Origin of the sequence: Streptosporangium carneum (assembly GCF_027922005.1) — a bacterium.
Classification (GTDB): domain Bacteria; phylum Actinomycetota; class Actinomycetes; order Streptosporangiales; family Streptosporangiaceae; genus Streptosporangium; species Streptosporangium carneum.
Map to the genome: position 1 here is coordinate 336462 of NZ_BSEV01000004.1, position 94789 is coordinate 431250.

Here is a 94789-nt window from a genome sequence, read left to right on the forward strand (position 1 = left end):
CTCGGCCAGGCGGGCTCCGGACAGATCCGCCCCGGAGGCGTCCAGGAAGTCCGCCTGGAGGCGGGCCAGCCCGGCTCCGGAGAGGTCGAGATCCCGCGCGGTGACGTCTTCGAGCCGGATCCGCCCCCGGGCGGCCTTCTCGAGCTCCTCGCGCGTGACCGGGCGCCGCTTGGGGGTCATCGTCCTCCATCCGTTACGGAAGGGTATGGCTTCGGCCGAAACCGGCGGTAGGCAGGCTACGGCGCAGGGCACGGCCTTGATGTCGGGGCGCCCGAAGCGGGGGTCGGCGATCCAGTGGGCGGTCAGGCACAGGCCTTTGGCGTGCCCGGAGTCGACCACCCACCCGCGGGGGACACAAGCCCCCACGGATACGCTTCGCTGTGATCGGGTCGGGACCGGCCGTTTCAGTGGTTGACGTCGAACGAGACTGTCCTGTGTGGAGCCCGTCGGAGCACTTCTTGGAGAAGTCTCTGGTGCCGCCGGGCCGGACCAGACTGGGATGCGGAGGTAGCCGCTACGGCATACCCGAGCCATAATCTAGGCGGCACAGTCAGCGGCTGTTCACGGTCGGCGGGGCCGAACGCACATCTCCCGTGCTTGTACATCGAGGCGCCAATCGGTGACGAGGAGGCCGATGTGGCAAGACGAACGCGGAACCGGTACACCCGAGCAGCGGCCTTGGCGGCCGGTCTCGTTGTCCTGACGGCGCCTGCGGTCACAGCCGGCACGGCAACGGGTAACGGTGCCGCGCTCGGCGACGCAGGCAACCGGGCAACACCGGCCGGCATCGCTGAGTGGGTGGTGGACATGGACGCCACCAAGTTGCGCGAACTACTGGCGAGCGGCCAGGTCACCTCGGTCCGATTGGTCAAGGCATACCAGGCACGCATCGACGCTTACGAGCAGGCGTATGCCGACCAGCCTGGCGTCAATGCGGTCATTCGCACGGACCCGACGGCAATCGCCGATGCCGCCCGGCTCGACGCCGAACGCCGGCAGGGGCGCGTCCGCGGCCCGCTGCACGGCATCCCGCTCCTGATCAAGGACAACTACGACACCGAAGACCTGCCCACATCCAACGGCTCGCTGGCGCTGAAGCACTGGCGCCCTGCCGATGACGCCGAGCAGGTCGCGCGGCTGCGCGCGGCCGGCGCGATCATCGTCGCCAAGACCAACCTGCACGAGTTCGCCTCCGGCGTCGAGACCATCAGCTCGCTTGGCGGGCAAACCCGCAACCCCTACGACCAGACCCGCAACCCGGGCGGCTCCAGTGGCGGCACGGGCGCCGGCGTCGCAGCCGGCTTCGGCGCGGCCGGCCTGGGCTCAGACACCTGCGGCTCCATCCGCAGCCCGGCGGCGCACAACAGCCTGGTCGGCTTGCGGCCGAGCCAGGGCCTGTCCAGCCGCGACGGCATCGCGCCTCTCTCCGACACCCAGGACGTCGGCGGCCCCATCGCCAAGTCAGTCAGCGACATCGCACTGATCCTGGACGCCACCGCCGGATACGACCCGGACGACCCGTCCACCAAGGCGTCCATCGGACGGATCCCCCGCACCTACACCGCCGCGCTGGGCGACGCCGCTCTGGTCAACGCCCGCATCGGCGTGTTCACCGACTACCTGAGCACGTCAGGGCCCGCGCAGGTGACGACGGCGCTGGTCCGGGCGGCCGTCGAGGACATGGCCTCGCAGGGCGCGACCGTCGTCGATATACCGGCCCAACCCGCGCTGACGTCGGCGGTGGACGCCTCCAGCGTGTTCACCGATGAGACCGAACGCGACCTCAATCGCTACCTGGCGGCGCCAGGCTCACGATTCCCACGCTCGCTGGCCCGGCTGGAGCCACCGGCCGACATCGTGACCCTGGCCGACATCGTCACCTCCGGCCAGGTCACGCCCACGGTCCTGACGCGACTCAAGGCCCGGCTGGGCAGTTCGACCGGCCCGCAAGACGCTTACCACCAACGGCTGGCCCGGCGCGCGCAGGCGCAACAGCTGCTCCACAAACTGTTTGAGGACAACGACCTGGACGCACTGGTCTACCCGGCGGTCTCACAGCAGGCCGCGCCGATCGGGCAGCCTCAGGAGGGGCTCAGGGTCTGCGCCCTCGCCGCCAACACCGGGTTCCCCGCCCTGACAGTCCCAGCCGGCTTCACACCCGACGGCATGCCGGTGGGAGTCGAACTACTAGGACGGCCGTTCAGCGAACCGACACTGCTCGGGCTCGGGTTCGACTACGAGCAAGCCACACATCACCGCCGACCACCGGCAAGCACTCCGCCCCTGAACTGACCCCGCCAGCATGGAGGATCTGCCGTCTAGGCGCGCGCCTAGGTTTCCAGCCAGAGAAAACCCAGGTGCCTCGCCCGGCCTGGGCTCCAGCACGTTCCTCCAGGGCAAACCCGCCGGGCGCTCCGTGGCCAGCGGGAAAGGCGCAGCTGGTACGGCGGATGCCCGACTTCCTCAGACACCCCTGCGCGTGAACGGCGCCAGCCGGGGATTTCGTCAGTTTTTTCATGCCCTTACGTGCGGGCGCGCGAGCGAGAAGCGCCAGTGAGGTGCAATTGGCGGTCCAGCAGGACCCTCCAGAAACCTGCCCAAAGTCTGACCAGGCGGCCCGGCTCCTTCACCGTCCGGCTTCGCCCCAGCGGGTGGTGAATGCCCGCAAGGCGCGCTGCGGCTCAGCGGGCTCCAGCGCCTCAACCTCCCACTGCGGCGGCCGCTCGAGGTCGAGATCGTGGCGGGCGGCAAAGGCAGGCCAGCGGAGGCCGTCGCGCCTGCTTTCGGCCGCCGGTAACCCGTAGGGGCGGACCTGCTCGTGGGTGAGCAGGATGCGTTCGGCGTGCGCCCAGCAGCCGGTGCGGGCGATTCAGTCTCGTTCGATGTCTTCACCCGAGGCGTCGAAGTCCCCGACGTTGACCTGCGGGTTCTTCACGGTAGGCCAGACGGTCCAAGCTGAATCATCTTCCTGTACACGCAGGTCAGGCCCTACTTCGTTGGATACACGGCCGAAAATACGAGGCCCCCTCCCGGGGGCCGGAACACGTTTTCCGGCCCCGGCCCGTGCGTCCGTCGAGAGCGCTATACACGCCATACGCCCGAAATATAGGGATTTGTAGGGTTCTCTGCCCCTCATATCGATGTCACCGTTGGGGCAGCCCTGGCCGGCCACGGCTCCTTGCGCTTGCAGACAAGGAGTCATCGCGCATGAACCCCAAAACCACGCTGGGAGCGTTCGCTCTCCTGACGGTCGTCGCCATGGGCGCGACGGCGCCGGCGAGCGGCGCGGAGGCCACGAGCACGGTGTCCCGGCACGCCACCGCACGCAGTGCGGGCACGGACGGGAGCCTCTCCTCCGGCCAGGCGCTCCTGGGCTCAGGCAACAGTCACTTCAACGGCAACCCGGTGACCATCCAGACCACGTACTCCGCGGGCCTGTACTCCCTGAAAGACCCCACCCGCCCCGGTCTGAGCTGCGGCCGTCTCAACGGCCCCGTCTTCACCAAGACGACCGACACCTGGGGCGACGGAACCGGCACCAGTCTGGAGACCGCCTGCGTCGACGTCATGTTCGCCGCGCAGAAACACTGGGACATGCTGCGCAACTGGCTGGGACGCAACGGTGTCGACGGAGCCGGCAACTCCTACCCGGCGGTCGTCGGCATGAACGACGTCAACGCCTACTGGGACGGCACCCGCGCCGTCTTCGGCCACAACAGCGCCCACACCAAGCAGCTCACCTCACTCGACGTGGTCGGCTGGCAGTACGGCCGCGCCGTCTATGAAATGTCCGGTTCCAATGACGGGAACGGCACGGAGGCACAGGATCTCAGCAAGTCGGCCGCCGACATCTTCGGCACCCTGACCGAGCACTACGTCAACCACCCCCTCGCCCTGGACGAGCCCGACTATCTGATCGGCGAGGAGGTGAACACGGTGGGCGCGGGACCGCTCATCCACATGTACAACCCCTCGCTGACGGGGTACTCGAACTGCTACAACTCTCTCGTGCCGCCCCTCCCCGGGGGAGCGCAGGACCACTGGTTCTACCTGCTCGCCGAGGGCACCAACCCGCCGGGCAAACCCACCAGCCCGGTCTGCGCCGGCCCGTCCACGCTGACCGGCATCGGCATCCGGAAAGCCGCCCGGATCTTCTATCTGGGGCTCCAGCGCAAGACCCTTGGCTGGTCATACGGCAGGGCACGCGTGGCCACCGTGCAGGCCGCCAAAAACCTCTACGGCTGCCCCGAGATGAACGCGACCAAGGCCGCGTGGACCGCCATCCGCGTCCCCGCCCAGGTCGGCGAGCCGACCTGCTCGATGCCCACTCCTCCTCCTTCCGCTACTCCCAGTCCTACCAGCCCTTCCGGCCCCTCCTCCTCTCTCAGCGGGATCACGGTCGACCCGCCCTCGGCCAGGGTCAGCCCCGGTGGCTCCACCACCGTCCAGATCAAGCTGTCGCCCGGCACGGCCCAGCAGGTGACCCTGTCCGCCGGCGGCAGCCCCGCGGGGACGACCGTCAGCATCGACCAATCCACCACGGCGACCATCAACGTCTCGGCCAGCACCCCCCAGGGCACCTACACCATCACCTTCGTCGCGACCTCTGGCGGCTCCACCGAGACGACCCATTTCACCCTCATAGTCGCGGGGGAGGACAGGCGATGTCTGATCAATGATCACCCCGGGTGCGGTTAGATGATCCTTCGTGGTGCGACGAGGTGAGCTGACCGACAAGGCCTGGCAACGGATCGAGCCCCTGCTGACCGCGACGGACGGCAGGGGACGCCCCTGGCGCGACCACCGCGAGGTCATCAGCGGCATCCCGTGGCGGCTGCGCACCGGAGCGCCCTGGCGGGACATCCCCCGCTACGGCTCCTGGCAGACCTGCTACGAGCGGCCTCCGGGGAGGATCGGACCGGATTTTGGCGCTAGCACCGACCGGCTCACCGTTCGCTCTGGATGCTGAGAGCGGGGGAGGGAACGAGGGCGGACCGCCGTTGGCGGTCGATGATTGGCTGGTCAGCCCGTGGACGTAGGCGTCGATGGTGCCCGCGACGTTCGCCTCGTCGTGTTCGCGGAGCATACGTAGGACGGTGGCCGGGGACGGATGCCGGCCCTTCTTCTTGCCCTTGGTGATGACGAGGCGGGCGGCGATGTCGCGCAGGCTGAGATTCTGCTCGCGCAGGTGCAGGGCCATGGACAGCATCGCGTCGTCGGTGACGACGGCGCCGATGTGTTTGCCGCAGCTGCGTGCCGATTCGTGGCCTTCCAAGGTGCGATCGCGGATGTACTCTCGTTCCATCTCCGACAGGGCCGCCAGCACGGTGAACACGGCCCCGGACGGATCGTGGGAGCCCTGCAGCTCGCCAGTGAGGGATTCCAGGCGGCGCGCAGTTACTCGGCCAGGCCCTGCCGTTCTATGGCTGTTTTTCTCGGTAGAGCATGGCACAGTCCGATTTGGCGTATGCGGCACAGCCGCATCCCCAGGATGCTCACTCGGCTGCGGAGGAACCTCGAACGCGCCCCCAAGTACCTGCGTGAGCAGCTCGACCAATCGCGTTGGGACAAGTAGCTTCGCAGCTCACCCCGCAGCAGGGCCGCCGCTTCCGACTGGAAGGGCAACAAGCCGCAGCCGCACGCGGCAACCACGGCGGCCGCCCCAAGGTGATCGACCAGGACATGCCGACCTTCGCCCAGACACTGCGAGCCAAGGGCGTCCCGGTTCCCGAGATCGCCGCCAAGCTGACCATCGCCAAGGGAAAGAACACCGGCAAACGCCCTCCGGTCGCCTCGCTGTATCGCGCCCGACGCACACGCCGATCAGTAGTCCCGGCGTGAGCCGTGCCAGGAGCTCCACAACGCCTCATAAACCCCGCCGGCCGCAATCAGCTCATCATGCGCGCCGATCTCCGCCACGCGCCCGCCCTCCATCACCACCACCCGGTCCGCATCCCGCGCCGTATGCAGCCGGTGTGCGATCGCGATCACCGTACGTCCCTCCAGCACCGCCGCCAGCGACCGTTCGGCACGCCGGGCCGTACGCGGGTCGAGCATGGCGGTGGCCTCGTCGAGGATGACCGTGTGCGGGTCGGCCAGGATGACCCGGGCCAGGGCGAGCTGCTGCACACGGTCGGGGCCGAGTTCGGTCCCGGAGGAGTGTGAACCGAGCTCGTCGTCCAGCGAGGCGACCCAGTCGGCGCCGACCGCCGCCAGAGCCTTCTCCAAGCGGTTGTCGTCGGCCGTGGGGTCGGCCAGGTGGAGGTTGTCGCGGACGGTGCCGAGGAACAGATGCTGTTCCTGGGTGACCAGCACGACGTGCTTGCGGAGCTGGGCGGGGGACAGGTCGGCGACGGGGACCGAGCCGACGGTGACCATGCCGAGGCGGGGGCGGTCGATGCCGGCCAGTAGTTTGCCGAGCGTGGACTTGCCGGCTCCCGAAGAGCCGACGATGGCCAGGCGCTCGCCGGGCCGTATGGTCAGGTCCACTCCGGTGACGACGTCGTCGGATTCGTAGGCGAAGTGCACGCCGGTTGCCACGATGTGCTCGTCCCGGGGTTCCGGGGCGGCCACAGCGGTCTGCGTCGCCGGGGTCTGGAGGCCTTCGATCCGAGCGAAGGAGGCACCGCTGCTTTGCAGCTGTTCCATCCAGATGAGGATGGTTTCGATGGGCTGCTGGAGCTGGCGAAGGTAGAGCGTGCTCGAGACCACGGCGCCGAGGGTGACCTGGCCGCTGTCCAGCAGTGCCCCGCCGAGCAGCAGGACCAGGACCGGAGGCAGGAGTGCGGAGACTTCCACCGACGGCCAGAGGACGCCGCGCAGGAAGAGGGTTCTGAGCTGGGCGACCCGGCTGCGCTCGATCCCCCTTTCGGCGGCGCGGGTGCGCCGGTCCTGGAGGCCGAGGGCTTCGATGGTGCGGGCGCCGGCGGCGTTGGCGGCCAGGTGTTCGGCCAGTTCTGAGCGGGCGGCGCCCTCCTCCAGGTAGGCGGCGCGGGCGCGGCGCAGGTACCAGCGGGAGGCGGCGGCGATGCCGGCGAGCGCGAGCAGACCGCAGGCTCCCAGCAGCGGGTCGACCAGGAAGACGGCCGCGACGAGGAAGAGCGCCTGCAGGGAGGAGATCAGTACGGCGGGGGCGGCGTCGCGCAGGGTGCGCCCGACCACGCCGACGTCTGTGGTGCCGCGGGCGGTCAGATCTCCGGTGCGGATGTGCTCGACCGTGGCGGTGGGCAGGGCGAGCACGCGGTCGAGGAGCTCCTGGCGGATGTGTTCCTGGGTGCGCTCGCTGAAGCGGGTGCCGATCTTCTCGGCATATCGGGACAGGATGAGCTGCAGCAGCGCCCCGCCCACGGCGATCGCGGCAAGGAGGTCGATCGTGCCGCCGGCGGAGATGGTGTCGATGATGCGGCCCAGCAGCCACGGGCTGACCAGGGCCGCGGCCGCCGCCAGGCCGTTGAGGAGGAGGGTGGCGGTGAAACCGGGGACGTCGCGGCGGATCAGGCGCAGGGCCGCCTGCCGTACGTGCTTGCGGTCGGCGACGGGGAGGTCGCGGATCATGACATCACCATCCGGTACGCGTTGCTGGATTCCAGCAGGTCGCGGTGGGTGCCCGTCGCGGCCACCTGGCCGTCCTCGATCAGGACGACCTGGTCCGCCTGGGCGAGCAGCAGCGGCGACGTGGTGGCGACGACCGTCGTACGACCGGCGCGCGCCGTACGAAGACGCTGCGCGAGCAGGGATTCGGTGTGCGCGTCCAGCGCCGAGGTGGGCTCCACCGCCAGCAGCACCTCGGGATCGGCCACCAGCGCCCTGGCCAGGCGTACCCGCTGACGCTGGCCGCCCGACAGGTTGCGGCCACCGGGCTCGATCATGGAGTCCAGCCCGTGGCGCAGCCCGGCGACCACGTCCTGGGCGGCGGCGACGGTGACGGCGCGGCGGATGGTCTCGTCGTCGGCCGCGCCGCGGCCCTGCAGGACCTCTCGCAGCGTGCCGGCGAACAGTGCGGCGTCGTGGTCGGCGATCAACGAGGTGCCGTCGAACCCGCCGAAGCTCTCGAGCAGCGCCACGCTCTCCTCAGGGCGCGCGCTGACCAGCCCCACAAGGCTTCCCTGCGTGACCTCCAGCCCGGGGGAGCGGGGCCGGTCGCCGGGCCGCAGCGCGAGGAGGCGGGTGACCTGCCGGGCGGAGACCAGGCCGTGGCTGATCTGGGAGCTGCCCTCGATGAAGGAGGAAACCGGAACCACGAGCATGGCGATATATCCGTACACGCCGACCAGCTCGCCCACCGTGATCGCGCCTTCTGCGGCCAGCCTGGCACCCAGCCAGGTCACTGCGGCCAGGAACAGCGCGGGCAGCCCGGCACCCAGCGCGCCGATCCAGCTCGTCAGCGACGCCACCCGGTAGCCCTGCTCGCGCAGGCACGCCGAGTCGGCGAGGTAACGCTCGGCGTAGGCGCCCTTGCCGCCGAACGCGTTGAGCACCCGCAGTCCCTCGATCAGGTCCACCAGCCGGGTGGTCAGCCTGCCCTGGCTCTCGCGGTAGCCGTTCTGCACCTTCATCAGCCGCCCGAGCAGCGGCCCGAGCACGATCGCCAGCACCGGCACGCCGAGCAGTACCACCACGGCCAGCACCACGGAGACCTGCAGCAGCAGCGCCGCCACCACCCCGTAGCTGATCACCGCGCCCACCCCGGGACCTGTCACCGTCAGCGACGCGGCGACCGCGATGACGTCGCCGATGCCGATCGTCATGACCTCGCCTGCCGAAGTGCGTTTGTTCAGGTCCGCGCCGAGAGTGTTGATCTGCTCCACCAGGGCGCGCACCGTGCGGAAGTTGGCGTCCATCCGGATCTTGGTCATCGTGCGGTGCCGCATCATCGCCAGCCAGGCGTTGGCAAGGCCGGCACCGAACAGCGCCAGCACCCATCCGGGTGCCAGGTTGTCGTCGATCGCCCTGGACAGCAGGTACGGCGGGAGCGTGAGGCCCACCATCCACAGGGCGCCCAGCGTCGCGCCCAGCGTGACCCGGCCCTTCTGTGCCCAGGCCAGCCAGCACAGATACCGAGCCGCCGCCTTCATAGCGATCACGCTAGACCATGGCTTTACCTTCCTGGCGCTCCGTCCACGGCGATGTCGCCGCGCGGCCATGGTTACTCGATACGTCTCGTGGTTCCGCTTGCGCTCCACCGCGCCGTACTGGGGGGTGGACCTGTAATGGAACCGGAACGCACGCCAGGCCGGTTCGACCCGCTCAGCAGGGGCGGCCAGGACGGAGGGCCTGAGAACGTTAACGTGCGTTTCCGTTCCATCACGGCCCGGAAGCGATCAAGGGCTCGGGATCGAGGAACCCGCGGACAGTCGTTGGCGCCGAGAACGATCTCGGTAAGCAGTCGTCTCGGTGTTTCCCAGGCGATCGCCCATGAAACAGGCCGCCCGGCAGGGAGCACCCTGGGCGAACTGCGTTTCACGGGTTGTTGCAAACGACTCGTCCTGTGAAACACACGCATGAAACGATGTCGGGGTGAGCGACGACAACTTCCTGCGCGTGGAAGCCAATGGCCGCCCCAAGGGAATCATCACCGCCTTCTACCCCCAAAGTGATTCGTGAACCAGTTCGAGCGCTATACCGAAGAATTCTGCTCAGTCTCACGAAGACAACTCGGCGAAGAACTACAGGAATACGATGCGTCTCTATTGGACCTCTTCGTTTCAGAGGAAGAGGACGGCATATGGGCAACCGCGACCGTGTCCTTGCCGGGAACGGAGAGGCCGTGGAGATTCCGTAGCCATGTCGCCGAGCGAACAGGCGCGGAAGGTTCCGACATCCTGGATTGCGGAAGCGACGATGCCTCGGTTTTCACGACTCATCTGACTGAACTCCTGGCCGCCCGGCCTTGGCCTCCACCCGAGTCTTGGCCCGCGGCGGGGGCGCCGGGAGTTGCGGAGGAGGAGTCGCCCGGTTCCGTGGAGGCCTGGCCAGGGGGGCCGCATGTCAAAGATGTCGACCTGCATAGCCTTCGCGTAAGGAATTCCGGCTACATCAAAGACATATATCTCGCCGCCTGGCGGCCACTGTTCGAATCCATCTGCAAGGATCCATGGCGCACTCTGAAGCCGGAGTTCACCGAAGACGCCGCAGGTATACGGCTCGAAGTTTCCATGTACTGCAAAGTCGGCGAAGACCGGCGACGATGGAGCCATAAAGGGCTGGTCCTCGACGCCGCCGACCGATGTGAACCTCCAGAAGTCGTCGGCAGGCGTTTCGTCACGCAGGCCGTCCAGGGCTTCGAACGTGAATCCCGGCGCAGGCCCTCGGCTGGTTGATCAGTGCACTTCTCTGTGCCGACCGCCAAGAAGCGTGTGATCATTTAACCGCACAGTGCAGCGAGTGGCAGGGGCTTTCACGCCGTAGTCGTGCGAGGGTCCCTGTTCGCTTCCGAACGCCTGGAGAACAGGATGACAAGAGCCCGGTGGCGGGAGACTGTCACGCCGGGATTCTGTGGGAGCCTGAGGCGGCGATGCCTCAGGCCACCCGACTGCAGGTCAGCAGGCCCCATGCCAGAGTGGTGCCGCAACACTTCGAGAGCGCCCCGAACCGCGTATCCGTTGTTTTCGCGGCGATCGCTACCGGGGCCCCGGCGACGGCAGCTCGGTGAACGCCCCGTAGGCAGTTTTCTGACCATCAGACGGAAATTCGGGAGGCATGGCCCCGAAAATATGACCAACCCGCCAATAGTTAACCCGAAGTGATCGTCATGTTACAAAGGCGGCGTCGCCTTCGGTATCGGCGCCTCGACTGTGGAATCCCGGGCGCGAGATGCGGTGGAGCTGTGGGATCGTGGAGGCTTTGACGCCACGTCCTGCCCGCCGTACCCGGGGATTTGTCATGGAATTTCGGATTATGGGGGCATTGTCGATACGTGACGGCGCCGAGGATCGCACCCCCACCGCTCCGAAGCACCGTGACCTGCTGGCGATGTTCGTGCTCAACGCCCGCCACCCGCTCACCGTCGAGCGGCTGCGACAGCTGCTGTGGCCGCTGGAGGAGGGCGACCGGTCAGACTCGCTGATCCGCGGCTACATCGGCCGGCTCCGGCAGCTGATCGGCAAGGACGTCATCACCACCGTGTCCGGCACGTACACGCTGGCCATCGACGACGATCAGCTCGACGTCGGCCGCTTCCGCCGGCTCGTACAGGAGGGGCTGTCCGGGCGTGACGGCGGGAAGCTGCGGGAGGCGCTGGACCTGTGGCGCGGGCCGGTTCTGGCGGACGTGGACCCTGACGCGACGCGCTGGGCCGAGACCGGGCGGCTGCGCGAGGAGCTCGAAGAGCTTCGCCTGCTCGCCCTGGAGCGCCGGATCGAGCTCGACCTGGACGCGGGCCGACACCGCGAGCTGCTGTCCGAGGTGGGGAGACTGGTCGCGCAGCACCCGCTCTGGCAACGTTTCCGCGGCCAGTTCATGCTGGCGCTCTATCGCAGCGGGCGGCGCGTGGAGGCGTTGGCCGCGTACACGGCGCTGCGCGACGAGCTCGACGGCGGGCACGCCATCGAGCTCGACCCCGAGCTGCAGCTGCTCCATCACCGCATGCTGCACGAAGATGTCATGCTGCACGTCTCCGCGGGCCCGCCGGTGCTGTTGCCGCGGGACGTCGCCCACTTCACCGGCCGCGCCGACCTGCTCGATCAGGTGTTCTCCGGCCTGGTCGTCGTGCATGGCCCAGCCGGGGTGGGCAAGTCGGCGCTCGCCGTACGCGCCGCCTGGCGGCACAGGGAACGCTTCCCCGACGGGATCCTGTACGCGGACCTGCGCGAGTCCACCCGGCCCGGCGCGATCCTGGAGGACTTCCTGCGCTGGCTCGGCTGCCCGGCCCAGGCGGTACCGGCATCGGAGGGCGAGCGGCAGCGGCTGCTGCGCACTTACACCGCCAACCGCCGCATGCTCGTCGTGCTGGACGACGCCACCGACGAGTCCCAGGTACGGCCGCTGCTCACCTCGTGCCCCACCGTGATCACCAGCCGGTCAGCGCTCGGCGGGCTGACCGGCGCCGTACGGCTGTCGCTGGGCGTCCTGGACGACGACGAGGCCCGTGACCTGCTCGTCAAGCTCATCGGCGAGGAACGGGCGGACGACGGCGGGGTGCGGGAGCTGATGCGGTTCTGCGGCGGGCTGCCCATCGCGTTGCGCATCGCCGGGTCCCGCCTGGCCACCAGACCAGGCTGGACCCCTGGTTACCTCGCGGGCCTGCTGGAGGACGAGCGCGGGCGGCTGGACCGCCTTCACTCGGGCGACCAGACGGTCCGCAGCGTGTACGCGGTCGGCTACGAGGGCCTGCCCACGCCAGCGCGCCGCATGGTGCGGCTGCTGGGCGCGCTGTCGGCCCCCGACGTCGCCGACTGGGCCGCCCAGGTCTTCGGCGACCAGGCCGACGCGCTCGTGGACGCCGGACTGCTGGAGGCGCACACCGTGGACGTGGCGGGCCAGGTCCGCTACCGCATGCACGACCTGACCCGGCTCTACGCCCGCGAGCGGCTGGTGGAGGAGGAGGGCGTGCATGCGGTACGGGAGGCGCTCGCACGGCTCCAGGTCGTCGTGATCGCCCGGGTGCAGGCGTCCCGGTTCCCGTTGGTCTCCGGTGAGCCGACCATGCGCAGCTTCGTGACCAGGGACATCAAGGAGTCGGTCGAGTGGCTCGTCGCCGAGCGCGCGTTCCTCGCCGCCCTCGTCGGCGACCTATACGGGGCCGGCCTCGACGAGGGCGCGTGGCGGCTCGCGCATCTGCTGGGCCCGTTCCTGGAACGGCGGCGCTTCCTGGACGACTGGCGGCCGGTCGCCGAGACCGGCCTCGCGGCGGCGCGGCGCACGGGTGACGCTCGCGCCGAGGCCCTGCTCCTGCGCGACCAGGGCGACCTGTGCCGGGCCGAGGGCCGGTGGGCGGAGGCGCTGGATCTGCTCACCCGGGCGCTCGGGGCGTTCACGAGCCTCGGGACGTCCAGCGGCAAGGAAGCCGCGCAGGTCCGGCGCAGGATCGGCCAGGTTTACCTGGAACAGGGCCGTCTGGACGAGGCAGAACGCCAACTGACCTCCTCTCTGCACGCCTTCAGCGGCGGGAGGGCCGGCGCCGAGGCGCAGCAGGCGCTTGGCGCGGTGCTGCGGCGGGCCGACCGCCCCGACGAGGCAGCCGACCGGCTCGCCGCCGCCGCGGGCTTCTTCGATGCTCTGGGCGACCGGCACCGGCACGCCGACACCCTGCTGGAGCTGGCCGCGGCACGGCTGGCGCAGCGGCGGGTGCCCGACGCCAGGGACTGCGCGCAGCGGGCCAGGTCCGTCGCCGTACGGCTCGGCGACCGGCTGCTGGACGCGCACGCGCTGCTGGCGCTGGCCCGGGTCAACCGGGCTGAGGGCGACCGCGACACGGCGCGCAGGCTGGCCGAGGACGCGTTCAAGATCTTCGACGGCATCGCCGACGAACCCGGCAGGGCGACCGCGCTGAACCTACTCGCCGCCCTGGTGTGACGATCTGGCGTGACGGCCTGCTCTGACGGCTCAACACCGCCTCAACACGGCCTCAACATCACCCGCGTTAGCTTCCTCTCGTCAGTCCAATGGACACATGAGAGGAAGATCACGATGACGTTCATCACCTTCCGCACCTCGATCGCCGCCCTGGCTGTCGCCGGGGCCGCAACAACCGGTCTCGTCGCCCTCCCTGCCGTCGCGGCTGCTTCGGGGGCGACCTCGGCGTCCGCGGCGGGGACCGCCTCCGGCTCCTGCAGCAAGGGCGGCGCGTACATCAACTTCACCGCGCACTACCACAACAGCAGCCGGTACCACGTCTTCACCAAGTTTTCCTGGACGATCGCCGGGAGCGGCGTGGGCAACAAGAACAACGTCGAGTTCCGGGTGAAGTACGACAACAGCCTCGGCCGCGACCCGATCTACTGGACCTGGAGGTCCCCGGACAACATCCGCAAGGGGTACTCCGAGGTCAACTCCGGCACGCGCAACGGCGGGAACCCGGTCCCGAGGAGCGGCGTCAGGGTGCCGAAGAACAAGGCGGCGTACGCGGAGTTCAAGGCCGTCTTCGACAAGAGGGGCGTCGACCCGCGCTGCGCCGGTCACACGCGCAACGTCTGATTCCGTTCGCTGAGGCAGGGCCGTGTCCTCCAGGGCGCGGCCCCGTCCGGTCGAGGGAGGTTCTCATGCGTCGTCGTCGCGTGGCGCTCGCCGGTCTCATGGTCGCGGCGGTTCTCGCCGGTGGCTGTGCCGCCGTGGAGCCGGCCCGTCCGTCCGCTCAGCCGTCGCCCGCCCCGTACGGGACCGGTCCGATGATCGTCGCGGTCTCGTCCGATGGTGTGGTGGTGGCGGATCCCGGCAGCGGATCGTACCGGGGCTACTCCTCGCGCGGGGAACTACGCTGGACGGACCGGGAAGCGTACCGCCAGGACGCGGACGCCGTCTGCGCGGCGCGCTGCCCTGACGCCGTGCTGTCCGCGCCCGCGGGCGACGTGCCGACCTGGCGGCGGCCGATGGGGCACGCCGCGCTGGGAGGCGCCGCAGGGAAGCGGGTGCTCAGCGTACGGGGGCCGTCGGACGCCGTGCTGGCCGAAAGCACGCCGGGGAAGGGCGGCTGGCTTACCCTGCTCAGGAACGGCGTGAAACGAACACGGATCCCGATCTCCAGCGCGGTGGGGCTCCTCTGGGTGGAGGACCCGGCGCGGTCGGCCGCCCTCATCGCGTACGACGACCCGGACGTCGCGGGGGCCGACATCCGCTGGTTCCGGCGCGACCGGCACGGCTGGCGGCCGACTGGACGCACGGCGCCCGCGGCGGGAGTGTGGGGGGCCTGCCTGGCGGACGGCGGTGACCTGACCGTGCTCACCGGCCCCAGCGCGCGGATGCTGGTGAACGGCCGCACAGTGCCACTCCGGACCGACCTGAGGGTCGCCGCGGAGTGCGCGGCGGGCCGGGACGGCGCGGTCGTGCTGGACCGCTGGGTGGACGAGCGGGGCGTGCGGCACACGGCCGTCCGGGGTGTCGGTGTGGACGGGCGTCAGATTTGGGCCAGGGAACTCGCCGCTGAGGCGACGGTCTCCGCCGATCCGGACGGTCGCCGGTTCGCGCTGGTCCACGATGGGACGGCGGAGATCGTCGATGCGCGGGGACGTACGACATCACGGTTCGGCGGGGTGGTGGCCGCCGCGTTCGCGGGGAAGGGCGAGCTCGTCACATTGGACGCAGGAGCACGGCCTAAACGCCTGAAACTTGGTTGAGCGGATCAGTACCGTATGGAGCATGGTCGCCCCTCTTGCCCCTGAGGATCCTCCGCGTCTGGATGAGTTCGAGCTGCTGGGCCGACTCGGGGAGGGCGGCCAGGGAATCGTCTACCTGGCCCGCGATCCAGTTGGGCAGCGGGTGGCGGTGAAGGTGCTGATCAGGGCCGACGCCGAGGCCCGCGCCCGTCTGGCCCGCGAGCTGGCAGCGGTGGAGAGCGTGGCGCCCTTCTGCATCGCCCGCGTGCTCACGGCCGTGTCGGACGGGTCGCGGCCGTACGTGGTGAGCGAGTTCGTGGACGGGCCGACGCTGGCGGAACGGGTGCACGAGCACGGCCCCCTGCACGGCGGCGAGCTGGAACGGCTGGCCGTCGGCACCACGACGGCCCTGGCCGCCATCCACGCGGCCGGCGTCGTGCACCGCGACTTCAAACCGAGCAACGTGCTGCTCGGCCCGGACGGTCCCCGGGTGGTCGACTTCGGCATCGCCCGCGCGGACGGTGTCACTACCATGACCAGCGGGCTCATCGGCACCCCTGCCTACCTCGCGCCCGAACAGCTGAGCGGCGCCCCCGCCTCACCTGCCTCGGACGTCTTCGCCTGGGCGGGCACCATGGTCTTCGCCGCCACCGGCACCTCCCCGTTCGTCGCCGCGGGCATCGCGGAGGTGCTGAACCGCATCGTCACCCACGAACCGGATCTGTCAGCGGTCCCGCCGCCGTTGCGCGACTCGATCGCCGCAGCCTTGGAGAAGGACCCTTCGCACCGGCCGGCGGCGGGCGAGCTGCTGTCCCGCCTGATCGACCCGGTCTCCGGTGGCCGCGGCCGGTCGATCGTGGAGCTCACCAGCCTGGGCAGCCGCCTCGCCGCCGAGCCGGCCGACGATCGGGGAACGTCGGACCCGGCCGGCGGTCGGGATCTTGCCAGGGCGGCCGGTCGTGGGGACACCGCGGGACCCACCGGTCGTGGGGACACCACAGGACCGGCCGGGGAGCCCACGGCCCCGCCCTCCTCACGGGCCCCGGTGCTCATCGGGTGGACCGCTGGGCGGGGCCGCCGTGCCGCGCTCGCCGTGGCGGCGGCGCTGGTCGCGGTCGTGGTGGGGGCGTTCGCCTGGTTGCGACCGTTCGGCGGGACGGGGTCCCAGGCGTCTTCAGGCACCGGTGAGCCGGGCTCCTCGGCCGCCTCACGTCCCGACGCTTCCGCCCCCACCTCCGAGCCCCCATCGGCCTCACCGTCGGGCTCACGGGAGGTCTCGCCCAGCGGGTCGGCGAGCCCGGGTGCGTCGGCGGTCCCGGGCGGGGGGCTGCGGGTGTCCGACACGTTCGGGCGCACGGTCAGCACCGGATTCGGTACGACGGATGACGGGAAGCGTCACTGGTCGGTCGGCGTTCCGGCGAGCGACTACTCGGTGGACGGCAAGAAGGGGCGGATCACGACGCGCTCCGGAGCCCTCTCCAGCGCGTACCTGGACGGGGTGAAGGAGATCAGAACCGACCTCAGCTTCACCTTCGCCGACGACAAGCCCCCCACCGGCGGCGGGATCTACGTGACCGCCGTGGGACGCAGGGTCCCGACAGTGGGGAGTTACCGGGCGCACGTGAGCCTGCGGCCCAACGGCGAGGTCCTGTTCCAGCTGATCCGCTCCGAAGCGGGCCGCAGTGAGATCGACCTCGCACAGCCACTGCGGGTCCTCGGGCTGACAGCGGGCGTGGGCATCGCGATGCGAGTACGCATCCAGGTCACCGGCACGTCGCCGACCACGGTCCGCGGCAAGGTCTGGGCCATCGGCGCGTCCGAGCCGGACTGGCTGCTCTCCGTCACGGACGCGACCTCCGGACTCCAGGTCCCGGGTGGGGCCGGCATTCTGACCTTCTTGTCTCGTAGGGCCACCGACACCCCCGTCACGGTGACCGTGGACGACCTCGCCCTGACCGCAACACCGGGGTGACGTGCCTGGTGACCTCCTGGAACGTGACCAGCCGAGCAGGATGTTGCGGGCGGCGGTCGTCTTGTTCGGCGCCCACGCGGTGGTGACGATGGCGTCGATGGGCTCAATCACGGGGTTGAGGAACGGTGGAACAGCCGTTGGTGGTACCCGCCGGTAACAGTGACTTGAGCTGGTGCTCGGTGTTGTGCCCGGGGCCGGGGTTTCGGCGCCGACCGACCGTGTGGTGACCAGGACCGGATCGGGTGCCGATCTCGCCCCGACATGCTGACCTGCGATCTCGTCCGCCAGAAGACCGGACAGAACTAACGCACCACTGTCTGGTGTCGGCCCGGCGGCGGAACATCGCGGAGCTGGCGGCCCGCCGAGTGGTCCGGAGGTCGACCGACCGCGGCCGCAGCCGCGGGGACGGCCGCCGAGGGAATCACCCGGGGCCCAAGGACATCGACGGTGCCGCCTCACCCCCCAGGTCGATGACTGCGTCGAAGTGTGCGTGAATGTTTCCGTCGCCGACTTGGAGGTGGCCGGGGGGAGGCTCCGTGGGTGCGGCGTGAGCGGAGCCGGCTGAGGCGAGCGCGACGGCGGGCCCGGCGAAGACGGTCACGGGCAGGGCCAGAGCGCCGAGGGCGAGCAGTACGACCACAACGCGCCAAAACTGACAGTAATTGATCATAGTCAAAGAGTAGTCAAAGAGGGGCGACGGCACCAGGCGGCGCGGCCCGCCCAGGTCGGCGCCCTGTGCTTCTTCGATACACACCGCAGACGGCCTGCCCCGCCCGGCGGGCACCCTCCAGAAACCTGCCGAAAGTCTGACCAGGCGACTTCGCGCTTTCACCGCCCGGCGTCGCCCCAGCGGGCGGTGAAGGCTCGCAGCGCGCGGCGCGATCGCCCGCCTTTGCGGCCGAGCAGGGGCCGGCGGGACCGCTCGTTGGAACAGCTCCCCGCCTACTCGTCAGGAACCCGTCGCTGCGGGAACACCTTCACGGCATTTCCAGGGGTTCCGGTAGCAATCGCGGAAAATCCAACGAAGTACCGTCTGACCTGCGCAGGTCACGCCGGGTCGCAGACCAGACAGAATCAAGAACGACTCCCCACGGCAGGTCCTGCGGTCCCCTGGTCAGTCCCGCCCCGCCCCTATGCCAGGGGCCTGGTCATCCCTGCCGACTTTGCACGTTCACTTGTACCTGGTGCTGCACGTTCATCAGTACGCCTGCAGCCGGATCAGCTGGCTTGCTCGCTTCTGGCTCGGGTCTGGGGCGAGGCGGTAGGAGTCGATGCCGGTCTCGATGTTGGGGACCGACACGCCCCTGTCGCGCAACGCCAGGGCGAAGGTGAGCATGTCCTCGTCGAAGACCTTCGGTCGGCCGCTGTGGTTGCCCTGGCCGCGGCTGCCCGGTGGCCCCAGGGTTTTCTCGCGGATGTGGTTGCGCGCCAGCCGCTTCATCTCCTGCACGACCAGGATCACCGCCTGCGCCGGGACGGCGGCCTTGGTGTCGGTGCACAACTTCAGGGCGGTCTCGAACTCCGGCCGGACCTTGATCCGAGTGGAGATCTTCTCGGAGAAGATCCGGCTGCAGCCCGCCTTCTCCAGAGCCTCGATCTGGCTGGCCAGCTCCTGCTGCGCGGTCGAGCAGCGCGCGTACCCGATCCGAACCGCCTGGCCGCCGGCCTCGGGGACGGCGGTTTGGACTGGAGGGGCTTGGGTCCACGGCCTTCCGGGAAGCCGGTTGGCCGGGACGGCGACCTCCAGCACCTCACGTAACGCCGGGACCAGAACGAACCGAGCGGTGTAATACTTCGGCGCGACCTTGCCGCCCTGGATCCGGCACACGCTCCCGGCCGGGAGCGCGCATCGGGGCAGGCGTGCCGCTCGACCGTGTTCGCCGCCGACTCCGAAGTCATCTCCATACCCGGGGCCTCTCAGAAGCCGGGCCTTTTGAGATGTTCTGCGAAAAGCGACCTGGGACGGAGTGCGCGCGCTCGGCACCCTGGAGCCCCTCGCAGAAATGGTCATTTCTGCGAACCACACGGGCTACATCCGGGTATGCGCGTACGCGTGCAGCGCGTCGCGGACGAACGTCGCCCCCGCCTCATCGTCGTACATGGCGGCGAAGCGGGGGTCGTCGACGAACATGTCCCCAATGCCGTTCACCATCTCGATCGAGCGCTCCCGGTCGCCCTCGGCGGCGGGGGTGCCCGGGATCTGACTCAGCCACTGGACGTGCCGGGCAGCCAGCGACTGAGCGTGTTCCGATGTCGGCGAATCCCCGGCCTTCACTGCAGCAACCCATGCGGCGACGAGGTCGTCGGTGTCCTGCTTCCAGGCCCGCTGCTGGTCGAGGCTCTTGCCATGCCACCAGTCGTTGCTCACTTGGAACGCGTGCTCGCCCCAACGTGAGATCACCTCGTCCTTGTAGAGGTCGTTGAACCCCGCCAACATGACATCCATCCGCGGCTCCACCCCCGCCTGCAGAGCCTCGAGCGTGTGACGCACAGACCGGACCTGCCGTTCGATGCGGTCCCGTTCCTCTTCCAACGCGGCGATGTGGGCGCGGAGCCCGTCGAGCGCGTCCACCTCCTCGGCCAGGACCTCGGCGATGGCCGGCAAGCCCATGCCGAGCCGGCGCATGAGCAGGATCCGCTGTAGCCGGGCGACCGCGGTGGGGTTGTAGTAGCGGTACCCGTTCGCGCCGACCCGGGACGGGACCAGGAGCCCGACGCGGTCGTAGTGCCGCAGGGTCCGGCTGGTGATGCCGGCCCTCGCCGCGAGTTCCTGGATCGTCCACTCCACCGTTCCAGTGTTACCCGTGGCGCAGCGTGGTTGCGATGATCTCCGAGGCGTCGGCGTGCAGGGCCTGCGCCGCCGTCTGCCCGGTCGCCGCCAGGTAGGTGTCGACCAGCCGGTTGCCCGCGGCGTACCCCGCGCCCATCGGCAGTCCCACCGGGGCGACACCGAGGTGCTCGGCGCCGGGGTCGCCATGCACCCAGGCAGTGAAGTTGTGCATGCCTGTCACGTCGAGGCCGGTGAGGACCTTGGCGAAGAGTTCGTCGTCGTGCAGGTGCGGCACGCCGATGCGGGCGGGGCCGAGCTCGTCTCCGTAGAGCTGGCGGGCGAAGGCGTCGGCCAGGCCCTCGCCGACGATGTGCTCGCCAACTGTGACGGTCATCGGGTCCCACACCACCCCGCCCGGGCTCCATCGCAGGTTGTGGTTGAGTTCGTGCACGGCGGTGGCCTCCAGCCGCTCCATGTTCTCGGGGAAGGGCCAGAACGTGATGGCAATGTTGCCCGAGATGCCGCCGAACCCGGTCAACCCTAGGCAGGGACCCATGAAGTGCTTGTCAGCCGGATCGCCGAGGACGAACAGCACGGTGATGTCCGGGGCTTCCAGCCCCGGCGTCGCCTCCAGCAGTACGGCCAGAGCGTCGTCGAGCGCGCGTTGCATCCGCTCCCAGGCCCCGGCCGCCGCCAGGGTTTCGAGCGCGTCGAGGCAACGCTCCTCGTCGCGGTCGATGGGGAACCCGGACGATTGGAGGTGCACGGCGACCAGGTCGAGCTCGCCGGGGTGGTGGCGATACATGCTCCTGTTGGCCTCCAGCATCGAACGCAGCAGGTCAGCGCGCTTCGTGACCGGGGCCAGGAGGATCTGCTTCATGGCGGAGTAGGTGTCAAGAACAGTGATCGACATGGCCTCGATGCTAGAAGTTGACGCAGCGTCAAGGTCAAACCAGCGGCGCTCTTCGTCGAGATACAGCCGGGCATGCCGTCACCCAGGCCCGTCACGACCGGCGGTTCGCCGCTGCGATGGACTCACGCAACTTGGTCAGCCGCTGTTCCAGCGTGCGCAGCTCCTCGGTCTTGCGGTCCGCGGTGAACAGCGTCCACCGCTGCACCCCGCTGTCGCCGATTACGCCAGAGAACCTCCTCGGAGGCCTGTCGGCGCGACCGCTCGTTCCCTGTCTCGAGAACGGGCCCGGTGTACGGACGTTGTGGGTTGGCGAGAAGCCGACCTTGTGGGGCGGCGCCCGGCCATGTCGATTGGATACCCCGGTCACAGCTGGAATCCGGTCACCCGTACGTCAGGAAATACCTGCTCTGCCGCCATCTGGTTGTCCGCTGGGGCGGTCTGTACGGTCCGTGCATGGCCAAGCGATTAGTGCAGGTCGGGGAACATTGGCGGACACTGCGTAACGGCAGGCGGGTTAAGGTGCGCGCCCATTCCCGCACAATCTCCACGACGGCCGCGGTCGGCATCAGCGGAGCCGTGGTGCTCGTCGTTGTCATCGCCGTCGTCGCCTTGGCCCTCACGACCGCGAGCAAGCCCGCTCACCCGGCGAAGCCGACCAACCCGGTCCAGGTGAAGGAGGTTTCACCTTCTCCACCTCCCGATCCGACGACCGAGCCTCCACCTCCGAACCCGACCTAGATACCGGCGTCGGTCAGGCCGCGATGGGTTCGAGCAGGCCAAAGAGGCCGCGGAATTGGCCGATCAGGACAACCCCACAAGATTCTTCTCAGCGCCAACGGCTGCCCGCCGGTTGCTCGTCCCCGGATCCACAAGCAGGTGGACCGTGTCACTGGAGAACGACCGTGACGCCGAAGCTTTCGAGGAGCCGCACGATGTCCTCGAAGTAGGAGAGCCGCCTGTCCGGGTCGGCTACGACGTCCGCCAGCGCTCGGCGGGCGGTGTCGGCGTCGTGCCAGATCAGGATGGATGGCGCCGCCGCACCGAATCCGCCGTGCAGGCAGTCCTTCGGCGAGGGAGGGGCGGTTCACGGAGTTGACGTTCCACCAGGCGTTGCAGACCCGGGCATCCGGGCTCAGCCGCGGAGCACTCCGGGAAGGGAGAGCTGGTCGAGCCCCTACACGACGATCGCCGCGCCGCATCGGTCCACGACCGCGCACGGCCCCGAAAGGGGGAGAGGGAGATCGACGATGTGGGGATGCGCCCTGCGAGGGCCCCTTTCGTTCATCAGTGAGCGGATCGAGGAAAATCTTCGCAGGGCGGGGAAAGATGGGCGGCCTGCCTGGGGCTGCGGCTGGCGAGCCGGGCTGTGGCCCTGCTGGCGGACCCAGGCCTGCACGGGGTGCCGTCAACAACCGTGTCACCAGCCCCGAACGAGCCTTGTCCGTTCCGGTCGGTGGTCGGTGATGAGCGCGTTCAGAGCAGCGGCGCGGTCGGCGGTGGTGGGCAGGGTGTACTGGCGGGTGGTGTCGAGGCGTTCGTGGTCCATGAGCTCGGCGACCAGGACGAGGTCTTTGCCCGCGCGGACGAGCTGGGTGCCGAAGGTGTGGCGCAGCACGTAGGGGCCGGACGGTTCGGCAGGGTCGTCGTTCAAGCCAGTGGCTTCGTCGAGGGCGACGATGATGTCGCGGGCGGCCCGGTCGGTCAAGCGGTCGCCGCGGGTGTTCAGCAGAAGCGCTGGGTGTCAGTGCCAGGCCAGGTAGGGCAGCAGCGCGATCACCCGGTCACGCGAGGCGGTACCGGGCCTGGTGCGATGTCCTGGCGTGCCGGTGCGGGCGGCGGCGGTGAGGTAGGCGGTCTCGACCTGGCGCATGTACCGGCGGGCGCGCCGCTCGTCTGAGCTGTCGGCGGCTATGAGTCGGCGTTCCTCATCGGCGTGTTGAGCGTTCTGTATGACGGTGCCCACGTAGCAGCCAGCCGCCGAGGAGGGCTGCGCAGGACCCGACGGTCAGCAGCCCGCCGGCGAGGAAGGTGCCCCGTACCTCGGCGAGCGGCAGGACCAGTGCCCCTATCGCGGCTCCCGCCGCGATGCCGGCGTTGTAGGCGCCGGAGTTCGCCGCCAGGGCGATGTCCGTGCGGCCTGGCGCGCAGTGCAGCATCGCGTTCTGCGTGGTCATGAACACCGGCCCGAGCGCACCGCCCATCAGCATCAGAAACACCACCGCCGCCACCTGATGAGCTCCGAACGCGTACAGGCCGAGCATGCCTCCCGCCTGCGTGGTCACGGCGGTAGCCAGCGCGGACTGCGGAAAGCGGTCCAGCAACGCCCCAGTGATGCTCACCCCGGCCAGACACGCGACACCGAAACCCACGAACAGGACACTGACCGTGCTCGGGGAGAACCCGCTCACGTCGCCCAGGAAGGTCACGATGTAGGTGTATCCCGTGAAGGCCCCGGCGGCGGACAAGGCTCCGGCCCCCAGCACCGTCACGAACCGCCGCACGTCGGGACTGGTCGCATAGGCAGCGGGCTCCTCTTCCGGGCGCGAAGTCGGCAGCAGAACGGCGATCGTCACCAGAGAGACAAGCCCCAGAGCCGCCAGCAGGGCGATGGGCACCTGCCAGTTGCTCTGCTGGCACTTCAGTCCCGCCGACCGGTGCTGCGGGTACTGCGTGCAGGCATGGACGGCCTTCAGGCGCAGTCATGGTCTTGGCGGGCCTTCCCCTTCCCGCAAGCCCGCGTGCGTGCATTTCCACCTGTGGAAATGCACGCACGCACACATGACTACGCGCATCCCTTCGGTTCTCAGGCATCGCTCTCGCAGCTTCACGCCGACTCATGATCGGCACCAGAGAGCCCCAGGTTCTGTTCGGGGTTCGGATCGTCATGCCGGCTGACTGGGGAAGTTGCGGGTGACGTCCCCGTAGGCCCGTAGGGAGGTGTCTCAGTTCCTACGCCGCTCTCCACTGTTGCTGGGCGCCGCCATGGCAGGTGAACTGCAGGACCCCGGCGCCGTTCCCGAGGCCGGAGGTCCCGTCCGCCTGGTTGACCTCCATGCACAGGCCGCTCTTCCTGTTCTGGAACAGGAAGAAGCCGTCGCCCATGGCGATCTGCCGCCAGTGTTGCTGGACGCCGTGGTGGCAGGTGAACTGCACGATCCCGGTGCCGTTCCCGAGGCCGGAGGTCCCGTCCGCCTGGTTGGGTTCCAGGCATTTTCCACTGCGGCCGTTGATGAATGAGACGTACAGGATATTGCCTGCCCCGTCCAACACTTCGGCGTACAAGGTCCACTGTTGCTGAGCACCGGTGTGGCAGGTGAACTGCAGGACCCCGGTGCCGTTTCCCAGGCCGGAGGTCCCATCCGCCTGGTTGACCTCAAGGCACTTGCCGCTGCGCCTGTTCTGGATCCTGATGGGCGCAGCCGCCGCATTAGGCGCCGCTAATCGGGCGAGGCTAACGGATGCGCTGGTCGCAGCGTTCGCGGCCGTGGTCCCACTCCCGAGCAGGAACGGCGCCACCGCGAGAACACCTACGAGGCAGCTTCTTGTGATTGACCTCATTGACTCCCCTCCTATTTCACCGAGCGAACCATCACACGGTGACATAGACCAGTTACAACAGGCTGACCTAACGCAGAGCCGAGGCCACGATCCTTGAGACCCGGCCTGGCGTGGGCGGCTCGATCCTCTCCTCCCGCGGGTGCTTGAGGGGTTCCTCCCGAACCCGCTCGGGCCGGCCCGGCCTCGCAGGCGCTGTTTCTGTCGGCGGCCTCGATCGCGGCGTGCCGCCCGGACGGGCGGCTGTCGCCCCGCTCCATCAACACCATCGTCGGCGTCGACGGCCGCGCCCAGCGACTGCTGCAGCAGGATGTGGGCGTGGCCGAGCAGGTAGGCGTTCAGCCCTACCCTTCGCGTCGTCTCGCTCTGGCACCGGCGGCTTGGCCCGGCGGCTCACCAAGGCCGCTGGCTTTTGGGCTCAGTTGTTCCATTGTTTGCGCGCGAACGCGGCCGGTCCGGTCACCAGGGTGTTGGGGGGAACATCCTTCGTGACAATGGCTCCGGCGCCGACCACGGCACCGCGTCCGATCGTGACACCGGGGAGAACCGTTACTGCCGCGCCGAGCCATGCGTTGGCTTCGATCGTGATGGGTGCCCGGGTGATGAATTCGCTTCGCTCGGGCGCCGTGAGGGGGTGGTCGGAGGAGATGAGGTTGGTCTTCGGGCCGATCAAGACGCCGTTGCCCAGGTGGATGCCGCCCTGATCCAGGAAGGTGCAGCCCTGGTTGACGAAGACGTGCTCGCCGAAGTCGATGCCGAGCCCGTGGTCGGTGTAGAAGGGCGGATAGACGGTGACGGAGGCGGGGACCTGCTTGCCGACGATCTCGGATAGCAGGGCCGCGCGGGCGGCCTTGTCGTCGAAGGGCAGGACGTTGAGCCGTGACGTGAGCGTGGTCACGTGCTCGATCCGCTCGGCCACCCGCGCGAACTCGGGAGTGCGGACGTAGAGACGGTCTTGATCGGGCATGAGGATTCCTTACGAGGGGAGCTCGGGCCGTAGCCGTTGGACGGCACCCGTCGGATACGACAGTTGATCAACCAGAGGTTGACCGAAGTCATCAAAGCGATCGGAGTACGCCGGAATCAAACAACGATCATGACAGTCAGGATCAACCTTTGGTTGTCTGCCTAGGATGAGCTGTATGGACGTCATGGCCGTGCGCACCTTCGTCGCCGTCGTGGATGCGGGACAGTTCCAGGAGGCCGCCGCCGATCTGTCGATCACGCCGCAGGCCGTGTCCAAGCGCGTCGCCGCGCTGGAGAAGGAGCTCGGTGTCCGGCTCTTCACCCGTGACGCCCGCGGAGCGCGGCTCACGATCGACGGCCAGGCGTTCCTGCCCCACGCCCGAACCTTCCTCCATTCCGCTGAGCGCGCCGTCGCGGCCGTGCGGCCAGGCCGTCGGGCACTGCGCGTCGACGTGATCGGCCGCCAGCTCTCCCTGGCAGGACTGCTGCGCGGCTTTCATCGCGCCCACCCCGAGATCGAGCTGGACGTCGTGACGCTGTTCGACTCCGACACGGCCATCGCCGCCGTCCAGGACGGGACGATCGACGCGACGTTCCGTGCTGTGACCATGCCGGGCCGGCAGCTGCCCCGCGGCGTAGAAGCCACTCCCGTCTTCGACGAACCACTGCACCTGTTCACCGGACCACGACACGAGTTCGCGAACGCCCCCGCGCTCACTCCCGCCCAACTCGCCGGACGACGGATCTGGATGCCCGGCAACCTGCCCGGCACCGAGTGGGCCGCCTACTACGACGAACTCGCCGCCACCTTCGGCGTCATCATCGACTCAGTCGGCCCGGACTTCGGCATCGAGCCCCTGCTCGACACCATCGCCGGCTCCACGACGCTGGCCACCTTCGTCAGCGAACAGACCCCCCTGGTGTGGCCCGCCGGCCACAACCTGCGCCGCATCCCCCTCAAAGACCCAACCCCGCTCTACCCCCATTCGCTGATCTGGCGCACCCACAACCCCCACCCCTCCCTGACCGCCCTACGTCGCCATCTCATCGCCGCCTATCCCGGCCGCCCCAGCAGCGGCATCTGGGCACCGAAATGGAGCCGGCCCATGCAGCCGGAACGCACCTGAACCGACGAAGCAAGAGAGGGCGCCCGAGAGGCATCCCGCCGCCGGCACAGCCGGTCGATCCGCGAGCACGAAACCGCCGTCGATGGCGTTGTCGCCGAACAGCGTGTCGATGTGCTGCTCCACGCGGACGCGTACGACGCCCACTACCACTACGTCGGGGGACGAGGAAGCCTGCGCGGTATTACGCCAGCCTCAAACTGCCAAAAATCCCCGTATTAAAATCCCCTGGAGATTCATCGGGATTCAAGGGGCCGCGCTTTCGGGAGCCGTCTGACCGGGGTCGTTCCGGCTCCGGCGGGCCTTGGCGGGCGGCTTCCCGGCACCCGCCCGCAACTGGCCAAAAATATGTAAATCCTTGGATTCGACGAAACCTTCGAGGCGCCTCTCGACATAGCTCCAGCTTGTTGGCTATCTGTCCGTTTCTTCAGCTCTCGTCTGGCCGACCTATGGCCTACGCCGGAACGTCGTTCGTGTAATGACAAATTTAATGATTTAGCTATACGATCGCGGTTCGTGGTTGGAGTTGATCTTTCAAGAACTCGGTTGGCCAACGACCTGTTCTTTGTCATGCATGACAACGCGACCGGCCGGATGAGGCTTCATGCCCGCCTGACCGGTCTGGGGCTGGCCGCCGCCATCCTGGGAGAACTGATGCTCGCCGGGCGGACAACCGTGGGATTGGCGGCGGGGCAGATACGGCTCGTCGTTCTCGACACGGCGCCGCCCGGAGACGCGCTCACCAGGACCGCCCTGGACCACATCATCGCCGAACCCTCGCATCGCTTCCACACCTGGTTGCGGTTCCTCGCCCGTACGGCACTCGCCGACGTGGCGGCCCGGATGACCGCCGACGGGCTGCTGCGCCCGCCCGGCAGACGCCCGTCGCGGAGGCAGGCACCGGTCGACGTGAACATCGCGGCGTGGCCCGCCGGACGCGTCAACCTGGCGATCCAACGCCGTGAGCCACTCAGTGTCCAGGACAGCGTCCTGCTGGGGTTGCTCGTCGCGACCGGCGGCAGCCAGCTCGTCCTGTGGGAGCAGAACCCGAGATACCTCTCCGATTCGATCGCCGCCCTCCCGGCGCCGCTCCAGGAACTGATCGCCCAGACCGAGGCTGCCGTAGGTGACTCCATCATCAGCCGCCGGTGAACCCGCCCCCTCATTCCAACCTCATTCAAGGATCCTCATGTCCGTGACAGAACGAAGGGGCAGCGCCGTTTCCGCCGCGCTCGCCCAGGACCGCCTCGGTGTGCCGTCGGTGGTGTTCTTCGTCATCTCGGCGGCGGCACCGCTGACCGTCATCGGTGGCTCGGTGACCGCCGCCTACGCCGCGACCGGCGTGACCGGCGTGCCGCTCGCCTTCATTCTGCTCGGAGCGATCCTGGGCCTGTTCGCCGTCGGCTACGTGACGATGGCCCGTTACGTCGTCAACGCCGGGGCGTTCTACGCGTACACCGCGAAAGGACTCGGCAGGCCGGTGGGGGTGGCGACCGCGTGGGTCGCGTTGCCGGCCTACAACGCGCTACAGGTGGGTCTCTACGGCATGATCGGCGCGGCCGCCCAGCCGCTGATCGCCGACTGGTTCGGAAGCTCTCCGCCCTGGTGGGTCATCGGGCTGGGCGCCTGGGTGCTGACCGGGGTGCTCGGCCTCATGCGGGTCGACGTAAACGGGAAGGTCCTGTCGGTCCTGCTGCTGACGGAGATAGCCGTCGTCGTCGCGTTCGACATCGCGGATCTGATCAACCCGGCGGCCTCGGGTTACAGCCTTGACGTCTTCGACCCGTCGAACCTCTTCGTCCCCGGGATCGGTGCGGTGGTCGCGATCTGCATCGCGTCCTTCGCGGGCTTCGAGTCGTCGGTGGTGTTCTCCGAGGAGACCAAGGACCCGAGGCGTACGGTGCCGATCGCGACCTACGTCGCACTCGCCGTCATCTCCGGGCTCTACGCCGTGTCGTCCTGGGCGATGACCGTGCCGATCGGCTCGGACAAGATCGTCGAGACCTCGCGCGAGCAGAGTTCGGCCCTCCTGTTCAACCTGGCCGGGCAGCACCTGGGGGCGAGCATCGCCACCGTCGGCTCCCTCCTCTTCGTGACGAGCCTCTTCGCCGCGCTGATCGCCTTCCACAACACGATCTCCCGCTACATCTTCGCCCTCGGCAGGGAGAGGGTGCTGCCCGAAACCTTCGGTCGCACTTCCCCCCGGACCGGTGCCCCGATCAACGGCTCGCTGGCGCAGAGTGTCATCGGGCTGGTCACGATCGTCATATACGCGGTCTTCGGCCTGGATCCAGTCGTCCAACTGTTCTTCACCGTCGGATCGTTCGGCGGCCTGGGACTGCTCATGATGCTGGCGGCCACCTCGATCTCCGTGCTGGTCTTCTTCGCCAAGACCCCCAACAAGGAGAACGCCTGGCGGACCAGGATCGCCCCGGGTGTCTCCTCGGTCCTGCTGATCGTGGTCATCGTGCTCGTCGTGGCCAACTTCGACACCGTGCTCGGCGTGGCCCCCGACTCCCCACTGCGCTGGATCATGCCCGCCGTCTACTTCGTCGCCGTGGGACTCGGCGTCATGTGGGGACTCGCCCTGCGGGCCAACCGGCCGAAGGTATACGCGAACATCGGGCGGGGCGCCCAGGCGGCCGTGGGAGGGACCGAATGACAGAGATCATTCGCGTTCGGAACGCTCCCGGAGCCGCCGAGACCATCGGCGCGATCATCGCCACCTCCTTCCACGAGCAGGAGATCTCGGCCTGGATGATCCCGCCGGACGACGACCGCCGCCGGGTGATGCCCTCCTTCTTCTCCATGGTCACCGAGAGCGCCCTCGTCCACGGCGAGGTCCACGCGACGGCCGACATGTCCGCCGTGGCCGTGTGGTTCCGCAAGGGCGCCGAGCCGCTTCCCGAGATCCCCGACCAGGACGCCCGGGTGGAGGCGTTCGCCGGTCCCCACGCGGAGCGCATCAGGCAGATGGGGGAGGAGATGGACAGGCGCCACCCCCACGACCCGCACCACTACCTGGCGTTCCTCGCCGTGCTCCCCGGGCACCAGGGACGGAGGACGGGGACCCGGCTGCTCGAGGAGCACCACCGCAGGCTCGACGAGGCGGGCATACCCGCGTACCTGGAGGCCAGCAGCACCCGCAGCCGCAGGCTCTACCTGCGCCACGGCTATCAGGACCTCGGCGACCCGATGTTCACGCCCGGCGGCCCGCCGATGTTCCCGATGTGGCGCCCGTCGAACCCCTGATCCGAGTGCCGCCCCCGCCCCCGGCCCATCGTGGGCCGGGGGCGGGGGCGGGGCGATTCCGGCCCCGTTGTTCTCGCGGCTCGGCCAGGCCCAGCTTCGCCAGCACCCGGCTGACGTGCGCCTTCACCGTCGCCTCCGTCAGCCGCAGCTCCCGCCCGATCTCGGCGTTCGACAGGCCGCGCGCCACCGCCCTGATCACGTCCTCTTCCCGGGCGGTCAACGCCGCGAGCCGCCCGCGCGCGGACTCGGCCCGCGATGGCGCCTTGTCGACGAACGAGCCGATCAGCCGCTTGGTGACCGTGGGAGACAGCATGGCCTGCCCTGCTGCGACCGTGCGGACGGCGGCCGCCAGATCGCGCGGCGGGGGGTCCGGGGGCAGAGTGTGGAGGAACGAAAACGCGCGCTGAGCCGGTTTGCCTAGCTCAGCGGCTAAGGTAAAGGCTCTGGGCGGTGAGGCCGCTGGTGTGCGTTTCCGTTCCGTAGCACACAGCGGGTTCGGTCAACTGGTGATCGGCTCGTCGAGGAGTTCGACCTGCCCGACAAGGCGTCCGGCAAGAACGCCGACCGGCCGGGCCTCAAGCAGGCATACGAGTACCTGCGCCCCGGCGACGCGCTGACCGTGGTGTCCCTTGACCGGCTCGGCCGTTCCCTGGAAGACCTCATCGGTATCGTCGGCCACCTCAAGCGCCAGCACGTCGGATTCGTGTCCCTGAACGAGAAGCTGGACACCACCACCCCGGGCGGGATGTTCATCTTCCATGTCTTCGCCGCCCTGGCCGAGTTCATCCGCACCATCATCGTCGCCAACACCAACGAGGGCCTGGCCGTGGGTTTTGGGCCCTGGGTTCCCGGCGAACCTGTGGTCCGGCGGGTCACTGCCAGATCGTCACCTCGCTGGCTGGCATGCATACCAGGCGCAGATTAGTTGGTCCTGTCACGCTCCACGCCTCGAAATCCGGGCGGGGCTCGACGTTGAGGTGCAGGCCGCTGTCGAAGACCAGCCGCAGTCCGCCGGTCTTGAAAGCGACCGAGGACAACACTCGGGTTCCGAACAACTCCAACGCCGCGGCGATGTCCTGCTGCTCTGATCCTGTCTCTTACCGTCCAGCCGGCCTACCGCCCCGACCCGGCACGTCTACCGGCGGTGCTGCGCAGGAGCGCCCGCGAGGCGCCGGGGCTGACGTGGGTGGTGGCGGCGGCGGGGGTGCTCCTGGCCGGCGCCGTCGCGCTCGGCACCGGACTCAACCTGGTCGCCGGGCACGGCACCGACCTGGCGGTCAGCGGTGTCCTCGCCGGGCTCGCGGCCGTCCTGGCGCTGGCCCTGCGCCAGGGGAGACCCGACCAACTGAGGGGCGCGGGGCCGAGAGGTGACACCGGGACCGCCGCGTCGGGACCAGCCTCCTGACCCGATCCGTCACCGCCCGTGGGTTGGCGATGTCCGCTGGCATCAGCCACCCCACGATCGGGCGGATCCTCGACGGTGAGACGCTCCCCGGCCTCGACGCCATCGCCCGCCTTGAGCGAGCCCGCAACACCGATTCACCCGGCGGTCCTGCACCGGCAACTTCCACTCGCCTAAGGGCTTTACACGGACACCTACTGTCGAAGGTCCTGTCGAAGGTCGGTCGTCGCGGGACCGGCTGGGACGGCGGGGGTTCGAGGCCATGTCCAGGCGGAGCGCAGGATGAAGGCCAGGAGCAGCACCTCGATTCCGATGGAGAGGCCGTAGAAGAAGGCCCAGTCCCAGGACTCCCCTATCGCGTTGACCGTCGAGTAGGGGATGTAGAGCGATGCAACGACGAGGTTCGTGGCGCGGTTCACCCGGGCGGGCAGCGTCATGGAGAGCATCACCATCAGGGCCGGGATCGCCACGGACGCGAGCATCATGGTCAACAGCGTCGGGGTGATGTCGAACTCGAAGACGACGCCAGCCAGCATGTCGTCGATGGAGCCGGGCTTGTAGAGGTGGAAGTAGTCGACGTAGATGTAGAGGAACATGAAGCTGGTCCATGCGGCGGTGAGCTTGACCTGCACGGGGATCGGCGGGTTGTCGAGCAGGTTCAGGGTTTTCGTTCGGATAGTCATCGATTCTTCGTTCTCGAGGAGCGGGCCCTCCGCCAGAGTGGCGGCAGGTCTGGGCGTACGCACGGGTTGGGGGCGTTCTCGTCGGTCCGGTCGTCAGATGGTCACGACGACCTTTCCTCTGGTGTGGCCGGCCGCGATGTAGCGGAGGGCGTCGGCTGCTTCGTCAAGGGGGTACGTGCGGTCGATGGCGGGCGTGACCTGCCCGCTCGTGAGCAGGTCGGCCAGGGTGAGCAGGTCCTGACGCTTCCCGACCGACGTGAAGGGCTTCAGCCGCTGACGGGTGAACCCGGACAGCACGCGCGCTTTGACGATCCGACCGAGGGGGCCGAGCCAGCGGCCGCCGCGTCCGCTGTTGGGGATGAGGGTGCCGGTGGGCGTCAGCGCTCGGCGGACAGCCGCCAGGGGCTGGGCTTCCACGTTGTCGAGGATGACGTCGTAGCGCTTCTCGGTGCCGGTGAAGTCGGTCTCCGTGTAGTCAACGACGTGGTCGGCACCGAGCGACCGGACCAAGTCGACGTTGCGGGTGCTGCACACACCTGTCACCTCGGCGCCGAACGCCTTGGCGATCTGGACCGCGAACGAGCCCACACCGCCCGACGCGCCCGTGACCAGCACCGTCTGGCCCGGTCGAACATTCGCGATCTCACGCAATGCCTGCAACGCCGCCATGGCCGACGTGGGCACCGCTGCCGCGTCCACGACCGACAGGTTGGCAGGCACGGACACGAGGTTGTCCGCCGGGACGCAGGCGTACTCCGCGAGCGTTCCAGCGGTGCTCCAGCCGAACACCTCGTCGCCGGGGCGGAGAGTGGTGACATCGTTCCCGACCGCTGCCACCACGCCAGCGAGGTCCCTGCCGGGGATGCCGTGGCGGGGCCGGCGGAGCCCGAACACCAGGCGCACCACGTACGGCTCACCGGTCATGACGAAGTAGTCACCAGGATGCACCGAGGCTGCGCCGACCTGGACGAGCACATCGCCTCGACCGGGCAGCGGTAGCCCGACCTCGGACGACTTAAGCACTGAGGGCGGGCCGTAGCGGCGCTGGACGGCGGCCCGCATCATCGCCGCCTCGGCCCGACTCGCCCCCCGCACCAGGCCTGCTCCGGCATTCGATCGCTGTTCGATTCCCACAGAGGCCCCCTCATCCGAACCGCGCCTCTCGGCAGTTCGTACATCGTACGTCGTACGCTGTACTATGGGCGTACGCTGTACGATTGTCAAGCCGTTCGAGCGAGCGAGGAGACCCATGTCTGTGAGAGAGCAACGCCGGATCGCGTCAGACGCGGGGCTGAGCAAGCAGCGGGTGGTGGTCGAGGCGATCCGGCTGGCCGACCGCGAGGGGGTCGACGGACTGAGCATGCGCCGGCTGGCCGGCACGCTCGGCGCGGGCGCGATGTCGCTCTATCACTACGTGGCGAGCAAGGAGGAGTTGCTGGACGCCATGGTCGACATCGTGTTCGAGGAGATCGAACTCCCGCCCGAAGGGACCGCCTGGCAGTCGGCGATGCGACGGCGTGCGGTATCCGCCCGACAGGTTCTCGCACGGCACCCGTGGGCGAACGGCCTGATGGAGTCGCGGACATCGCCGGGGCCCGCGAACCTCCGGCACCACGAAGCGGTCACCGCTTGCCTGCGGCAGGCTGGCTTCTCGGTCTCGATGGCGACGCACGCCAACTGGTTGCTCGACAGCTATGTCTACGGTTTCGCCCTGCAGGAAGCCAGCCTGCCGTTCAACACCGCCGATGAGTTCGCGGACGTGATCGAGGACGCCTACCTGCCCCAGCTTCCTCCTGACGAGTTCCCCTACCTCAACGAGTCCGCCGCGGCGCTCGTCGCTGCCGGCTTCGACCCTGCGGAGGAGTTCGTCTTCGGCCTTGACCTCATCCTGACCGCCCTCGAGCCCCTGAGAGCCTCCGCATAGCGACGCTCACGGACCGTCGCGCCATGGTCCCGCGACCCCTGCGGATCGAGGTGAGCACCGCCGATCTCGACGGCGCCTGGGTGGCCACTACGTTCGAGCACGGGCTCGCCCGGCTCGTCGCGCACGAGATCGATCACCTCAGTCAAGATCTTCACGAACCCCGACGCCGTCGGATACCGCTGCGCCATCTCCGCCCGCCAGTCGCCGTCATCGTCGGCGTCCGGCGGCACCAGCGACGCCACGTGAGGCTCTTGACCCTCACGTGGCGTCAGGCTGCACAGTCGGTGCCGTGGAGGACCACTGGACCGTGGGACGCGTGGCCGAGCTGACCGGCGTGAGCGTCCGCACGCTGCATCACTATGACGAAATCAGGCTCGTTCGGCCGTCAGCGCGGACCGCGGCCGGGTACCGGGCCTATTCGGCGGACGACGTGGAGCGGCTGCGGGAGGTGCTGGCCTATCGGCGGTTGGGCTTCGGGCTGCGGGAGGTCGCGGACCTGGTCGGCGACCCGTCCACCGACGCGGTCGCGCACCTGCGCCGGCTGCGCGGCCTGCTGCTGGAGCGGCGTGATCGCGCTGACGCCATGGTGGCGGCCATCGACAGGGAACTCGAGGCACGGGCGAAGGGACTGAAGGTGACACCGGAGGAGCAACTGGAGATGCTCGGTGCACGGCTGTACGACGCGATCGGCAGCGCTTACACCGCGACACGGCGTACCGAGCCGCGGATCGCCGCGCAGATCTGGGACGCGCTCGGGGACGCGCAGACGGTGCTGAACGTCGGGGCCGGCACCGGCTCCTACGAGCCTGCTGATCGTGACGTGACCGCGGTGGAGCCGTCGGCGGTCATGCGGGGGCAGCGGCCTGCCGACGCGGCGCCGTGCGTGGCCGCCGCCGCGGAGAGCCTGCCGTTCGAGGACCGGTCCTTCGACGTCGCGATGGCCGTCTCCACCGTTCACCACTGGGGGGACCCGATAGCGGGGCTGCGCGAGATGCGGCGCGTGGCCCACCGCGTGGTGGTGCTCACGTTCGACACCGACGAGCCCGGATGGCAGGACCGGTTCTGGCTTACCCGCGACTATTTGCCCGAGTTCGCTGCCGTCCTCACGGAATTTCCCTCGCTTGCCGGGATGGTCGACGCGATCGGCGCCCGCACTGAGCCGGTGCCCATTCCGTGGGACTGCGCTGATGGCCTGTTCGAGGCGTACTGGCGTCGGCCGGCGGCGTATCTGGAGGATCACGTGCGCCGCGCGATGTCGGTGTGGACGAGGGTCGGGCTGGAGGCCGAACAGCGGGCGGTGCGAAGCCTCAGCGACGACCTCGACTCCGGCCGGTGGGCCGAGCGCAACAGCGACCTCGCCGACCTCGACGCGGCAGATCTCGGCCTCCGCCTGCTCATAGTCTGAACCGCGTCGCAGCGTCAGAGTCAGAGCGGCTCGTCGCCGGACGACGCTTGTCGGCCACCGCCTCCGGATGGCCCGAGACGGTAGGACCACCCACCAGGACAAACCCCCCGTCGCCGAAATTGTTGCCGGGGCCCCGCTATGCGCCGTGCTCGCGGACGCGTTGCACGTCGGCCGCGGCCCGGGTCATGGCGTCGCGGTAGTTGGCCTCGGCGTCCGGGCCCAGCCACGGCAGGTGGCCGAGGATCTCCAGCATCACCAGCCCGTGGATTCGTCCCCACAGGTCGAGGCCGAGCCCGAGCGCGGCGGGTGGCATCCCGGGGGAGAGCAGTTCGGCGGCGGTGGCGAGCGCCGAGATCGGCCGGGCGTCCTCGCCGGGCCGGCGGATCCCGGCCATCTCGGCCGCGCTCCAGTCGCCGAAGACCACCTCGATCAACGTGGCGCCGAGCCTGCGCGCGGCGCCGGTGGTCGGCCCTTCCTCGGGCGCCCGGTAGCCGGGGACGGGTGTTCCGTAGATCAGCAGGAAGCGGGCCCGGTGCTCGACCGCCCACCGGCGGTAGGTCAGGGCGACCCGTACCAGCCGCTCGGGCGCGGGCAGCGCCTGGTGTTCCCGTCCGGCCGCCTGGACCGCGTCCGCCAGCGCGTTGTGCGCGTCGGCGACCAGGGCGGTGATCAGATCCTCCCTGCTCGGGAAGTAGTTGTAGAGCGACTGGACGGTCAGGCCCACCTCTCGCGCGACCCCGCGCAGTGTCATCTGGCCCAAGTCGGCGGCGAGTTGGTCGAGAGCGACGGACTTGATCTCGTCGATCGTCGCCGCCCGTTTCCTCTCGCGCAGAGAACCTCGCCGGGTTGGGGCTTCGCTCACTGTCGATCACCTTTCGAACGGGCCAGGGCCGACGCCTCGGACGGTTGCGGCGAGGCGACCGGAAACCTGTCCCTCGCCGCCCCCGGCCGTGCCACTCAAAGTCTAACAGCATCTGGATTGACTGACAGTGTTAGTTAAAACTACCGTTGTTCGAGTAGCCAGATGAACCTCCAGGAGGTAGCGACAATGAACGCCGTAGCCGGCTCGCCAGGCACCCTCGCCTCGCCCGCTCCAGCCACCGGTGCCACAGGTCCGGGGCCCGGCCGCTCCCGGCGCCGGATCATGGGGGCCGCAGCGCTTCTGGCGGTCGAAGGGCTGCTGATCTTCGTTCCGGCGGTCGTGCTGGGCCAGGCCGTGAACTGGCCGCAGGGCCTCGGCGAGCCCGCCGCCGTCACCCTGCCGCTGGTGGCCGAGAACGAGACGGCGCTGCGCCTGGGGTACCTGGTCTACCTGGCCTACTCCCTGCTGTTCCTTCCGGTGATCGCCGCACTGGTCACCGTCCTCGCCGGTCCCGAGGGGCGGCTGCGTCCGGTCGCCCGAATCGCCGTGATCCTGGCCGCCGTCTCCGCACTCGCCCGGGGGATAGGGATCCTGCGCTGGCTCACCGTGATGCCGACGCTGGCGGAGAGCTGGGCCGGGGCCGACCCGGCGCTGCGGCGAGTCCTGTCCGTCCAGTTCCAGGCGGTGAACGACTTCGGTGGCGGGATCGGCGAGCTGCTCGGCGTCTCCGCGCTCGGCGCCGCCGCGGTGGCCTGTGCCGTGATCGCGACCCGTGAGTTCGCGCCCACCTGGCTGGCCTGGTTCGGCGCGGCCGTCGTCGTGGCGTCGGCGCTCCCGCTGGCCGAGCTGGCCGGGTTGGACGCCGGGGCACTGACCAGCGTCGGGGTCACCGCCGTCCAGCTGTGGCTCCTCGCCGCGGCCGCCGTCCTGGTCGCGCGTGCCCGCAGGCATCACCGCTGACCAAGCCCCTCCCCGTCCGAGGGGCGATGATCCGGCGCGGCGAGGAGGTGGCCTACCCCGCCGCGCCGGCGTGACGCGAGCGCCCTGCCGTCCTGGCGGCATCCGGCGCGTGGCCAGGAAGAGGGCGGAGGACCAAGAGACACACCATGACTACAACTGCTGAGCAGACGGCCAGCCGGGGAGGATGGGCGTCGGGATGTGGGCGGGAGGCGGTTGTGGCAGCCTGGTGGTGAGGCCGGAGGCGGGTGAGACGGCCTCGCAGCGCTTTCCACGCGGCGGCAGCGTTCGGGAGATCAGGTAGGCGTCGAAAGTGCCGGTGATGCAGTCGCTCCGGCCGTAGACGCCGTGGCCCCAGCCCTCATAGGTGAGCACCCTGGCGTACGGGCCGAGCTGACGGGCGAGGCCGACGGTCCACTCATAGGGCGCGGCGGGCTCGTGCAGCGCGGTGCCCAGCAGGAGCGGGAAGCTGTCACGGACCCGCGTGGGACGCTGGGGATTGGGGATCGGCGTGGGCTGGGCCAGGCAGATGGGCGCCAGCGTGGCGGCGAGCGGGCCGTACCTCATGTCGGGCGCGAGCCTGGCCGAGCGGCGCAGGTGGCCGGCGTACTCGCTGTACCCCCGGGCCCGCAGGTCGAAGTCCTGGCACAGGATCGGGAAGGGGAAGGTGGCCACCTCACCGTTCTGGTAGGGGGCGAGAACGCCGGGAGGCAGGGCGGCGCCGTTGTCGAGGTCGACCAGGAGTTGCGCGAGAAACTCCCACTGCGGGCCGTAGAACCGCAGGTGCGCCTCGCTGATCAACGAGAGAGCCGTCACCGGGATGTCGGGGAACGCCGGGTTCCGCAGCTCGCCACGGTCGGCCTTGGCGAGCAGCCGGGTCCAGACCGCGCGTACACCCTGCTCGTGCAACGCGCAGCCCTGCGACCGCGCGCACCAGTTCGCGAACTCGTTGAAGGAGTCCTGGGCGGCGACGGCCCCGGTGTCGAAGAACTCCTTCATGTCCAGGCTGTGGTCGACGTTGCTGTCCAGCGCGAGCGCGCGCACCCGGCGCGGGTACATCTCCGCGTACTGCTGACCGAGCAGCGTGCCGTAGGACACGCCGTAGAAGGTCAGCTTCTCCTCTCCCAGGGCCGCCCTGATGGCGTCCAGGTCACGTACCACGTTGAGGGTGTTCACCTGGTCGTAGAGCGGACCGGTACGGGCCCGGCAGTCAGCGCGCAGATCGGTGATGCCCACGCGCAGCGCCTCGAACTGGGCCGCGTTCGCCGGGACCAGGTACGGCGTCCGGTTCAGCGCCTCGCCGGAGCAGACGATGGGGTGGCTGCGGGCCACACCACGCGGATCGAAGCCGACGATGTCGAAGCGGCGGTGGAGCTCATCGCTCAGCCAGTTGGGCCTCGCCATGACGAAGTCGACCCCGGAACCACCCGGCCCGCCGGGATTGATCAGCAGAGAGCCGACCCTGGCAGCGGGGTCGGTGGCCTTGTGCCGAGCCAGCGCCAGGGCGATCCTCGGCCCGTTCCGTCTGTTCCAGTCGATCGGTACGGACACCGTCCCGCAGTCGAAGCCGGGATTGTCCTGACAGGGCAACCAGGTGATGGCCGAGGCGGCGACCCCGGTGGGGATGGGGAGTAGTAAGGCGATGATGACGAGCGCGAGGCCCAGCAGGGGAATTCTTCGTCGCACGTGTTCCTCCGAGCGGTGGGGGTTCCCGGGGGGTGTGCCAGCGCCCGGCGGAGCCCCCGAGGGCCGGACGATGGAGGTGCTGCAGACCCGACCTGATGGGGACGAGTTACGTGGATCGTCCATTAAAGGTGCCCGAGTGACAAAGCTTTCTTTAGGTGGCCAACGCGTACGTCTTTGATGGCGGTGGCCCCTCTCGCGGGCTTGTCGACCTTGGAGTCATGGGAACGCTTGATCTCCGCCTTGCTCGGAGCGGGGTAGGCGAAGTCAGGTGGCGGGCTTGCCGAACCAGCGGGAGAGGTGGGCGTCCAGGTCCTGCTGATCGTCGCCGATCCAGGCGACGTGGCCGTCGGGGCGTAGCAGGACGCACGGAACATCCAGTGCCGCGGTGGGATCCGCGAGGTAGTCGACCCGGTCTGACCAGCCGCCGACGGTCAGGCGTTCGGTGCGGTCCAGCAGCAGGCCGCGGCCGCGATGCAGCAGACCGTAGAGGTGGCCCTGTTTCACGTCGATGTCGCGCAGGCGGCGGCCGAGCAGGTCGGGGCCTTCTCCGAAGTCGTAGCGGATGCCGATCGCGGTGATCTTCTCGATCAGATGGCGGTTCACCTCGTCGAGGTCCATCAGTTCGGTGAGCAGCCTGCGTACGGCCTGGGGGCCCGGTTCGGTGGACAGCAGCTCCATCTGGGCGCGGGTGTTGTCCAGCACGTCCTCGGCGACCGGATGACGTTCGGCCTGGTAGGTGTCCAGCAGTGTTTCCGGCGCCCAGCCGCGGATCTGTGCGGCCAGTTTCCAGCCGAGGTTGAACGCGTCCTGAACGCCCAGGTTGAGGCCCTGTCCGCCGATGGGCGGATGGATGTGTGCCGCATCGCCGGCCAGCAGCACCCGCCCGACCCGATAACGTTCGGCCAGCCGGGTGGCATCCCCGAAGCGGGACAACCAGCGCGGGGAGTGCACGCCGAAATCGGTTCCGGCGATGGTGCGCAGCTGCTGTTTGAAATCCTCGAGGGTGGGCGGTTCCGCGCGGTCGCTGACTCCCGCGGCGGGGACGACGACGCTGTAGATTCCTTCGCCGAAGGGCCTGAGCCAGAATGGCCGATGGGTCTCGTGGACTTCGGCCACCTTGGCGGCGATCTCCTCCTGCGGCACACCCACTTCCATCTCGCCCATCAGCGTCTCGGTCCGCGAGAGCTCGCCGGGGAAGCCGACGCCGAGCAGTTTGCGTACCGTACTGCGCCCGCCGTCACAGCCGACGAGATAGCGCGAACGCAGCTGTTCCCCGTCGGCCAGCTCGACGGTCACCCCCTTGTCGTCCTGCTCGAAACCGGCCACCGCACAACCGCGCCGGACCCGCGCACCCAGTTCGATCACATGTTCTTCGAGCAGGCGTTCGATGACCGGCTGCGGGATGCCCAGCAGATAGGCGTGCGCGGAATCCAGGTCCTTGGGCGCGGGTTTGTTGATGGCGGCGAAGAAACCGCCGGCCGGACGCTGTCTTCCATGCTGGAGAATGCGCTCCAGCAGTCCGCGCATCGCCATCAGTTCGAGACTGCGAACATGCAGACCGACTATGCGGACGAACGACTTGGGCGCGGTTTCCTTCTCCAGAACGAGTACCCGCACGTCGTGCAGCCGCAGTTCGGCGGCCAGCGTGGCGCCGGTCGGCCCGCACCCGGCGATGATCACGTCGAACATGGGCGCGCGATCGGCGTCGGAGGCCGGCGACCGGAGTCCGGGGACGTCGCCCACGGTGAAGTCACGCTCGACCGTGTCGTTCGACGGCGGCTCGGCGGGGAGGCGCAGAGAGTCCATGGGTGTTGCCTTTCGGGAGTGCCTTGTTGTCGAGGCGCTCCCGGCGACACCTACGTCAATCGCCGGCCGTGACGGGAAGGGGGAGCACCCACGTCGATACAGCGTTCATGGGTCTCACCTCCTCGGGCGGTGTCACGGTCGCCTGCAAGCTACAAGCCCGAGCATCACTCCGTCCAGTCCTTTTCCCAGCCGCGTGATCACGGCTCCAAACGGGCCCGTGAGGTTGCATGCGGCCATACCGAGCCCGAGCAGCCACAGGACTCCGCTCTCCGCGGCCAACGCGAACGCGGGATCCGCATCCCCGAAACCTGGCCCTGGGCCCACCCGCACGCGTTCGGTGCCGGCTCAGCGCTCGCGGGTGAAGCCGGCGTTGAGGATCGGGCCGATCACCGCCTGAGCCTCGGGGGTCATGAGGTGCAGGTGCTCGAAGTCGACGACGTGGAAGCGGGGTTCGTGGGTGAGGTGGGGGGCCCACGCCTCCGCACCGACTGCGGCTGTGCGCATGGTGACGCTTGACGCGATCACGGTGGTGGGGCCTTCGAAGATCCCCTTGGTCGCCTGGGCGGCCAGGGCCAGGTTCCCAGCCATGATCTCGGCGAGGTTGTCCACCTGATTACGCGCCAACTCTGACAAGGGGGTGGATCGGGCACGGAGGGCGGCGATGAAGCCCTCGTACTCCAGCATCGAGTCATCGATCTCGTGGTGGGTCAGGCCGAGCATGCCGAGGATGTCGGCGTAGACGTCAGCGCGGTGGTGCCCGGACTCCTGCGGGGTGGAGTCGATGATCGTCAGGGACGCGACCTCAAGCCCCGCCGCTTGGAGGTGCACCGCGATGGCGTGGGCCAGTTTGCCGCCGAAGGACCAGCCAAGGATGTGGGGTGGGGCGGGGTGGGTCTGCCTGATGCGGCCCGCGTAGACCGCTGCCATGTGTTCCAGGCTCATGTAAGTGGTCGGTGTCGTGGTGATGCCGTCGGCCTGGAGGCCGTAGAGCGGAATCGTGCGGTCGATGTACGGCTGCAGGCCGGCGTAAGGCCAGACGAGGCCACCAGCGGGGTGGATGCAGAACAGGGGAGCGGCTGTGCCCTCGGCTCGTAGGGGGAGGACCGGGGCGTAGGCGTCGCGGCCGCGGCCGCCATCGAGATGCTCGGTGATGCCGGCCACTGTGGGGGTCTCGAACAGGACCCGGACCGGGAGTTCGACACCGGTGGCCGACTGGATCCGGCTCGTCAGCCGGGCCGCCAGCAATGAGTGACCGCCGAGTTCGAAGAAGCTGTCGTCGATGGTCACCTCGTCGACCCCGAGCACCTCGGCGAACACGCCGCAGAGCACGGACTCGCGGTCGTCGCGGGGGCCGCGACCGGTCTGATCGCCGACACGGGTTGGTTCGGGCAGGGCGCGCCGGTCGACCTTCCCGTTCCGTGTCACAGGGATCGCCTCGATTTCCACCAGCGCTGACGGCACCAGGTAGCCCGGCAGCCGCTGCTCCAGCGAACGCCGCAACGCGATGGTGTCGATCGACCCGCCGGGTGGCGGCACGACGTACCCGACCAGCCGCCGGTCCCCGGGCTCGTCCTCGCGGACGACCACCACGGCCGCGGCCACCTCCGGGTTCTCGCTCAGCGCGAACTCGACCTCTCCCGGCTCGACCCGGAACCCGCGGATCTTCACTTGGTCGTCCACCCGTCCCAGGAACTCCAACTCGCCGGAGGCGTTCCACCGGACCAGGTCCCCGGTCCGGTACATCCGCGACCCAGGCGGTCCGAAGGGGTTCGCCACGAACCGGGATGCGCTCAACCCGCCGCGTCCCACATAGCCGTTGGCCAGGGTCGTGCCCGCGACGTACAGTTCCCCGACGACGCCGTCCGCCACCGGGCCCAGCCACTGGTCCAGCACGTACGCCTGTACGTTCGAGTTCGGACGACCGATCGGCACCTCGGGGCTCGAGGGCGACAGGTCCCGCCCGCTCCACGCGACCACGATGAGTGCCTCGGTTGGTCCGTACTCGTTGTGCATGGTCAGGCGGCTGTTGCGGGCGAGGGCGCGCCGCAGCGGTGTGGAGTGGGCCATGGCCTCGCCCGCCTGGATCACATCGGTCAGCGGGGCGAGGTCGTCCACGGTCCCCGGCAGCGCGTCGACCAGCGCCTGCAGCGCGATGTTGGGCAGGTGCAGTTCGGTGATCGACCGGCGCGCCACCCACGCGCCCAGGGCGGCCGGGTCGCGCCGCACGTCGTCCGGGCACAGCACCACCGTGCCACCGGAGACCAGGGTCGAGTAGATCTCCTGTAGCGACACGTCGAAACTGATGGCGGCGAACTGGGCGACGCGCCGCCCAGGGGACGCCTGGGCGTGGTACTCCTGCACGAGGTTGCGCAGGGCCCGGTGCGGCACCATTACGCCCTTGGGACGCCCGGTGGATCCCGAGGTGTAGATGATGTAGGCGATCTGTTCGGGATGACAGGGCGCCAGGCCGAGGTCCTCGTCGGACCGCTCGGCCAACGCCGCCCGCACCGCGCCGTCGTCCAGCGCGACGGTGTCCAGGGTGGACAAGAAGGGAGCAGGCCGTCCGGTGGTCAGGCAGAGACTGGGCCGCGCGTCGTCGAGCAGGTACTCCAGTCGCTCGTCCGGGTACGCCGGGTCCAGTGGCAGGTATGTGGCACCGATCTTCGTGAGCGCGATCATGGCGACGACCAGGTCCAGGGTCCGGCCCAGGTGGACTGCGACGCGGTCCTCCGCGCGCACCCCGCGGTCCAGCATCAGTCGCGCCAGCCGGTTCGCCCGGCTGTTGAGCTGCCTGTAGGTCAGCACCGTCGACTCGTCCTCGACCGCGGATGCGTCCGGGATCGAGCGGACCCGCTCCTCGAACAGCGAGGCCACGGTTTCCTGCGGGTACACCACCTCCGTGGCGTTGCGATCGAGGAGCAGTTCGCTCCGCTCGTCCGGCGAGACGACCTCGATCTCGGACAGCGTGGCCGCTGGGTGGGCTAGGACGAAGTCGAGCACGGCCGTCCACCGGGACATGATCCGCTCGATGGTCGCCGCGTCGAACAGCTCCGTCCGGTACTGGACCATGACGTCGAGGCCGCCCTGGTCCGGTCGCTCCGAGACGCTGAAGAACAGGTCGAAGACCGAGTTCCCGGTGGGGGTCTCCTGAACCTCCAGCTCCATCCCGGGCAGGGTGAAGCGTTCGACCGGGCTGTTCTGCAGGAAGAAGGCGATCTGGAACAGCGGGTGCCGCGACGGTGAGCGCTCCGGGTTGAGTTTCTCCACCAGATGGTGGAAGGGGAGGTCCTGGTGTTCGTACGCCGCGATGCCGGTTTCGCGGACCTGGGCGACCAGGTCGGTGAACCGCGGGTCGCCTGCCGTGTCGGTGCGGATGACCAGGGTGTTGACGAAGAACCCGACCAGGTCCTCCAGCGCCTCGTCGGTGCGGCCCGCGATCCCGGTGCCGATCGCGATGTCGGTGCCCGCGCCGAGCCGGGTGAGCAATGCCGCCATGGCCGCCTGCAGGACCATGAATGTCGTCGCGCCCTGGCCGCGTGCCAGGTTCGCCAGGCCGCGGTGCAACCGGGCGGGCACCTCGAACCAGGTCGTCTCTCCCGCGGGGGAGACGGCCGCGTGCCGTGGGCGGTCGGTGGGGAAGCTCACCACATCCGGCAGGTCCGCGAGCTGGCCCGTCCAGTAGTCCAGCTGCCGGGCGAACTCGCTGTCCGGGTCGTCGGGCTCGCCCAGGAGCTGCCGCTGCCACAGCGTGTAGTCAGCGTAGGCGACCGGCAACGGGTCCCAGGACGGCGCGGTGCCGGACCGGCGCGCCGTGTAGGCGGTGACCAGGTCACGGGCCAACGGGGCCATCGACCAGCCGTCGGCGGCGATGTGGTGGATCAGGATCAGCAGCACGTACTCGTCGGGACCGGTGCCGAACAACCACGTCCGGATCGGGATCTCCGCCGACAGGTCGAACTCGTACCGCACCGCTCGGGTCAGCCGCGCGACCAAGGCCGAGCCTGTCACGGCGATCTCCTCGAAGGTCGCCGTGGAGTCGACGCGCGGAATGATCCGCTGTTGGGGTGTCCCGTCCACCATGGGGAAGGTGGTGCGCAGCGGTTCGTGCCTGCCGATGAGGTCGTCCAGCGCGGCGCGCAGGGCCTCCGTGTCGATCGCACCCGAGATGCGGAACGTGAACGGCATGTTGTAGGTCGGGGACGGGCCCTCCAACCGGTGTTCGAACCAAATCCGCTGCTGCGCGTACGACAGCGGGAGGAACTCGGGCCGGGCGACCTGGGTCAGCGGCGGCCTCACCCGGTCCTCGCCGGTGACGCGCTTGGCCAGTTCGGCCACGGTCGGCGCCTCGAACAACGCCCGGACCGGCAGCTCCACGCCCAGGGCGGTCCGCACGCGGCTGGCCAGCCGGGTAGCGAGCAGCGAGTGGCCGCCGAGCTCGAAGAAGCTGTCGTCGATGGTGACCCGGTCGACCCCGAGCACCTCGGCGAACAGACCGCAGAGCATGGCCTCGCGGTCGTCGCGGGGGCTGCGGCCGGAGCCGTCGCCCGCGTAGGCGGGGGCGGGCAGGGCCTGGCGGTCGATCTTGCCGTTGGTGGTCATCGGTATGGTGTCGATCAGTAGCAGGGTCGAGGGCACCATGTACTCCGGCAGCCGCTGCGCGAGCGTCGTTCGCAGGGCCTTGATGAGCTTGCCCGCCGCCATGATGTTGGTCGGCGCGTTGACCAGGGCGCCCCCGCGCGGCGCGTCCCGCCAGGTCCCGTCGAGCGATGCGGCCGCCGTGTCTCCGGGAAGGACCACGATGTCGAGCAGGTCGGCGCGGTCCCCGGAATAGGTGGTGATGACGGTCTTCCCGGTCGTCGCGCCCCACACGTGCAGCGCCTCGGGATCGAGGGCGTGCTCGGTCTCGGGCGCGGGCAGGTCCTTGAGCCGGGTCCCGGGCACGGCGTCCTCGAGCAGCCCCAGGGTGTGCCACTCCGGCGCGACCCGGGCGTTGTGGACGCCGCGAATCCGGACGGCTCCGTCGTGTGCCGCGGCGATCGCCTCGACGGTGTCGAGGTCGCCGCCCCGCCACAGCACCTCGGGCAGGTCGGCGACCGGGTATGGCCGGACGGGCGCTTTGTGCAACGTCACGTCGTAGCGGTGCAGGGACATCTCGTTGTGGCTGTGGGCCCGCTTGAGCCTGACGTCAACACCGCTGACGTCCGAGCGCGCCGCCAGCGCGGTGAAGAAGCCTGGGTCGACCGTGAGTTCCTTCTCCAGACGGACGGCCAGGTCGGCGGCTTCCAGCACGTGCGCGGCCTCGGCGTCCGGTCCCAGCAAGCGCGCCTGGACCGCGGCGTGGAAGGCGCGCACCGACATCTTGTTACGGACGTCGCCGACGAAAACCCGTCCGCCGGGCCGCAGGGCCGCCAGAGCGCCTTCGAGCACCCGGGTGAGGTAGTCGCCGGACGGGAAGTACTGGATCACGGAGTTGATCACGACGGTGTCGAAGTGCCCTTCGGGCAGGCCGCCGAACTCGTCGGCGCCGCGCGCGAACAGGTGCACGCGGTCGGCCCACTCTGTGCCGTCCAACTGCCGGGTCAGCCGGGCGATGACCCCGGGGGAGAAGTCGGTCGCCCAGTAGGACTCCACGCGCGGCAGCAGTCCGCTGAGCAACAACCCTGTCCCGACGCCGATTTCCAGCACCTTCTCCGGGGCCAGCGCGAGGACGCGGTCGACGGTGGCGGCGCGCCACTCCCGCATCTCGTGGAGTGGGATCGGCCCGCCTGTGTAGGAGCTGTTCCACCCCGAGAAGTCCTCGCCGAACCCGGCGGAGCCTGCTCCCGTGTACATGGAGTCGTAGATCTCGCTCCAGTCGGCCACGAAGGCGCTCGCGTCCGCCTCCGTGTTCCTGGACACCGGTACCACGTACCCGACAAGCCTGCGGTCGCCCGGCACGTCCTCGCGTACTACCACGGCCGCGGCCAGGACCGCCGGGTCCTCCCGCAGGACCGACTCGACCTCGCCGAGTTCGATCCGGTGGCCGCGCAGCTTCACTTGGTCGTCGACCCGGCCGACGAACTCCAACCGCCGCCCGGCGGTCCACCGGACCACGTCCCCGGTCCGGTACATCCGGGACCCCGGCGGCCCGAACGGGTCCGCGACGAACCGCTCAGCGGTCAGTGCGCCCCGCCCCAGGTAGCCCCGGGCGAGACCCTCGCCCGCGACGTACAGTTCGCCCGCGACGCCGTCAGCCACCGGCCCCAGCCACCGGTCGAGTACGTAGACCCGGGTGTTGGCCAGCGGGCGACCGATCGGCAGGCCCGCCGCCGGGTCGAAGTCGTCGCCGACGGGGAAACACGTGGCGAACGTCGTGGTCTCGGTCGGCCCGTAGCCGTCCACGACCCTGGTCCCGGGCGCGGCCGCGCGGACCTTGGCGACCGCCGAGGCCGGGACGACGTCGCCGCCGGACCAGATCTCGGTGAGCGTGCGCAGCCGTTCCGGGTACTCTTCGGCGACCACGGTGAACAGTGCCGCCGTCATGAACGTCGCCGTTACCGCGTTCTCCTCGATGCATCGGGTCAACACGTCGGGGTCGGCGGTGGCGGGCGGGGCGAGCACCGCCGTACCGCCGGAGCAGAGTGGAACCCAGATCTCGTAGGTGGAGGCGTCGAACACATGCGGTGAGTGGACGAGGACCCGGCTGTGCCCGGTGCCCCACACAGGGTCTTGCACGAGCTGGGCGACGTTGCGGTGCGTCGTCGCGATCCCTTTGGGCCTGCCCGTGGAGCCGGACGTGTACATCACGTAGGCCAGTTGGTCCGGCTGGACCGGACACTCACCAGGCAGGTCATCCCTGACCGGATCACTCAGGACGGATCCGGCGGAGGCCACGTGGGCCTCGGGCGCCAGCTTGGTGAACCTGTCGACTGAGTCGGCAGTGGTGATGACGCTCACCGGGCCCGCGTCGGCGACCATGTAGGCGATGCGTTCGTCTGGGTAGTCAAGGTCAACGGGCAGGTACGCGGCCCCCGCTCTGAGGACGCCGAGCAGGGTGGCGATCAGTTCGGCGGAACGGGGCAGAGCGACCGCGACCAGGTCTTCTGGCCGGATGTTGCGGGCGAGCAGCCACTTGGTGACCCGCTCGGCCTGAGCGTCGAGTCGTCGGTAGGTCCACTCGTCCGGCCCCGCGGCCACCGCGACCGCGTCCGGGACCCGGCGGACCTGGTCGGCGAACAGCTCGGGAAGGGTGGCGTCGGCGACCGGGTGGGCGTTGTCGTTGCGGTCGACGAGCAGTTCCGCGCGTTCGGCGTGGTCGAGCACGGGAAGCTCGCTCAGGCGCATGGCCGGCGTGGCCGCGACCTCGGTGAGCAGGCGCAGCCAGCGCTCGAAGAGGCTGACCACAGTGGCGGCGTCGTAGAGATCGGTCGCGTAGTCGATGGTGCAGATCAGGCCCGCCGGGTGGCCGCCGTCGTCGAACCTCTCAAACAGGTCGACGTGCAGGTCGAACTGTGAGCGCCCGGTCGGCGGGGCGTCGAAGGTGACGTCCAGGTCGGCCAGGGCGAATTCCGGCGCCTGGTTGTTCTGCACGGCCAGGATGATCTGGAAGAGTGGGTGGTACGCGGCCGAGCGGCGCGGGTTCACCTTCTCCACCAGGTGGTCGAACGGCACGTCCTGGTGCTCGTACGCCATCAGGCAGGTCTTCCTGACCCGCTGCAGGAGCTCGGCGAAGGTCGGATTCCCGCCGGTGTCGGTCCGGATGACCAGGGTGTTGACGAAGAATCCGACGAGGTCGTCCAGCCCGTGGTCGAGCCTGCCCGCGATCGGCGCGCCGACGGCGATGTCCGTTCCCGCGCCCATCCGGGTCAGCAGGGCGGCCATCGCGGCCTGCACCACCATGAACAGCGTGGTGCCCGACTCCTGTGCCAAGGAAGCGAGGTCGCGGTGCACCTCGGCGGACACCTCGAAACGCTCCATCGCGCCCTCGTAGGAGGCTCGCGCAGGCCGGGGCCGGTCCGACGGGTAGCTCACGACCTCGGGGAGCCCGGCGAGGTGCTCGGTCCAGTACTCGACCTGCCGCGACAGCGGGCTTGCCGGGTCGTCGCCGTCGCCGAGCGCCTCCAGCTGCCACAGCGTGTAGTCGGCATACTGCACGGGCAGGGGCGCCCAGTCCGGCTCGGTGCCGGCTCGCCGGGCCGCGTACGCGGTCATCAGGTCCTTGGCGAGCGGCACCAGCGACCAGCCGTCCCCGGCGATGTGGTGGACGATGATCAGTAGTACGTGGTGGTCCGGCGCCAGGGCGAACAGCCAGGCGCGCAGCGGGAGATCCCTGGCCAGGTCGAACTCGTGCCTCGACACGGCCCGCAGCTCCGCCTCCAAGTCCACCGCGCGCACGTGCCGGAGGTGGAGTTCGACGGTCGCTTCGGCCGCCGGGACGATGAACTGCTCCGGGGCCCCCTCGGCGTCGGGGTAGGCGGTCCGCAGGGATTCGTGGCGACGGATGATGTCCCCGAGGGCCCCCTCCAGCGCGGCGCTGTCGAGGCGGCCTTCGAGTCGCAGCGCGAGCGGCATGTTGTACGTCGCTGAGGGTCCCTGCAGCCGGTCCTGGAACCACAGGCGGCGCTGCGCGTAGGACAGCGGGACGCGGTCGGGGCGGGCTCGCGGCGTCAGCGACTCGCGGGCCAGCGCACCCTCCCGCAGCCGCCCCGAGATCTCGGCGACAGTGGGCGTCTCGAACAGCGCGCGGACCCGAAGCTCGATGCCGGTGACCGCGCGGATGCGGCTGACCAGTCTGGTGGCCAGCAGCGAGTGGCCACCCAGCGCGAAGAAGTTGTCGTCGATCGACACCCGTTCGACCTTGAGGATCTCACCGAACAATCGGCACAGCACCGCTTCGCGGCCGTCGCGCGGGCCCCGGCCGGTGCGCACCGGCAAGTGCTTCGGCGGGACCACCGCGGGCTCGCTTACGAGCGCCGACCGTCCTGCGGCAACCTCCACGCCGGGGATGACGACCTCGCTGACCCTGGTCGCCGGCTCGTTCGCGACCTGGTCCAGGACTGCGACCCAGCGGTCGAAGAGGGAGCGGACCGACTCGGCCTCGAACAGATCCAGAGCGTAGTGGATCACGCAGCGGACACCGTCCGGCCGGGCGTCCGCGGCCAAGGTCTCGGTGACGTCGATGTGCAGGTCGAACTGCAGCTTGCCGGTCGGCAGGATCTCCCCGACAACGTCCGCGCCGGGGATCCTGATCCGGACGTCCGGTGTGTTCTGGACTACGAGGCTCACCTGGTACAGCGGGTGGTAGGCGGTCGACCGCTGCGGGTTGAGCACCTCCACGAGTTGGTCGAACGGCACGTCCTGGTGCTCGGCGGCGCTGAGGCTCGCCTCCCGCACCTGGTCCAGCAGGTCGGCGAACCGGGGGTCGCTCGCGGTGTCGGTACGCATGACCAGGGTGTTGACGAAGAAGCCGATGAGGTCGTCGAAATCGTCCTCGGTCCGGCCCGCCGACGGGGTGCCCACCACGATGTCGGTACCGGCGCCCAGGCGGGTGAGCAGGACCGCCAGGCTCGCGTGCAGGATCATGAACAGGGTGGTGCCGGTCCGGCGGCCAAGGCTGGTCAGGCGCTGGTGTAGTTCCGCCGGGACTGTCAGCGGTACCGTCGCGCTGTCCTGTGACGCCACGGGCGGGCGGGGGTGATCGGTCGGGAAGCCCACCTGGGCGGGCAGCCCCGCCAGCCGCTCCTTCCAGTACTGGATCTGCCGGTGTAGAGGGCTGTCCGCGTCACCCGCCGCGCCCAGGACCGCGCGCTGCCACAGCGTGTAGTCGGCGTACTGGATCGGCAGGGGCGCCCAGGTGGGTGCGTGTCCGGCGCGTCGGGCGGCGTAGGCCGTCGTGAGGTCGTCGGCGAGTGGCCGCATCGACCAGCCGTCGCCCGCGATGTGGTGGATGGCGATCACCAGCTGGAGGTGCCGGGGGTCGACCTCGAACAGCCAGGCACGGAATGGGACCGCCGCGGCGAGGTCGAACTCGTGCCGCGCGGCCGAGCGGACGGCCGCGTCCAGCTCCTCGTCCGGCACGCGCACGTGCTGGACGAGGTCGGTGGCGGCCGGTGTGTCGATGACCCGCTGCGCCGGGACCCCGTCGGTCGCCACGAATACCGTGCGGAGGGCTTCATGGCGTGCCACCACGTCCCGCAGCGCGGTGACGAGGGCCTCGACGTCGACCGGTCCGGTGATCCGGAAGCTGAACGAGATGGTGTACATCGCCGAGGGACCGGTGAGCTGCTCCACGAACCAGAGCCGTTGCTGCGCCAGGGAAAGCGGCAACGGGTCCGGTCGCTCGACCTGTTTGACGGGGGCGCGGCGTGTCCCCGCCCCCGTTCCGACCCGGGCCGCGAGCTCGGCGACCGTGGGCGCGTCGAACAGGACCCTGATCGACAGGTCGGCGTCGAACAGCGCCCGCAGCCGCCGGACCAGCCGGATGGCGTGCAGCGAGTGCCCGCCGAGCTCGAAGAAGTCGTCGTCGATGCCCACGCGCTCGACGCCGAGCAGTTCGCCGAAGAGCGCGCACAGTGCGTCCTCGGTGGCGTCCCTCGGCTCGCGACCGCCCGGGGTCGCCGCGTATTCCGGAGCGGGGAGGCCTTTCCGATCAACCTTCCCGTTGGGAGTGAGGGGCAGCGAGTCCAGGGGGACGATGATGGACGGCACCATCTGGTCGGGCAGCCAGGCGCGGGTCGCCTGTCGCAGCGCCGCCGGGTCGAGCACGGCACCGGCCTCTGCCACGACGTAGCCGACCAGGCGGCGATCACCGGGGGTGTCCTCCCGGGCGACCACCACCGCCCGGGCGACCGCGGGATCCTCGCGGAGCACGGACTCGATCTCGCCGAGCTCGACCCGGAACCCGCGGATCTTGACCTGATGGTCGATCCGCCCGATCAGCTCCAACAGTCCGTCGGGGTGAAACCTGGCCAGGTCGCCGGTGCTGTAGAGGCGCTCCGCCTGCACCGGGCCATGTGACCACTCGAAGAACTTCGCCGCGGTCAGCTCGGGGTTGCCGTAGTACCCCTCGGCAAGGCCGAGGCCCGCCATGTGTATCTCCCCCGGCACACCGACCGGGACCGGCTGGCGTGCCGAGTCCAGCAGGTAGACCCGCTGGCCTGCCATCGGCCACCCAAACGGGACGCTGGTCCAGCCGGGCAGCGGCGCCCCTGCTGGGAACACCGTGGAGAAGATGGACACCTCGGCGAACCCGCCGAAGACGAAGACCTCGATGCCCGGGGCGAGGCCGTCGAAGCGCTGGGGGAGGTCCGGCATGATCCAGTCCCCGCCCAGGATCACGGTCCGGAGCCTGGTCGGCGCGCCGAGAGACCGCAGGTGTTCGACGTAGAGTTCGGCGAGAGCGGGCGCGGAGTTCCAGACGGTGACGTCGTGCTCCCGGATCAGGTCGTGCCAATGCGCCGGGTCCTTGGTACGGTCCGGGTCCGGGAACACCACCGCGCCGCCCGCTACGGCGATCCCCAGGAGTTCGTAGACCGACATGTCGAAGCTCGGTGAGGACAGGGCCATCACCCGGTCCCCGGCGCCGACCCCGGTGGTGGCATTGATGTCCAGCAGGTTGTTGAGGACGCCCCGATGCCGCAGGGCGATCCCCTTGGGCCGACCGGTGGAGCCGGACGTGAAGATGATGTAGCAGAGGTCGTCCGAACCGGCGACCGCCACGGGGGCGTACTCGGGCAGTCGCTCGAGTTCTGCGGCGTCCCGGTCCATGAGGATGACCGGGACACCGGGCTTCGGCAGCCGCGGCGCCAGCGGGGATTCGGTGATCAGGACGTGGCAGCCGGAGGCCTCCATCATGAACGCCAGGCGTTCGACGGGATAGTCGCTGTCCAGGGGGATGTACGCGGCGCCCGCCTTGAGAATGCCCAGGATCGCGATCATCAGGTTCGGTCCCCGGTCGAGGCATATCGCGACGCGGCCTCCGCGGCCGACACCGAGGGCCCTGAGTCGGTGGGCGAGCCGATTGGCCGCCCTGTCGACCTCGCCGGCGGTCCAGGTCGTCCCGCGGTGAATCAGCGCCACAGCGTCGGGAGCGGTCTTCAGGTGTTCGGCCACGCATTCGTGCAGGGTGCGGTTGTGGTCGAACTCGGACGCGGTGGCGTTCCAGTCCACCAGCATCCGCTGTTGCTCCGCCGCCGTGAGCAATGGGGCCTCGGTCCGCGGGCGGATACCGGGGTCGGCGACGCAGGCGGTCAGGAGGGTGATGAAATGCCCCAGGAAGCTGTTGATCGTGGCGCGGTCGAAAGCGGTCGCGTCGAAGGTCACGTCGAGGTGCGCTTCCGACGACGACCGCCGCACCTCGACGACCAATTCGTGGTCGTCGCCGCCCGGTGTTTCGGTCACCTGCCGGAAAACCGCGGCTGCGGTTCGGTACCGGTAGTCGCCGACGTTGTGACCGACCGTGTTCCGGACCGTTCGAATGAGGTCCGCGAAAGTGTGGTCGCGGCCCGCGGTGAACGTAGGCAGTTGGCCAGGTGCGCCGCCGAGATCGATCCGCCCCGGGTCGTCGTACCTGGCCAGTACCTCTGAGAAAGCGGCCAGCAGAACGTGGAACAGGTCCGCGTCGTGTCCCGCCGCCACCGACCGGGCGGTCTCGACCAGGTTCGGGTCCAGTCTGACGGTCGCGTGCTCCGGCGACGATTCTCCCAGCTCGGAGCGTCGATCCGGGATCGGCCCGGCGACCGCCTCAGGGACCCGCTGCGCTCGTGAAATCCTCGGCAATCCGGCCATTCGATCACCACGTCCTTCCCCAGGGCGGCGGCACGACGGCATGCGTCGTCGGCCTCTGGCGCCAGGCCGGAGGCCGACGGCGCACACGGTCGATGGCCGGTCTTTGACCGAAGTTAATGTTCGCGGCCTGAATTCGATACTAAAAGCTCCGACCAATCGCGTCTATCGTCCGGCCGGATGAGACGACCGAATACGTCCAGCCATTCCGCCCCGTCGTGCTCACGTAAGGGGTTGCCGGGCGGAGACGCCCATGGTAAGGGTAAAACGAGGCAGGACACTTCAGCGGGGGGCAGGTAGGTTGACGAACCCTTTCGATGATTCGGACAGCCAGTATTTCGCGCTGGTCAACGCCGAGGGCCAACATTCACTGTGGCCTGTGTTCGCCGATGTTCCGGCTGGCTGGAGCGTGGTCCACGGGCCGGATGCCCGGGACGCCTGCCTTGGCCACATCGAACGGAACTGGACCGACATGCGACCGAAATCGCTGCTCGGGGCACTGCGCGAGAAAGACCGGGAAGGTGGTCCGGCAAATTGACGACCGTCGCGACCTCGACGCGTCCCTCAATTTCACCTCCAAAAACACCTGACTTTTTCGCTCTCCGGAAAGGTGTGGCATTAGATGCGGAAGCCCGTCGATTACGGGGCCACAAATCAACTTGACATCCGGCTCGAGGCCGGAGCGCCACCCATGGTGGTCACCCCTGACTTGCCCACCCTCTCCCACGCGCCGGCCGAGGGCGGCGTGACGCCGGTCGCAGACTGCCGGGCGGTGCTTCACGACGTCCCGGACCGTCTGGCGCGGCGCATGCGCTCCTCTGTGATCACCCACCCGCACATCGTCGACGACATCCTGGCCGCACATGGCCGGGAACCTTTCAGGGGTGAGCGGCGAATCGTCGTCGCCATGGGCGATCCGGTGTCGGCGCGGGACTGCGACCCAACCGTGTCAGCTGAGGCGAGGTTCGTCTGAGATGACCACGAATCTCGTCACACAGGACGGGGATCTCCTGGCACGGTTCCGGCGAGCGGTGGCTGCCGCACCGGACCGGCTCGCCGTCCGGGCGGCTGGAACGGCCATCACTTTCGCCGACCTCGACGCGCGGGTCAGCGTCCTGGCCGGGGCTCTCCGCGCTCGTGGCGTGCGCCGCGGTGACCCGGTCGGAGTGTGCCTGGAACGGGGCGCGGACCTCGTGGTCGCGCTGCTGGCGGTTTGGAGTGCAGGCGGGGCGTACGTCCCGCTCGACCCGGCGTACCCCGACGACCGTCTCGCCTTCATGGCCCGTGACTCGGGCCTGCGGCTGGTGATCGCGGCGGACAACCGGCTGAACCGGCTCGCAGGCGCCGAGGTGGTCGCGCCGAGCGCGGCGGGGACCGCGGTCGCGCCGGTGGACGTGAGCCCCGCTGACGCCGCCTACGTCATCTACACCTCGGGTTCGACCGGCGTGCCGAAGGGAGTGGTCGCGACCCGGGGCGGGGTGGCGTTTCTGGTGCACGCACTGGAGACGATCGGTTCATACCCGGACGGGAACAGCGTCGTCGGCTGTAACGCCAGCGTGTCGTTCGACGCCTCGGTCCAGCAGTGGGCCCGGGTGTGCCGCGGCGACACCGTCGTCGTCATCGACGAGGACCAGCGGCGCGACCCCGCCCGGCTCGCCGCGGCGCTGGTCGAGTACGCGGTCACCGACATCGACGCCACCCCCTCACATTGGGAGGTGGTGGAGCAGGTGGCCCCGGAAGGTACGCTCCGCCTGTTCCTGGGGGGCGAACCCGTGCCCGCAGCCATGTGGCGACGACTCGACGAGGCCGGGCGGGCGGGCCGCGTAGAGGCGTTCAACCTGTACGGACCGACCGAGTGCACCGTGGACTCCACCGTTGGGTCGATCAAGGGTCCGGAGCCGCACATCGGGCGACCGCTGCCCGGTGTCGACCTCTATGTGCTGGACGACCGGTTGGCGAAAGTGTCGGAGGGTGTCACAGGTGAGGTCTACATCTCCGGCCGAGGGGTCGCGCGCGGTTACGTGAACCGCTCGGGTCTCACCGCGGAACGGTTCGTGGCCGATCCGTTCGCCGGTGGCGGGCGGCGAATGTACCGCACCGGTGACAAGGCCCGGTGGCGGGCGGACGGCACGCTGGAGTTCGTCGGGCGGGTCGACCGGCAGGTCAAGGTGCGCGGCATCCGTGTGGAGCTCGGTGAGATCGAAGCGGCCATCGCGGGCTACCGCGACGGGTGCTCGGCGGTCGTGGTGGTGCGGCGAATCGAGGGTCTCGCGGGGGATCTGGTGGCATACTGCGTGGGCGCTCAGGATCTCGACGACCTCCGTGACCACGTGGCCGCGCGGCTCCCGGCCCACATGGTCCCGGCCCGGTTCATCCGGATCGACGCGTTCCCTTTGACCGTCAACGGGAAGGTCGACCACTCAGCCCTCCCGGACCCCGATCGCGCCGCCGCAGAGCGCGACGGGCCGCCGCCGGAAGGGGAGTTCGAGGAACTCGTCGCCTCCGTGTGGGCGGAGGTCCTCGGCAAGGACCAGGTGTTCGCCGACGACGACTTCTTCGCGCTGGGCGCCCACTCGTTGATGGCCATCCGGGTCGTCGCCCGCGTCAAGAACGCGCTCGGTCTCGCGCTGTCGGTCCGGGACGTGTACCGGCGGCCGGTGCTGCGGGACTTCGCTGAGTTCGTCCGCTCGGTCCACGCCGACGTGACGCATACGGCCGGTCGATAGAGGAGGACGGCGGATGTCGAACCGATTGGGCCCGGCTCGTCAGGACACCGCGGTGATCCGCCCGAAGCAGCTCGACGACGCGATCACCACGCTGGTGTGCCTGGGATTCTGCGGCGGCGGGACCGGGCCGTACCAGCCCTGGGCCGAGGTGGTACCGCCGGGAGTCGACCTCGCGCTGGTCTGTTACGCCGGCCGTGAGGGCCGCTTCCTGGAGGAGTTCGCCACGACCTGGGACGAGTTGGCCGAGGATGCCACCCGGACAGTGGTCTCGGCGGTCGGTGACCGGCCATACGTCCTGTTCGGGCACAGCATGGGCGGGTGGATGGCCTTTGAGGTGGCGACCAGGTTGCAGGCCCGGAGCGCGTCGGTGCCCGACGCTCTGGTCGTGTCCTCGTGCAACGCCCCGGCGCGCGGGCTCACCCCCCGGGACATGCTTCCGGCGCGACAGGATACCGACGAGGAGTTGCTGACCTGGATGCGCACCCACGGGCTGCTGGCCGATTACGTGCTGGACGATCCGGACCTGCTGGAGATGGCGGTGGAGATCATGCGCGCAGACATCGCCGTGCGGGACACGTTCCGCTACAACGGTGCCGCGGGGGTCACCATGCCGCTGCAGTTCCTCGCCGGCGCCGACGACGAGGCGATCGAAGCGGACGCGCCCGCCCAGTGGCGAGAGTTGGCGTTGGGGCCGTACCGGCACGATTCCCTGCCCGGTAGTCACTTCTACACGCCTGAGGTGTGGCGGACCCTGCCAATCCACATCACCGCGATCAACCGGTAGACGCGGTCCGGCCCAAGAAGGTTTCGGGAGCACCCCAGTCCATGACCGATACGTTCACGACGAAGGCCACCTACGGCCAGGTGTTCGCGGTCACACAGTTCCGTGCCCTGTTCGCGGGTCGGCTGCTTGGTGTCATGTCGGACACGCTGCGGTCCGTCGCGCTGGCGGTGCTGGTGTTCAGCCAGACCAACTCTCCGTTGCTGACGGCGATGGCGTTCACGGTCGGCTTCCTTCCCCAAGCCGCAGGCGGCCTGTTCCTTGCCGCGATGGCGGACCGGTTCTCACCGCGGACCCTCATCACCACGGGCTACACTCTCCAGTGCGCGGTCGGGCTGCTGCTCGCGTTCGGACACCTCCCGGTCGCGGTCAGCCTGCTCCTCGTCGCGGCCGTGGCCTGCCTGACACCGGTCACCACCGGGGCCGCGGGCCGAGTCCTGGCGGAGGTCCTCACCGGCGACACCTACGTGCTTGGGCGTTCGCTGTCCTACCTCGTCGCGGTTGCGGCGCAGTTGGTGGGCATGGCCGCCGGTGGGGCGCTGATCGCGTGGCTGGGCGTGGAGCGGACGATGCTGGTCACCGCAGGGACGCACCTGCTCGCGTTGGTGATCAGCCGCCTGTTCCTGTCGCGCGCCGAGGTGGTCCGCGCGGGCGGGTCGATCGTGCGTAAGACCTTGCGAGGTAACGCCGCGCTCATCGCCGCCCCCGGGGTCGCCAAGCTGATCATGGTCCAGTGCCTGCCCGCCGCGTACTTGGCCGCAGCGGGAAGCCTGCTCATCCCGTACTCCGCGCAGCGTGCGTTCGGCCCAACGGAGACCGGCCTCCTGCTGGCAGCCGCGTCAGTCGGCATGCTCATCGGCGACGTCGTGGTTGGGCGAGCGTTCGCGCCCGCCATCCGAGAACGACTCGTCCTGCCGCTGCTGCTGGTCATGGGCGCGCCCACGATCACGCTCGTCCTGGACCTGCCGTATCCGGCGATCGCCGCAGTGTACGTGATCACCGGCATGGGCTCCGCCTACCTGCTCGGCCTGCAGCGACGCTTCCTGGAGGCGGTCCCGTCCGACCTCCAGGGACAGGGTTTCGCACTGCTCAACACCACCACCATGACCATCCAGGGGGTCGGGCCCCTGGTCTTCGGCGTGTTCGCGGAATTCCTCCCGGTCGGCTTCGCGATCGCCCTGACCGGGGTGAGCAGCGTGATCACCACACTCCTCCTGCGCGACGCGATCCGCCCACGCACGCCCGGCTGAGGCCACCGGCCCGAGGAGGACGCGCCTCCCGCGCCGTCGGTGTGAAACACCGGATCAACTCATCGCCGGTGATCTCCGGGTACGAACGCAGCCTGACCCCGTCACGTCCTGGGCGAGCCTCGGGGAACCGGATCGCCCGAAGATCGGCTGATGCGACGCCGTACTGGGCATGACCAGTCATGTGACTCGCGATCGCGAAGAGTCATCACTCTTCGTGATCAGTCCGACACGTGCTGTCGGGCGGGTGGCGACGGCCACGGCACGACGGGGCCGTCGCCACCCGCCCGGCTCGCGGGTTCGGCGGCTCACATCGCGTACGGGGCCTCGGGGGCCGTGGAAAAAAGGGGAAGTCCGGTGCGGAGCAGACACCACATCATGACCGCAAGCGCGCTGTGCCTGGCACTGGCCACGGCCTGCGGAAACATCGCGTCCGTCGGCATGGTCGGGGCGCCGGCCACCGAGACGCCCGCGGGAACCTCGCCGGGGACACCTGCGGGAACACCGACCGCGACGTCGACCGGCACGCCGACGAAGGCCGCCGTGCCCGCCGGTTTCAAACGGGTCGGCAGCGACGCCAACGGGCTCACCGTCGCCGTGCCCCAGAAGTGGCTCGCACTCGACCTCACCAAGGACGACCTCGACCAGACCCTGAAACAGACCGGCCTGTCGGGTGAGGCGCTCGAGCAGGCCAGGCGGAGCCTGCGGGCGCTGGTGGCCAACAGGGCGATCTGGGCCTCGGACCAGGCGTCGGCCGAGAGCTCGCCCAACAAGTTCGCCACCAACCTCAACGGCTTCTGCCAGGACGACGCGGGTTCCCCACCCCCCGCCGACCAGTTGATCGCCGACGTCAAGGGACAGCTGGAGCAGCTCGGTGCCAAGGTCAACGAGGCGGGGGAGGTGCCGATCGACAACGGCGGCAAGGCGGTGCGGGTGGTGTACCGGCTGCCGTCCCACGGGATCGAGATCAGAGGCACCCAGTACTACGTGCAGTCTCCGGGCAAGACCTGCATCGTCACGCTCAGCACCGACAGGGACGGCCAGCAGGCGTTGTTCGACCAGATCGCCAGGACGACCCAGCCCACCTGAGCGGCCCGTTTCGACGGAGCGTGACGCGGGCGCGCCCACCGGAGGCGAAACGTCGCTCGGCTGCGGCAGAATATCCGGCATGACCACCCCTCCGGCAGAGCGCGCTCCCGGTGCTGTTCTCGAGGCCGTACTCGAGCGGATCACCTATGCCAACGAGGAGACCGGTTACACCATCGCCAGGGTGGCCACGGAGCGTTCGGGCAGTGAGCTGCTGACCGTGGTCGGGCCGCTGCTCGGCGCCCAGCCGGGCGAGTCGCTGCGGCTGACCGGGCGGTGGACCTCCCATCCGCGCTACGGCAAGCAGTTCGAGGTGTGGTCCTACACCACGGTGCTGCCCGCGACCGTGCAGGGCATCCAGCGTTACCTGGGGTCCGGGCTGATCAAGGGCATCGGGCCGAAGATGGCCGAGCGGATCGTCGACCACTTCGGCGTGGACACCCTGGAGATCATCGAGACCGTCCCCGAGCGGCTGGTCGAGGTCCCCGGGCTCGGCCCGAAGCGGACGAAGATGATCGCCGTCGCCTGGGAGGAGCAGAAGGTCATCAAAGAAGTGATGATCTTTCTTCAGGGGGTCGGCGTGTCCACCTCCATCGCGGTGCGGATCTTCAAACAGTACGGCGACGCCTCCATCACGGTGGTCAAGAGCGAGCCGTACCGGCTGGCCGACGACGTGTGGGGCATCGGCTTCAAGACCGCCGACACCATCGCCCAGGCCGTCGGCATCCCGCACGACAGCCCCGAACGGGTCAAGGCGGGCCTGCGCTACACCCTCTCCCAGGCCGCGGACGACGGCCACTGCTACCTTCCCGCGCCCAACCTCGTCGGCGACGCGGTGAAGATCCTGGAGGTCCCGGCCGAGCTGACCGTCCAGTGCCTGGAGGAGCTCGTCGAGGAGGAGGGGGTCGTCCGCGAGGAGGTGCCCGTCGGCGACGGCGCCGTTCCCGCGGTCTACCTGGTCCCCTTCCACCGCGCCGAGCTGTCGCTGGCCGGATCGCTGCGCGGGCTGCTGCGCTCGGAACACGACCGGCTCGGCGCCTTCAGGGACGTCGACTGGGACGTGGCGCTGGAGTGGCTGCGCAAGCAGACCAACGCCGAGCTCGCCGCCGAGCAGGCCCAGGCCGTACGGCTGGCGCTGAGCGAGAAGGTCGCGGTGCTGACCGGGGGCCCCGGCTGCGGCAAGAGCTTCACCGTGCGCTCCATCGTCACCCTGGCCAGGGCGAAGAAGGCCAAGGTGATCCTGGCCGCGCCCACGGGCAGGGCGGCCAAGAGGCTCGCCGAGCTGACCGGCCACGAGGCGACCACCGTGCACCGGCTGCTGCAGCTGCGCCCCGGCGGGGACGCCACCTTCGACCGCGACAACCCCCTCGACGCCGACCTGGTGGTGGTCGACGAGTCCTCGATGCTGGACCTGCTGCTGGCCAACAAGCTGGTCAAGGCCGTGGCCCCGGGCACGCACCTGCTGTTCGTCGGCGACGTCGACCAGCTGCCCTCGGTCGGCGCGGGCGAGGTGCTGCGTGACCTGCTGGCCGCGGAGGAGGAGATTCCCCGGGTGCGGCTGACGCACATCTTCCGCCAGGCGCAGGAGTCGGGTGTGGTCACCAACGCCCACCGGGTCAACACCGGCCTGCCTCCGGCGCTCGAGGGCATGACGGACTTCTTCCTGTTCCCGTGCGACGAGCCGGAGGAGATCGCGGCGCTGACCGTGGACGTGGTGGCCAACCGGATCCCGCGCAAGTTCGGCCTCAACCCACGCCGGGACGTGCAGGTGCTGGTGCCGATGCACCGGGGCGCGGCGGGGGCGGGCAACCTCAACACCGCGCTGCAGGAGGCGCTGACCCCCTCGCGGGAGGGCATGCCGGAGCGCCGCTACGGCGGGCGCGTCTTCCGGGTGGGCGACAAGGTCACCCAGCTGCGCAACAACTACGACAAGGGCGCGGCGGGGGTGTTCAACGGCACCGTCGGCATGGTGGTCGACATCAAGCCCGACGACCACAAGCTGACCGTGCTGACCGACGAGGACGAGAACGTCGAGTACGCCTTCGACGAGCTCGACGAGCTGGCCCACGCCTACGCGGTGTCGATCCACCGTTCCCAGGGCAGTGAGTATCCCGCGGTGGTCATTCCGCTGGCCACCAGTGCCTGGATGATGCTGCAGCGCAACCTGCTCTACACCGCGATCACCCGGGCCAAGAAGCTCGTCGTCATCGTGGGGTCGCGCCGGGCGCTCGCGCAGGCGGTGCGGACGCGGGGCGCGGGACGCCGCCACACCAGCCTCACTCACCGGCTGCGCTCGCCGTGACGAGGCAGGAACGCCGGTCGCGGCGCGTGTGCCCCCGGAGAGGGTCTCGCGTCAGCCGCTGCGTCTCCTGAGGACGACGCCGGCGACGACGAGCCGCTTCAGATGCTTCTTGTGCACCGCCTGACGGGTGACCCCGAGAGCCTCGGCCACCTGGGACCACGACCATCCCTCGCGCATCGCGCGCTCGACTTCGGCGTCCTCCAGCTGGTCCGCGAGCCGCCGCAGCGCTGTGACGGCCGCGAGGCCGTCGGCGGGGCCGCCAAGCGGGGATGGTTCGATCGTCGCCATACGGGCAAGCGTAGTTGCTGCGACAATGCTGTCAACATGGGTTGCTTATGCGTGCGGCAGCCCTTCCTGTCCCGCCGGGCGGCCTCCGCTCCGCTCGCCCAGCAGGGGATGGCGGTGAAGGGGGCGTGCCCGGCTCCGTGTGCAACCGGACGGCCGGCGGGGGATGTGTAGCATGTCGACATGGCGGCCCCCTTCCATTTTGACAGCGCGAACTTCCTGGTGCTTCATGCCCTGCGGTGCATCGGGTTCACCTCCAGCACACGTGTCTCAGAGGCGACCGGGATTTCCGAGTCCGACGTCGAGTCCGAGCTGATCGATCTCGCGGTGGACGGCCTCGTCACAAAGATTCCAGGCGATTTCGGTGGATGGGGTCTCACCGACGCGGGCCGCGCGGCGGATGCCGAGCGGAGCTCCGCGGCTCTGGAGAAAGCCGGTACCCGTTCTGACCTTGTCGCGGCCTTCGACAAATTCATGGTGCTCAACCCGGAATTGCTCGACCTCTGCACTGCGTGGCAGATGCGTCGGGTCGACGGAGCCGTGACCCTGAACGACCACTCCGATCGTGAGTACGATTCGCGGGTGCTGGGCCGGCTCGTCGACTTCAACGAGCGCGCGAACGTCGTCTGTGCGGAGCTCGCGACGGCGCTGGGCCGATTCAAGCGCTATCAGGATCGGCTCACCGGCGCGATCACCCGCGCCGAAGCCGGCGAGCTGGAGTACGTGACCGACAACCTCTCGTCCTACCACGTCGTGTGGTTCCAGCTTCACGAGGATCTGCTCGCCACGCTCGGCATTCCCCGGCGGTGAGCCGGGCGGCGCGAGGCGCGTGACGGCTCCGGCCCCCGGCACGCACGGCAGGGGGCCGCGCCGCCTCGACGGCGACAGACCGCCGGGGTCGTCCGAGAGGTGATCGTCAGCCGAAGACGGCGGTGGGGTCGCCGGTGTACCAGGCGTTGTCGATGCGCATGCGGTGGATGACCCAGCGCTCCCCGTCGCGGACCAGCTCGACGTCGTAGGGGTTCTTCAGCAGGGCGAAGGCGCCGTGGTCGGCGGTGAGCAGATGCTGGGCCTCGACCAGGGCGGTCAGCCGCGCGGTGTCGCCGTCGACGGCGACACGGGGATTGGTGACCTGGTGGGTGGTGTCCACCCGGTCGGCGAACATCGTCAGGATGGTGGTGACGATGGTGTCCCGCCCGACCATCAGGGGCGGCCGTCCGCCCCACTTGGCGGCGGCGGGGCGGAAGTCCAGCTCGGCGTCGGCCGTGAACGCCGAGGCGAACAGTTCCCGGTTCTTCAGGTCCTGGCCCAGGCCGAACCGGTACAGCGCGTCCAGGATCTCGGCGCGGTCCCGCAGCTCCCGGACGACCGCGGTCGTGTCAGCGGACGGAACGGAGACCGCGAACTCATCAATGACGAACATTGACTGCTCCCGTGCAGGTCAGAGGGGTGTTCGAGCGGTTCCACTCTCGAGCAGGGGCCAGGACGGATCAACGCGGTCCTGCGCAAGGGTCGTGAAGCCTGGATTAACGATGCGGAGGAGCGACGGCGGGATCGACGTCGCTCGAGGTATCGGTCGATGTCAGGAGCTCGTGAGGATGACGAGTCGCTGGGTCGCTCGGGTCATCGCGACATAACGGTCGACCGCTCCTTCGACGCCCTGGCCGAACGCCTCCGGATCGACGAGGACGACCAGGTCGAACTCGAGCCCCTTCGCCAGCTCCGGGGTCAGCGACCGGACGCGGGACGTCGCCCGGAACGTGGGATCACCGATGACGCAGGCGATCCCCTCGGCGTGCGCGGCGAGCCAGGTGTCGAGGATCGAGCGCAGCTCCGAAGCGGATCCGTGTACGACGGGGACGTCGCCGCTGCGGATGGAGGTGGGCACGTTGGCGTCCGGAAGCACGGCCCGGATGACCGGCTCGGCTTCCGCCATGATTGCCTCCGGCGTCCGGTAGTTGATGGTCAGGGAGGCCAGGTTGATCCGGTCGAGCCCGATCCGCTCGAGCCGTTCCTGCCACGACTCCGTGAACCCGTGCCTGGCCTGGGCGCGGTCCCCGACGATGGTGAAGCTCCGGGACGGGCACCGGAGCAGCAGCATCTGCCATTCCGCGTCGGTCAGCTCCTGCGCCTCGTCCACGACGATGTGCGCGAACGGGCCGGCGAGCCGGTCCGGTTCGATGCCGGGCGACGCGGTGTCGTCGACCAGGGCGTCCCGTATGTCCTGTCCGTGCAGCATCGTCACCACACCTTCACCGTCGTCATCGGCCTCGAGCAGGTTGTCGACGACCCTGGCCATGCGCTCGCGTTCGGCGGCGACAGCGGCGTTGTGCCGACGTTCACGCCGTGACGCCTCCGGGTCGCCGAGCCGCTGCCGTGCCGCGTCCAGGAGTGGCAGGTCGGACACCGTCCAGGCCTGGGCGTCCTCGCGCTGCAACTGCCGAACCTCGTCGGGGCTGAGCCAGGGAGCGCACTTGCGCAGGTAGGCGGGTACCGACCACAGGTCTCCGACGAGGTCGGCGGCTTCGATCAGCGGCCACGCGCGGTTGAAGGTCGTGAGCAGCTCCCTGTTCTGCAGCAGCGACCTGCGGAGCAGGTCAGGCGAGGCGTCGCCGTCGTGCTTGTCCACCAGGATCGTGAGCAGTTCCTCCCAGATCTGACCGCGCGCGTCGTTGTGCGGAGTACCGGGATCCGGCGCTTCGAACGCCTCGGCCCAATCGTCGGTGCTCAGCCAGATGTCGGACCAGTGGGTCGTGACCGTCATTCCCTTGGTGGGCGGGTTCTCGTAGAACCTGACGGCCGGCTCGATCGCCTTCACCAGGTTCGCGGACGACTTCAGGCGAGCCACGTCCGGGTCGGCCTCGACCGCCGCCGTGGCTCCCTCGGCGACGAGGTCCCGCAGGGTGCAGGTCTGCACGCCCTCCTCGCCGAGGCTGGGGAGGACGTCGGCGACGTAGGCCAGGTAGGGCTGGTGCGGACCGACGAACAGCACACCGCCCCGGCGGTGACCGAGGCGAGGGTCGGAGTAGACGAGATAGGCGGAGCGGTGCAGGGCGACGACGGTCTTGCCCGTGCCCGGGCCGCCGTCGACGACGAGAGCGCCGCCGGATCCCGCGCGGATGATGGCGTCCTGGTCGGCCTGGATGGTGCCGAGCACGTCTCGCATCCGTGCCGACCGGTTGCCGCCCAGGCTGGCGATGAAGGCGGACTGGTCGTCGAGCGCGGCGTGCCCGACAAGCCCGTCCGAGGTGAACACCTCGTCCCAGTAGTCACTGATCCGGCCGCGGGTCCAGCGATACCTGCGGCGGCTCACCAGCCCCATCGGGTTGGCGTGGGTGGCTCCGAAGAACGGCTCAGCCGCGGGGGAGCGCCAGTCGAGCAGCAGCCGACGGCCCTCGCTGTCCGTAAGACCGAGCCGTCCGACGTACACGGGCTCGGAGCCGTCCGCGCTGACCATGTGCCCGAGGCACAGGTCCAAACCGAAGCGGCGCAGCGCGCGCAGCCGAGCGGTCAGCCGGTGGATCTCCAAGTCCCGGTCCATCGCCTGCCGGCCTTTGCCGCCGGGCGTCCTGCGCTCGGCGTCGAGGCGGTCGGACAGGGCGGCGATCGACTGCTCGAGGCTCTCCGCGATGGCCGCGAAGTGCTGCTCGTCACCGGCGATCAGCGTCGGGTCGGCCTTGGGGGAGAGGTGGGCGGGAAGATCAAACGCACTGGTGGTCAGGGGGTTCACGTCATCGGCTCCGATCTGAGGTGGGCGAGGCACTTTCCCGGCTCGACGATCCGCGTGGTTCACGCGGACACGGGCGGCGGCTTCGCGGCCACCGTCGCCCCGTCGGCGCGGATCGCGCCGGCCACGGCTGGCCGGTGAAGGCGTGGTCGCGGACGTCGTCCACCGGTGGCAGGCCGATCGACGCCCGGCGGGTGTTGAGCACCGCGCCGAACAGCCCGTTCACGCTCGGGGCGTCCAGGTCCCGCAATGCCCGCAACCGTACCGCGAGTCCCCTCCAGCGGTTCGATGTCCCCGCGCGAGTCATACTCCGACAACACCACACGCACTTCGCGTCCCCCGTTTCCTCAGGCTCTGGCCTCGGCCGATGATTCTGCGGCACGACCCGGGTCTTGTGGCAAGCCCCCCGGTGCGCTATACGTTGAGAACGGAAAGGAGCGAGTGCTCTCCTCTTCCTTCATCGTCCGATGTGGACGGACCCCCTCCTCGCGAAGCGGCGGCGCGCCGCCCACCACGCTGTGCCCGCGTCGAAAAGCTCATCGCCGCACCGGACGCCGCCTGGGAGCGCTGAACGCCGCCTGAGACCGCCGGGCGTCCGTCGTTCCGGACGCCAAATCGGCGCCGCCAACTTTGCGTCAGCGGCCAAAAGGTTCGCCCGACCGCGTCGTGATACTAAGGGCATGGATCTTGAGCTGGTAAAACACGAGATTTCCACCCTGGTCGAGCCCGGCGAGCCCGGCTTCGCGGTGGGGGTCTACACCGACGGCGCCACGCTGCTCACCACCGCCCAGGGCGTGGCCTGTGTGGAGTTCGGCGTCCCGATCGACGCCCGCACGCGCTTCGACATCGCCTCGATCAGCAAGCAGTTCACCGCCGCGTGCGTCCTGCTGCTGGCCAGGGAGGGCAGGCTCAGCCTGGACGACGACGTCCGCGCGCACGTGCCGGGTCTGAACCTCACCGTCCCCGTCACAGTGCGGCAGTGTCTGCAGCACACCGGCGGGCTGCCGGAGTGGTACGCGCTGTATCCCCTCACCGGGGTGCCGCTGGCCGAGATGAGCCAGGAGCGGCTGCTCGGGATCCTCCAGGGGATCCGCGAGACGACCTTCCCGCCGGGCACCGACTTCAGCTATTCCAACACCGGCTACATCCTGGCCGCCGTCGTGGTCGCCGAGGTCACCGGGCAGTCGTTCGCCGAGTTCGCCCGTGAGCGGATTCTCACCCCGCTCGGCATGGACGACAGCCTGTTCCGGGACGACGCGTCACTGCCGCTGCCCAGGCTGGCCTACGGCTACGCCAACGCCGACGGAGACCCCCGGCGGGCCGACACCCAGGAGAGCGCGGTCGGCGACGGAGGCCTGGTGACCAGCGTGGAGGACCTGGCCCCCTGGTTCGGTTTCCTGGCCGACGGGCGGGTCCTCGGCGCCGACCTGCGGGAGGCGCTGCTGGAACGGGCCGTGCTGACCGACGGCACCGTCCTGGCGTACGCCTTCGGCATCTGCCACATGCAGGTGGCGGGCCGTACCGCCTACGGGCACGCCGGAGGCATGCACGGTTACCGCTCCAACCTGCTCTACCTGCCGGATCCCGGCGTCGGCGTCGCCGTGCTGTCCAACCAGAGCGCGATCGACCCGGTCGCGTTGAGCGAGCGCCTGGTCGGCGCCCTGCTCGGCGAGCAGCCCGCCGCCGCCTCGTTCGCCCCGGACGAGGCGACGGTCCAGGCGTTCGCCGGACACTGGCACAACGCGGCCACGGACGACACCCTCACGGCGCAGGCGGCCTCGAACGGCAGGATAGGGGTGGAGCTGCACGGCATGGCCGTCGAGTTCGTCCCCGGAGCGGAAGGCCGGTGGCACGGCACGGGCGTCGCCGAAGGGCTCTGGCTGGCCCGCGAGGACGATCGGCTGCTGCTGGGCCTCATGCGACGGCCCATGCCTCCGATCGTCTACCTGCCGTGCGACCCGCCGGGCACCGACGCCCTGCCCGACGGCGATTACCACAGCGGGGAACTGGACGTGCGGGCCACGGTGCGGGACGGCGTGCTGGCCGTCGGGCCCGACCTGCGGCTGCCCACCGCCCCCGCCCCCGCCGGGACGTGGCGGGCGGGGCCGTACGCTCTCAGGCCGGACGACGGCGATCTGCTGCTCAGCGGGGGCGGGCTGCGCCGGATGCGCTTCACCGGGCGTCCCGGGGGCGCGGGCTGACAGACGACCACCGGCCCGTGTTGGCCTGTAGGACGAGGGCGGGACCGCAGGCTTTGGCTGCGGGGTCAGTGAACACGGAGCGAACGGCTTCTAGCGTCCCACTATCTTGCTCTCCTCCCGAGGTGGTCACCATGAAATCACCGACCATCAGGGCCGCTGTGGTCGCCCTGCTCCTCCTGCCCGTCGCGGCCTGCGCCGGATCCGCCCAGAAAGGCGGGTCGGGCGCGGACCGTGACACGCTGGTCTGGGCGTTCGGCGTCGCGCCGAACAGCCTGGACATCGCCCACGGCTTCGACACCGCCTCCACCACCATCCAGCTCGCGGTGCTGGACACCATGGTCACCCTCGACGCCAAGGGGGTGCCCGCCCCCGGTCTCGCCACGTCGTGGACCCAGCCGACCCCCGACAGCTACGAGTTCACCCTGCGCAAGGGCGTGAAGTTCACCGACGGCACCCCGCTCACCGCCGACGACGCCGCATACTCCCTGAGCCGCCACCTGGACCCCGCCGTCACCTCCCAGGCGGCCAGCTACTTCACCACCGTCAAGAAGGCCGAGGCCGTCGGCGCCGACAAGGTCAAGGTCACCCTGACCCGGCCCAACCCGGCCTTCCTCGCCGTCTCGGCCATCGCCTGGCAGGTCGTGCCGCGCAAGCTGGGCGAGGCCCACCCCAAGGACCTGGGCAGCCCCGAGGTCGGCACGCTGGGCTCAGGCCCCTTCAAGGTCGTGAAGTTCTCCCTCACCTCAGGGACCGTGCTGGAACGCAACGACGCCTACTGGGGGCCAAAGCCCGCGCTGCGCCGGGTCGAGATCAAGACCATCCTCGACGCCGAGACGCTCAGGATGGCCGTCAGGTCGGGTGAGGTCGACGGGACCGACATCCTGACCCCCCGCGAGGCCCGCAAGTGGACGGGCCTGCCGGGTGTCACCACCACCTTCTACCCGGCCAACAACATCGCCTACCTGGCGCTGGCCGTCGGCAACGGGCCGCTCAAGGACGTGCACGTACGGCGGGCCATCGCGCACGCCATCAACCGCAAGGCCCTGAGCGACCTGATGACCGGGGGACGCGGCAGCCTCGCGAAGACGATGCTGCCCCTGCCGCAGATCACCGCCCTCTACGGTGACGACGTCCCGGACTTCCCCGACCATCCGTTCGACCTGGCCGCCGCCAAGGCCGAGCTGGCCAAGTCGGCCTATCCGGACGGGTTCACGATGTCCGTGCCGTACGCGTCCGGCACGGACGGCGCGACCGTCATGCAGGCCGTCGCCGCCGACCTCGCGAAGATCGGCATCACGCTGAACCTGGAGCCGAACCCGGCCGACAAGTACAGGGCCAGGGTGATGGAGCACGACCGGCTGAGCGTCCAGTACGCCAACCTCACCTACGGAACCCCGGAGCCGGTCGAGGTCCTGCCCGACATGATCAGCCGCGGCGCCGCGGAGCCGCAGGGCTTCAACTTCTCCGGGTACGGCTCCGCCGAGGTGGACGCGCGGCTCGACACGCTCGCCTCGGCCACCGGGGACGACCGGAAGAAGCAGGTGACCGCCCTGCTCACCGAGATCGCCGAGCAGGTGCCGTACATCCCGCTGTTCCACAGCAGCAGCGCCATAGCGCTGCGCGACGGCTTCACCGCCTCCGTGGGCACCTGGACCCCCAGCTTCTTCACCATCACCCGTCCCGCGGGAAGCTGACATGGCGATCCTGACCCTCATCTCCCGCCGCCTGGCCGCCGCGCTGGTGCTGCTCGGCGTGCTGTCGGTGCTCACCTACGGCCTGCTCGTCGCCTCGCCGGGCGGCCCGGAACAGGTACTGCTCGGCAACCGCCCCTCGACGGCCGAGACCAGAGCCGCGATCCGGGCCGAGTACCACCTCGACGACCCCTTCCCGCTGCGTTACGCCCGCTGGCTCGGCGACGCCGTGCGCGGTGACTTCGGCATCTCCATCTACTCCAGGGAGCCGGTCGTCGACGTCATCGCCGACCGGCTGCCGGTCACCGCGGGCCTGGCCGGATACGCCCTGCTGATCACCGTCGCCGTCGGCGTCCCGGTGGGCCTGGTCGCCGCGATGGGCCGGGGCGGCACCCTGGACCAGGGGATCACGCTGACCTCGCTGGTCCTGCTGGCCGTCCCGCCGTTCGCGCTGAGCATCCTGCTGCTGTACGGCTTCGCGGTCACCCTCGGCTGGTTCCCCGTCTTCGGCGCGGGCGAGACGCCGATGGAACGGATCAGCCACCTGACGCTGCCCGCGATCGCGCTGGCGGCGGCGCAGGCGGCGATGGTGGTGCGGCAGATGCGCGCGGCGGCACTCGACCTGGCCGGGCAGGACTTCCTGACCTTCGCCAAGGCGCGTGGCCTGCCACGTCGCCGCATCTGGATCGGCTACGCGCTGCGCAACGCGGCCCTGCCCGTGCTGACCGTCGGCGGTCTGCTGCTGGCCGCGAACCTGACGGGCGCGCTCTTCGTCGAGCAGGCGTTCGGCCTGCACGGGCTCGGCGCGCTGCTCATCGGCGCCGTCGGGCAGAAGGACATCCCCGTCGTGCAGGCGCTGGTCCTGTTCGGCGGCGCGATCGTGGTCGCGGTCAACCTGCTCATCGACCTGGCCTACCTCGTGGTCGACCCCCGGGTGCGGCACGGCGCGGTGGCCTCGTGAAGGGCGTCCTGGTCACCGTGCTCGCCCTCGCGGCCCTCGTCGCCGTCGGCGGCTCCCACCTCGCCCCCTACGACCCGGCGGCGCAGGACCTCGCGCTCGGCGCGGTCGGCCCGAGCGCGGCCCACTGGCTGGGCACCGACGACCTGGGCCGGGACGTGTTCTCCCGGCTCCTCGCGGGGGCCGGGTCCGCGATGCTGTGGCCCGTCCTCGTCGCGCTCGGCACAACCGTGCTGAGCACCTCGCTCGGCCTGCTCGCCGGATACCGGCTCGGCTGGGTCGACGCGCTCATGATGCGTGCCGTCGACCTGGCCTTCGCGATGCCCGGCATGCTGGTGCTGATCGTGGTGATCGGCGTGCTCGGCGGCGGGTACGGCTGGGCCGTGCTGGCCATGGCCGTGCTGCTCACCCCCGGCGACATCCGGGTGATCCGCAGCCTGACCATGGCCCAGCGCGAGCTGGCCTACGCCGAGGCGGCCAAGACCCTGGGCCTGCGCCCGTCCCGGATCATGTTCCGGCACCTGCTGCCCAACATCGCCCCCACCGTCGTCGCGGGCGCCCTGCTCAGCTTCGTCGTCGCCATGGTCTCCCTGGCCGGGCTCTCCTTCCTGGGGCTCGGCCTGCCCGCGGGCACCCCGGACTGGGGCCTGATGGTCGAGGAGAACCGGGACCTGCTCGACCTCAACCCCTGGGCGGCCGTCGCCCCTGTCGTCCTGCTCACCCTGATCGCCAGCTCGGCCACCCTGCTGGGCGACCGGTTGTTCGACACCCTTTCCAAGGGAGGCTCCCGATGACCCTCCTGGACGTCACCGGCCTGACCGTCACCGGCCGCCACCTGATCGTCGACGGCGTCGACCTGGCCGTCTCGGCGGGGGAGACCGTCGGGCTGGTCGGCGAGTCGGGCAGCGGCAAGTCGCTGACCGCCCGCGCCGTCGCGGGCCTGCTCCCCAAGGGCCTGACCGCGACCGGCTCCGTCACCCTGTCCGGCCTCGAACTCCTCGGCGCCCGCGAACGCGTGCTGCGGTCGGTGCGCGGCGCCCGCGTCGCCCTCCTCATGCAGGATCCCTTCGCCATGCTCAATCCGTTGTGCACGGCGGGCGTCCACATCGCCGAGTCCCTGCCCCGGAGCCCCCGTCCCCCGTCGCCGTTCCCGCCGACGGACCCCGGCGCGTCCCCGTTCGGGACAGTGCCGGCGGACCCCGGCGCGTCCCCGGCCCTCCCTCAGGGCTCCGGTGCGGCTCCCACACGGTGGACCCGCGCGACCCGGCGGGCCGAGGTGCTCCGGCGGCTCGCCGAGGTGGGGATCGACGACCCCTCGGTAGCCGACCGCTACCCCTTCCAGCTCTCCGGGGGGATGCGCCAGCGGGTCGCGCTCGCCGCGGCCCTCGCCCGCGACCCCGAGCTGCTCATCGCCGACGAGCCGACCACCGCGCTGGACGCGACCACGCAGCACGAGATCCTCATGCTGCTGCGCAACGTCCAGCGGGCGCGCGGGATGGGCGTGCTGCTGATCACCCATGACCTCCGGGTCGCCTTCGAGCTGTGCGACCGGGTCGCGGTCATGTACGCGGGCCGGCTCGTCGAGAGCGGGCCCGGCTTCGACATGGCGAAGGTCCCCGCCCATCCCTACACGGCCGGGCTGCTGGCCGCTCTGCCCTCGGCCACCGTGACGTTGTCCAGGCTTGAGGGCATCCCGGGCGGCGTGCCCGCCGCCGGGGACGTCACCGGGACGTGCGCCTTCGCCGCCCGCTGCGGCCAGGCGGACTCCGAGTGCACGCAGGAGCGTCCGCCGCTGCGCGAGATCGCCCCCGACCGGCACACCGCCTGCCTGTACGAGGTGCGTCCCCGTCCGCGCGCCGAGCCGCGGGCCGTCACGCCTCGCGAGGCGTCGGCGGATGAGACGCTGCTGCGGATCGAGGGGCTGCGCAAGCGGTACGGCGGGCACGTCGCCCTCGGCGGGGTCTCCCTGCGCGTCGGCAGAGGCGAGAGCGTCGGCGTCGTCGGGGAGTCCGGCTCGGGCAAGACCACGCTGGCCCGCTGTGTCCTGGGCCTGGTCACCCCGGACGAGGGCCGTATCGAGCTGGCCGGGCTCGACCTGACCCGGCGCGCCCGGGGCGGCGGACAGGCGCACCGGCTGGTGCAGTGCGTCTTCCAGGATCCCACGACCTCGCTCAACCCCTCGCTGACCGTCGGCTCGACGCTCGCCGAGGCCGCCGCGCAGGGGACGCCGGAGGGGCGGCTCTCCGTGGCCGAGCTGCTGGACCTGGTCGGGCTGCCCGCCTCCTACGCCGCCCGCCGTCCCCGCGCGTTGTCCGGTGGCCAGCGGCAGCGCGTCGCCATCGCCAGGGCGCTGGCCGTACGGCCCGCCCTGCTGATCTGCGACGAGCCCGTCGCCTCGCTGGACGTCTCGGTCCAGGCCCACGTGCTGGAGCTGCTGCGCACGATCGGCCGCGAGCTGGGCACCAGCCTGCTGTTCATCACCCACGACCTGGCCGTGGTCAGGCAGATCACCGACAGGACCGTGGTGCTGTTCAGGGGGGATGTGGTCGAGGAGGGGGAGACCGCCCGGATCCTGGACGCCCCGGCGCACGACTACACCCGCAGGCTCCTCGCCTCGGTCCCCCCGACGCCATGAGCATGCTCGCCAACAGCACGGAGATCTTTAGCGCAACACCTGGATAAATCACACCTTTAGTGCCATTTTCATACTTTGGTCATTAGTGGCCGGAGTGTCGCGGAAGGAAAGCTTCACCTCATGCACGACCTGCTGCTCAGTAACGGAACGGTCCACGACGGGTTCGGCAGCCCCGCGAGAAGTGCCGACGTCGCGATCTCCGGAGGGCGGGTCATCGCCGTCGGACGCGACCTCGGGCCCGCCAGACGGGTGATCGACGTCTCCGGACTGATCGTGGCGCCAGGGTTCGTCGACCCGCACAGCCACTCCGACACCGTGCCCTTCCTCGCGGAACCGCAGCCGTTCAAGCTCCATCAGGGCGTCACCACCGAGATCGTCGGCAACTGCGGCTTCTCCTGTGGCCCGATCGCCCCCGAGAGCGCCGGTTTCATGCCCGCCGAGCTGGCCACCGAGACCTTCACCGCCTTCGGCGACTACCTCGACGCCGCGCAGGCGGCCGGGCCGAGCAACAACCTGGCCGTCATGGTCGGGCACAACACGCTGCGGCTGGCGGCGGGCGGGATGGCGGCGAAGCTGACCGGCGAGGAGCTTGAGCGCATGTGCGCGCTGGCCGCCGAGTCCTTCGAGGCGGGCGCCGTCGGCCTGTCCAGCGGTCTTGAGTACGTCCCGGGGGCCTACGCGGACATCGACGAGCTGGTCGCGCTGGCGCGGGTCGCCAGGCGGTGGAACCTGCCCTACGCCACGCACATGCGCAGCGAGAGCGAGGGCCTGGCCGACGCGCTCGACGAGGCGGTCGCCATCGCCGCCCGGGCAGGGGTGCGGCTGCAGGTCTCGCACTGCAAGGCGTCGGGGCGGGCCGTGCACGGCGCGTCGGCCATGCTGCTGGCCAAACTGGCCGACGCCCGCAGGGCGGGCCTGGACGTGCGCGCGGACCTCTACCCCTACCGGGCCTTCTGCTCTCTCCTGGTCGCGGTGCTGCCGCCGGTCGCCTGCGAGGGCGGCGAGGAGGCGCTGCTGGCCAGGCTCGCCGACCCGGCCGCGCGGGCCTCGCTCCGTGAGCTGGCCGAGGACCCGGCGACCGGCACCGGGGTCGGCTTCTGGCGCGAGCTGCATCCGGGCGACGTGCAGATCCTCACCCACGCCGACCCCGCCGTCGCCGGGAGGCGGCTGGCGGACCTGCCGGGTGACCCGTGGGAGGCACTGTGCGACCTGCTGCGGCGGGATCCGCACGCCACCGGGGTCTTCCACACCATGCACGACGACGACGTGACCGCGATCATGGCGGACCCGCTGGTCTCCATCGGCTCCGACAGCGGAGTTCCGGTCGGGCCCAACCATCCGCGCACGTTCGGCACCTTCCCCACCTTCCTCGGGACCTACGTCAGGGAGCGGGGGATCGTCGCGATGCCGGAGGCGATCCGCAAGCTCGGCTCGGCCGTCGCCGCCCAGTTCGGGCTGGCCGACCGGGGCTGGCTCGGGCCGGGCGCCGTGGCCGACGTCTGCGTCTTCGACCCCGAGGCCGTCGGCCACGACGCCACCTACGAGGTTCCCGACACGCGTCCGGCCGGGATGCGGCACGTGTTCCTCGCCGGGCACGAGGTGATCGCCGAGGGCGAGTTCACCGGAGGCAGGCACGGCGCCGTCCTGCGCAGGGGTGCTCCGTGACGGCGCGGGGCCGGGTCACGCTCGGGGTGCTGCTGGACAGCCTCGGCCCCGAAATGGTGCGGCCGCTGGCCCTGCCGGGCGGCAGGGAGCCGTTGATCGGCACACCGGTCATCTACGACCCCGAGGAGGCCATGACGGGTCTCGAGGGCGCGGTGCTGCTGGCGACGGGGCGTCCGTCCGCCGAGGTGCTGGCCCGCGCGGGCGAGGCGGGAGTCGCGGTCGTGGTGGTCAAACCGGGCACGAGCGACCCGGAGACGCTGGCCGAGGCGGCCGACGCCGCCGGCACGGCGCTGCTGGCAGCCACCCCCGACCTGTCCTGGGGGCAGCTCTACACGCTCATCGACACCCTGCTGGCGGTGGTCGCCCCCGTCGAGGAGCTGGGCGACGTCCGGGCGGCCGACCTGTTCGCGCTGGCCAACCAGGTGGCGGTCCGGGTCGGCGGGGCCGTGGCGATCGAGGATCTGGCCATGCGGGTGCTGGCCTACTCGACGGTCGAGGGGCAGCGGATCGACGACCTGCGCAGGGAGGGCATCCTGGGGCGCAGGGTGCCCGAGCATCCGACCAACGCCGAGGAGTACGCGGCGGTGCTGCGCGCCGAGGACGCCGTGTGGAGCTACGAGCCGCGGGAGTACTGTCCTCGGCTGGGCATCGCCATCCGCGCGCGCGGCGAGGCGCTCGGCACGATCTGGGTGCTCAAGGCGGAGAAGCCGCTCGCCGCCGACGCCGAGGAGGTGCTCGCCGAGGCGGCCCGCGCCGCCGCGCCCCACCTGGCCAGGATCAACCTGGCCGCCGACGAGGCACGCCGCCGCCGCGACGAGTGCCTGGGCGGGCTGCTGCGCGGCGTCGGCCCGGTCAGGGAGCTGGCCACCTCCTTCGGCCTGCTCCCCGAGGAGCCGGTCGTCGTGGTCACGGTCGGGCCGCACAGCCGTACGGCTGACGCCTTCGCCGCGACCCACACCGGTGACCTGCTGCGCACCGCCTATGCCGCCTACCGGATGCGCGCGGCGTCCGGGGCGGTCGACGGCCGCGCCTACGCGATCGTCGCCGCGGACTCGGTGACACCGCTGCTGCGCAGGATCACCGCAGGGGTCCTGGCCCGGATCCCCGACCGGCTCGGCGGGCAGTGGCGCGCGGGCATCGGCCGGGTCGTCCCCTCGGTCGAGCTGGCCCCCGCCAGCGCCCGCCAGGCCGAGGAGGCCCTGCGCGCGCTGTGCGGGCCGTACGCCCAGGCCGAGGTCGGTCACCACGAGGAGCTGTCTGCCGCGCTGTTCCTGATGGACGTCGACGCCGCGGTGCGGGCCAGGCCCTCCCTGTACGGCGAGCCGCTGGGAGTGGTCGCCGCGCACGACGCCAGGCACGGCACCCACTACGTGCGCAGCCTGTGCGTCTGGGTGGCGGCGCACTACGACGTGCCCAGGGCGGCCGACACGCTCTCCCTGCATCCCAACACACTGCGCTACCGACTGCGCAAGATCGGCGAGCTGATCGACCTGGACGACCCGGACACCCGCCTGGTGCTGGCGCTTCAGCTGCGTCTGAGCGGCGCCGCGAAGCCGGACGGGTGAGGGCGGCGTCCGCTGAGCGGCGCCACAAAAGCGGACAGGTGAAGTTCGGCGTCCGGGCCAACGCGACGGCCGCGCCCCGGCGCGATGCTGTGGGGCATGGTCGAACTTCTCGCCTCGGCTCAGACCGGGGTACGTCTTCTCTCGCTGCGCGGCACCTCCGATCTCCAACGCGCGGACCGGCTGCTGCGCCGGATCTGGGGGACCAGGCCGGGCGACGACCCGCCCCTGGGCGTGGACGTGATGTGCGCGCTGGCCCACACCGGCGGCTATGTCGGCGGCGCCTTCCTGGAGGGCGAGCTGGTCGCGGTCTCCGTCGGCTTCCTCGCCTCGGGGAGGACCCTGCACTCCCATGTCGCCGGGGTCGCCCCCGAGGCGCAGGGCCGGGGCGTCGGCCTGGCGCTCAAGGAGCACCAGCGCGCCTGGGCTGCGGAACGCGGCCTTGACGCCATCTCCTGGACCTTCGACCCGCTCGTCCGCCGCAACGCCTACTTCAACTTGAGCAGGCTCGGCGCGACGGTCGTCGAGTACCTGCCCGACTTCTACGGCCCGATGAGCGACGGCATCAACGACGGCGACGTCTCCGACCGGCTGTTCGTCACCTGGCCCGTCACCCCGGCCCCCGGCCCCGTCCCGGTCCCGGAACCCGAGGCGCTCGCGGCCGCCGCGCCGATCCTGGAGGAGACGGGAGCCGTGCGGGACGGCGAGGGCGCGCCGTCGTTGCGCTGCGCGACCCCGCCCGACGTCGAGAGGCTGCGCGAGGACGACCCCGGCGCCGCCAGGCACTGGCGGGCGGCGCTCGGCGGCGCGCTGGGCGGCGCGCTGGCCGACGGCTACCGGATCACCGGCTTCACCCGCTCCGGGTGGTACCTGCTGGCACGAGGAGGCAAGGCATGAGGCTCAAAGGCGCGGAACTGCGCAAGGTCGAACTCCCGCTCGTCACCCCCTTCCGCACGTCGCTGGGCACCCAGACGGTGCGTGAGGCGCTGCTCGTGCGGGTGGTGACCGACGAGGGAGAGGGATGGGCGGAGTGCGTCGCCGAGGACGAGCCGACCTACTGCCCTGAGTATCTCGAGGGCGCCGCCGACGTGATCCGCCGTTTCCTGCTGCCCGCGCTCTTCCCCCTCGAGCTGGACCCGGCTGCCGTCGCCCCCGCCTTCCGCCACCTGCGCGCCCACCCGATGGCCAAGTCCGCCGTCGAGACGGCCGTGCTGGACGCCTGGCTGCGGGCCCGCGACATGTCCCTGGCCGCCTACCTGGGCGCGGTACGGCGCAGCCTCTCCGTCGGCGTCTCCATCGGCATCAAGGACACCGTCGACGAACTGCTCGGCACCGTCGACAAAAGCCTGGCGGACGGGTACGTCAGAATAAAGCTGAAGATCGAGCCCGGCTGGGACCTCGAACCCGTCAGGAGGGTCCGCGAGACGTTCGGCGCGGACGTGATGCTCACCGTCGACGCCAACACCGCCTACAAGCCTGGCGACATCCCCTATCTGACCAAGCTCGACGCCTACGGTCTCGCGATGATCGAACAGCCCTTCGCCCCCGGCGACCTGCACGCCCACGCCCGCCTCGCGGCCAGGATGAGCACCCCGATCTGCCTGGACGAGAGCATCACCTCGGCTCACGACGCGGTCGCCGCGATCCGGCAGGAGGCCTGTTCGATCATCAACATCAAGCCGGGCCGGGTCGGCGGCTACCTCGAGTCGCGCCGCATCCACGACGTCGCCCAGGCCCACGGCCTGCCCGTGTGGTGCGGCGGCATGCTGGAGACCGGCCTCGGCAGGGCCGCCAACCTGGCGCTCGCCGCACTGCCCGGCTTCACTCTGCCCGGCGACATCTCGGCCACCAGGCGTTACTACGAGCGCGACATCACCGCGCCGTTCACGCTGGTCGACGGGGAGATGTCCGTACCGGAGGGGCCCGGCATCGGCATCACGCCCGAACCGTCCCTCCTGGAGGCGCTCACCACCGCGACCGAGTGGATCCCGGCTCCCTGACCGCCGGCGCTTCCGCGGCGCGGCACGACGCGCTGGACGGATGAGCGCGGGCGCCGTGTGTCAGGCCCCCTGCCCGGTGCGGCCGGGGCCTGACACGACGTCGCTCAGCTCAGAGAACGTTTCGCCGACTCCGCCGCGAGCAGAGCCGCTCCGAGCTGTACGGCGACCAGTGTGCGGACCGGGATCGGGGTGGCCGTCGCGTCGGCTTCGGCCTCGGCGAACCAGGCGTCGAAGAGCGCCTTCACGCGGGTGTGCTCGGCCCGGATGGCCGGGGTCAGGTTTCCCGCGGCGAGCTCGGCGTCCAGCAGGCGCAGGTACATCCCGCCGTACCTCAGCCGCATGGTGTGCACCATCTGCTGGTTGCCGACCGCCTCGGCCACCGTGGCGGGCCGGTCCGTGCCGGGGAAGGACTCCCATTCGGAGATGAAGCCGTCGTGGTTGTCGAGGAAGTCCTGCACGGCGCGACGGAACGGCGAGTGCACGGTCAGGTCGGCCCTGACCGCCGCCATGGACCGCGTCAGCTCGGCGATCAGGGCGCGCTGCGCGGCGAGGTTGGCCTGGATCGTCTCGCCGTACTGCTGGTCGGTGGGGGTCTCGTCGGCGACGCGGGGGTCGGCCCAGTAGGGCAGCTCGGTCACCAGGTGCAGGGCGTCGAACCGTTCGGCGTAGTCGACGCTCCCGCCGCCGATCTCGTAGGTCGCCGCTATGTCGGCGCCTCTCGGGCTCCGGTAGGCGGCGGGGCCGATCTGGACCGCGCTCGGCACCTCCGGCGGCCCCATGTGCAGCGGCAGGCCCTGGGCGGTCGCGATGGCGGCCAGGCGCTCCGCGAGCGCGGGCTCGTCCTTGCTGAGGTAGTAGAACGCGCCTTGAAGCTCGCCGTTGTGCAGTGAGTAGACGAAGGTGGGCTTGACCTCGTCCATCAGCCGCATCAGCGCCTCGGTCTCGGGCAGCGTGCGGTCGAAGAAGTAGTCCTCGCCGGTCAGCGGGAAGGTCCATTCGACCTGGTCGGTCTCGGCGGGACGGTAGAAGTGCTCGGCGTAGGCGCGGCGGTCGCTCGGCCGTGCGTACCAGCCCTCGTTGAGCCGGGCCCCGTCGGGGTCGACGCACGGGATGAGATGCCAGCGGTAGCCGAAGTCCTCGCGCAGCGAGGCGTCCTCGACGAGCTGGCGCAGCAGGCTGCTGACGGTGAGTGAGCCGATGGGCTCGTTGGGGTGCGGCCCGCCGATGATCACGGCGTCGTGGGGGCCGGAGCCGACGGTCGCCACGCGCAGCGGCTCACCCAGGCGCGAGGTGCCGATGCGGCGCAGCCGTACCAGGTCGGGGTGAGCGGCGGCGATTTCGTCGAGCTCAGCGTGCATCTGGTCCACGGTCGGGAACGCGGTGTAGTCGGGCACCCGGCTCATGTGCTGGTCGACGTCCATCGTGGCCTCCATTTTCAGAACTAGTAATCTGGATTATTCTAATAATTCAGATTATGGTTCTGGCAACCCTCGAACGGAAGGCTCCGACGTCATGCGGCTGACCAGGGCGGAGAGCAAGGCTGCCAACAAGCGCGCGCTGCTCGACGCGGCACGCGAGCTCGTCGGAAAGGAAGGAGCGCAGGCGAGACTGGAGGACATCGCCGAGCTGGCCGGGCTGACGACGGGGGCCGTCTACTCGCTGTTCGGAGGCAAGAGCGGGCTGATGGTCGCGATGATCGACGACTATGCCGGCCCGCTCGACCTCCAGCCCGTCGAGGAGATCCTGCCGGGCCGGCCGCTGGAGGAGGTCGTCGACGCCATCGCCCGGCAGTACTGGCGGATGTCGGCCGACCCGGAGGCCGCCACGCTGCTGCTGTTCGAGGTCCGGGTGATGGAGCTCGTGCTGAACGACGCCGAGTTACTGGCCAAGCTCAACACGGGGATCAACGCCTGGGAGACCCAGTTGGCCGGGCGCCTCGCCGGCCGGGACCACGCAGGCATGCCCGTCACGCGCGAACAGGCCGTGCGCCTGGCCCGCCCGCTCAAGGCCCTGCTGTCCGGGCTCGCGCTGGCCGTCGTGCTGGGCGTCCACGGCAGCTCCGAGGAACACTTCGTCGACGCCGCGCTCGCCCTGATCACCCCCAGGGTGCTCGGCCCGGCCTGACCAAGCCGCGGGTTCGGGGGAACACGCGGCCGTACACCACCCCCCACCCGAAAGGCAGAACCATGTCCAGATCCGCTTTCGGCATCATCGGCGCGCCGGTGTTGTTCATCGGCATCTTCACGCTGCTGGAGACAATGATGGCGCCGGCGCTCCCGCTCATCCAGCAGGAGTACGCCGTCCCACCCGGCGGGATCGCGTGGATCTTCACGGGCGGCCTGATCAGCTCGGCGATCAGCACCCCGGTCTTCGGCCGTCTGGCCGACATGTACAACAAGCGCACCCTGTTGTTCACCCTGATGGCGATCACCGGCACCGGAGCCCTCATCTCCGGCCTGGCGCCCAACGCGCTCGTGCTGATCATCGGCCAGACGGTGCAGGGCGTCTGGCTGGGCGTGCTGCCGCTCACCGTCGGGCTGTTCCGCGACACCCTCGCCCCCGAGCGGAGCGCCACCGGCAACGGCCTGATCATCGGCGCCGCCGCCCTGTCCAGCACCCTCGGACTCATCCTCGCCGGGCCGCTCACCTCGTTGTTCAGCTACCGGTGGCTGTTCTTCCTGGCCCTGGCCTGCACGCTGCTGACCGCCCTGTGGGCCTGGTACTCGGTGCCCGCCACCCCCCGTGCGGCCTCCGGGCGCGTCGACTGGATCGGCGGGCTGCTGCTCGGCGCCGGGCTCGCCCTGCTCATGCTGGGCCTGACCGTCTCCTCGGGCCTGGGCTGGACGGACTCCGCCACCCTCACCCTGTTCGCGTTCGCGGCGCTGATGCTGGGCCTGTGGGCGATCGTCGAGCTCCGCAGCGACGACCCGCTCGTGGACCTGCGGTTGCTGGCCGGGCGTTCCCCGGCCGGGGCGACCGCGATGGGGTTCGTGTTCGGCTTCGCCTCCTTCGGCCTGGTGGTCGCGCTGCCGACGATGCTGTCACTGCCCGCCGACACCGGGTACGGCCTGGGCGCCGACACCCTGTGGATCGGGATCTACATGTTTCCGCTGGGTGTCACGGGCACCCTGGTCGCACCGCTGGTCGCCCCGATGACCAGGCTGCTCGGGCGGCGCACGGTGCTGCTGCTCGGCAGCGTGCTCCTGTCGGCCGGCACGGCCATGCTCGCCTTCTGGCACTCCTCCCCGTGGCAGATCGTGGCCGGGGTGGCGGTCAGCGGGCTGGGCGTCTCCATCGGCCTCACCGCCGGGCTCAACGTCGTGGCCGCCGACGTGCCCGCCGACCGGGCGGCCGGGGTCAGCGGCGTGGTCTTCGTCGCCAAGAGCATCGGCGGTTCCTTCGGGGCGCAGCTCGGCGGCATGGTGTTGGCGGCCGGCACCGTGTCGGGGGTCCCCTCGGAGAGCAGCTTCGTCAACACCTACCTGCTCTCCGCGGTGCTCGGCCTGCTCGCCGTCGCCGCCGTCTTCGTGATCCCCGCCACTGTGCGGGGCTCTCAAAGCGGGAACCCGGATTTGGCCCCGACGACAAAGCCCGCCGTCCCCCAGGGGTGACACCCTGTGACGGCGACGAAGGAAAGGAGCAGCCAGTGCAGGTCTACATCTCCATTGACATGGAGGGCGTGACGGGCATCGCCACCATGGACCAGGTGGTCCGCGGCGGCCACGGTTATCCGCGCTCGCAACGGCTGATGACCGCCGAGGCCAACGCCGCCATCGAGGGCGCGTTCGAGGCCGGAGCCGACAGCGTCCTGGTCAACGACAGCCACGGCACCATGGACAACCTGCTGCACGAGGAGCTCGATCCGCGTGCCAGGCTGATCTTCGGCACCCCCAAGCTGGACTGCATGGCCGAGGGCGTCTCGGCCGAGCACGACGTGGCCATGTTCCTCGGCTACCACGCCGCCGCAGGCTCGCCCGGCGTGCTCGCCCACACCTACTCCTCGCACTTCTACGAGGTGCGGCTCAACGGCAGTCCGGTGTCGGAGGCCGAGGTCAACGCGCTGAAGGCCGCCTCCGTCGGCGTGCCGGTGGGGCTGCTCACCGGTGACGACGTCATCTGCGGCGTCGCGGAGAAGGCCTTCCCCGGCGTGCGCACGGTCGCCGTCAAGGTCGCGCACGGGCACACCGCCGCGAACAGCCTCTCGCCGACCGAGGCCAGGCGGCTGATCCGGGAGGCGGCGGCGGAGACCGTACGGGGAGCCGGGGAGCTGACCCCGCTCCAGCTGCCCGAGGTGCTCGAGCTCGAGATCGACATGCCGAGCACACCCGCCGCCGAACTGGGGGCGCAGATCCCGGGCGTGCGCAGGATCGCCGACAAGACACTCGCCGCCACCTTCGCCACGCCCACGGAGGTGCTGGGCTGCGTGACGGTCTGCTACCACCTCGCCGCCGACGCGATGATCAGCCGGATGGCCCTGTACGGCCGCCGCTGAACTCTGTTTCCGGATCTTCGCCGTAGCGGGGATCAGCCGGGCGGGCGCACCGCGAGGCGGAGGACTCCGGGGCGGGCGCGCCCGCCCCGGAGTCATGAAAGCGCCGGATCAGGACGGCACGGCGGCCGGGGCCTCGCGAAGAAGGCCGGCCCGGGCCCGCAGGGCGGCCGCGGCCGCGGGCTCGCACTCGCCGGTGAACGTGGTGTTGCCCTCGTAGGCGACGCCGGCGGGCGGCGCGTCGGCGCCGATCGGATCGGCGTCCCAGAAATTGCCCCGGTAGACGACGTTGTCCAGCGGCGGCGACACGTGCAGGACGGCCGTGCTGTCGGCGCGGACGACCACGTTCTCCTCGACCGTCACCCACGCCGCGCCGTAGTCGGTGTACAGGCCGAAGTTGTACGGCGTGCGCGTGTCCTCGATGACGTTGCCCCCGATGACCGCGCCCGAGTCGTGGGAGTCGCCCTGCACGCCGGCCAGATAGACGCCTCCGCCGTCGGCCAGCACCTGCATCGTGCCCGTCGTGAGGTTGCGCAGGATGCGGGTGCCCCGCCCCGGCCCGGCGACGATGCCGCAGTGGGGCACGTCGGCGACGTGGTTGTGCGCGACCGTGCACCCGGTCGTGCCGGTCAGCGCGATGCCGGGCGAGCCGGAGAACTCCAGGCCGACGAGGTGGACCCGGTTGTCCTCCACGAGGGTGGAACGCCCGCCGTCCACCACGAGGGCTCCGGCCGAGAGCGTGTCGAAGTCGCACCCGCGCACCGTGACGTCCGCGCAGCCGGACACGCCGAGCCCGGTGGCGCCCAGCCGGGTGAAGCGGCAGCCTTCGACCCGCACGCCGGAGGCGTCCTCCAGCGCCACGCAGGCGGGGATCGTGGCGGACTCCGCGGGCACCGTGACCGAACCGACGCCCTCGCCGAGCGAGACCGTGTGGATCGGGCCGCCGACGTAGAAGCCGCTCCCGTGGTAGTGCAGGAACCCCTCGGGACCGCTCGGCCGGAGCCAGGTGGCCTCGGCGAACGTCAGCCCCCGCAACGTCACGTCGCGCACGCCGGTGGCGCGCAGCAGCGTCTCCAGGACCGGTGCGACCACCCGCGTGCGTTCCGGGTGCTCGCCGGGGCGGGGCAGGTAGCGCAGGACATGGTGGCCGGGACGTGAGCGGTCCAGGACGAACGTGCCGGGTTCGGTGAGGAAGGCGGCGTCGTTCTCGACCCGGGTCGGCAGGCCGGGCCCCCGCGAGCTCTGGCCCTCCCAGGTGGAGTTGTACAGCTCGAGGGCGCGGTCGAACGCGGGCCGCACCATGGCGATCACGGCGCCGTCGCCGCCGGCCGCGACCGAGGCGACACCGCAGCGGGCCTCCGTCCACGGGTAGACGCCCCGGTGGACGAACTCCACGTCGCTCGGGCTGTGCCAGGCCAGCGGCGCCGTGCTGTCGGTGGTGTAGCCGGTCTCGGTCATGGTGACCTGGCCGGGAAGGCCGTCGACGCCCGCCCGTTCGGCCCGGCGGCCGTCCACGTACAGCTGACGGGTGTCCAGGTCGCCGACGTCGGCCAGCCACACGCCGTCCTGTTCCCGCCAGCCGGTGACGAGGCGCCCGCCGCTGACGACGACCTCCTCCTGCCCGGCGGTGCCGTACCCGTGGGCCTGGTAGGCGACGCGGTGGCCGTCGCGGCCTGAGTCGGCCTCGGTGAGTTCCAGGGGTTCGGCCAGCACGTGCGTGCCGGCTCTGAGCTGGACGACGATCTCGCCGGTGAGGGAGCGGACCGCGTCCCGGGCGCGGCCGACAGTGGCGAACGGGTGCTCGCGCGTGCCCGGCGCGGAGTCGTCCCCGTCGGGGGCGACGAACAGTTCGATCATGGATACGTCACCTCTGGTCATGTTTATGGCGTACACAGGGTGTATACCATAAACAAAGGAGGAGAGCATGGCGCGAGGCAGAGCGGGAGATCCGGACCACGCGGTGGAGCTGCTGTGGCGGGAGGACGACGCGGAGCCGAGACCGGGGCTGAGTCTCGACCGGATCGTGCGCACGGGCGTCGAACTGGCCGACTCCGAAGGCCTGGCCGGGCTGTCGATGCGCAAGGTGGCCGAGCGGCTTGGCTTCACCACCATGTCGCTCTACCGGCACGTGCCCGGCCGCGAGCAGCTCATCGACCTCATGTGCGACACGGTGGCGGGCGAGAGGACGGCCGCCGAGGCCGCGCCGGACGGGTCCGCGGCCGACGGGTCCGCGACGGAGGGAGACGGCTGGCGGGCACGGCTGGAGGCGTGCGCCAGGGAAGGCTGGGAACTGCGGCGCCGCCATCCGTGGCTGGCGGAGGTGCGGGGCGGCCGCCACGTGCCCGGCCCCAACATCGTCGCGTGCTACGAGCGGATGCTGGGCGCGGTCGCCGACACCGGCCTGGCCCCCGCCGAGGTGATCGCCGTGGCCGGCCTCGTCGGCAGGTTCGTCGACTCGGAGGCGCTGCTGCTGGTGGAGGCGGCCGAGGCCGAGCGCCGCAGCGGCGTCAGCGAGGAGGAGTGGTGGGGGAGCCGCGACACGCTGTTCGAGCGGCTGTACGACTACCCCACGCTCACCCGCCTGTGGGAGGGGGGCGGCTTCGACCAGCCGGAGGACCCCTTCGAGTTCGGCCTCGCGCGACTGCTGGACGGCGTTGAACTACTGATCCGACAGCGTTACGAATCTAGTGACGAAACTGGGGTGTGTGTTGTGTGCGGCACGCCGGTGGACCGGCCCGCGGCCGGACGCCCCCGGGCGTACTGCTCGTCCTCCTGTCGCCAGCGGGCCTACCGCAGACGCAGAACCGGCCGAGATTGACAGAGGGGAGACCGGCCGACCAGGCCCTCCGCTCCCGAAGATGCCCCCAGCCGTTCCTCACCCCCGGACCTCGGCCCGCACGGTGGAGGCTGACGTTCCGACGGCTCCGGCGGATGCGGTGGCCCACCGTGCGCCCGCCGGTCGTATCGGCCCAGGGCAGGCTCCAGCACCTGGCTGCTACGGGGTCGTCGACAGCAGCTCGCTGGGAAGGGGTGCATGAGCGCCCGGTGATCGGGGAGGCCGGGCGCCATGTCGGTTTCGCGGGCGGATCAAAATTGAGCGTGGGTCATCGTGTACCACGTCGGGGCGAACGTCAGAAGGGCTATCACGGCGACGACCGCAAGCGACTTGAGGAGGCGGGGGGTAGTCAGAGTCGCCGCAGGGGTGGGCCTGAGGGTCCATCGTCCGACCGTGATGAACGCTGCAACACCGCCCAGGACGAGATTTGCGGGTATGAGGCCGTACTCGCCGCGGATGAGATGGAATCCCGCCGCGAGGATCATCGTCAGGGCCAGGCCGGCCGCGGCGAGCGGCGTGAGCTTCGGCTTGACGCCCGTCATCGCAGGCAGGATGAGGCCGAGGCCGCCGAGCACCTCAACGACTCCGATGAAGACGATCAGCGGCTGCGGCACGGCCGCATACCAGGCTACGGCCCGAGGTGCGGCCGCGTAGAGGGCATCGTCATACAAAAGGGCCTTGCCGAAGCCGCTGCCCGCGAAGAAGAAACCCCACAGCGCTTGAAACGACCACAACACGCCGTTCAGCGTCAGCACAGTGGTCCTGGCCTTGCTGGAGGGGCCGTTGAAGGTCTTGGTGGCGGTCATCGCTGTGCTCCTTGGACGTGCCGCTGGGCTGGCATTCGCGGTCATGGGTGTTCCTTTCCGGGTGGGGTTGGCCAAGGCTGGGGCGTGTGGTGTTCAGCGGCCCTGGAGCAGGCCCAGGACGTTGCCGTCGGGGTCGGTGACGGTGGCGACCACCCGGCCGCCGCCGACGTCGTGCGCGGCCTCCTTCACCACGGCACCGGCCGCGGTGAGCTCGGCGAGCTTGGCTTCGATGTCCGGCACGTGCCAGTAGGCCACCGGCGAGGTCATGCCCTGCGGCCCGCCGTCCGGCACCAGTCCGATGTGCTGGCCGCCGATGTCGAAGCCGACGTAGTACGGGCTGTCGGTCTGCGGCGGGCCACCGAGCAGGGCCGCGTAGACCTGCTTGGCCTTGGCCAGGTCGGACACGGGGTGCAGCACGGTCTTGATGCTCAGGGCGGTGTCGCTCATCGTCACTCCTGGGGTCGCGGTCCGATGTTCATCGGTCTGTTGTTCGTGTGCCCTCAGCTTCGCCTTTCGGCAGGTCGGACCACATCCGTGGCGGCCACGGAACGCGAACACGGAGCCGGCCACGGAACGCGAGCACGGAGCCGAGTCCCGTGCTCGCCCGGAGGGGGCACGTGGGGACTTACGGCAGAATGGGACGATGGTGGCCACGGTGGACGTATCACCTCGGGAAGCCGAGGTCCTGGAGCTGATCGGCGATCATCTCAGCAACGCCGAGATCGGGGCTCGGCTGTTCATCTCGGTGCGGACTGTGGAGAGTCACGTCTCTTCGCTGCTGCGCAAGCTGGAGGTGCCGGACCGGCGGGCGCTCGCCGGCCGGGCGGCCAGGCCGATCGCGGCCGACGGGACGACCGGGACGACCGGGACGACGCACCCCGCGCCGGTCCTGCCGGCGCCGTTGACCTCGTTCGTCGGCCGGGCGAGCGAGCGGGCCGAGCTGACCAGGATGATCGAGACCGGGCGGCAGGTGACCGCGCTCGGCCCCGGTGGGGTGGGTAAGACCCGGCTCGCACTGACGGTGGCCGCGGACGCGGCCGAAACGTACGCCGATGGGGTGTGGTTCGTCGACCTGGTGCCGGTCACCGGCCCGGGCATGGTCGCGGCCGCGGTCGCTGGCGCGCTCGGCCTCGGCGAGGAGCCCGGCCGCGATCTGACCGAGTCGGTGATCGCCGCGCTGGCCGACCAGCACGCGCTGCTGGTGCTGGACAACTGCGAGCAGGTACGGGACGGGGTGGCGCTGTTCCTGGAACGGCTGCTGGCGGCATGCCCCCGGCTGGCGGTGCTGGCGACCAGCCGGGCCCGGCTGATGGTGCCGTTCGAGCGGATCTACCAGGTGCCGCCGCTGTCGCTGGGGGGCGACGGCGAGTCGGACGCGGTCGCGCTGTTCACGGAACGGGCGGCGGCGGTCGGCTGGCCGCTGGACCCGTCGCTGCGCGCCCAGGTAGCCGCGATCTGCGACCGGCTGGACGGGATGGCGCTGGCGATCGAGCTGGCCGCCGCCCGGTGCCCCACCCTCGGCCTGGACGGCCTCACCGCCGCCCTGTCTCACCCGCTTCGAATGCTGACCGGCGGCTCCCGCGCCGAAGACCGACACCGCTCGGTACGGGCCGCGCTGGACTGGAGTCACACCCTGTTGGAACCGTCCGACCGCGCGCTGCTGCGCCAGGTGTCATTGTTCGTGGCGCCGTTCACCGCCGCGGCGGCGGCGGAGGTGGCCGGGGTGGATGGAGGCATCGTCGCCGACGGGCTGGCCCGGCTCGCCGAGCAGAGCCTGCTGGTGGTGACGCCCGTGCCCGGCGGCACCGGCTACCGGGCGCTGGAGACCATCCGGCAGTACGGGACCGAGCAACTCGCCGAGGCCGGTGAGCTGGCCGAGACCCGATCCCGGCACCTGCGCTGGTGCCTGGCCAGGGCCGCCGACCTCGCGGCAGTGGGCCCGGACTGGCGGGCCCGCTTCGACGCGGTCGCCGACGACCTGCGCGCCGCGCTGAAGTGGGCGGCCGATCTGCCGGAGCACCGCGCGGAGGCCCACCGTCTCGCCCGTTCGCTGGCGGACCTGACCTTCACCCGCCACCTGGTCGGCGAGTCCCAGGCCCGCTTCGAACAGGCCGCCGCGCTCGCCAAGGACCCGGCCGACGCCGCGTCGATGCTGCGAAACGCCGCCGCCGTCGCCGGTTGCCGGATGCGCGGCGACGACATGTATCGCCTGCACCGCGAGGCCGCGGACGCCGCCCGCCGTGCGGGCGACACGGCGGGTGCCGCCGTCGGCCTGGCGACCGTCGCGACGACGGCGTTCCGCTTTTCCAGCAAGTTCGTCCGCGTCCCACCCCGCGAGGAGGCCGTCGGCCTGATCACCGAAGCCCGCGGCCTGGCCGGGGAGTCCCCGTCCGCTCAGGCGGCGGTGGCCTTGGCCGAGGCCGGGATGGCTCTCCTGGATGCCTTCGAGACGGCCCAGAGCGGTGGGGGTGGGCGCGGCGACGCGCTGCCGGAGACGATCAGGCGGGCCGAGCGGGCAGTGGAGCTCGCCCGACGGACCAATGATCCGCTCGCTGAATCCGCCGCGCTTGACACGTTCGCCGCCGTCCGGAGTTGGGCCGGGGACACGTTCGGCGCGGCCGAGACGATCCGGCGTCGGGCCGGGCTCCTGGCCGCCGCGCCGGTCACCCCGGCCGGCACCCATGAACTGATCGACGCCCTCGCCGAGGCCGCCGAAGCGGCCCTCGGCATCGGTGATCTGCCCGATGCCCGCCGCTGGGCCCGGCAGCTGGCCGATCATCCGCTGCTGGCCGAGGTCGGGCATCGCGCGACGAGCCTGCTGTTGGTGGCCGACGCGCTGGCGGGCAACGTCGACCAGGTGCTCACCGGCGGCGTCCGGTTCCTGGACACGTGGCGGCGGAGCGGCAGCCGGGACACCCCGGTCCTCGGCGCGGCGGCGGCAGGGGTCATGATGGTCCACGGCCTGCGCCACGACGACGAGGCCCAGCGCGAATGGCAGGAGGTCCTGAACCAGCCCGAAACCTTGTCTGAGCACGCCCATGGCTACGGCGCGGTCTTCGACGCGATCCTCCTGCTCCACCACGGCCAGGCGGCGCGGGCACTGGAGCGGATGGCGCCCGATCCCGAAGAGGTCTGGCGATGGATCACCTGGACCTGGCTTCACTGGTACGTAGCGCTGCGCGCCGAGGCCACGGTGCTCGCCGGTAGCCCCAACGCCGCCGAACGCCTCGCCGACGCCCGGACCGTCGTGAGCGGCAATCCGGTCGCCACCGCCATCGTGGAACGAGCCGAGGCCCTGCTCGACAAGGACCGGAAACGCGTGCTCGCCACAGCGGACGCGTTCGAGACCGCCGGTTGCCGCTACCAGTCGGCACGAAGCCTGATACTCACGGGCGGCGAGCACGCCGCCCGTGGCGCGGTCCTGCTCTCCGACCTCGGACTTGCACCCATAGCCGTGCCTGCCGGATGATCCTGTCGTTCTCATGAAGACCGCTGAGACGTAGCCGTAATGGCCACATCAAGCCAGGCCCCTTGCCGGAGCTCGGTAGGAGGCGCACTATCGCAGGCGGACGAGCCGAAAGATCGGCACCGCCGCTATCGCCGATGGCTTACTCGATCCAAATTTTGTTGATCCTCACCCCGCCGGGGTGGTTCGGGAAGTTGTAGGTCGTCCACTTGGGGATTATGTAGGCGGGCTGCCACTTGCCGTCCCCGTACCACTGAACACGATTGTTGCCCGTCTTGATCTCGTGGAGCCACGCGTAGTTATAGAAAGTGTAAGTTCCGGCGTTCGCGAAACATATGTCACGCTTGCCTCCGTCCAGATCGTGGTACGTGACCTTCAGCAGGTCGGTCCGGTTGCCGCAGGCGAGTGGAGTGATCGCGTGTGCGGCCGGTGCGGTGACGGCGAGTGCGGTCGTCGCCATGACGGCCGTCAGTGCCGTCAGGACCGCCTGCTTGGTGATTTTTTTCATGTATTTCTCCTTTTGTTTTCGCGAGCTCAGGCAGTGGAAACGTCTACTACCTTTTGCGTGCGGCGCTCGTGGTTGTCCTCGCTCGAAGAGCGGGCGAGTACTGTCACGGTAGGAGCCGGCGCGGGGGCGATGCTTCTGTCGGTCGACTTAATCCGGCCGATTAAGTCGGGTTGAGTCGGCTCGTTTCAGGTACCGGGATCGTCCAGCACGTCGCGGATCTGGGCGCGGGAGGTGATGCCCAGCTTGGGGAAGATGCGATACAGGTGGGCGCCGACCGTGCGCGGGGACAGGAACATGCGCTCGGCGATCTCGCGGTTGCTCAGTCCCTGGGCGGCCAACCGGGCGATGCGCATCTCCTGACCGCTCAGCTCCGCCAACGTGGAGGGGGCGGGGTCGGCGCGCTGCACTCCGGCCGCCCGTAGTTCGTCGCGGGCCCGCTCGGCCCACCGTACGGCCGACAGCCGCTCGAAGACCTCCAGCGCCGCGACCAGATGCGGCCGGGCGTGCAGGGGCCGGAACCGGCGGCGCAGCCACCGCCCGTAGTCCAGACGGACCAAGGCCCGCTCGAACGGCCACCGCTCGCAGCCCGGGTCCTCCAGCGCGCTGCGGAAGTGCTCCTCGGCCTGCGGTGGCGCCGCCAGCAGGGCGCGCGCGTGGTAGGAGAGCATCCGCAGGCGGGGTGTGCCGCCGTTGTCCACGACGGCCGCCACGGTCTTGGCTGCGGCGGCCGCGTGCTCGCGGTGATCCTCTCGGCCGGTGCGTACCGCGGCGGCGGCCAGGTCGGCCACCGCGTACGGCGACAGCAGGAAGTGGACCGGCTCCCCGTCGGCGCCGAACACCTTGCGCAGGTGCTCATAGGCGGCGGCCGGATCACCGGCATCGGTCTCCACCATGGCCAGCGCGCGGTACGCGCGCACGCTCAGTACCCCGACCTCCTCATAACCCGCCTCCAGCACGGCGGTCAGCAGACGGCGGGCCACCGGTCGCCCGCGCAGGGCAGCGAGGGTGCCCTGCAGGACGCGGCTCAGCGCGAGGCCCATCCCCCGGTCCAGCTCGGCGGCCAGGTCGGCCGCCAGGTCGGCGGCTTCTTGGGCCTGATCCCACAGGCCCGCGTCCAGGTACGCGCACGCGTGGTACTGAACGACGTTACCGATGGGGCGCGGCGTGCCGCCACCCACCGCCCAGGCGGGTGGGTCGGCGACCAGGCGCAGCGCCTGATCGGTCCGGTCGGTGAACAGCGCGAGCGTCCCGGCCAGCATCAGCCGTACCGGGTCGCGGTCGAAGTGCCGGGCGGTGTGCGCGATCACCGCCTCGATCTCCTCGTGGTGGGCGAGCGGATCGGGCAGAATCCGCGCCCAGACCTCCTGCACGTCGGCGGGGTCGGCCGGCGAGGGCAGGCCGGCGGTCAGGCGCAGCGCCCGCCGGCGGTGTTCGGCCGCGCCCGACAACACCAAAGCGCTGCCCACCGTGGTGACCGCCCATTTCTCGTTCGCCGAACCAGCAGCGGCCAGCTGGCGGGCCAACGGGATCAGAATGTCCAGGGCTGCGCCTTGGCGTCCCTGGTTCGACAGCGCCCAGCCTGTGACCAGCGACGCCGACGCCTGTACCGCAGGGTCGTCACTGAGCGTGGCGGCCTGCCCGCCCAGATGCAGCATGTGCTCGGTCAGATCGCTCAGCCACGCGTGCTGGGCGGCGAGCAGCAACCGCTGCGCCTTGAGCGCGGGCTCGGATGTGTTGCCCGCCGAGCGTTCCATCGCGGTGAGCGCCTCCACTGTGGCGCCGCGCGCCAGCGCGCGCTCAGCGGTCGCCAGCAGCTCATCGGCCAGTTCCTCATCGGGAGCGACGGCCGCCGCCGCGCGGTGCCAGACGCGCCGGTCGGGATCGGCGGTGACGGCGGCCAGCGCCAGGTGCGCGGCCCGCCGGTCGGTGAACGGGGCGGCTTGGCGGACCGCCGAGCGCACCAGCGGATGCCGGAAGACGATCCTGGCCCCGTCCCCGGTGCTCTCCACCCGGATCAGGCCCTGCTGTTCGGCGGGCCGCAGGGCCTCCAGGCTGAACTCACTGCGGAGCCCACCACCGGGCCCGCTGCCGGCGTCCACGAGGGTCTGGACGTTCACATTGCCGGCCAGTGCCGCCAGCAGCAGCAGCCACATGGTCTCGCGCGGCAGCGCGGCCAACTGGGAGACGTATAACCGACCGAGCCGGTCGCTCAACGTCAACCTCTGCTCCGGCCATGATGCCGGATCGAAGGATGCCCCTGCGGCCTTGGCCAGCTCGATGACGGCCAGCGGGTTGCCCGCGGCCTCGGCCAGAACGCGCTCACGCAGATGCAGATCAGGGGCACCCGGCTGACGGGCCAGCAACCGCTGCGCGGCCTGCGGCGCCAACGGCCCAACCTCGACCACCTCCAGCCCGCGCTCCCACCCGGGCGGCGGCACCTCACCATGAGCCGCACCCACGACGGCGATCGGCTCACCCACAAGACGGCGAGCCACGAAACCCAGCACCGCCAGCGACGCCCGGTCGAACCAGTGCGCGTCATCCACCACCACCAGCAGCGGCGTTCCGGCGGCGACCTCCGACAACAGGTCCAGCACCGCCATGGCCACGGCGAACCGCTGCGGTGGCTCCGGCTGCGCGATGGAAGAAAAGGCGGCGTCCAGCACGGCCGCGGTCCCGCCGCCGAGATCGTGCGCGGCATCGAGCACCGGATGCAGCACCTGGTGCAGGCCCGCGAACGGCAGATCGCTCTCACTCCGATCCCCGGCCGCGTACAACACCCGCCGACCGGCCCGTACCGCGTCATCACGAACCGCCCGCAGCAACGCGCTTTTCCCGACGCCGGCCGCCCCCAGCACGACCATCGCCTGGGGCCCGCCGTCCAGGTTCAGCAGGCCCGCCAGCCGGCCCTGTTCACGTTCTCGTCCAACGATCGCCTCGTCGTCCGGGTGCTCTTTGGCCACGTCACTCGCCTTGCCCTTCCCCGCAGGTCTGCTCCGCGTGCACGGCGCTTCTCCTTCGTTGGATGGTCGATCCGCGTTGTGCGTTCACACCGCGTGCGATCGGCCTGTGGAGCGCAGGTGGGCAATAGTCGTCCGAGCGTTTCCCGTGCAGGCGTTCCACGTTCCTTTACCGCCTTGGACCAGGCGGGGGAGGGGCCAGCGCCGGAGCTCGACTTCGGCTTCGGACTCGTCTTCGAGCTCCGTCTCGAACTCCTGCTCCTCCGGTGCGCCGGGCCTGTGCGTGGCGGCGGCCGCGGGTGTGCGACCCGTCGCTGCCGGCGCTGGCGGCTTTCCAGGGTGGCCACCTTGTGCTCCCGCAGGATTACCTCGCACACCTCTTCCATGCGCATCACCGTGCGCGGGGCGTCGGCGAGCATCTGCTGCAGCCGTACGGCGTCGCGGTCGCCGGGTGCGCTTTCGGCCAGCAGCCGGCGCAGGCTCGCGGCGACGTTGGCTGGGGAGAAGTTCGTAACGGAGTTATGGGCGACGAGATCTCCCCGGGGCCCCCGCGGCAAACGCGGAGCTTGCGGAGTGTTTTCGTGGGGTGGGGCGACAACGCGGCGGGGCGCCGTCTGGGCGATCACAGTAGGCGTAAAGATCCACAAAACAGGTCCTAGCGCCCACCGCACGGCGGTGCCGCGTGAGACGGCCATGCCCGCGCACGGCTGCGCGTGGGAACGCGCGGAACACAAAGCAGCGGGTAGCGGACTCCCCCTTCCACCCTCGCGAACCCTGCGCAGAGCCCGATGGCGTCCCACCGAGGACACTGTTGGCGAAAACGATGGTGTTCTACCGCCGATGGAGGCGGGCGATGAGTGAGACGCGTGTCGGGGCCGGTCGAAGACCACATGACCAGGCATCGGTTCGTGCGAGATCAAGGTCCTCGAGGAGGAACAGAAAGATCAACTGACGGTAGGGCACTTGTCGGATATCCCGCCCTTATTGGCAGTGTTGCGCATGGTGGATGACTGGCGGGGCTCCTATCGTCGAGACATCGAGATCACTGCACGGGGAGGGTGAAGCGACTTGCGCACACAGATCCTCAAGGCGATCGGCGGGACGCTGGCCGCGCTGACGCTGGCCACGACACCGGCGTACGCCGGCACCACAGCGGGGGCGGCGACCGGGAACACGACCCGGACGGCGGCGCTCGCCTGTGGCTATTACGAAGAAGCCGGGGAGTCTTACTACAACCACTGTGCTGACACCTTCGTGGTGATCCGTGTCGAACGGTGGCTCGGACTGCCGGGGTCCGACTGGTGTGTCGCGCCCGGCACGACCTATCTCGGCCACAGCTACGAAATCAAATACGCCTGGTATAAGGGCAGGCTCTGCTGACGCTCGCGGCGAGTCGGCGCATGCGGCCGCTGCGGGCACGGTACCCGCCGAGGGCGACGGTTTCCGAGTGTTGGCCGGAGTGCGGCGATCGGCGGACTTCGGTGCACGTCGTACACGGTCCGGGGCGATCGGCTGCTGTGGCCCTTCCTACGTCGGAGCCTTGCCATCGGGAGAACCTTGCCGCACCGCCG

General features: G+C 70.1%; 69 protein-coding genes and 1 pseudogene (1 of these 70 running past the window's edge). 41 read left to right on the top strand and 29 right to left on the bottom strand.

The annotated features are described in order from the left end of the window. Positions 1-180: the start of a pentapeptide repeat-containing protein gene (locus tag PKF00_RS13230; protein ID WP_271217749.1), read on the bottom strand. 1239 nt of this gene lie to the left of the window's left edge; the window shows 180 of its 1419 coding nt (coding positions 1-180); its start codon is at positions 178-180; its stop codon lies beyond the left edge, outside the window. A gap of 417 nt (positions 181-597) precedes the next feature. Between PKF00_RS13230 and PKF00_RS13235 the strand changes: the two genes are divergently transcribed. Then, entirely contained in the window at positions 598-2292 is a 1695-nt protein-coding gene (locus tag PKF00_RS13235; protein WP_271217750.1) for an amidase, read from the top strand. A 915-nt stretch (positions 2293-3207) separates the two neighbouring features. Further along, positions 3208-4698 (top strand): M4 family metallopeptidase, encoded by a 1491-nt coding sequence (locus tag PKF00_RS13240; protein ID WP_271217751.1) that lies wholly within the window; start codon positions 3208-3210, stop codon positions 4696-4698. On the opposite strand, the gene PKF00_RS45185 is transcribed toward PKF00_RS13240, so the two are convergent. Then, complete coding sequence (locus PKF00_RS45185) at positions 4673-5335, bottom strand: serine integrase family protein (RefSeq protein WP_425582164.1); 663 nt, start codon at positions 5333-5335, stop codon at positions 4673-4675. The genes PKF00_RS13240 and PKF00_RS45185 overlap by 26 nt on opposite strands. A gap of 227 nt (positions 5336-5562) precedes the next feature. On the opposite strand from PKF00_RS45185, the gene PKF00_RS13255 reads away from it, so the two are divergent. Then, complete coding sequence (locus PKF00_RS13255; protein ID WP_271217753.1) at positions 5563-5841, top strand: hypothetical protein; 279 nt, start codon at positions 5563-5565, stop codon at positions 5839-5841. On the opposite strand, the gene PKF00_RS13260 is transcribed toward PKF00_RS13255, so the two are convergent. Continuing rightward, positions 5824-7554: an ABC transporter ATP-binding protein gene (locus PKF00_RS13260; RefSeq protein WP_271217754.1), complete on the bottom strand. Its 1731-nt coding sequence runs from the start codon at positions 7552-7554 to the stop codon at positions 5824-5826. The two genes, PKF00_RS13255 and PKF00_RS13260, sit on opposite strands and share 18 nt — an antisense overlap. Continuing rightward, the gene (locus PKF00_RS13265) at positions 7551-9074 is read right to left on the bottom strand and encodes an ABC transporter transmembrane domain-containing protein (RefSeq protein WP_271217755.1); all 1524 of its coding nucleotides are present in this window, start codon (positions 9072-9074) and stop codon (positions 7551-7553) included. Before PKF00_RS13265 ends, PKF00_RS13260 begins: the two co-directional genes overlap by 4 nt. Positions 9075-9599: 525 nt before the next feature. On the opposite strand from PKF00_RS13265, the gene PKF00_RS13270 reads away from it, so the two are divergent. From PKF00_RS13270 to PKF00_RS13290, 5 genes are all read left to right on the top strand, one after another. Then, positions 9600-10319 carry a hypothetical protein gene (locus PKF00_RS13270; RefSeq protein WP_271217756.1) on the top strand — a complete coding sequence of 240 codons (720 nt, stop codon included), beginning with the start codon at positions 9600-9602 and terminating at the stop codon, positions 10317-10319. Positions 10320-10881: 562 nt separating this feature from the next. Further along, entirely contained in the window at positions 10882-13512 is a 2631-nt protein-coding gene (locus tag PKF00_RS13275) for an AfsR/SARP family transcriptional regulator (protein WP_271217757.1), read from the top strand. A gap of 114 nt (positions 13513-13626) precedes the next feature. After that, the gene (locus tag PKF00_RS13280; protein ID WP_271217758.1) at positions 13627-14133 is read left to right on the top strand and encodes a hypothetical protein; all 507 of its coding nucleotides are present in this window, start codon (positions 13627-13629) and stop codon (positions 14131-14133) included. Between the two features lie 65 nt (positions 14134-14198). Then, complete coding sequence (locus PKF00_RS13285; RefSeq protein ID WP_271217759.1) at positions 14199-15269, top strand: hypothetical protein; 1071 nt, start codon at positions 14199-14201, stop codon at positions 15267-15269. Positions 15270-15291: 22 nt separating this feature from the next. After that, complete coding sequence (locus tag PKF00_RS13290) at positions 15292-17220, top strand: serine/threonine-protein kinase (protein WP_271217760.1); 1929 nt, start codon at positions 15292-15294, stop codon at positions 17218-17220. A gap of 1198 nt (positions 17221-18418) precedes the next feature. Here the strand turns inward: PKF00_RS13290 and PKF00_RS13295 are convergent. The 8 genes from PKF00_RS13295 to PKF00_RS13330 form a co-directional block, all read right to left on the bottom strand. Further along, complete coding sequence (locus PKF00_RS13295; RefSeq protein ID WP_271217761.1) at positions 18419-19048, bottom strand: recombinase family protein; 630 nt, start codon at positions 19046-19048, stop codon at positions 18419-18421. Positions 19049-19249: 201 nt separating this feature from the next. Further along, positions 19250-20008 (bottom strand): MerR family transcriptional regulator, encoded by a 759-nt coding sequence (locus PKF00_RS13300; RefSeq protein WP_271217762.1) that lies wholly within the window; start codon positions 20006-20008, stop codon positions 19250-19252. A 10-nt stretch (positions 20009-20018) separates the two neighbouring features. Beyond that, positions 20019-20903 carry a DUF2268 domain-containing putative Zn-dependent protease gene (locus tag PKF00_RS13305; RefSeq protein ID WP_271217763.1) on the bottom strand — a complete coding sequence of 295 codons (885 nt, stop codon included), beginning with the start codon at positions 20901-20903 and terminating at the stop codon, positions 20019-20021. Positions 20904-22320: 1417 nt separating this feature from the next. Further along, positions 22321-22632 (bottom strand): tyrosine-type recombinase/integrase, encoded by a 312-nt coding sequence (locus PKF00_RS13310; RefSeq protein ID WP_309298398.1) that lies wholly within the window; start codon positions 22630-22632, stop codon positions 22321-22323. 12 nt (positions 22633-22644) lie between these two features. Then, complete coding sequence (locus PKF00_RS13315; RefSeq protein WP_271217764.1) at positions 22645-22773, bottom strand: hypothetical protein; 129 nt, start codon at positions 22771-22773, stop codon at positions 22645-22647. Positions 22774-22828: 55 nt separating this feature from the next. Beyond that, positions 22829-23518 carry an MFS transporter gene (locus tag PKF00_RS13320; RefSeq protein WP_271217765.1) on the bottom strand — a complete coding sequence of 230 codons (690 nt, stop codon included), beginning with the start codon at positions 23516-23518 and terminating at the stop codon, positions 22829-22831. Positions 23519-23852: 334 nt separating this feature from the next. Beyond that, complete coding sequence (locus PKF00_RS13325) at positions 23853-24419, bottom strand: RICIN domain-containing protein (protein ID WP_271217766.1); 567 nt, start codon at positions 24417-24419, stop codon at positions 23853-23855. A 457-nt stretch (positions 24420-24876) separates the two neighbouring features. Beyond that, a complete protein-coding gene (locus PKF00_RS13330) occupies positions 24877-25425 on the bottom strand; it encodes a sugar O-acetyltransferase (RefSeq protein WP_271217767.1) in 549 nt (182 codons plus the stop codon). Between the two features lie 175 nt (positions 25426-25600). On the opposite strand from PKF00_RS13330, the gene PKF00_RS13335 reads away from it, so the two are divergent. The 4 genes from PKF00_RS13335 (at position 25601) to PKF00_RS13350 (ending at position 29800) form a co-directional block, all read left to right on the top strand. Continuing rightward, the gene (locus tag PKF00_RS13335; RefSeq protein WP_271217768.1) at positions 25601-26551 is read left to right on the top strand and encodes a LysR family transcriptional regulator; all 951 of its coding nucleotides are present in this window, start codon (positions 25601-25603) and stop codon (positions 26549-26551) included. A 513-nt stretch (positions 26552-27064) separates the two neighbouring features. Continuing rightward, positions 27065-27700, top strand: a complete 636-nt coding sequence (locus PKF00_RS13340; RefSeq protein ID WP_271217769.1) for a GOLPH3/VPS74 family protein — start codon at positions 27065-27067, stop codon at positions 27698-27700. Positions 27701-27737: 37 nt separating this feature from the next. After that, positions 27738-29210, top strand: a complete 1473-nt coding sequence (locus PKF00_RS13345) for an APC family permease (RefSeq protein ID WP_271217770.1) — start codon at positions 27738-27740, stop codon at positions 29208-29210. Continuing rightward, complete coding sequence (locus tag PKF00_RS13350; protein WP_271217771.1) at positions 29207-29800, top strand: GNAT family N-acetyltransferase; 594 nt, start codon at positions 29207-29209, stop codon at positions 29798-29800. The genes PKF00_RS13345 and PKF00_RS13350 overlap by 4 nt, the downstream gene beginning before the upstream one ends. Here PKF00_RS13350 and PKF00_RS13355 read toward each other — a convergent pair. Further along, complete coding sequence (locus PKF00_RS13355; protein ID WP_271217772.1) at positions 29748-30113, bottom strand: response regulator transcription factor; 366 nt, start codon at positions 30111-30113, stop codon at positions 29748-29750. The genes PKF00_RS13350 and PKF00_RS13355 overlap by 53 nt on opposite strands. A 219-nt stretch (positions 30114-30332) precedes the next feature. On the opposite strand from PKF00_RS13355, the gene PKF00_RS13360 reads away from it, so the two are divergent. Then, on the top strand, positions 30333-30725 hold the full coding sequence (locus tag PKF00_RS13360; RefSeq protein WP_271217832.1) for a recombinase family protein: 393 nt from the start codon (positions 30333-30335) through the stop codon (positions 30723-30725). Here the strand turns inward: PKF00_RS13360 and PKF00_RS13365 are convergent. Continuing rightward, positions 30673-30876 (bottom strand): annotated as a pseudogene (locus PKF00_RS13365) (DUF6188 family protein); the annotation flags it as partial. The gene PKF00_RS13360 and the pseudogene PKF00_RS13365 sit on opposite strands and share 53 nt — an antisense overlap. 68 nt (positions 30877-30944) lie before the next feature. Between PKF00_RS13365 and PKF00_RS13370 the strand changes: the two are divergent. Continuing rightward, positions 30945-31205 (top strand): hypothetical protein, encoded by a 261-nt coding sequence (locus PKF00_RS13370; protein WP_271217773.1) that lies wholly within the window; start codon positions 30945-30947, stop codon positions 31203-31205. Between the two features lie 191 nt (positions 31206-31396). Here PKF00_RS13370 and PKF00_RS13375 read toward each other — a convergent pair whose 3' ends face one another. Together PKF00_RS13375 and PKF00_RS13380 are read right to left on the bottom strand one after the other, a co-directional pair. Beyond that, positions 31397-31885, bottom strand: a complete 489-nt coding sequence (locus PKF00_RS13375; protein WP_271217774.1) for a DUF6326 family protein — start codon at positions 31883-31885, stop codon at positions 31397-31399. Between the two features lie 93 nt (positions 31886-31978). Beyond that, on the bottom strand, positions 31979-33019 hold the full coding sequence (locus tag PKF00_RS13380; RefSeq protein WP_271217775.1) for an NAD(P)-dependent alcohol dehydrogenase: 1041 nt from the start codon (positions 33017-33019) through the stop codon (positions 31979-31981). Positions 33020-33134: 115 nt separating this feature from the next. On the opposite strand from PKF00_RS13380, the gene PKF00_RS13385 reads away from it, so the two are divergent. Genes PKF00_RS13385 through PKF00_RS13390 form a run of 3 tightly spaced genes read left to right on the top strand, consistent with a single transcriptional unit; the run spans position 33135 to position 35214 of the window. Continuing rightward, positions 33135-33809 carry a TetR/AcrR family transcriptional regulator C-terminal domain-containing protein gene (locus PKF00_RS13385; protein WP_271217776.1) on the top strand — a complete coding sequence of 225 codons (675 nt, stop codon included), beginning with the start codon at positions 33135-33137 and terminating at the stop codon, positions 33807-33809. Between the two features lie 23 nt (positions 33810-33832). Then, positions 33833-34138, top strand: a complete 306-nt coding sequence (locus PKF00_RS44670) for a peptide deformylase (RefSeq protein ID WP_369011174.1) — start codon at positions 33833-33835, stop codon at positions 34136-34138. Then, entirely contained in the window at positions 34126-35214 is a 1089-nt protein-coding gene (locus PKF00_RS13390) for a MerR family transcriptional regulator (protein WP_271217777.1), read from the top strand. Before PKF00_RS44670 ends, PKF00_RS13390 begins: the two co-directional genes overlap by 13 nt. A gap of 136 nt (positions 35215-35350) precedes the next feature. Here PKF00_RS13390 and PKF00_RS13395 read toward each other — a convergent pair whose 3' ends face one another. Beyond that, on the bottom strand, positions 35351-36076 hold the full coding sequence (locus tag PKF00_RS13395; protein ID WP_271217778.1) for a TetR/AcrR family transcriptional regulator: 726 nt from the start codon (positions 36074-36076) through the stop codon (positions 35351-35353). A 186-nt stretch (positions 36077-36262) separates the two neighbouring features. Here PKF00_RS13395 and PKF00_RS13400 point away from each other — a divergent pair, with 186 nt between their 5' ends. Next, a complete protein-coding gene (locus PKF00_RS13400) occupies positions 36263-37036 on the top strand; it encodes a DUF4386 domain-containing protein (RefSeq protein WP_271217779.1) in 774 nt (257 codons plus the stop codon). A 150-nt stretch (positions 37037-37186) separates the two neighbouring features. On the opposite strand, the gene PKF00_RS13405 is transcribed toward PKF00_RS13400, so the two are convergent. The 3 genes from PKF00_RS13405 to PKF00_RS13415 form a co-directional block, all read right to left on the bottom strand. Beyond that, the gene (locus PKF00_RS13405) at positions 37187-38719 is read right to left on the bottom strand and encodes an alpha/beta fold hydrolase (protein ID WP_271217780.1); all 1533 of its coding nucleotides are present in this window, start codon (positions 38717-38719) and stop codon (positions 37187-37189) included. A gap of 264 nt (positions 38720-38983) precedes the next feature. Then, entirely contained in the window at positions 38984-40408 is a 1425-nt protein-coding gene (gene rox, locus PKF00_RS13410; RefSeq protein ID WP_271217781.1) for a rifampin monooxygenase, read from the bottom strand. 462 nt (positions 40409-40870) lie between these two features. Continuing rightward, entirely contained in the window at positions 40871-53290 is a 12420-nt protein-coding gene (locus PKF00_RS13415) for a non-ribosomal peptide synthetase (protein WP_271217782.1), read from the bottom strand. A 298-nt stretch (positions 53291-53588) separates the two neighbouring features. Between PKF00_RS13415 and PKF00_RS13420 the strand changes: the two genes are divergently transcribed. The 7 genes from PKF00_RS13420 to recD2 all read left to right on the top strand — a co-directional run bounded on the left by PKF00_RS13420 (position 53589) and on the right by recD2 (position 61429). Further along, positions 53589-53825, top strand: a complete 237-nt coding sequence (locus PKF00_RS13420; protein ID WP_271217783.1) for an MbtH family protein — start codon at positions 53589-53591, stop codon at positions 53823-53825. 84 nt (positions 53826-53909) lie between these two features. Continuing rightward, entirely contained in the window at positions 53910-54260 is a 351-nt protein-coding gene (locus PKF00_RS13425; RefSeq protein WP_271217784.1) for a hypothetical protein, read from the top strand. A gap of 1 nt (position 54261) precedes the next feature. Continuing rightward, entirely contained in the window at positions 54262-56013 is a 1752-nt protein-coding gene (locus PKF00_RS13430; RefSeq protein WP_271217785.1) for a non-ribosomal peptide synthetase, read from the top strand. Between the two features lie 13 nt (positions 56014-56026). Next, on the top strand, positions 56027-56797 hold the full coding sequence (locus PKF00_RS13435) for a thioesterase II family protein (protein WP_271217786.1): 771 nt from the start codon (positions 56027-56029) through the stop codon (positions 56795-56797). A 41-nt stretch (positions 56798-56838) separates the two neighbouring features. Beyond that, positions 56839-58044 (top strand): MFS transporter, encoded by a 1206-nt coding sequence (locus PKF00_RS13440; protein ID WP_271217787.1) that lies wholly within the window; start codon positions 56839-56841, stop codon positions 58042-58044. 375 nt (positions 58045-58419) lie between these two features. After that, positions 58420-59130, top strand: coding sequence for a hypothetical protein (locus PKF00_RS13445; protein WP_271217788.1), 711 nt, complete (start codon positions 58420-58422; stop codon positions 59128-59130). A 79-nt stretch (positions 59131-59209) separates the two neighbouring features. Beyond that, complete coding sequence (gene recD2, locus PKF00_RS13450) at positions 59210-61429, top strand: SF1B family DNA helicase RecD2 (RefSeq protein WP_271217789.1); 2220 nt, start codon at positions 59210-59212, stop codon at positions 61427-61429. A gap of 51 nt (positions 61430-61480) precedes the next feature. Here recD2 and PKF00_RS13455 read toward each other — a convergent pair whose 3' ends face one another. Further along, positions 61481-61717, bottom strand: coding sequence for a hypothetical protein (locus PKF00_RS13455; RefSeq protein WP_271217790.1), 237 nt, complete (start codon positions 61715-61717; stop codon positions 61481-61483). Positions 61718-61897: 180 nt separating this feature from the next. Here PKF00_RS13455 and PKF00_RS13460 point away from each other — a divergent pair, with 180 nt between their 5' ends. Beyond that, complete coding sequence (locus tag PKF00_RS13460) at positions 61898-62524, top strand: transcriptional regulator (RefSeq protein ID WP_271217791.1); 627 nt, start codon at positions 61898-61900, stop codon at positions 62522-62524. A 106-nt stretch (positions 62525-62630) separates the two neighbouring features. On the opposite strand, the gene PKF00_RS13465 is transcribed toward PKF00_RS13460, so the two are convergent. Both PKF00_RS13465 and helR read right to left on the bottom strand, forming a co-directional pair. Beyond that, positions 62631-63137, bottom strand: coding sequence for a nuclear transport factor 2 family protein (locus tag PKF00_RS13465; RefSeq protein ID WP_271217792.1), 507 nt, complete (start codon positions 63135-63137; stop codon positions 62631-62633). Between the two features lie 159 nt (positions 63138-63296). Then, positions 63297-65444, bottom strand: coding sequence for an RNA polymerase recycling motor ATPase HelR (gene helR, locus PKF00_RS13470; protein WP_271217793.1), 2148 nt, complete (start codon positions 65442-65444; stop codon positions 63297-63299). Positions 65445-66121: 677 nt separating this feature from the next. On the opposite strand from helR, the gene PKF00_RS13475 reads away from it, so the two are divergent. From PKF00_RS13475 to menC, 9 genes are all read left to right on the top strand, one after another. After that, a complete protein-coding gene (locus PKF00_RS13475; RefSeq protein ID WP_271217794.1) occupies positions 66122-67642 on the top strand; it encodes a serine hydrolase domain-containing protein in 1521 nt (506 codons plus the stop codon). 131 nt (positions 67643-67773) lie between these two features. Beyond that, on the top strand, positions 67774-69336 hold the full coding sequence (locus tag PKF00_RS13480; RefSeq protein WP_271217795.1) for an ABC transporter substrate-binding protein: 1563 nt from the start codon (positions 67774-67776) through the stop codon (positions 69334-69336). 1 nt (position 69337) lies between these two features. Then, positions 69338-70294 carry an ABC transporter permease gene (locus PKF00_RS13485; RefSeq protein ID WP_271217796.1) on the top strand — a complete coding sequence of 319 codons (957 nt, stop codon included), beginning with the start codon at positions 69338-69340 and terminating at the stop codon, positions 70292-70294. Further along, positions 70291-71085 (top strand): ABC transporter permease, encoded by a 795-nt coding sequence (locus PKF00_RS13490; RefSeq protein WP_271217797.1) that lies wholly within the window; start codon positions 70291-70293, stop codon positions 71083-71085. The genes PKF00_RS13485 and PKF00_RS13490 overlap by 4 nt, the downstream gene beginning before the upstream one ends. Further along, on the top strand, positions 71082-72926 hold the full coding sequence (locus PKF00_RS13495; protein ID WP_271217798.1) for an oligopeptide/dipeptide ABC transporter ATP-binding protein: 1845 nt from the start codon (positions 71082-71084) through the stop codon (positions 72924-72926). Before PKF00_RS13490 ends, PKF00_RS13495 begins: the two co-directional genes overlap by 4 nt. Before the next feature lie 120 nt (positions 72927-73046). Then, entirely contained in the window at positions 73047-74591 is a 1545-nt protein-coding gene (locus PKF00_RS13500) for an N-acyl-D-amino-acid deacylase family protein (protein WP_271217799.1), read from the top strand. After that, positions 74588-76156, top strand: coding sequence for a PucR family transcriptional regulator (locus PKF00_RS13505; protein ID WP_271217800.1), 1569 nt, complete (start codon positions 74588-74590; stop codon positions 76154-76156). Before PKF00_RS13500 ends, PKF00_RS13505 begins: the two co-directional genes overlap by 4 nt. Before the next feature lie 96 nt (positions 76157-76252). Next, positions 76253-77050, top strand: coding sequence for a GNAT family N-acetyltransferase (locus PKF00_RS13510; protein WP_271217801.1), 798 nt, complete (start codon positions 76253-76255; stop codon positions 77048-77050). Continuing rightward, on the top strand, positions 77047-78153 hold the full coding sequence (gene menC / locus PKF00_RS13515; protein ID WP_271217802.1) for an o-succinylbenzoate synthase: 1107 nt from the start codon (positions 77047-77049) through the stop codon (positions 78151-78153). The genes PKF00_RS13510 and menC overlap by 4 nt, the downstream gene beginning before the upstream one ends. 104 nt (positions 78154-78257) lie before the next feature. On the opposite strand, the gene PKF00_RS13520 is transcribed toward menC, so the two are convergent. After that, on the bottom strand, positions 78258-79574 hold the full coding sequence (locus PKF00_RS13520; RefSeq protein WP_271217803.1) for a M14 family zinc carboxypeptidase: 1317 nt from the start codon (positions 79572-79574) through the stop codon (positions 78258-78260). A gap of 91 nt (positions 79575-79665) precedes the next feature. Here PKF00_RS13520 and PKF00_RS13525 point away from each other — a divergent pair, with 91 nt between their 5' ends. From PKF00_RS13525 to PKF00_RS13535, 3 genes are all read left to right on the top strand, one after another. Continuing rightward, the gene (locus PKF00_RS13525; RefSeq protein WP_271217804.1) at positions 79666-80277 is read left to right on the top strand and encodes a TetR/AcrR family transcriptional regulator; all 612 of its coding nucleotides are present in this window, start codon (positions 79666-79668) and stop codon (positions 80275-80277) included. Positions 80278-80339: 62 nt separating this feature from the next. Next, a complete protein-coding gene (locus PKF00_RS13530) occupies positions 80340-81764 on the top strand; it encodes an MFS transporter (RefSeq protein ID WP_271217805.1) in 1425 nt (474 codons plus the stop codon). Between the two features lie 35 nt (positions 81765-81799). Continuing rightward, positions 81800-82645 (top strand): M55 family metallopeptidase, encoded by an 846-nt coding sequence (locus PKF00_RS13535; protein ID WP_271217806.1) that lies wholly within the window; start codon positions 81800-81802, stop codon positions 82643-82645. 108 nt (positions 82646-82753) lie between these two features. Here PKF00_RS13535 and PKF00_RS13540 read toward each other — a convergent pair whose 3' ends face one another. Then, positions 82754-84499 (bottom strand): right-handed parallel beta-helix repeat-containing protein, encoded by a 1746-nt coding sequence (locus PKF00_RS13540; protein WP_271217807.1) that lies wholly within the window; start codon positions 84497-84499, stop codon positions 82754-82756. 67 nt (positions 84500-84566) lie between these two features. Between PKF00_RS13540 and PKF00_RS13545 the strand changes: the two genes are divergently transcribed. Next, the gene (locus PKF00_RS13545; protein ID WP_271217808.1) at positions 84567-85460 is read left to right on the top strand and encodes a TetR/AcrR family transcriptional regulator; all 894 of its coding nucleotides are present in this window, start codon (positions 84567-84569) and stop codon (positions 85458-85460) included. Between the two features lie 269 nt (positions 85461-85729). Here the strand turns inward: PKF00_RS13545 and PKF00_RS13550 are convergent, their stop codons facing one another. Further along, positions 85730-86284, bottom strand: coding sequence for a DoxX family protein (locus PKF00_RS13550; protein ID WP_271217809.1), 555 nt, complete (start codon positions 86282-86284; stop codon positions 85730-85732). Between the two features lie 93 nt (positions 86285-86377). Continuing rightward, positions 86378-86731, bottom strand: coding sequence for a VOC family protein (locus PKF00_RS13555; protein ID WP_271217810.1), 354 nt, complete (start codon positions 86729-86731; stop codon positions 86378-86380). Positions 86732-86939: 208 nt separating this feature from the next. On the opposite strand from PKF00_RS13555, the gene PKF00_RS13560 reads away from it, so the two are divergent. Further along, on the top strand, positions 86940-89753 hold the full coding sequence (locus PKF00_RS13560; protein ID WP_271217811.1) for a LuxR C-terminal-related transcriptional regulator: 2814 nt from the start codon (positions 86940-86942) through the stop codon (positions 89751-89753). A 139-nt stretch (positions 89754-89892) separates the two neighbouring features. Here PKF00_RS13560 and PKF00_RS13565 read toward each other — a convergent pair whose 3' ends face one another. Both PKF00_RS13565 and PKF00_RS13570 read right to left on the bottom strand, forming a co-directional pair. Continuing rightward, a complete protein-coding gene (locus PKF00_RS13565) occupies positions 89893-90258 on the bottom strand; it encodes a beta/gamma crystallin domain-containing protein (RefSeq protein ID WP_271217812.1) in 366 nt (121 codons plus the stop codon). A 185-nt stretch (positions 90259-90443) separates the two neighbouring features. Continuing rightward, a complete protein-coding gene (locus tag PKF00_RS13570; RefSeq protein WP_271217813.1) occupies positions 90444-93221 on the bottom strand; it encodes an ATP-binding protein in 2778 nt (925 codons plus the stop codon). Between the two features lie 1065 nt (positions 93222-94286). On the opposite strand from PKF00_RS13570, the gene PKF00_RS13575 reads away from it, so the two are divergent. After that, positions 94287-94598: a DUF6355 family natural product biosynthesis protein gene (locus PKF00_RS13575; RefSeq protein ID WP_271217814.1), complete on the top strand. Its 312-nt coding sequence runs from the start codon at positions 94287-94289 to the stop codon at positions 94596-94598. Positions 94599-94789 lie beyond the last annotated feature (191 nt).

Bases quoted from the DNA above. Each gene is read 5' to 3' on its own strand.
- PKF00_RS13315 (WP_271217764.1), bottom strand. From the start codon at position 22,773: ATGCGCCAGGTCGAGACCGCCTACCTCACCGCCGCCGCCCGCACCGGC.
- PKF00_RS13350 (WP_271217771.1), top strand. From the start codon at position 29,207: ATGACAGAGATCATTCGCGTTCGGAACGCTCCCGGAGCCGCCGAGACC.
- PKF00_RS13430 (WP_271217785.1), top strand. From the start codon at position 54,262: ATGACCACGAATCTCGTCACACAGGACGGGGATCTCCTGGCACGGTTC.
- PKF00_RS13330 (WP_271217767.1), bottom strand. From the start codon at position 25,425: ATGCCCGATCAAGACCGTCTCTACGTCCGCACTCCCGAGTTCGCGCGG.
- PKF00_RS13510 (WP_271217801.1), top strand. From the start codon at position 76,253: ATGGTCGAACTTCTCGCCTCGGCTCAGACCGGGGTACGTCTTCTCTCG.
- PKF00_RS13525 (WP_271217804.1), top strand. From the start codon at position 79,666: ATGCGGCTGACCAGGGCGGAGAGCAAGGCTGCCAACAAGCGCGCGCTG.
- PKF00_RS13305 (WP_271217763.1), bottom strand. From the start codon at position 20,903: ATGTCGATCACTGTTCTTGACACCTACTCCGCCATGAAGCAGATCCTC.
- PKF00_RS13415 (WP_271217782.1), bottom strand. From the start codon at position 53,290: ATGGCCGGATTGCCGAGGATTTCACGAGCGCAGCGGGTCCCTGAGGCG.
- PKF00_RS13375 (WP_271217774.1), bottom strand. From the start codon at position 31,885: ATGACTATCCGAACGAAAACCCTGAACCTGCTCGACAACCCGCCGATC.
- PKF00_RS13460 (WP_271217791.1), top strand. From the start codon at position 61,898: ATGGCGGCCCCCTTCCATTTTGACAGCGCGAACTTCCTGGTGCTTCAT.
- PKF00_RS13550 (WP_271217809.1), bottom strand. From the start codon at position 86,284: ATGACCGCCACCAAGACCTTCAACGGCCCCTCCAGCAAGGCCAGGACC.
- PKF00_RS13480 (WP_271217795.1), top strand. From the start codon at position 67,774: ATGAAATCACCGACCATCAGGGCCGCTGTGGTCGCCCTGCTCCTCCTG.
- PKF00_RS13240 (WP_271217751.1), top strand. From the start codon at position 3,208: ATGAACCCCAAAACCACGCTGGGAGCGTTCGCTCTCCTGACGGTCGTC.
- PKF00_RS13440 (WP_271217787.1), top strand. From the start codon at position 56,839: ATGACCGATACGTTCACGACGAAGGCCACCTACGGCCAGGTGTTCGCG.
- PKF00_RS44670 (WP_369011174.1), top strand. From the start codon at position 33,833: ATGGTCCCGCGACCCCTGCGGATCGAGGTGAGCACCGCCGATCTCGAC.
- menC (WP_271217802.1), top strand. From the start codon at position 77,047: ATGAGGCTCAAAGGCGCGGAACTGCGCAAGGTCGAACTCCCGCTCGTC.
- rox (WP_271217781.1), bottom strand. From the start codon at position 40,408: ATGTTCGACGTGATCATCGCCGGGTGCGGGCCGACCGGCGCCACGCTG.
- PKF00_RS13385 (WP_271217776.1), top strand. From the start codon at position 33,135: ATGTCTGTGAGAGAGCAACGCCGGATCGCGTCAGACGCGGGGCTGAGC.
- PKF00_RS13465 (WP_271217792.1), bottom strand. From the start codon at position 63,137: ATGTTCGTCATTGATGAGTTCGCGGTCTCCGTTCCGTCCGCTGACACG.
- PKF00_RS13265 (WP_271217755.1), bottom strand. From the start codon at position 9,074: ATGAAGGCGGCGGCTCGGTATCTGTGCTGGCTGGCCTGGGCACAGAAG.
- PKF00_RS13355 (WP_271217772.1), bottom strand. From the start codon at position 30,113: ATGCTGTCTCCCACGGTCACCAAGCGGCTGATCGGCTCGTTCGTCGAC.
- PKF00_RS13540 (WP_271217807.1), bottom strand. From the start codon at position 84,499: ATGATCGAACTGTTCGTCGCCCCCGACGGGGACGACTCCGCGCCGGGC.
- PKF00_RS13545 (WP_271217808.1), top strand. From the start codon at position 84,567: ATGGCGCGAGGCAGAGCGGGAGATCCGGACCACGCGGTGGAGCTGCTG.
- PKF00_RS13425 (WP_271217784.1), top strand. From the start codon at position 53,910: ATGCGGAAGCCCGTCGATTACGGGGCCACAAATCAACTTGACATCCGG.
- PKF00_RS13280 (WP_271217758.1), top strand. From the start codon at position 13,627: ATGACGTTCATCACCTTCCGCACCTCGATCGCCGCCCTGGCTGTCGCC.
- PKF00_RS13260 (WP_271217754.1), bottom strand. From the start codon at position 7,554: ATGATCCGCGACCTCCCCGTCGCCGACCGCAAGCACGTACGGCAGGCG.
- PKF00_RS13495 (WP_271217798.1), top strand. From the start codon at position 71,082: ATGACCCTCCTGGACGTCACCGGCCTGACCGTCACCGGCCGCCACCTG.
- PKF00_RS13445 (WP_271217788.1), top strand. From the start codon at position 58,420: ATGACCGCAAGCGCGCTGTGCCTGGCACTGGCCACGGCCTGCGGAAAC.
- PKF00_RS13485 (WP_271217796.1), top strand. From the start codon at position 69,338: ATGGCGATCCTGACCCTCATCTCCCGCCGCCTGGCCGCCGCGCTGGTG.
- PKF00_RS13500 (WP_271217799.1), top strand. From the start codon at position 73,047: ATGCACGACCTGCTGCTCAGTAACGGAACGGTCCACGACGGGTTCGGC.
- PKF00_RS13520 (WP_271217803.1), bottom strand. From the start codon at position 79,574: ATGGACGTCGACCAGCACATGAGCCGGGTGCCCGACTACACCGCGTTC.
- PKF00_RS13345 (WP_271217770.1), top strand. From the start codon at position 27,738: ATGTCCGTGACAGAACGAAGGGGCAGCGCCGTTTCCGCCGCGCTCGCC.
- PKF00_RS13565 (WP_271217812.1), bottom strand. From the start codon at position 90,258: ATGAAAAAAATCACCAAGCAGGCGGTCCTGACGGCACTGACGGCCGTC.
- PKF00_RS13435 (WP_271217786.1), top strand. From the start codon at position 56,027: ATGTCGAACCGATTGGGCCCGGCTCGTCAGGACACCGCGGTGATCCGC.
- PKF00_RS13555 (WP_271217810.1), bottom strand. From the start codon at position 86,731: ATGAGCGACACCGCCCTGAGCATCAAGACCGTGCTGCACCCCGTGTCC.
- recD2 (WP_271217789.1), top strand. From the start codon at position 59,210: ATGACCACCCCTCCGGCAGAGCGCGCTCCCGGTGCTGTTCTCGAGGCC.
- PKF00_RS13475 (WP_271217794.1), top strand. From the start codon at position 66,122: ATGGATCTTGAGCTGGTAAAACACGAGATTTCCACCCTGGTCGAGCCC.
- PKF00_RS13285 (WP_271217759.1), top strand. From the start codon at position 14,199: ATGCGTCGTCGTCGCGTGGCGCTCGCCGGTCTCATGGTCGCGGCGGTT.
- PKF00_RS13455 (WP_271217790.1), bottom strand. From the start codon at position 61,717: ATGGCGACGATCGAACCATCCCCGCTTGGCGGCCCCGCCGACGGCCTC.
- PKF00_RS13290 (WP_271217760.1), top strand. From the start codon at position 15,292: ATGGTCGCCCCTCTTGCCCCTGAGGATCCTCCGCGTCTGGATGAGTTC.
- PKF00_RS13335 (WP_271217768.1), top strand. From the start codon at position 25,601: ATGGACGTCATGGCCGTGCGCACCTTCGTCGCCGTCGTGGATGCGGGA.
- PKF00_RS13530 (WP_271217805.1), top strand. From the start codon at position 80,340: ATGTCCAGATCCGCTTTCGGCATCATCGGCGCGCCGGTGTTGTTCATC.
- PKF00_RS13400 (WP_271217779.1), top strand. From the start codon at position 36,263: ATGAACGCCGTAGCCGGCTCGCCAGGCACCCTCGCCTCGCCCGCTCCA.
- PKF00_RS13275 (WP_271217757.1), top strand. From the start codon at position 10,882: ATGGAATTTCGGATTATGGGGGCATTGTCGATACGTGACGGCGCCGAG.